This is a genomic window from Halopseudomonas xinjiangensis, assembly GCF_900104945.1.
GTDB classification, from domain to species: domain Bacteria; phylum Pseudomonadota; class Gammaproteobacteria; order Pseudomonadales; family Pseudomonadaceae; genus Halopseudomonas; species Halopseudomonas xinjiangensis.
In genome coordinates, this window is record NZ_LT629736.1 from 3,035,817 (window position 1) to 3,149,893 (window position 114,077).

At 61.1% G+C, this 114,077-nt stretch carries 110 protein-coding genes and 2 pseudogenes (2 of these 112 cut by a window edge); 50 read left to right on the plus strand and 62 right to left on the minus strand.

Features of this window, described 5'->3' with window-relative positions:
* The 3 genes in view from BLT85_RS14245 to BLT85_RS14255 are tightly spaced (at most 34 nt apart) and all read left to right on the plus strand, a layout consistent with a single transcriptional unit that may run on beyond the window.
* Positions 1–109 carry the 3' portion of a TRAP transporter small permease subunit gene (locus BLT85_RS14245; protein ID WP_093396087.1) on the plus strand. 452 nt of this gene lie to the left of the window's left edge, so only the last 109 of its 561 coding nucleotides appear in the window; its start codon lies beyond the left edge, outside the window; its stop codon occupies positions 107–109.
* On the plus strand, positions 109–1,485 hold the full coding sequence (locus BLT85_RS14250) for a TRAP transporter large permease (protein WP_093396090.1): 1,377 nt from the start codon (positions 109–111) through the stop codon (positions 1,483–1,485). The genes BLT85_RS14245 and BLT85_RS14250 overlap by 1 nt, the downstream gene beginning before the upstream one ends.
* Before the next feature lie 34 nt (positions 1,486–1,519).
* Positions 1,520–2,557 (plus strand): DUF2157 domain-containing protein, encoded by a 1,038-nt coding sequence (locus tag BLT85_RS14255; RefSeq protein ID WP_093396093.1) that lies wholly within the window; start codon positions 1,520–1,522, stop codon positions 2,555–2,557.
* A gap of 303 nt (positions 2,558–2,860) precedes the next feature.
* Here the strand turns inward: BLT85_RS14255 and BLT85_RS14260 are convergent, their stop codons facing one another.
* On the minus strand, positions 2,861–3,352 hold the full coding sequence (locus BLT85_RS14260) for a DoxX family protein (RefSeq protein WP_197673851.1): 492 nt from the start codon (positions 3,350–3,352) through the stop codon (positions 2,861–2,863).
* 61 nt (positions 3,353–3,413) lie between these two features.
* Here BLT85_RS14260 and BLT85_RS14265 point away from each other — a divergent pair, with 61 nt between their 5' ends.
* On the plus strand, positions 3,414–3,998 hold the full coding sequence (locus BLT85_RS14265; protein WP_093396096.1) for a TetR/AcrR family transcriptional regulator: 585 nt from the start codon (positions 3,414–3,416) through the stop codon (positions 3,996–3,998).
* 35 nt (positions 3,999–4,033) lie between these two features.
* On the opposite strand, the gene BLT85_RS14270 is transcribed toward BLT85_RS14265, so the two are convergent.
* From BLT85_RS14270 to BLT85_RS14285, 4 genes are read right to left on the minus strand one after another with little or no spacing between them, the layout of a single operon-like run.
* Positions 4,034–4,432, minus strand: coding sequence for a GFA family protein (locus BLT85_RS14270; protein WP_093396099.1), 399 nt, complete (start codon positions 4,430–4,432; stop codon positions 4,034–4,036).
* A 33-nt stretch (positions 4,433–4,465) separates the two neighbouring features.
* Positions 4,466–4,807: a putative signal transducing protein gene (locus BLT85_RS14275; protein WP_093396102.1), complete on the minus strand. Its 342-nt coding sequence runs from the start codon at positions 4,805–4,807 to the stop codon at positions 4,466–4,468.
* A gap of 35 nt (positions 4,808–4,842) precedes the next feature.
* Complete coding sequence (locus BLT85_RS14280) at positions 4,843–5,415, minus strand: antibiotic biosynthesis monooxygenase (RefSeq protein ID WP_093396105.1); 573 nt, start codon at positions 5,413–5,415, stop codon at positions 4,843–4,845.
* On the minus strand, positions 5,396–6,010 hold the full coding sequence (locus tag BLT85_RS14285; protein WP_093396108.1) for a sugar O-acetyltransferase: 615 nt from the start codon (positions 6,008–6,010) through the stop codon (positions 5,396–5,398). The genes BLT85_RS14280 and BLT85_RS14285 overlap by 20 nt, the downstream gene beginning before the upstream one ends.
* Before the next feature lie 184 nt (positions 6,011–6,194).
* Here BLT85_RS14285 and BLT85_RS14290 point away from each other — a divergent pair, with 184 nt between their 5' ends.
* Positions 6,195–6,581, plus strand: coding sequence for a GFA family protein (locus BLT85_RS14290; protein WP_093396111.1), 387 nt, complete (start codon positions 6,195–6,197; stop codon positions 6,579–6,581).
* 117 nt (positions 6,582–6,698) lie between these two features.
* On the opposite strand, the pseudogene sugE reads toward BLT85_RS14290, so the two are convergent.
* Positions 6,699–7,014 (minus strand): annotated as a pseudogene (gene sugE / locus BLT85_RS14295) (quaternary ammonium compound efflux SMR transporter SugE).
* 433 nt (positions 7,015–7,447) lie between these two features.
* Here sugE and BLT85_RS16920 point away from each other — a divergent pair.
* Positions 7,448–7,704, plus strand: a pseudogene (locus tag BLT85_RS16920) (GFA family protein); the annotation flags it as partial.
* Positions 7,705–7,959: 255 nt separating this feature from the next.
* Here the strand turns inward: BLT85_RS16920 and BLT85_RS17020 are convergent.
* The 8 genes from BLT85_RS17020 to uvrD all read right to left on the minus strand — a co-directional run bounded on the left by BLT85_RS17020 (position 7,960) and on the right by uvrD (position 16,516).
* Positions 7,960–8,382 carry a DUF6228 family protein gene (locus tag BLT85_RS17020; protein WP_407920150.1) on the minus strand — a complete coding sequence of 141 codons (423 nt, stop codon included), beginning with the start codon at positions 8,380–8,382 and terminating at the stop codon, positions 7,960–7,962.
* 77 nt (positions 8,383–8,459) lie between these two features.
* On the minus strand, positions 8,460–9,032 hold the full coding sequence (locus BLT85_RS14305; protein WP_093396114.1) for a hypothetical protein: 573 nt from the start codon (positions 9,030–9,032) through the stop codon (positions 8,460–8,462).
* Between the two features lie 258 nt (positions 9,033–9,290).
* On the minus strand, positions 9,291–9,659 hold the full coding sequence (locus BLT85_RS14310; protein WP_093396117.1) for a hypothetical protein: 369 nt from the start codon (positions 9,657–9,659) through the stop codon (positions 9,291–9,293).
* 81 nt (positions 9,660–9,740) lie between these two features.
* Positions 9,741–10,007 (minus strand): hypothetical protein, encoded by a 267-nt coding sequence (locus tag BLT85_RS14315; RefSeq protein WP_157718184.1) that lies wholly within the window; start codon positions 10,005–10,007, stop codon positions 9,741–9,743.
* A 275-nt stretch (positions 10,008–10,282) separates the two neighbouring features.
* The gene (locus BLT85_RS14320) at positions 10,283–10,834 is read right to left on the minus strand and encodes a hypothetical protein (RefSeq protein ID WP_093396123.1); all 552 of its coding nucleotides are present in this window, start codon (positions 10,832–10,834) and stop codon (positions 10,283–10,285) included.
* Between the two features lie 404 nt (positions 10,835–11,238).
* Positions 11,239–12,780 carry an ice-binding family protein gene (locus BLT85_RS14325; protein ID WP_093396125.1) on the minus strand — a complete coding sequence of 514 codons (1,542 nt, stop codon included), beginning with the start codon at positions 12,778–12,780 and terminating at the stop codon, positions 11,239–11,241.
* 363 nt (positions 12,781–13,143) lie between these two features.
* Positions 13,144–14,262, minus strand: a complete 1,119-nt coding sequence (locus BLT85_RS14330) for a TRAP transporter substrate-binding protein (protein WP_093396128.1) — start codon at positions 14,260–14,262, stop codon at positions 13,144–13,146.
* Positions 14,263–14,344: 82 nt separating this feature from the next.
* Complete coding sequence (uvrD, locus tag BLT85_RS14335; RefSeq protein WP_093396131.1) at positions 14,345–16,516, minus strand: DNA helicase II; 2,172 nt, start codon at positions 16,514–16,516, stop codon at positions 14,345–14,347.
* 216 nt (positions 16,517–16,732) lie between these two features.
* Between uvrD and BLT85_RS14340 the strand changes: the two genes are divergently transcribed.
* Positions 16,733–19,582, plus strand: coding sequence for a GGDEF domain-containing phosphodiesterase (locus BLT85_RS14340; protein ID WP_093396134.1), 2,850 nt, complete (start codon positions 16,733–16,735; stop codon positions 19,580–19,582).
* Between the two features lie 15 nt (positions 19,583–19,597).
* Here the strand turns inward: BLT85_RS14340 and zwf are convergent, their stop codons facing one another.
* A complete protein-coding gene (gene zwf / locus BLT85_RS14345; protein WP_093396137.1) occupies positions 19,598–21,067 on the minus strand; it encodes a glucose-6-phosphate dehydrogenase in 1,470 nt (489 codons plus the stop codon).
* Between the two features lie 94 nt (positions 21,068–21,161).
* Between zwf and hexR the strand changes: the two genes are divergently transcribed.
* Together hexR and BLT85_RS14355 are read left to right on the plus strand one after the other, a co-directional pair.
* Positions 21,162–22,037 carry a transcriptional regulator HexR gene (gene hexR / locus BLT85_RS14350; RefSeq protein ID WP_093396140.1) on the plus strand — a complete coding sequence of 292 codons (876 nt, stop codon included), beginning with the start codon at positions 21,162–21,164 and terminating at the stop codon, positions 22,035–22,037.
* Positions 22,038–22,039: 2 nt separating this feature from the next.
* Positions 22,040–22,318: a peptidylprolyl isomerase gene (locus BLT85_RS14355; RefSeq protein ID WP_093396142.1), complete on the plus strand. Its 279-nt coding sequence runs from the start codon at positions 22,040–22,042 to the stop codon at positions 22,316–22,318.
* A 7-nt stretch (positions 22,319–22,325) separates the two neighbouring features.
* Here the strand turns inward: BLT85_RS14355 and BLT85_RS14360 are convergent, their stop codons facing one another.
* From BLT85_RS14360 to sodC, 3 genes are read right to left on the minus strand one after another with little or no spacing between them, the layout of a single operon-like run.
* The gene (locus tag BLT85_RS14360; RefSeq protein WP_093396145.1) at positions 22,326–22,799 is read right to left on the minus strand and encodes a GFA family protein; all 474 of its coding nucleotides are present in this window, start codon (positions 22,797–22,799) and stop codon (positions 22,326–22,328) included.
* Positions 22,800–22,807: 8 nt separating this feature from the next.
* Positions 22,808–23,365, minus strand: a complete 558-nt coding sequence (locus BLT85_RS14365) for a hypothetical protein (RefSeq protein WP_157718185.1) — start codon at positions 23,363–23,365, stop codon at positions 22,808–22,810.
* Positions 23,358–23,885: a superoxide dismutase family protein gene (sodC, locus tag BLT85_RS14370; RefSeq protein WP_093396151.1), complete on the minus strand. Its 528-nt coding sequence runs from the start codon at positions 23,883–23,885 to the stop codon at positions 23,358–23,360. Before sodC ends, BLT85_RS14365 begins: the two co-directional genes overlap by 8 nt.
* 253 nt (positions 23,886–24,138) lie before the next feature.
* Here sodC and BLT85_RS14375 point away from each other — a divergent pair, with 253 nt between their 5' ends.
* Positions 24,139–24,495, plus strand: a complete 357-nt coding sequence (locus tag BLT85_RS14375; protein ID WP_093396154.1) for a response regulator — start codon at positions 24,139–24,141, stop codon at positions 24,493–24,495.
* Between the two features lie 16 nt (positions 24,496–24,511).
* Positions 24,512–27,334: a hybrid sensor histidine kinase/response regulator gene (locus tag BLT85_RS14380; protein ID WP_093396157.1), complete on the plus strand. Its 2,823-nt coding sequence runs from the start codon at positions 24,512–24,514 to the stop codon at positions 27,332–27,334.
* A gap of 9 nt (positions 27,335–27,343) precedes the next feature.
* On the opposite strand, the gene BLT85_RS14385 is transcribed toward BLT85_RS14380, so the two are convergent.
* Both BLT85_RS14385 and BLT85_RS14390 read right to left on the minus strand, forming a co-directional pair.
* Positions 27,344–30,193 carry a response regulator gene (locus tag BLT85_RS14385; protein ID WP_093396160.1) on the minus strand — a complete coding sequence of 950 codons (2,850 nt, stop codon included), beginning with the start codon at positions 30,191–30,193 and terminating at the stop codon, positions 27,344–27,346.
* Between the two features lie 3 nt (positions 30,194–30,196).
* Complete coding sequence (locus BLT85_RS14390; protein WP_093396162.1) at positions 30,197–31,354, minus strand: acyl-CoA dehydrogenase family protein; 1,158 nt, start codon at positions 31,352–31,354, stop codon at positions 30,197–30,199.
* A 242-nt stretch (positions 31,355–31,596) separates the two neighbouring features.
* Between BLT85_RS14390 and BLT85_RS14395 the strand changes: the two genes are divergently transcribed.
* The gene (locus BLT85_RS14395; RefSeq protein ID WP_093396164.1) at positions 31,597–32,769 is read left to right on the plus strand and encodes a GAF domain-containing sensor histidine kinase; all 1,173 of its coding nucleotides are present in this window, start codon (positions 31,597–31,599) and stop codon (positions 32,767–32,769) included.
* A gap of 20 nt (positions 32,770–32,789) precedes the next feature.
* On the opposite strand, the gene BLT85_RS14400 is transcribed toward BLT85_RS14395, so the two are convergent.
* The gene (locus BLT85_RS14400) at positions 32,790–33,113 is read right to left on the minus strand and encodes an ArsR/SmtB family transcription factor (RefSeq protein WP_093396167.1); all 324 of its coding nucleotides are present in this window, start codon (positions 33,111–33,113) and stop codon (positions 32,790–32,792) included.
* Between the two features lie 87 nt (positions 33,114–33,200).
* Here BLT85_RS14400 and BLT85_RS14405 point away from each other — a divergent pair, with 87 nt between their 5' ends.
* The 5 genes from BLT85_RS14405 (at position 33,201) to BLT85_RS14425 (ending at position 37,980) form a co-directional block, all read left to right on the plus strand.
* Positions 33,201–34,289 carry an NADH:flavin oxidoreductase/NADH oxidase gene (locus BLT85_RS14405; protein ID WP_093396169.1) on the plus strand — a complete coding sequence of 363 codons (1,089 nt, stop codon included), beginning with the start codon at positions 33,201–33,203 and terminating at the stop codon, positions 34,287–34,289.
* A gap of 271 nt (positions 34,290–34,560) precedes the next feature.
* On the plus strand, positions 34,561–34,794 hold the full coding sequence (locus tag BLT85_RS14410; RefSeq protein WP_093396172.1) for a hypothetical protein: 234 nt from the start codon (positions 34,561–34,563) through the stop codon (positions 34,792–34,794).
* A gap of 614 nt (positions 34,795–35,408) precedes the next feature.
* Entirely contained in the window at positions 35,409–35,642 is a 234-nt protein-coding gene (locus BLT85_RS14415; protein WP_093396175.1) for a hypothetical protein, read from the plus strand.
* Positions 35,643–35,813: 171 nt separating this feature from the next.
* Positions 35,814–36,842 (plus strand): SDR family oxidoreductase, encoded by a 1,029-nt coding sequence (locus tag BLT85_RS14420; protein ID WP_093396177.1) that lies wholly within the window; start codon positions 35,814–35,816, stop codon positions 36,840–36,842.
* A gap of 100 nt (positions 36,843–36,942) precedes the next feature.
* On the plus strand, positions 36,943–37,980 hold the full coding sequence (locus tag BLT85_RS14425) for a chemotaxis protein CheB (protein WP_093396179.1): 1,038 nt from the start codon (positions 36,943–36,945) through the stop codon (positions 37,978–37,980).
* A gap of 14 nt (positions 37,981–37,994) precedes the next feature.
* On the opposite strand, the gene BLT85_RS14430 is transcribed toward BLT85_RS14425, so the two are convergent.
* A complete protein-coding gene (locus tag BLT85_RS14430) occupies positions 37,995–42,173 on the minus strand; it encodes a CheR family methyltransferase (protein ID WP_093396182.1) in 4,179 nt (1,392 codons plus the stop codon).
* 257 nt (positions 42,174–42,430) lie between these two features.
* Here BLT85_RS14430 and BLT85_RS14435 point away from each other — a divergent pair, with 257 nt between their 5' ends.
* Both BLT85_RS14435 and BLT85_RS14440 read left to right on the plus strand, forming a co-directional pair.
* Positions 42,431–43,573 (plus strand): GAF domain-containing sensor histidine kinase, encoded by a 1,143-nt coding sequence (locus BLT85_RS14435; protein ID WP_093396184.1) that lies wholly within the window; start codon positions 42,431–42,433, stop codon positions 43,571–43,573.
* Positions 43,574–43,723: 150 nt separating this feature from the next.
* Positions 43,724–45,313: an ABC-F family ATPase gene (locus BLT85_RS14440; protein ID WP_093396187.1), complete on the plus strand. Its 1,590-nt coding sequence runs from the start codon at positions 43,724–43,726 to the stop codon at positions 45,311–45,313.
* Positions 45,314–45,328: 15 nt separating this feature from the next.
* On the opposite strand, the gene BLT85_RS14445 is transcribed toward BLT85_RS14440, so the two are convergent.
* The 7 genes from BLT85_RS14445 to BLT85_RS14475 form a co-directional block, all read right to left on the minus strand.
* Positions 45,329–45,655: a DUF3325 domain-containing protein gene (locus BLT85_RS14445; RefSeq protein ID WP_093396190.1), complete on the minus strand. Its 327-nt coding sequence runs from the start codon at positions 45,653–45,655 to the stop codon at positions 45,329–45,331.
* Positions 45,652–47,292, minus strand: coding sequence for a PepSY-associated TM helix domain-containing protein (locus tag BLT85_RS14450; RefSeq protein ID WP_093396193.1), 1,641 nt, complete (start codon positions 47,290–47,292; stop codon positions 45,652–45,654). Before BLT85_RS14450 ends, BLT85_RS14445 begins: the two co-directional genes overlap by 4 nt.
* Positions 47,289–47,594, minus strand: coding sequence for an iron transporter (locus BLT85_RS14455; RefSeq protein WP_093396196.1), 306 nt, complete (start codon positions 47,592–47,594; stop codon positions 47,289–47,291). Before BLT85_RS14455 ends, BLT85_RS14450 begins: the two co-directional genes overlap by 4 nt.
* A 92-nt stretch (positions 47,595–47,686) precedes the next feature.
* A complete protein-coding gene (locus BLT85_RS14460) occupies positions 47,687–49,714 on the minus strand; it encodes a TonB-dependent receptor domain-containing protein (protein WP_231701486.1) in 2,028 nt (675 codons plus the stop codon).
* Between the two features lie 150 nt (positions 49,715–49,864).
* On the minus strand, positions 49,865–51,235 hold the full coding sequence (locus BLT85_RS14465; RefSeq protein ID WP_231701487.1) for a HAMP domain-containing sensor histidine kinase: 1,371 nt from the start codon (positions 51,233–51,235) through the stop codon (positions 49,865–49,867).
* The gene (locus tag BLT85_RS14470) at positions 51,196–51,882 is read right to left on the minus strand and encodes a response regulator transcription factor (protein WP_231701488.1); all 687 of its coding nucleotides are present in this window, start codon (positions 51,880–51,882) and stop codon (positions 51,196–51,198) included. The genes BLT85_RS14465 and BLT85_RS14470 overlap by 40 nt, the downstream gene beginning before the upstream one ends.
* Before the next feature lie 110 nt (positions 51,883–51,992).
* A complete protein-coding gene (locus BLT85_RS14475; RefSeq protein ID WP_093397798.1) occupies positions 51,993–52,712 on the minus strand; it encodes a DUF1294 domain-containing protein in 720 nt (239 codons plus the stop codon).
* A 160-nt stretch (positions 52,713–52,872) separates the two neighbouring features.
* Here BLT85_RS14475 and dksA point away from each other — a divergent pair, with 160 nt between their 5' ends.
* Complete coding sequence (gene dksA / locus BLT85_RS14480) at positions 52,873–53,280, plus strand: RNA polymerase-binding protein DksA (protein ID WP_093397801.1); 408 nt, start codon at positions 52,873–52,875, stop codon at positions 53,278–53,280.
* Positions 53,281–53,360: 80 nt separating this feature from the next.
* Complete coding sequence (locus BLT85_RS14485; RefSeq protein ID WP_093396207.1) at positions 53,361–53,564, plus strand: PA3496 family putative envelope integrity protein; 204 nt, start codon at positions 53,361–53,363, stop codon at positions 53,562–53,564.
* 18 nt (positions 53,565–53,582) lie between these two features.
* Here BLT85_RS14485 and BLT85_RS14490 read toward each other — a convergent pair whose 3' ends face one another.
* A complete protein-coding gene (locus tag BLT85_RS14490; RefSeq protein WP_093396209.1) occupies positions 53,583–54,536 on the minus strand; it encodes a LysR family transcriptional regulator in 954 nt (317 codons plus the stop codon).
* 137 nt (positions 54,537–54,673) lie between these two features.
* Between BLT85_RS14490 and BLT85_RS14495 the strand changes: the two genes are divergently transcribed.
* From BLT85_RS14495 to BLT85_RS14555, 13 genes are all read left to right on the plus strand, one after another.
* On the plus strand, positions 54,674–56,089 hold the full coding sequence (locus BLT85_RS14495; protein ID WP_093396212.1) for an acetyl-CoA carboxylase biotin carboxylase subunit: 1,416 nt from the start codon (positions 54,674–54,676) through the stop codon (positions 56,087–56,089).
* Between the two features lie 51 nt (positions 56,090–56,140).
* Complete coding sequence (oadA, locus tag BLT85_RS14500) at positions 56,141–57,955, plus strand: sodium-extruding oxaloacetate decarboxylase subunit alpha (RefSeq protein ID WP_093396214.1); 1,815 nt, start codon at positions 56,141–56,143, stop codon at positions 57,953–57,955.
* 32 nt (positions 57,956–57,987) lie between these two features.
* Positions 57,988–58,926 (plus strand): sodium-dependent bicarbonate transport family permease, encoded by a 939-nt coding sequence (locus BLT85_RS14505; RefSeq protein ID WP_093396217.1) that lies wholly within the window; start codon positions 57,988–57,990, stop codon positions 58,924–58,926.
* Positions 58,927–58,930: 4 nt separating this feature from the next.
* Positions 58,931–59,245, plus strand: a complete 315-nt coding sequence (locus tag BLT85_RS14510) for a P-II family nitrogen regulator (RefSeq protein ID WP_093396220.1) — start codon at positions 58,931–58,933, stop codon at positions 59,243–59,245.
* Positions 59,246–59,359: 114 nt separating this feature from the next.
* Complete coding sequence (gene purE / locus BLT85_RS14515) at positions 59,360–59,851, plus strand: 5-(carboxyamino)imidazole ribonucleotide mutase (protein WP_093396223.1); 492 nt, start codon at positions 59,360–59,362, stop codon at positions 59,849–59,851.
* An 11-nt stretch (positions 59,852–59,862) separates the two neighbouring features.
* Positions 59,863–60,948, plus strand: coding sequence for a 5-(carboxyamino)imidazole ribonucleotide synthase (locus tag BLT85_RS14520; protein WP_093396226.1), 1,086 nt, complete (start codon positions 59,863–59,865; stop codon positions 60,946–60,948).
* Positions 60,949–61,077: 129 nt separating this feature from the next.
* Positions 61,078–61,605, plus strand: coding sequence for a DUF3299 domain-containing protein (locus BLT85_RS14525; RefSeq protein WP_093396229.1), 528 nt, complete (start codon positions 61,078–61,080; stop codon positions 61,603–61,605).
* A gap of 90 nt (positions 61,606–61,695) precedes the next feature.
* Positions 61,696–62,628, plus strand: coding sequence for an alpha/beta fold hydrolase (locus BLT85_RS14530; RefSeq protein ID WP_093396232.1), 933 nt, complete (start codon positions 61,696–61,698; stop codon positions 62,626–62,628).
* Between the two features lies 1 nt (position 62,629).
* The gene (gene tsaA / locus BLT85_RS14535) at positions 62,630–63,322 is read left to right on the plus strand and encodes a tRNA (N6-threonylcarbamoyladenosine(37)-N6)-methyltransferase TrmO (RefSeq protein ID WP_093396235.1); all 693 of its coding nucleotides are present in this window, start codon (positions 62,630–62,632) and stop codon (positions 63,320–63,322) included.
* An 82-nt stretch (positions 63,323–63,404) separates the two neighbouring features.
* The gene (locus tag BLT85_RS14540; protein WP_093396238.1) at positions 63,405–64,763 is read left to right on the plus strand and encodes a glutamine synthetase family protein; all 1,359 of its coding nucleotides are present in this window, start codon (positions 63,405–63,407) and stop codon (positions 64,761–64,763) included.
* 48 nt (positions 64,764–64,811) lie between these two features.
* The gene (locus BLT85_RS14545) at positions 64,812–65,183 is read left to right on the plus strand and encodes a DUF3301 domain-containing protein (protein ID WP_157718186.1); all 372 of its coding nucleotides are present in this window, start codon (positions 64,812–64,814) and stop codon (positions 65,181–65,183) included.
* Positions 65,164–66,228, plus strand: coding sequence for a CobW family GTP-binding protein (locus tag BLT85_RS14550; protein WP_231701489.1), 1,065 nt, complete (start codon positions 65,164–65,166; stop codon positions 66,226–66,228). The genes BLT85_RS14545 and BLT85_RS14550 overlap by 20 nt, the downstream gene beginning before the upstream one ends.
* Positions 66,229–66,255: 27 nt before the next feature.
* The gene (locus BLT85_RS14555) at positions 66,256–66,624 is read left to right on the plus strand and encodes a hypothetical protein (protein WP_093396244.1); all 369 of its coding nucleotides are present in this window, start codon (positions 66,256–66,258) and stop codon (positions 66,622–66,624) included.
* Here the strand turns inward: BLT85_RS14555 and BLT85_RS14560 are convergent.
* The 21 genes from BLT85_RS14560 to rpmH form a co-directional block, all read right to left on the minus strand.
* On the minus strand, positions 66,621–67,082 hold the full coding sequence (locus BLT85_RS14560) for a DUF192 domain-containing protein (RefSeq protein ID WP_093396247.1): 462 nt from the start codon (positions 67,080–67,082) through the stop codon (positions 66,621–66,623). The two genes, BLT85_RS14555 and BLT85_RS14560, sit on opposite strands and share 4 nt — an antisense overlap.
* Positions 67,079–67,936, minus strand: coding sequence for a flagellar brake protein (locus tag BLT85_RS14565; RefSeq protein ID WP_157718187.1), 858 nt, complete (start codon positions 67,934–67,936; stop codon positions 67,079–67,081). The genes BLT85_RS14560 and BLT85_RS14565 overlap by 4 nt, the downstream gene beginning before the upstream one ends.
* 108 nt (positions 67,937–68,044) lie before the next feature.
* Positions 68,045–69,412 (minus strand): bifunctional UDP-N-acetylglucosamine diphosphorylase/glucosamine-1-phosphate N-acetyltransferase GlmU, encoded by a 1,368-nt coding sequence (gene glmU / locus BLT85_RS14570; protein WP_093396252.1) that lies wholly within the window; start codon positions 69,410–69,412, stop codon positions 68,045–68,047.
* A 188-nt stretch (positions 69,413–69,600) separates the two neighbouring features.
* Complete coding sequence (locus BLT85_RS14575) at positions 69,601–70,044, minus strand: F0F1 ATP synthase subunit epsilon (RefSeq protein WP_093396255.1); 444 nt, start codon at positions 70,042–70,044, stop codon at positions 69,601–69,603.
* A 42-nt stretch (positions 70,045–70,086) separates the two neighbouring features.
* A complete protein-coding gene (gene atpD, locus BLT85_RS14580; protein ID WP_093396257.1) occupies positions 70,087–71,463 on the minus strand; it encodes a F0F1 ATP synthase subunit beta in 1,377 nt (458 codons plus the stop codon).
* A gap of 51 nt (positions 71,464–71,514) precedes the next feature.
* Positions 71,515–72,375: a F0F1 ATP synthase subunit gamma gene (gene atpG / locus BLT85_RS14585; protein WP_093396259.1), complete on the minus strand. Its 861-nt coding sequence runs from the start codon at positions 72,373–72,375 to the stop codon at positions 71,515–71,517.
* 74 nt (positions 72,376–72,449) lie between these two features.
* Positions 72,450–73,994, minus strand: coding sequence for a F0F1 ATP synthase subunit alpha (atpA, locus tag BLT85_RS14590; protein ID WP_093396261.1), 1,545 nt, complete (start codon positions 73,992–73,994; stop codon positions 72,450–72,452).
* A 15-nt stretch (positions 73,995–74,009) separates the two neighbouring features.
* Positions 74,010–74,546, minus strand: a complete 537-nt coding sequence (locus BLT85_RS14595) for a F0F1 ATP synthase subunit delta (RefSeq protein ID WP_093396263.1) — start codon at positions 74,544–74,546, stop codon at positions 74,010–74,012.
* Between the two features lie 12 nt (positions 74,547–74,558).
* On the minus strand, positions 74,559–75,029 hold the full coding sequence (locus BLT85_RS14600) for a F0F1 ATP synthase subunit B (protein ID WP_093396265.1): 471 nt from the start codon (positions 75,027–75,029) through the stop codon (positions 74,559–74,561).
* A gap of 91 nt (positions 75,030–75,120) precedes the next feature.
* Entirely contained in the window at positions 75,121–75,360 is a 240-nt protein-coding gene (atpE, locus tag BLT85_RS14605) for a F0F1 ATP synthase subunit C (protein WP_093396267.1), read from the minus strand.
* Between the two features lie 63 nt (positions 75,361–75,423).
* Positions 75,424–76,278, minus strand: coding sequence for a F0F1 ATP synthase subunit A (gene atpB / locus BLT85_RS14610; protein ID WP_093396268.1), 855 nt, complete (start codon positions 76,276–76,278; stop codon positions 75,424–75,426).
* A gap of 12 nt (positions 76,279–76,290) precedes the next feature.
* Positions 76,291–76,695, minus strand: coding sequence for a F0F1 ATP synthase subunit I (locus BLT85_RS14615; protein WP_093396270.1), 405 nt, complete (start codon positions 76,693–76,695; stop codon positions 76,291–76,293).
* Between the two features lie 206 nt (positions 76,696–76,901).
* Positions 76,902–77,759, minus strand: a complete 858-nt coding sequence (locus tag BLT85_RS14620) for a ParB/RepB/Spo0J family partition protein (protein WP_093396272.1) — start codon at positions 77,757–77,759, stop codon at positions 76,902–76,904.
* A 23-nt stretch (positions 77,760–77,782) separates the two neighbouring features.
* Positions 77,783–78,586 carry a ParA family protein gene (locus tag BLT85_RS14625; protein WP_093396275.1) on the minus strand — a complete coding sequence of 268 codons (804 nt, stop codon included), beginning with the start codon at positions 78,584–78,586 and terminating at the stop codon, positions 77,783–77,785.
* A 9-nt stretch (positions 78,587–78,595) separates the two neighbouring features.
* The gene (gene rsmG / locus BLT85_RS14630) at positions 78,596–79,243 is read right to left on the minus strand and encodes a 16S rRNA (guanine(527)-N(7))-methyltransferase RsmG (protein WP_093396277.1); all 648 of its coding nucleotides are present in this window, start codon (positions 79,241–79,243) and stop codon (positions 78,596–78,598) included.
* Positions 79,244–81,142, minus strand: a complete 1,899-nt coding sequence (mnmG, locus tag BLT85_RS14635; protein ID WP_093396279.1) for a tRNA uridine-5-carboxymethylaminomethyl(34) synthesis enzyme MnmG — start codon at positions 81,140–81,142, stop codon at positions 79,244–79,246. It lies immediately after the preceding gene.
* A gap of 516 nt (positions 81,143–81,658) precedes the next feature.
* Positions 81,659–83,029 carry a tRNA uridine-5-carboxymethylaminomethyl(34) synthesis GTPase MnmE gene (gene mnmE / locus BLT85_RS14640; RefSeq protein WP_093396282.1) on the minus strand — a complete coding sequence of 457 codons (1,371 nt, stop codon included), beginning with the start codon at positions 83,027–83,029 and terminating at the stop codon, positions 81,659–81,661.
* A 78-nt stretch (positions 83,030–83,107) separates the two neighbouring features.
* Positions 83,108–84,799 carry a membrane protein insertase YidC gene (gene yidC, locus BLT85_RS14645; protein WP_093396284.1) on the minus strand — a complete coding sequence of 564 codons (1,692 nt, stop codon included), beginning with the start codon at positions 84,797–84,799 and terminating at the stop codon, positions 83,108–83,110.
* On the minus strand, positions 84,796–85,044 hold the full coding sequence (gene yidD, locus BLT85_RS14650; RefSeq protein ID WP_093396286.1) for a membrane protein insertion efficiency factor YidD: 249 nt from the start codon (positions 85,042–85,044) through the stop codon (positions 84,796–84,798). Before yidD ends, yidC begins: the two co-directional genes overlap by 4 nt.
* Positions 85,037–85,441, minus strand: a complete 405-nt coding sequence (gene rnpA, locus BLT85_RS14655; RefSeq protein ID WP_093396289.1) for a ribonuclease P protein component — start codon at positions 85,439–85,441, stop codon at positions 85,037–85,039. The genes yidD and rnpA overlap by 8 nt, the downstream gene beginning before the upstream one ends.
* Positions 85,442–85,449: 8 nt before the next feature.
* A complete protein-coding gene (gene rpmH / locus BLT85_RS14660) occupies positions 85,450–85,584 on the minus strand; it encodes a 50S ribosomal protein L34 (protein ID WP_093396291.1) in 135 nt (44 codons plus the stop codon).
* A gap of 551 nt (positions 85,585–86,135) precedes the next feature.
* Here rpmH and dnaA point away from each other — a divergent pair.
* The 5 genes from dnaA to BLT85_RS14685 all read left to right on the plus strand — a co-directional run bounded on the left by dnaA (position 86,136) and on the right by BLT85_RS14685 (position 93,397).
* Positions 86,136–87,665 carry a chromosomal replication initiator protein DnaA gene (dnaA, locus tag BLT85_RS14665; protein ID WP_407920179.1) on the plus strand — a complete coding sequence of 510 codons (1,530 nt, stop codon included), beginning with the start codon at positions 86,136–86,138 and terminating at the stop codon, positions 87,663–87,665.
* A gap of 53 nt (positions 87,666–87,718) precedes the next feature.
* On the plus strand, positions 87,719–88,822 hold the full coding sequence (gene dnaN / locus BLT85_RS14670; protein WP_093396296.1) for a DNA polymerase III subunit beta: 1,104 nt from the start codon (positions 87,719–87,721) through the stop codon (positions 88,820–88,822).
* Between the two features lie 15 nt (positions 88,823–88,837).
* Positions 88,838–89,932: a DNA replication/repair protein RecF gene (gene recF, locus BLT85_RS14675; RefSeq protein WP_093396298.1), complete on the plus strand. Its 1,095-nt coding sequence runs from the start codon at positions 88,838–88,840 to the stop codon at positions 89,930–89,932.
* 19 nt (positions 89,933–89,951) lie between these two features.
* Positions 89,952–92,366, plus strand: coding sequence for a DNA topoisomerase (ATP-hydrolyzing) subunit B (gene gyrB / locus BLT85_RS14680; RefSeq protein WP_093396301.1), 2,415 nt, complete (start codon positions 89,952–89,954; stop codon positions 92,364–92,366).
* A gap of 191 nt (positions 92,367–92,557) precedes the next feature.
* Positions 92,558–93,397: an MBL fold metallo-hydrolase gene (locus tag BLT85_RS14685; protein ID WP_093396304.1), complete on the plus strand. Its 840-nt coding sequence runs from the start codon at positions 92,558–92,560 to the stop codon at positions 93,395–93,397.
* Here the strand turns inward: BLT85_RS14685 and BLT85_RS14690 are convergent.
* From BLT85_RS14690 to glyQ, 4 genes are read right to left on the minus strand one after another with little or no spacing between them, the layout of a single operon-like run.
* A complete protein-coding gene (locus BLT85_RS14690) occupies positions 93,394–94,131 on the minus strand; it encodes a lysophospholipid acyltransferase family protein (protein ID WP_093396307.1) in 738 nt (245 codons plus the stop codon). The genes BLT85_RS14685 and BLT85_RS14690 overlap by 4 nt on opposite strands.
* Entirely contained in the window at positions 94,128–94,667 is a 540-nt protein-coding gene (gene gmhB / locus BLT85_RS14695) for a D-glycero-beta-D-manno-heptose 1,7-bisphosphate 7-phosphatase (protein ID WP_093396309.1), read from the minus strand. The genes BLT85_RS14690 and gmhB overlap by 4 nt, the downstream gene beginning before the upstream one ends.
* A gap of 4 nt (positions 94,668–94,671) precedes the next feature.
* A complete protein-coding gene (gene glyS / locus BLT85_RS14700) occupies positions 94,672–96,726 on the minus strand; it encodes a glycine--tRNA ligase subunit beta (protein WP_093397806.1) in 2,055 nt (684 codons plus the stop codon).
* Positions 96,726–97,673 (minus strand): glycine--tRNA ligase subunit alpha, encoded by a 948-nt coding sequence (gene glyQ / locus BLT85_RS14705; RefSeq protein WP_093396312.1) that lies wholly within the window; start codon positions 97,671–97,673, stop codon positions 96,726–96,728. The genes glyS and glyQ overlap by 1 nt, the downstream gene beginning before the upstream one ends.
* A gap of 181 nt (positions 97,674–97,854) precedes the next feature.
* Between glyQ and BLT85_RS14710 the strand changes: the two genes are divergently transcribed.
* The 3 genes from BLT85_RS14710 (at position 97,855) to BLT85_RS14720 (ending at position 99,666) form a co-directional block, all read left to right on the plus strand.
* Entirely contained in the window at positions 97,855–98,412 is a 558-nt protein-coding gene (locus BLT85_RS14710) for a DNA-3-methyladenine glycosylase I (RefSeq protein WP_093397808.1), read from the plus strand.
* Between the two features lie 63 nt (positions 98,413–98,475).
* Entirely contained in the window at positions 98,476–99,363 is an 888-nt protein-coding gene (locus tag BLT85_RS14715) for a lysophospholipid acyltransferase (protein WP_093396315.1), read from the plus strand.
* Positions 99,364–99,390: 27 nt separating this feature from the next.
* Entirely contained in the window at positions 99,391–99,666 is a 276-nt protein-coding gene (locus BLT85_RS14720) for a PilZ domain-containing protein (RefSeq protein WP_093396318.1), read from the plus strand.
* A gap of 1 nt (position 99,667) precedes the next feature.
* Here BLT85_RS14720 and BLT85_RS14725 read toward each other — a convergent pair whose 3' ends face one another.
* From BLT85_RS14725 to def, 5 genes are read right to left on the minus strand one after another with little or no spacing between them, the layout of a single operon-like run.
* A complete protein-coding gene (locus BLT85_RS14725; RefSeq protein ID WP_093396321.1) occupies positions 99,668–101,116 on the minus strand; it encodes a TrkH family potassium uptake protein in 1,449 nt (482 codons plus the stop codon).
* A 21-nt stretch (positions 101,117–101,137) separates the two neighbouring features.
* The gene (gene trkA, locus BLT85_RS14730; RefSeq protein WP_093396323.1) at positions 101,138–102,511 is read right to left on the minus strand and encodes a Trk system potassium transporter TrkA; all 1,374 of its coding nucleotides are present in this window, start codon (positions 102,509–102,511) and stop codon (positions 101,138–101,140) included.
* Complete coding sequence (gene rsmB / locus BLT85_RS14735) at positions 102,508–103,860, minus strand: 16S rRNA (cytosine(967)-C(5))-methyltransferase RsmB (protein ID WP_093396326.1); 1,353 nt, start codon at positions 103,858–103,860, stop codon at positions 102,508–102,510. The genes trkA and rsmB overlap by 4 nt, the downstream gene beginning before the upstream one ends.
* Positions 103,857–104,825 carry a methionyl-tRNA formyltransferase gene (gene fmt, locus BLT85_RS14740; protein ID WP_093396329.1) on the minus strand — a complete coding sequence of 323 codons (969 nt, stop codon included), beginning with the start codon at positions 104,823–104,825 and terminating at the stop codon, positions 103,857–103,859. Before fmt ends, rsmB begins: the two co-directional genes overlap by 4 nt.
* A gap of 55 nt (positions 104,826–104,880) precedes the next feature.
* Positions 104,881–105,393 (minus strand): peptide deformylase, encoded by a 513-nt coding sequence (gene def / locus BLT85_RS14745; protein ID WP_093396332.1) that lies wholly within the window; start codon positions 105,391–105,393, stop codon positions 104,881–104,883.
* A gap of 136 nt (positions 105,394–105,529) precedes the next feature.
* Here def and BLT85_RS14750 point away from each other — a divergent pair, with 136 nt between their 5' ends.
* The 5 genes from BLT85_RS14750 (at position 105,530) to aroE (ending at position 110,128) form a co-directional block, all read left to right on the plus strand.
* Positions 105,530–106,555, plus strand: a complete 1,026-nt coding sequence (locus tag BLT85_RS14750; protein ID WP_093396336.1) for a LysM peptidoglycan-binding domain-containing protein — start codon at positions 105,530–105,532, stop codon at positions 106,553–106,555.
* Positions 106,556–106,611: 56 nt separating this feature from the next.
* A complete protein-coding gene (gene dprA / locus BLT85_RS14755) occupies positions 106,612–107,718 on the plus strand; it encodes a DNA-processing protein DprA (protein WP_093396339.1) in 1,107 nt (368 codons plus the stop codon).
* Between the two features lie 55 nt (positions 107,719–107,773).
* Positions 107,774–108,331, plus strand: a complete 558-nt coding sequence (locus BLT85_RS14760; RefSeq protein ID WP_093396342.1) for an L-threonylcarbamoyladenylate synthase — start codon at positions 107,774–107,776, stop codon at positions 108,329–108,331.
* Positions 108,332–108,392: 61 nt separating this feature from the next.
* On the plus strand, positions 108,393–109,316 hold the full coding sequence (hemF, locus tag BLT85_RS14765; RefSeq protein ID WP_093397810.1) for an oxygen-dependent coproporphyrinogen oxidase: 924 nt from the start codon (positions 108,393–108,395) through the stop codon (positions 109,314–109,316).
* Positions 109,316–110,128, plus strand: coding sequence for a shikimate dehydrogenase (gene aroE / locus BLT85_RS14770; protein ID WP_093396345.1), 813 nt, complete (start codon positions 109,316–109,318; stop codon positions 110,126–110,128). Before hemF ends, aroE begins: the two co-directional genes overlap by 1 nt.
* Here the strand turns inward: aroE and trpA are convergent.
* Both trpA and trpB read right to left on the minus strand, forming a co-directional pair.
* Positions 110,082–110,912: a tryptophan synthase subunit alpha gene (trpA, locus tag BLT85_RS14775; protein ID WP_093396348.1), complete on the minus strand. Its 831-nt coding sequence runs from the start codon at positions 110,910–110,912 to the stop codon at positions 110,082–110,084. The two genes, aroE and trpA, sit on opposite strands and share 47 nt — an antisense overlap.
* Entirely contained in the window at positions 110,909–112,120 is a 1,212-nt protein-coding gene (gene trpB / locus BLT85_RS14780) for a tryptophan synthase subunit beta (RefSeq protein ID WP_093396351.1), read from the minus strand. The genes trpA and trpB overlap by 4 nt, the downstream gene beginning before the upstream one ends.
* A 91-nt stretch (positions 112,121–112,211) precedes the next feature.
* Between trpB and BLT85_RS14785 the strand changes: the two genes are divergently transcribed.
* The 3 genes from BLT85_RS14785 to BLT85_RS14795 all read left to right on the plus strand — a co-directional run.
* Positions 112,212–113,111, plus strand: coding sequence for a LysR family transcriptional regulator (locus BLT85_RS14785; protein WP_093396354.1), 900 nt, complete (start codon positions 112,212–112,214; stop codon positions 113,109–113,111).
* Between the two features lie 76 nt (positions 113,112–113,187).
* Positions 113,188–113,958, plus strand: a complete 771-nt coding sequence (locus BLT85_RS14790; RefSeq protein ID WP_093396357.1) for an ATP-binding cassette domain-containing protein — start codon at positions 113,188–113,190, stop codon at positions 113,956–113,958.
* Positions 113,955–114,077: the 5' portion of an ABC transporter substrate-binding protein gene (locus BLT85_RS14795; RefSeq protein ID WP_231701490.1), read on the plus strand. It continues 738 nt past the right edge of the window; 123 of the gene's 861 nt are visible here — the first part of the coding sequence; the start codon lies at positions 113,955–113,957; the stop codon falls past the right edge of the window. The genes BLT85_RS14790 and BLT85_RS14795 overlap by 4 nt, the downstream gene beginning before the upstream one ends.

Genomic DNA, 114,077 nt, shown 5'->3' on the forward strand with positions numbered 1-114,077 from the left:
GGTCGGCAGTCTCCTGCTGCAAGCGCTGTCGCAAATCATCAAGACGCTATGCGTACTGACCGGCCACCTGTCCACCCACCTGCAACCTGACCACGCCGAGGCACTGTAATGGGTCCAGAATTCATGGCAGTGCTGCTGTTCGTATGTCTGTGCCAGGCGCTGATGGCTGGCTTCCCGGTTGCGTTCACACTGGGCGGCGTGTCGCTGCTGTTCGCCGGCGTCGGTTCGCTGACCGGCACCTTCGAGCCAAGCTTCTTCGGCGCCCTGCCCAGCCGCCTGTTTGGCACCATGAACAACCAGACGCTGCTGGCCGTGCCGCTGTTCGTGTTCATGGGCGTGATGCTGGAAAAGTCGCGCATCGCCGAAGACCTGCTGGATGCCATGTCGCGGCTGTTCGGCGGATTGCGGGGCGGGTTGGCGATATCGGTCTGCCTGGTGGGCGCGCTGCTCGCCGCCAGCACCGGCATTGTCGGCGCCACCGTGGTTACTCTCGGCCTGCTGGCGCTGCCGACCATGCTGCGCCGTGGCTACGATCCGGCGCTGGCCACCGGCACACTAGCCGCGACCGGCACCCTGGGTCAGATCATTCCGCCGTCAATCGTGCTGGTACTGCTGGGTGATGTGCTGTCCAGCGCCTATCAACAAGCGCAGCTGCGCATGGGTATCTTCTCGCCCAAGACGGTCACCGTGGGCGACCTGTTCATCGGCGCACTTTTGCCGGGCCTGCTGCTGGTAGGCCTGTATCTGCTGTATCTGATCGGCATGGCGATCTTCAAGCCCAAGGCGCTGCCGGCGCTACCGGCGGAAGAACGCGGTCAGGTCAGCGTTGCCCAGTTACTGACCAGCCTGGTGCCGCCGCTCCTATTGATCATGTCGGTGCTCGGCTCGATCCTGGCCGGTATCGCCACACCGACCGAGGCCGCCGCCGTCGGCGCACTGGGCGCGGGCGTTCTAGCCGCGTTCAAGCGCCAGCTGAACCTGCAGCGCGTGCGCGAAGTCGCCTACGCCACCACCGAGATCAGCGCCATGGTATTCCTGATCCTCATCGGTGCCTCGATCTTCTCGCTGGTGTTCCGCGGCTTCGGCGGGGAAGACCTGATTCACGAAGTATTCGCCCAGCTGCCGGGCGGCGCCTTTACCGCCACGTTGCTGGTCATGCTGGTCATCTTCCTGCTCGGCTTCATTCTCGACTTTATCGAGATCACCTTCGTCGTCGTGCCCATCGTCGGCCCGGTGTTGCTGGCCATGGGCATCGACCCGATCTGGCTCGGCGTGATGATCGCGCTGAACCTGCAGACTTCCTTTCTCACCCCGCCCTTCGGCTTCTCGCTGTTCTATCTGCGAAGTGTGACGCCGTCGAGCGTGCCGACTGCCGCCATTTATCGCGGCGTGTTACCGTTCATTGCGATACAGATACTGATGCTGGCGATTGCCGCGCTATGGCCGGGGCTGATCACCTGGCTACCAGAGACATTAGGACGCTAGCCGCATGCGGTCAGCTCCCGCTCAAGGATGAACGATGAAACTGAACCGCACACTACTCCAAGACGCCACCGAACAGGGCCTGCTGACCGAATCGCAGGCACAGCAGCTTTGGGATTACCTTGCTGGCCGCGCCGCGCAGACGCCGGGCCTGCGCGCCACCCATGTGCTCTATTATCTCGGCGGCTGCATCGCCATCGGCGCCATGACCCTGTTCATGACGCTCGGCTGGGAGCGCTTCGGCGGCTGGGGCATCGTCTGCATAGCACTGGCGTACGCCGCCACCGGAATCTGGCTGACCGAGTCTCTGCTACGCAAGCAGCTGGCGATGCCCGCCGGCATTACCGGGGCCTTCGTCATCGCGCTTACGCCGCTCGCCGTCTATGGTCTGCAATCCGCGCTCGAATTGTGGGCTGAAGGGCACGTGTACCGCGACTACCATCGGTTGATCGACTGGCGCTGGGTGCTCATGGAACTGGCCACCCTGGCCTGTGGGGCGGTCATGTTGTGGCGTTACAGGCTGCCTTTTCTGGTCATGCCCTTGGCGGTCACGCTCTGGTACATGAGCATGGACCTCACGCCCTTCCTGTTTGGCGAGGAAGCAGCGGTCTGGGAGCGTCGCAAGCTGGTCTCGCTGTGTTTCGGGCTGCTGATGATTGCGTTGGCGTTTCGCGTCGATCTGCGCGCACGCGGCGATCACGACTACGCGTTCTGGCTGTATCTGTTCGGTGTGGTGGCTTTCTGGGGTGGATTGTCTTCGATGAATTCCGACAGCGAGCTGAGCAAGTTCGCCTACCTGTGTATCAACTTGGCGATGATCGGCGTCGGGACGCTGCTTGGCCGGCGGGTCTTCGCGGTGTTCGGCGGGCTCGGCGCCGCCGGCTACTTCGGCCATCTGGCCTATGACGTCTTCCAGGACAGCATGCTGTTTCCCTTTGTGCTGACGTTCCTCGGCCTCGGGGTAATCTACGGGGGCACGGTATGGCAACGTCACGAGGAGCGGCTGAGCAGCAGGCTACGCGGCATGCTGCCCGCGCTGCGCGAACTGGTCGATTCGAAGGATGGAGCGGCCTGAGCCGGCGTGCGGGTTGGCAGCAAACATCAAGCAGCGGACCTCAGGCGGGGCCCGCGCTCCCCTGTGTTCCAACCCACATGATCACGTAGCACACTGAGCGCCAGCAAATCGCTGGTCACCGGCTTGAACACCTCCGCGAGCCACCCGGTGACCACTGCTACTTACAGCACCAGGCCGGTCAGAGCTTCGAACGTAGGAGCGCCGGTAGCCTGCTCATTCCGGGAAACGCTCAAACCCCGGTAGCTGATCCGCACCATTCATCTCACCCTGTCGCTCTGCCGTCTGGACGGGCAGTTACCTTGGCTACGATGGTCGCACGCTGGCTTCAATCCGGCCGCCAAAAGGCCAATTCAAAAGGCCGGCGCTATACAAGGCCCACCAGACAGCCAGGGGCTGAAAGCCCAGGCGTACCCAGTAATACCACTGGTTGGCGGGCAGACCATCCACGGTCAACCCATGAATAGCGTTATGCACATTCGCAGGGAACACCGCAACGAAGTACACCGCCAACAAAAGTCCCGCCGAGCGTCGCAATCGGGGCACCAGCAAGCCCAGCCCTCCGGCGATTTCGCAGATGCCGGTTATGGCTACCATCTGCCCTGCCCATGGCAGCCATCCCTCAACCATGGGTACGTAGCGTTCCGGAGTGAGCAGATGGTCTGTTCCAAAAAACACTAGCGCCGCAGCCAGCGCCAGCCTCATGCATGCCTGCGGGCCACGTAGACAGCTTACGCCCAGGCGGCCGACAAGCCAGGCGAGCCCGGTAAGAACGAGCAAAAAGAGGAAGAAAACCATGGCCGACTCCGTTAATGTAGACAGCGTAAACATATAAACCTGTAAGTAGGCACTGTCAACATTGGAATCCAAAGTCACCGATTACCATCATGGCCAACTGCGCGGGACCCTTCTCAAGGCGGCGCGGGAGACCCTTGAACAAAACGGCGCAAGTGCTCTCAGCCTGCGAGACCTGGCGCGCCGAATTGGCGTTTCGCACGCTGCGCCCTACCGGCACTTCGCAAGCCGTGACGATCTACTGGCGGCATTAGCCGAAAAAGGCTTCCACGAGCTTGCGGAGCGCTTGCGCGCTGATGCGGGGAAAGGCGGAACGCTAAAGGGGATGGGGCTGGCCTATGTCGAATTCGCTACCGGCAATCCTTCGCTGTACAAGCTGATGTTCAGTCCCGGACTGGACCGAACGAAGCCCGAATCGCTGGCGGAGGCAGCCCGCAGCGCGTTCGAGCTGCTGCAGACCCAGAGCGGCTCATCCGAACGGGACCAGAGTGGCACCCTCGCTGCCTGGTCCCTGGTGCACGGACTGTCTCAACTTCTTATCGACCGACTGGTCTCAGACGAGCTTCTACAATCCGAACCGCTTTCAAGACTGGTCGAGTCCGTGCTTGGACATCTACAGGTGCCCGGAGAGGCGGAAGAATCAAGCTGATGGTGTGGGCTCGCGCGGTGACGCTGTGCCGAGCATCACCCAGGAAAGCGCTCGAACTCCGGCAACTGATCCAGATGCTTCATCCAGCCCTGGCGTTCGGCGGTCTGGATCTGCACCTGGGGCGCAAGCGACTCGGGAGCGTCGAGCGTGGCGGTCTGCACGTCGACGATGCCAGGCAGATTGATCGCGTTGTAGTAGAACAGACCGGTGCCGCAGTCCGGGCAGAAGCTGCGCACCGCGCCGCCCGAGCCGTTGATGCTTTTCGGTTCGCCCTGCGTCACCGTCAGCGCTTCTTCCGGAAACATCGCCCAGGACACCGCCGGCGCCCCGGCGCTGCGCTGGCAGTCGCTGCAATGACACAGGGCAACTACATTCGGCTCACCTGACAGTTCATAACGAATGGCCCCGCAATAACAACGTCCTGTATGGCTCATGACGATTCCTCGACTGGCTGGGGTGACGTTCGATCACCAGATAAATAGAACGATAAGCATGCAAACCAGAGTGACGATTGCCGCAACCAGCCTGGTCATCGGCGAGCTACCCATCCCGTCCGCCCTACGGAGCGCGCCGGACTTCTCACGATCCGTCTCGCTATCGGCCCGCCCTTCATAGTCGGCGATCAGTCGTTTCGCTTCCGTGACATCCTCATCAGCCACATGCACCACGGCAAAATTCTGCACCGCCATATCGCCAATCGCACCCTGCAGGTAATGCCCGCCAACGAAGGCTTCCAGCCCATGCGCCTGCAGCATGCCGGAGACGATGTGAGCTTCAGTAATATCGCTGGCGCGGTAGATGAGTTGCATCGGGATGCCCTTCGATCCAGTGAGCAGCGCAGCCGTCAGCTAAACAACCAACGCTGCACCAGACGGGTGTAGCGCGGCATGATCACGTACACCATCAGAAAGACGATAATCGCCGTCACCATAAGCGTAGACAAAACCCGGCTCCCCGCTATGCCAAGCAAATCGAGAGCCGGGCCCACCAGATACGGCACGCCCAGCACCAGCGGAAAGATGGCCGACCAGGTGATCAGGTACTGCTTCCAACGCTTGGGTACTTTCGCCTTGGCTCCTTCTGGAGCGAACCAGAAGTCCAGACCACTACTGATATAGAAGTCATCCGCGCCGGCGAACAGCGGCTTGACCTTGTCGATCAGCCGCTCGCGCTCGCTCGACTGCATCCAGTTCCGCAGATGCTCGGCCGTATCGAAGCGGATGATGATGGTATAGGTTTCGGTCAGCCTCGGAATGGGCCGCACGATATGCCAGTCCAGATGACCCGGCCATGCGCGGCAAACCGGAGCGATCTCATTCAGCCACGCCTCGTATTGCGTGTGTTTCTCGCTTTGCACGCGGTGCGTGATCACAGCCGTCGCCCCGACGTCGCGCGGGTCAGTCGAAACCGTGGTCATGGGGCCTCCCTTGTTCGTGGCTGACAGCCTCGCCGTCGCGCTGCTCGATGGGCCGTATCACTCTGCAGGGATTGCCTGCCGCCAGCACACCCTCCGGGATGTCCCGGGTGACCACGCTTCCCGCACCGATCACCGCTTTCGCACCAATCGTCACGCCAGGGCAGATGATCGCCCCGCCGCCGATCCAGACGTCGGAGCCTATCTCCACCGGCCTGGCGAACTCCTGCTGCCGTCGCAGCTTCGCCTCGAATGGATGAGTCGCCGTGTAGATATGCACACCCGGACCAAGCAGCGTGAAATCGCCGATGCGCACCTGCGCCACGTCGAGCACCACACAATTGAAGTTGAAGAATACGCTTTCACCGAGCTCGATATGGCTGCCGTAATCGCAGTAAAACGGCGGCTGCATGCGCACCGTGTCGCCACCGCGGCCGAACAGTTCGGCGAGCAAGCGCCGCCCTTCCGGCTCCTGCTCGCCCAGCGTCGCGTTGAGCGCCTGGCATAGCCTGGCAGACCGATTTCGCGCCTCGACCAGCTCCGGATCAAGCGGATCGTACAGCTCGCCGCTGAGCATCTTTTCCCGTTCCGTCGCCATTCGTTGCTCTCTCCCCCGTTAATGCATTGTCTCAGCAGCTTCGACTCCACGGGCTCGAAAAAGTCAGCGGGCGCGGGCCAATGCGGGGGAAGACTCGTGGTTGGATATTTCAGCGGAGCACCGGCCTGCTAGCGGATGCACTAGGCTATGAGGCGAACACATTCACTAGCGAGGCAGATCCAACATGGACTCGGTATGCGGCGGCTGCCTCTGTGGCAAGGTGCGCTTCAAGGCAGTGGGCGGACCTGACCGTGTCGGGCTATGCCACTGCCTGGATTGCCGCAAGCACCATGGCGCGCTGTTTCACGCCTCCGCGATCTTCCCGCAGCAGGCGGTGAAAGTCGAAGGCGTCCCGCATAGCTATGCGGGGCGCTACTTCTGCCCAGATTGTGGGTCGTCCGTGTTCTCGCGTACGGGCGATGAAGTGGAGGTCAATCTGGGCTCCCTGGATGAGACGGATCGGTTTACGCCGAGTTATGAGTTGTGGACGGTGCGGCGGGAGGGGTGGTTGCCGGTGTTTCCGGTCGAGCGGCGGTATGAGGGGGATCGCGAGCCAGAAGACCGCAGTTGAGTACGGCTTCTCAAGGCCGAAAGAATGAATCGGTCGGCCTGGAACCCATCTAAACCGGCTCGGCATCGTACCGCTGTCAGCGGCTAGCTTGATCGGGGATGCGAGTGCGGCGCCTCGTTACCCATGGGCCAGCTTAAGACCGACGATACCCGCGCAAATCAACCCTAAGCTCACCAGCTTGAGAACGTCTGCCGACTCGCCGAACAAAACCATGCCCAGCGAGGCCGTACCGACGGCACCGATACCCACCCATATCGCATAGGCTGTCCCGACAGGCAGCGTTTTCAGGGCCAAGCCTAGCAACAGGAAACTGGCGAGCAGACAGCACACCGTTCCGACCGAGGGCCAGAGTTTCGTGAAACCATCGGTACTTCAGCCCGATCGCCCAACCAATCTCCAACAGGCCGGCTACAAACAAAATGATCCAACTCATACTCGTCTCAGTTGGCGATGGGTCGTCCCCGAACGGAATCGAGAGGTGAGGTCGTCCTCACTTCAACACGGCTGACGCTAACACCAACCGAGGCCCAACTGGGGCCTCGCTGCGGAAGCTAAATCTAATCTGATCTGCTTTAACCTCGGCCGTTCTTTTCAGAACCCCCTTGCGTTTCCGGGTGCTCTATTCCGGCCAGAGGCAGCTGTTAATCGGCTTGGCCATTATGGCTGGCTCATGTATAGGAAACTCGAAAAAGTAAGACGTCGCGCTCCACGTATATAGGTTTCCCTCTTTTCTATACATGTTGTGTTGGGTGCGCTCGCGCACTCTGCTGCGGCAGAGCGCATCGTCAGCTCTTACACCGCCGTATCCAGCCTTCGCCCGGCATCCGATCGAGCTGTTTCGCGCCGTTTGTTCTGCGAAGAGATCGTTGACGAAGTCGCGACCAGGACCGAGCTGTCGCCTGACCGGGTCGGCCTGCCATTGCCTGGATTGTCGCAAGCACCATGGCGCTCTATTCACGCTTCAGCGATCTATCCCGCTCAAGCGGTAACAGTCGAAGGCGAGACGGGACGCTACTTCTGTTCGCAGTGCGGGTCGCCTGTATTCTCACGCACCGGCGATGAGGTAGAGGTCAACCCTGGCACCTTGGATGAGACGGATCGATTCGTGCCGAGTTATGAGTTATGAGTTATGAGTTATGAGTTATGAGTTATGAGTTATGAGTTATGAGTTATGAGTTGTGGACCGTGCGTCGAGAGAGGTGGCTGCCAGCGTTTTCGGTTCAACTGCAGTATGAGCGGGATCGTGGCCGGAAACCGGGTATGAGCGCTAAAATAAATCTGTCCCCTTTTCTGCAATGGTACCTAACGCCGCCAGCACGCGCGGCTTTGGAATGGCGGCGAAGCCGCAATGTAAAAACCGTCGCAGTGACTGGCATGGTTAGCTGGGCGAGGGACCAAAGAATGACCGGGCCTTAGTCGCTAGGCTTGGCAACTGGCCAAACTCAGACTTGATTCGACTTGTAACTCGCCATTCCTCGACGATGCCCAGGTGACTCATTTCAATATCAAAGGTGACCGCCCCTAGAGCACAACAGCTTGCATAGATATTGAATTCACCCTCGAGAGACTCCCAGCCCTCGGTTCCACTCCATGGCTTACTTTGCAATGCCATCCATTCAAATAGGTCTGCGAGCCCGTGAGCATCTGTGTAGGCCCATACATCCCGTCTCGCGTTAACCGGCCCCGATGATAGAGCTACTGTGAAATAATCGCCTCTGATGCCGGAAAACAACAGCGTAGCTTCTGTATCTGAAGACTCGATTTGAAACTCTGACATTGCTTCTCCAGCTAACGATTGCATAAACGGCGGCCTGACAAGGCCGTCCGGTGGAGGCCCTTCAGGGCCGGAACAAATTTGATGCACTTGTTAGGTCACTCCTACACATACTTCAACGTGTCTGTGAACAGATCGCGATGCTCTAGTACGGTAAATTTGAAGCGCTTTGACTTCATGGACTTCCATGCCGTCGCTACGGCCGACCAATTGACCTCTCTCCGATTTAGAGACGCATCGAAAGCCTCAATAAGGTCTGATTCTGATTTTGTGAGTTTTGCGGTCTTTTGTTCAAACGCATCCTGATCCCCAACGAGGCGCCGGAGCCTCACATTCAGATGAACATCAAGGGCGGCGGCATCTTTATACTTGGCAGGAAACGACAGAATCTTCTTTGCTCTCATTGGGTCTTTGGCAGATAGGCATAGCAACGCATATTGATTCTGCCGATAGGTAAACGCCTGGTCTGGGTGTTTAGAGAAGCGATGAAACTCTACGTCCAAAAGCTTCTCGACCTCGGACACATACGCATCATTTGCATTGGCGAGGTAGTAGGCCACCATCAGCTGGTGCCCATCTGCCATGTTTCGTTCCGCAACATCCGGGTTTGATTCGGCATGCTTTCGCGCCTCCTCGAATGCTCGCTGGGCATTTTGGTAGAGATGCTCGAAGTTCATAGAGTGGCCTAACGTCTGGTTGAGGGGCGGGCTTTAGCCTGTCCCCGTGAGCGAAGCGAACGGCTCGAACCACTTGTTAGGAGGTGTACCCTTACGATGCAATCTCCTTGGCGTGGATGGATCTCGACATTTGCGCCTGAGTCCTTTCGTCTCCGATTACTTGATATGACAGAGAGGTAGCCCTGCTTTTGAAAGCGCTCTAGGCGGCGATCAGTTAGCATTTCGATCAAAACGCTCGGAAATTCACGTTCAAAGCACTCAAAACGCTGACAAAAACATAATCGTTATGAAACAAGCGTTCGCGGCGATAAAGGAAATCGGTATCAATTTTTCCGAAATGAGGGCATGAACTGGACCGTACCACAACGCGAAGGATCTAAACTGGCATATCTTGAGCTCTTCATAACCTGCGGTAATAAAAAAGTGGTCGACCTTTATCCCAAATCTTGGCGCACGCAACGAAAAAGACATAGGCGCATAGAAACGTTTCCAAAATGTTTTATGAAATATCGTTAAGTACATATGCGTGGCCACGCTAATAATAATATAGGCAGCCGACAAAGCGATCCAAGCGACGAGTGAGGCAACAAAGCATCCGGCAAGGACGTAACGGCATAGCTCACTCATTTCGTTTCCGCCTAACGCAGAGCTTTGCGGCAATTTTGTAGCCGCGAAGCGGTGGAGAAATTGTCCGGCAACAGCGACTTGTTAGGCATTGCGGAGCCTCCATCGCTCGGGGAATCGCCTAATCTCGGCGATGTCTCTATTTGTCAGACCAAAATGAGTTTGGAGATAGACCTCATCAACCTCGACCGTTTCTGAAGGAGTGCCGTGTGCAAAGCCGGCGGGGCGGTCGCGGGTCTCAATGAAGATACTGGCTTCTGCCTCATAAAACACCAAGGCGCTCCACATCGGTTTGTTTCCGCTCGGCCCCTTAATCACGTCAATCACTGCGTCAAGATCGACCTGACCCATTTCACCAGACATCTTTATGTACGCACAAAGCATCATTTTTAGTGTCGCCTAACAGTGATTAGGTGGAACGCCGCGATATTACGCGTCATATCATTCAGCGCCCTAAATAGTTTTTCTGCCATATTTTCAGTCGGTTGCGCTTCAAATTTGCAACGGCACTCCGCTGGTTATACCGCGTTCCGCATAACCCCAATACAGCGGAACAGCCCGAAGCGCTCCAAACGCATCCTGACCGAGCGGCAAAAGCCAATGCGCCACCGCCCGGTCATCACGCATCACTCCACCAACGAAACCTGCTTCGGCTCAATCTTCAACTGAGCCAACCGATTCAGAAAATTCTTAATGTTCTTCTTCGCCGAACCTTCGTTGGCCATGCGCAGGCGCGCGACGCCGGAGAAGGCATCGCCGACGGTGGCGGTGTGAGGCACGGCAACCAGTTCTTCGAGCAGGGTTTGGTTGGTCTGGGTGTCGATCAGGCTGTAGCGGATGCGGGTGGTGACGGTCATGTCGAAGCCGAACAGGGGCTGGTCGACGCCGACGAGGGTGGCCCGCAGCTTGTAGCGGCCGTTGTCGGAATACAGGTTCTGGGCGGAGAGGCTGTCTCGCAGCGCGCCGAAGAAGGCGTTATTGCTGATTTCCGAGGTCCAGGCCGGGTTCGTTTCGCGGCCGCCGGAGACGGGCTCGACGTCTACGTTTCTGCTCAACTCCTGAGCGTAAGTCGCGGACTGGTAGGAGCGGTAGGTGATGTTTTCCTGCTTGGCGCCGGCGGCGCAACCGAACAGGTAGGTGCTTGCAGCGAAAATGGCCAAGAGCTTGATGAGTTTCATGTGATGACTTCCGTGTTTTGGCAGTTTTTTATTGTGGTGTTACTGCGAAGCGTCAGGCGCGGGCCAGCCCGGGCGGGCAGGCGGCGATCGATCAGGAGAGCATCGTATCGGGCATCCTTGCCGAGGTGGGGTGCGATAGAGCGGTTCGCAGTGGGAGATAGTGCTATGAAATTTGTGGTTTTGCCAAGGGGGATTGCGATGGGTGGGGTCGAGGATTGAACTGGCGATGCGGGGCAACGCATCGCGCCGGGGACGACGCTCCCACGGAGGGGGGTGGGCTAGCGGCATGCGCGTGATTTCTTACACGCCATCGTTACCCGAACAAACAAAAGCCCCGGTCTCGCGACCAAGGCTTTGTTTTTTTTGCGGGAGCTCCTGAGAGTCCCCGCTCACACTGCTACCGGTTACGGCTGAGTAGCGTTTACTGCATCCAGCGTGACCAGAGTCTGGGCCAGTGCGCGACCGTTCAGGGTCGCACCGGTTTCCATGACGATCTGTGTCTTGCTCAGCAAGATGCCCTGCAGCGTGGCGCCCGTACGCAGCGTCACCTGACCGGCTACCTGCCAGAAGACGTTTTCTGCCTTGGCACCGCCAGTCAGTTGCACGGCTACGTTAGAACCCAGCAACAGGTCCTGCTCGATCTGCAGAATCCAGACGTCATTCGGGCCGCCGTCAAAGGTGACGTCCGAAGTTGCCTGCACACTAGTGCCCCACTTGTACAAGCCGGGAGCCAGAGTCATGCCGGTGATATCACCTGCACCCAGTTCAGTAGCTGCAGGGTCAGTGCGGCCCGCTGCGTTGGTGAAGGCCAGCTCCATGTCGCTGATGGCCGTGGTCAGGTAGCTTGGCGTCGGGGCGGCCATGTTGGCGGCAAAGATCTTGCCGGTCACCAAGTCGGAAGTGGAGAACGTGTTAGTGGCGTCACGCTCCTGGCTAAAGCCGGTGATGGCTGCTTCGTCGATCGGGCTGACGCCGATGTCACCGATGATGGCTGTGGTGCCGGTGGTGGTGACACCGGTTTTCGACAGAATCACGAAGTTGCCAGCGGTGCCCAGTACAACCGGTTCCGGCCCGGCAGCCGGTACCAGACTGTTCTCGGTGGTGAACTCGGCAATTTGCCCAGCTGCCAGCGCATTGGCCGGGTTGGCCAGGTCTGTGATGGCCGTGCTCAGCATCGCGGTGTAAAGCGTACCGGGCAGCAGGTCGGCGGTCGGATCGAAGATCGCCGTGCTACCCAGGTAGCTGACCGCGCCAGGCACCGGGTTACCACCAGTCGTCAGCGTAAAGTTGCTGGCGGTGATGGTGGTGGGGTCGAGGCTTTCGGAGAAGGTCGCGGTGATGTTCCGGTTGATGGCTACCTGCGTATCGCCATCGAGCGGATCGAAGGTGACCGTGGGTGCGGTGGTATCGATCGTGTCGCCGGTGGTGAACTGCCAGCTGAGGTTGTTCTCCAGCGTGACGCCCGAAGCGCCCTGTACGTCGGTGGTCAGCGTGCCGGTATACAGCGTGTTATCCGTCAGACCGCTGTCAGGCGTGAAGATCGCCGTGCGGGTAGCCGGGTCGTAGGTGACCACGCCGACCACCGCAGGGCCTGTCTCGCCTTGCAGCAGGAAGGACGTGCCGTTGATGGTCTCGCCTTCCATATCCTGGTTGAAGGTAACGGCGAGCTTCTTGTTGGTGTTGACCGTGATGCTGTCGATGATCGGCCGCACCGCCTGGATCAGATCGGAATCGCCGATCGGGTCGGATGGGGTGGCTGTCGGGTCGTCGGTGCCTGGTGTACCTGGGGTGCCAGTCTCGGGCGTACCGGTCACGGGCGTTCCGCCGCCTGTGTTGGGATTGTCACTGTTGCTGCTACTGCCGCCTAAGCAACCGGCTAGCGATAAGCCGGACAGGACAATAGCGCTGACGGCCAGCAATCTGGCGGCAGGAAGGAATTTTTTCATGTGAGTTACCTATGTTGGAAAGCCGACCACGTCATGCAAGGTGCGGTGGCATCCGGTACCTGAGAGAAACTCGAATCTAAAACGGACGCTCACGATCCCTGTTTTGTTGTCAGTAAAGTTCAGGGCTTATGAGATGGCGTCGGGGATGGGAGTCTGGCGCAATGTGTTCACTAGCCAGACTGTTATACGCCCTATCCTGAAGAATAGGTGGTTTATATTCGAGGGGGTCGGTGGAGGGGTGATTCGCTCGCAAACCCGGCGATGCAAAGCATCGCATCGCGCCGGGGGCAACGCTCCCATGAAACCCAGGCCTGCGTGCCTCGCGCACTGGCGAGACTCCGCGAAACTGTGGAAGCGGTATGGTTAGTGGCGTAGGCCGTACATAGCCTGTTCACTGATAGCGTGGTAGGCGGAGACTTTTTCGCGGAAGGCTTCCATCGAGTCCCATACCTGACGGGTCAACTGGTCGGTGTTGGCGGTGTCTTCGAGCACATCGGCAGACAGCTCGCGCAGGCGGTCGAGTACCGCTTCGGGTAGCTGGCGCAGCTGCACGCGGTGTTCGGTGACCAGGGTCTGCAGGGCTTCGGCGTTGCGGCGGGTGTATTCGTCGAGCATGGCCTGGTTGGTCGAGCGGGCGGTCTGGCGGACGATGGCCTGCAGGTCGGCCGGCAGCGCTTCGAGTGCGGCCTGGTTGATGCTCAGCTCGAGCACGGCACAGGGCTCCTGCCAACCGGGGTAGTAGTAATACTTGGCCGCCTGATACAGACCAAAGGCGAGGTCGTTATACGGACTGACCCAGTCGGTGGCGTCGATCACGCCGGTTTCCAGCGCGGTGAAGATCTCACTGCCCGGCAGGTTGACCGTGGTGGCGCCAGCGCGCGCGAGTACTTCGCCGCCGAAGCCGGGCATACGGATCTTCAGCCCCTTGAGGTCATCGACGGCGTGGATTTCCTTGTTGAACCAACCGGCCATCTGCACGCCGGTGTTGCCGCAGGGCAGCGGTACTACACCCATATCGGCGTAAGCCTGCTGCCACAGCTCCAGCCCGCCGCCCTCGTAGAGCCAGGCGTTCATTTCCTGGGCGTTCATGCCGAAGGGTACGGCGGTGAAGAACGGCGCGGCCGGGCTCTTGCCCTTCCAGTAATAGGCGGCGCTATGGCCGAGCTCGGCGGTGCCGTTGGAGACGGCGTCGAATACTTCCAGCGCGGGGACCAGCTCCCCAGCCGCGAAGACCTGCACGCTCAAGCGACCGCCGGATAGCTCGTTGACGGTATCGGCAAAGCGCTGCGCGGTGGTGCCCAGACCGGGGAAGTTCTTCGGCCAGGAGGTGACCATCTTCCATTTATAGGTTTGCTGCTGGTTGGATTCGCACTCGGCTGCGGCCTGGTTCAGACCTTGATTCTGGTTGTCGCCCTTGCAGCCAGCGAGTGCAGCAGCCCCCAGGCCAAGCCCGGCAGCGGTGAGGATTTGACGTCGTTTCATTCGGGCAGCTCCAGATTCAAGCGATGGGCTGCAGCGTCCATGCAGCGCCGGGGTTGTTCATTGCGATCATCGGCGTAGCGGTCTACAGCGGCTCCAGCTTGGCATAGGCGACCATCAGCCACTTGCTGCCTTCATCATCGAAGTTCACCTGAATCCGCGCCTGCGCACCATGGCCTTCGTAGTTGAGCACTACGCCTTCGCCGAACAGCGAATGCATGACGCGCTGGCCCAGGGCGAAGCCGGTGCTTTCGCTGGCTTCCTGCTGGAACATGTTGTTCTTCGGCCCGAACGGGCGGCTGACCTGGCTGCTCAGGCGCACTTCCTTGATCAGCTCCGGCGGGATCTCACGGACGAAGCGCGAAACCTTGTTGAAGGTCTCGCTGCCGTACAGGCGGCGGGTTTCGGCCCAGGTGATCACCAGTTGCTGCATGGCGCGGGTGATGCCGACGTAAGCCAGGCGGCGCTCTTCTTCCAGCCGGCCGGGCTCTTCCAGGCTCATTTTGTGCGGGAACAGACCCTCTTCCACCCCAGCGAGGAACACCAGCGGGAATTCCAGACCTTTGGCGCTGTGCAGGGTCATCAGTTGCACGCTGTCTTCGTGGCGGTCGGCCTGGGTTTCGCCGGCTTCCAGCGAGGCGTGGGCGAGGAACGCGAGCAATGTGCTGCCCTCCTCTTCCTCTTCGATCACTTCGTTCTCGAAGCCGCGCGCGGCAGAGACCAGTTCTTCCAGGTTCTCGACGCGGGCCTGGGCCTTGTCGCCCTTTTCGTTCTCGTGAAAGCGCAGCAGGCCGCTGTGTTCGATCACCTGCTGGGTCATGCTGTACAGCGGCAGGCCTTCGACGCGCAGGGCAATGTCTTCGATCAGCTGCAGGAAGGATTGCACGGCGTTGCCGGCGCGGCCGGTCAGACGCTTGAGGTCGATCAGGTCGCACGCCGATTGCCACAGCGAGACGTCCTGTTCGCGGGCATGCTGGCGCAGCAGCTCGACGGTCTTGTCGCCGATCCCGCGGGTCGGCAGGTTGATGATGCGCTCCAGCGCGCCATCGTCACCGCGGTTGGCCACCAGGCGCATATAGGCCATGGCGTTCTTGATCTCGGCGCGTTCGAAGAAGCGCTGGCCGCCATAGATGCGATACGGGATCGCTGCGCGCAGCAGCGCTTCTTCCAATACGCGGGACTGGGCGTTCGAGCGATAGAGAATGGCGATCTCGCTGCGCGCCAGACCTGTGGCGATGCCCTGCTCGATGCGCTCGACGATGAAGCGCGCTTCATCCTGTTCGTTGTAGCCGGCATACAGCGAGATCGGATCGCCTTCGCAGCCTTCGGTCCACAGCTCCTTGCCCATGCGCCCTGCGTTGTTGCCGATCAACGAGTTGGCCGCACGGAGAATGCAGGCAGTGGAGCGGTAGTTCTGCTCCAGACGGATCAGCTCGGCGTTGGGGTAGTCGGTCTGGAACTGCTGAATGTTCTCGATGCGCGCGCCGCGCCAGCCGTAGATCGACTGGTCGTCATCACCCACCACCATCAGGCTGGGATTCTTGCCGGCGATCAGCCGCAGCCAGGCGTACTGCACTGCGTTGGTGTCCTGGAACTCGTCGACCAGCATGTGGCGGAAGCGCGCCTGGTACTGCTCGCGCAGGCTGACGTTGTCGCGCCACAGCTCCAGCGAGCGCAGCAGCAGCTCGGCAAAGTCGACCACCCCGGCGCGCGCGCAGGCCTGCTCGTAGGCCTGGTAGATACGCTGCATGGTGGCGAGGAACACATCGCCGGCCGGCTGAATGTGCTGCGGGCGCAAGCCTTCATCCTTCTGCCCGTTGATCCACCACTGCGCCTGACGCGGCGCCCATTGGTTCTCGTCCAGGTTCAGCTCGCGGATGACGCGCTTGACCAGCCGCAGCTGATCGTCGCTGTCGAGAATCTGGAACTGCTCGGCCAGTCCGGCTTCACGCCAATGCGCACGCAGCAGGCGGTGCGCCAGGCCGTGAAAGGTGCCCACCCACATACCCTGCGGCGAAATGCCCAGCAGCTGCTCGATGCGATGACGCATCTCGTAGGCGGCCTTGTTGGTGAAGGTCACCGAAAGCACGCTCCACGGCGAGGCGTTCTCGACCTGGATCAGCCAGGCGATGCGGTGAACCAGGACCCGGGTCTTGCCGGAACCGGCGCCAGCCAGCACCAGCTGCTGGCCGACCGAAGCGGAAACGGCCTGGCGTTGGGCGTCATTGAGCGAGTTGAGCAGATGAGAAATATCCATCGGCGCATTCTACCAGCGACAACCCAACCGCCGGAAGAAAACCGCCCAAGGCGTGTTCCAGACGCTATTGGCCACGTTTTTCTGCGACCCGGGGGCTGTGCTGGCACTTAGGGCTCGTGTAAGGTGAGTCGCAGGGGAGCATCGCAGGCGCGTCGGGTGTTTGCGATGACAATGAAATAACAAGAGACGCTTAGCGTTCAGAGGAAGCACGTCACTATGGCGTTTCCGCATCATGCAATTCCGACATCGCGTCAGAAGGACCTGCGCATACGGCAGCTTGATCTGCTGTACGAGTACTCGCGTCTGCCGCAATGGCTGATCATGCTCGCCGCGTTGGTAACATCGGTACTGGTCTGGGACCACGTCGCCCACCACCTCCTCATCGGTTGGCTGTTGTCGCTCGTGGTGCTGGCTCTTCTACGCAGCCAGCTGGTCAAGCGCTACCATGCAGCGAACGATACCCACCGTCTGCGCCTGCGCTGGCGCGCGATGTTCTATCTCGGCAACCTGCTTACCGGGCTGAGCCTGGGTATCGCACAGATTCTCATGGTGCCGCTGGACAATTTCACGGTACAGGCTCCGGTATATGGGCTGGCCAGCGGCGCCGGCATCTGCGTGGCAGTGATCTATGCCAACCGCTTCCTGGCCTTCGCCACCTTCGTGATTCCAGCGTTCGTTCCGGCGACCATCTATCTCATCAGTCAGGATGACCCAACCAGCCCCTACTGGGGAATGATGGGCATCACCCTGTTCGGCTGCATCCTGCTGGCCGGTGCGTTCGTCAATCGCTCATCGCTGCGCGCACTGGTTGCCAGCGAACACAGCAATGCCCTGGTTACGCGGCTGGAAGAAGCCCGTGTACAGGCCGAAGGACTGAACCAGCAGTTGGCCCGCGAAATACAGCAGCGCCGCCAGGCCGAGCAGAACCTGCGTGAGAGCCATGACATTCTCGAGCAGCGCGTCGAACAGCGCACCGCCGAATTGGAAGAAGCCGGCCATGCGCTGCGCTCCAACCAGGCGCAGCTGAGCCTGGCGCTCGAGGCCAGTGAACTGGGCCTGTGGGACTGGGACCTGGCCTCCGATCGCGTCTACCACTCGCACGTCGAGGAAATCTTCGGGCTGTCGGCCGATGCGGTGCGCAGCATGGAACAGGACCTTCGCCCGCTGGTGCACCCGGACGATGCCGAGCCGGTTCGCCAGGCACTGGTTCGCCACCTCAAGGACCAGACCTCTGCCTACCGCATCGAGTACCGCGTGCGCCATGCCGATGGCCGCTGGGTGTGGGTCGAAGACAGCGGCCGCGCAGTCGAGCGTGATGATCAAGGCCGTGTGCTGCGCATGATCGGTACCCGCCGCGATATCACCCCCCGGCGGCATCAGGCCGAGGCCGCGCAGCTGGCCGCGACCGTGTTCGAGGCCACATCCGAAGGCATCTTCATTCTCGATCCGCAGCTCAACATTCTCACGGTGAACAAGGCGTTCAGCGTGATCACCGGATATTCCGCCGATGACGCCATCGGGCGACGCATCATCAACATGGGGATGGAGAAGGACCGCGAGGACTTCGATCGCTTGCGCAAGGTGCTGCATGATCAGGATCGCTGGCAAGGCGAGCGCATCGGCCAGCGCCGCAGCGGCGAGCAGTATCCGCAATGGCTGCAGCTGGCCGTGGTGCGTGATGCTCACGGCCAGCTCACCCATTACGTGGGCTTCTTCGCCGACCTGACCACCCGCCGGCAAACCGAAGAGCAGGTGCGATACCTGACCAACTACGATCCGCTGACCCAGCTGGCCAACCGCAACCTCTTCACCCAGCGACTCAGCGAAACCACCGGCCGTGCACGCAAGAGCGGTGAACAGCTGGCGGTGATGCATATCGATCTGGACCGCTTCAAATACATTAACGATACCCTCGGCCACGACGTCGCTGACCAGCTGTTGCGCACCGTCGCCAAGCGGTTGAATGATCTGGTGCCGGACGCGGAGATTCTCGCGCGGCTGTCCGCAGACGAATTCGTGGTGATCGTCGAGCAGCGTACGGCGAAGGACGAGCTGGTGCGCCTGGCCGAGCAGCTGCTCGAAGGGCTCAAGCACCCGGTGACCATCGATGGGCACGAGCTGGTGGTCACCGCATCGATCGGCATCAGCCAGTTCCCGCAGACGGCGCGTGACGCCCTGCTGATGATTACCCAGGCCAACCAGGCCATGCAGCACGCCAAACACCTGGGCGGTAACAGCTTCCAGTTCTTCACTCGCGACCTGCAGTCCTACAGCCTCGAGCGTCTGCAGTTGGAGAATCAGCTGCGCAAGGCGCTCGACGAGAACCAATTGGTGGTGCATTACCAGCCCAAGCTGCACCTTGCCAGCGACCGCATTCGCAGCGCGGAAGCGCTGGTGCGCTGGAAGCATCCGCAGCGCGGCCTGATCATGCCCGGCGAGTTCATCGAGATGGCCGAGGAAACCGGCCTGATCCTGGCGCTGGGCGACATCGTGCTACAGCAGGCCTGTGCCCAGGCCAGCCGCTGGTACCACCAGGGCCCAACGGCGATTGCGGTGGCAGTCAACCTGTCGGTTCAGCAGTTGCGTCAGAGCCAGTTCGCCCAGCGTGTGAAGGGCATTCTGGAAGAGTGTGATCTACCGGCATCGATGCTGGAGCTGGAGTTGACCGAGAGCATGCTGCTGGAACACTCCGACGAGGTAACCCGCAACGTGGCGGAACTGCAGGAGATGGGCATTCGTCTGTCGGTGGACGATTTCGGTACGGGCTATTCATCGCTGGCCTACCTCAAGCGCTTCCCGCTGCATACGCTGAAGATCGATCGTACCTTCGTGTCCGGGCTCGATGAGGAGGGTCGCGACGCGGCTATCGTCTGCGCGATCATCGCCATGTCACACAGTCTGGGGTTGAATGTCGTGGCCGAGGGCGTCGAGCATCACTCGCAGCTGGCCTTCCTCAAGGCCAATGGCTGTGACGAGGTACAGGGTTATCTGATCAGCCGGCCGCTACCGGCCAGGGAATTCACCGCACTGCTCGACAGCGAAAGCTCGACCAGCCCGACACACTGAGCGTCGAGCATCAGCTCAGCGTTCGTCGAACCAGGCGTGGCCGCTGCGTTCCAGCAGACTGTCTGCCGCATCCGGGCCGCGACTGCCGGCAGCGTAGCGCTTCGGTGACCGGTAGCAGTCCTGCCAGCCTTCGATAATCGGATCGACCCAACGCCAGGCGGCCTCGATTTCGTCGCGGCGCATGAACAGCGTGGCATCGCCCTGAATCACATCCAGCAGCAGCCGCTCGTACGCTTCCCAACGCCGCCGCTTGAAAGCTTCGGCGAAGTGCAGGTCCAGGTCGACTTCCTGCAACAACATGCCCCGCCCCGGTGACTTGGCCATCAGCGACAGGCTGATGCTCTCTTCCGGCTGCAGCCGGATGACCAGCCGGTTACCCGCCAACTGGTCGTTACTTTGCGGGAACAGCCGGTGCGGCACCGACTTGAACTGCACGATGATCTCGGACTTGCGCTGCGACGTGGCCTTGCCGGTACGCAGAAAGAACGGCACGCCGGCCCAGCGCCAGCTATCCACCTCGGCGCGCAGGGCGACGAAGGTTTCGGTGTTGCTGTCGTGGTCGACGCTCTTCTCGAAGTAATAGGCCGGCAGGGTTTCCCCGGCGCGGCTGCCCTTGGAATACTGCCCGCGTACGGTGCGATCCTGGACGTCCATCCCGGTAATCGGTCGCAGGGCCTCGAGCACCTTGAGCTTCTCGTTACGCACCGCCTCAGGCTCGAAATGCACCGGTGCTTCCATCGCGACCAGGCAGAGCAGCTGCAGCAAATGGTTTTGCATCATGTCGCGCATGGCCCCGGCGCGGTCGTAATAGTCGCCGCGATTTTCCACCCCGACGGTTTCCAGCACGCTGATCTGCACATGGTCCACGTGCGCGTTGCGCCAGAGCGGCTCGAACAGCGCGTTGCCGAAGCGCAGGGCAAGCAGATTCTGTACCGCTTCCTTGCCCAGGTAGTGATCGATCCGAAACACCCGCGATTCGTCGAACACCTTGCCGATTTCGTCGTTGATGCGGTTGGCTGTGCTCAGGCTCTCGCCGAGCGGTTTCTCCAGCACGATGCGCGCCCCGGCGTTGGCCAGGCCAACCGAATCGAGATGCTGGGCGATGACGGCGAAGAGGTTGGGCGTTGTCGCCAGATAGAACACCCGCACTCGCCCGGGCTGGTCGCCGAGCGCCTTGGCCAGACGCGGGAAGGCGACACGCTGGGCCGCGTCCAGGCTGACGTAGCTGAAGCGTTCGGCAAAGGCATCCCAGGTGGCGGAGTCGAAGTCAGCCTTGGCTACATGCTGGCTGACATGGCGACGCATCAGCCGGCTGTAACTGGCCACGTCATGCTGGGCGCGGGCCAGCGCGACGATCCGCGTCTTCGGGTGCAGGTGGCGCTCGCGGTGGAGGTAGTAGAGAGCCGGCAGCAGCTTGCGCATGGCCAGATCACCGGTGCCGCCGAACACCACGATATCGCATTCGAGAGGGCTATCGATGGACATGCCGGACCTCCATCAAGGGCAGTGAGGCGCGTTCTGTAGTATAACTACACGACACCCCGTTCTTCGGGTCACCAGAGACTAACACGAAGCCGCCGTGAATCTGCTCCAGCACATCGCCGCCAGCCGACAACAGCTGCGCAAATCCGAGCTCAAGGTAGCCGACCATGTCCTGGCCCAGGCGGCGCAGGTCATGCATTCGTCGATGGCCGACCTTGCCCGCGAGGTGGGCGTCAGCGAGCCGACCATCGTGCGCTTCTGCCGGGCGATCGGCTGTACCGGCTTCCAGGACCTCAAGCTGCGCCTGGCCCAGAGCCTGGCGGCGGGTGCCAACTTCGGCCAGTTCTCGATCAGTGAAGACGACAGCGTCGATGAGCTGTCGCACAAGATCTTCGATACCACCCTGGCAACCCTGATGGACGTGCGCGAGCGGCTCGACCCGCGCGCCACCGAACAGGCCATCGAAGCGCTGGCCTCGGCGCGCCGGGTCGAATTCTACGGCTTCGGCGCGTCCGGCGCGGTCGCCAGTGACGCCCAGCACAAGTTCTTCCGTCTGCAGGTGAGCACCGCCGCCTACTCCGATCCGCACATGCAGGCGATGTCCGCCGTCACCCTGGGACCGGAAGATGTCGCCGTGGCAATTTCCCAGACCGGCCGTACCAAGGATCTGCTGCATACCGCCGGGTTAGTAGTGGACAGCGGCGCCACGCTGATCAGCCTGTGCCCGAGCCAGACGCCGCTGGCCGAGCTGGCCCGGGTGCATATTCCCATCGACGTACCGGAGGATACCGACATCTATACGCCGCTCTCCTCGCGCATCGCCCATCTGGTGGTGATCGACGTGCTGGCCATGGGACTGTCGATGCGCCGTGGTCCGGAGCTGGTCAACCATCTGAAGAACGTCAAGCGCAGCCTGCGCGGTCTGCGCCTCTCGGCGCGAGCCGGTCAGCGTAGTCCGGACGCACAGGAGTAAGCATGCCAGTAGCCATGGCGCGTCATATTCTGGTGAAAACCGAGGCCGAAGCGGCGCAATTGAAAAAGCGCCTGGCCGCGGGAGAAGCCTTCGATGTGCTGGCGCGCAAACATTCCCTGTGTGCTTCGCGTAAGCGCGGTGGTGATCTGGGCGAGGTGCGACCGGGGCAGATGGTGCGCGCCATCGACCAGATCATCTTCAAGAAGCCACTAAAGACCATCCATGGTCCGGTAAAAACCCAGTTCGGCTATCACCTGGTGCAAGTGTTCTACCGGGACTGAGCGAGCCTCAACGCGTCATGCCGGTACGCTCGTGCCACTCGGCCAGCGACTCGTCCGGGTACTCCTCGAACTCCTTGTCGTTCGGACCTGCATCGATTTCAACCCAATTCGCCCGCGAGCCAAGCATCATATGTGTGTGCTCGGGCGGTACGGGCAGGTCGGTATCGATCGCCGAGGCGAACGGGTGAACGAGCTCCGGCCAATCCGGGCTGAACAACCACAACCCGCTGCCACACAGATGACAGAAATGCCGCTCGGCACTGCTGGCGCTGCCGTCCGGCATCTTCGCGTGGTACATGGTGATGTGTTCCTGACCGGTCACCTTCAGCGTCGTCGCGTCGCCGCCCAGGTTGATGGCGTAGCCACCACCACCCTGGGTCTTGCGACAGATTGAGCAATAGCATCGCTGATAGGGCACCGGATGGGCGCTGTCGAGCTCGAAGCGAACCGAGCCGCAGTGACACGAACCTTCAAGTCGCATGTTTCACCTCAATGAAATTCCGCTCGAACGGGCGCCGAACACAGCCGGCGAATCACCCAGCCAATCAGCGCGCACACCAGAAGGGTGAACACCGTGCCGAACAGCAGCGAGGGCATGCTCGGCCCACGGAACACCGGTTGGTAGGCTGCCGCGGTGGCCGGCGCGTCGAATGGTGCGGTCTGCCACAGCATCAGGATGCTGCCGACCGCCCAGAGAATCATCAGTCCCAGCACCACGATGAACATCAGCCGTGCCCAGTTGAAACGCTTGAGCAGGCCGATCGCGGCGATCAGTACAAGCATCGAAACGAACAGGTTCGACAGCGTCATCCAGGCCAGATTGTCGAGCACGAAGGCCGACAGGCTTGCCGCCTCGCCCTGCGCCGCCGCCGTAGCCTGATATTGGTCGATTACCTCCACCAATGGCGGCCAGAACAGCAATGCCAGCGCCTGACCCAGCGCAATCGCGACACTGAAGCCGGAAATGACGATGAAGATCCAGGCCACACCGGTGACGAATCCCGACGGTGCAGCCGGTCCCGTAGCCGAATACGCGGGCTCAGCCACTGATCACCCCGCATGCCACGCGAGCTCCACCGCCGCCGAGCGATTCCGGCTGGTCGGAGTAATTGTCGCCACCGGCGTGAATCATCAGGGCACGGTCGGCAATGGTTGAGACCTTGTCCAGGCGTGGGGCGAGGACCGGATGCTCGGCATTGCCGTTTTCGTCGACGTACAGCGCCGGCAAATCACCCATGTGGCCGTCGGCATAAGGACCCTCATGCTGATCGGCGTTTTCGGGCGTGTAATGCCCACCGGCAGCCGCCGCCGCGGTCATGTCGCCGTCCTTCTCAGCCGGCTCGCAGCTGGGGTTCTGATGCACGTGAAAGCCGTGCAGACCCGGCTCCAGACCCCGCAGGTTCGGCTCGAACAGCAGGCCGTGTTCGGTTTCGCTGATCCGCACGACGCCGATGGTCTCGTGTTTGCCTTCGGCGCTGACCTTGTGCATGGTGACTTCCCGCTCGGCGGCCTGCGCTACGCCAGCCGCGAGCGCTGCGCACATTACGATGCAATGTTTCAGTTTCATCTTCGGTGTCTCCTGCCATGACATGTACAGCTTCTGACCGGGCCCTGCGGCACGCGTTCCGAAGGCTGGCTGCAAGTGCGCGCCGAGGCACCGATGCGCTCAGTCGGAACAAGCCAGAGCGCCACCGGTCTGATGGGATAAGCGGGTACGCAGCGACGTGCCAAACCATCAATCGCTTGGGGTTTCGACGCGAATGTCGTATAAGGGACCGGGCTGAAATCACGTCCATTCCAGGCCAGCAGCAGGGTAGTGCATGAGCAAAGTACTGATAGTAGAAGACGAAGCACTCATAGCCATGTTGCTGGAGGAGATGCTGGCCGACCGCGGTTTTGAGGTCGCCGGCCAGGCTGCCACGGTCGAAGAAGGCCAGGATATGGCCGAAAATCTCGACTTCGACGCAGCGATTCTCGACGTCAGCCTCAACGGCAGCTATGTGTTTCCCATCGCCGAACGGCTCGACGCCCGTGGTATTCCTTTCGTGTTCACCACTGGTTACGGCGAAGCCGGCCTGCCGAAAGCCTGGTCGGACCGCCCCGTGTTCACCAAACCCTATGATATTGGTGAACTGACCGAGGCACTGACGCAGCTGATCCCCACCTCCGTTAGCTGACCTCACCTGAATTCTGATGGCGAACACGGACGTGTCATTCCCGTTATTCCTGTCTGGCGGCGGCCGGATGGGGGAGCTTATTCGCGCTTACGACTGGAGCGAAACGCCACTCGGAGCGCCTGATGCCTGGCCGCAGGCATTGCAGACGCTGGTTAGCGTGATCCTTTGCTCGCAGCAACCGATGTTCATCGCCTGGGGGCCGCGACACACCTCGATCTACAACGACGCCTACAGCGAGATACTCGGCGCCAAGCATCCTGCCGCACTCGGACATCCCTTCCTGCAGGTTTGGAACGAGATTGCTGACGATCTGCTTCCGATCGTCGAGCAAGCCTACAATGGGCAGCCGGTGCATATGGACGACATCACGTTGATGATGGAGCGTCACGGTTACCGCGAAGAGACTCACTTTTCCTTTTCCTACACACCGGTGCGTGATGACAGCGGTGACGTCTGCGGCTTCTTCTGTCCGTGCATCGAAACCACCTCACAGGTGCTTACCGAGCGCCGGATCAAGGAAGAGAACGAGCGTCAGCGACAGCTGTTCGAACTCGCGCCCGGCTTCATTGCTGCAGTCACCGGGCCGGATCACGTATTCGAATTCGTCAACGAGGCGTACCGCAAACTGGTAGGACGCTCCGACCTGGTCGGCCGCACGGTCAGGGAGGCGCTGCCGGAGATCGCTGGCCAGGGCTTCCTCGAATGGCTGGATGAGGTGTACGGCAGCGGGGAACGCGTCGTCCAGTTCGAGGTTCCGGTCAGGCTGCGGCGCGGTCCCGAGGGCGAACTCGAGCAACGCTACGTCGACTTCATCTACGAGCCGGTCATCAATGACGCCGGACAGGTCACCGGCGTGCTGGTCGAAGGGCACGACGTCACCAATGCCCATCTTGCCCAGGAAGCACTCAAGGCCAGCGAAGCTCAGTTCGAAGTGCTGGCTCAGGCCATGCCGAACATGGTCTGGACCGCACGGCCTGACGGTCGCATCGATTGGTTCAACGAGCGAGCGCATCAATACACCGGGTTGGAAAACGGAGCGCTGACCGAAAACGTCTGGGCCGCGTTGATCCATCCTGCCGATTTCGAAGCTTCTCGCGAAAGCTGGCTGGGGGCCCTGACAAGCGGCACGCCCTACGAGGACGAGCTGCGCATCCGCCGGCATGATGGAGAGTATCGCTGGCATCTCTCGCGAGGCCTGCCAATCTACGGCGACGACGGCCTGCTGCTTCGCTGGATCGGCGCCAATACCGACATTCATGATCAGAAGCTCGCCGAGGAAACGCTGCGCGAGCTGAACGAAACGCTCGAGCGACGCGTTGCAGAACGCACCGTGCAACGCGACCGGGTATGGCGTAATTCGCGTGATCTGCTGTGCGTGGTCAATATCGACGGCACGCTCCGCTCGGTCAACCCGGCCTGGACCGACATCCTCGGCTATGAACAGGCGGAGCTCGAAGGCCGCAGCTTCCTCGACTTCGTTTGGCCGGACGATTTTTCCCTGTCACAGTCCGAGCACGACAAGGCCGCCAACGAGAATCTGACCAACTTCGAAAACCGCTTCCGGCACCGCGATGGATCAGTGCGCTGGATATCCTGGCATACCTACGCCGAAGCCGACGCCATCTACGGCTACGGTCGGCATATTTCTGCGGAGAAGGAACAGGCCGAAGCCCTGCGCCATGCCGAGGAGCAGTTGCGCCACGCGCAGAAAATGGAAGCCATCGGGCAGCTAACAGGCGGGCTCGCCCACGACTTCAACAACATTCTCACCGGCATCATCGGCTCGCTGGAGTTGATGCTGGGCAGGATCGCCCAGGGCAAGACCGAATCGCTGGCCCGCTACTGCATGGCTGCCATGGGCTCGGCGCAGCGCGCGGCTTCGCTGACTCACCGCTTGCTGGCCTTCGCCCGACGCCAGCCGCTCGATCCCAAGCAGGTCGACAGCAACAAGCTGTTGCTGAGCATGGAAGACCTGCTACGGCGCACACTCGGTCCGCTATACGACCTGCGGCTGCGCTTCGACAAGGGCTTGTGGGTGACCCGCTGCGATCCGTATCAGCTGGAAAGTGCCGTCTTGAACATCGCTATCAACGCTCGGGACGCGATGCCCGATGGCGGCTTTCTGACCATCGAAACCCTGAATGGCGCTTTCGATGAGCCGCGCCCGGCAACGCCGCACGATGTTCCCGCCGGGGAGTATGTGATGATCCGCATCACCGACACCGGCCGCGGCATGTCCCCCGAGGTGATTCGGCGCGCCGTGGAGCCCTTTTTCACCACCAAACCCCAGGGTCAGGGCACCGGCCTCGGGCTGTCCATGGTCTACGGGTTCGCCAGGCAGAGTGAGGGCTGTCTCGATATCGCATCAGAACCCGGTGGCGGCGCCTGCATGACGCTGTATCTGCCGAGGTCGCACAGCCCGGCAGACCCCTCCCCCGGGCCCGAATTGACGCATGCGCCCTCCACCCGCTCGACGGCCCGCGTGCTGGTCGTCGAGGATGAGGCGCTGGTTCGTGAATTGATTGTCGAAGCCCTGCTGGATATGGGCTGCGAGGTTGTCCAGGCGACAGACGGCCCGGCTGGGCTGCGGGCGGTACGCTCCAAACAACCCTTCGAACTGATGATCAGCGACATCGGCATGCCCGGCATGAACGGCCAGCAACTGGCCGATCAGGCGTTGCAGCTGTACCCGGCGCTCAAGGTATTGATGATTACCGGCTACGCCGAGAACGCAACACTGGCCGATGGCTTTCTCAAGCCCGGCATGGGCCTGATGACCAAGCCGTTTTCCGTCTCGGCGCTCCGGCGCCGCGTTGCGGACATGCTGCAGGACGCCTGAGCGTCAACTTCAAAGCTGCGCCAACAGCTCGCGCAACTGTTCCAGACTGAACGGCTTGGCCAGCGCCAGCAGATCTCCGCCTGAGCCTTCCCCGTAGCCGGTGATCAGCGCGACGCGAGTCTCCGGCCAATTGCGCAGCACCCGCTCGGCAAGCTGTTCGCCGGACATGCCAGGCAGGCCCACATCGGTCAGCAGCGCGCTGAAACGTCGTTCGGCCAAAGCCTCGAGCGCCTCCTCGGCGCTGGCAACGGCCATCACCTCGTGGCCGAGCATGACCAGCAACTCGCGCGTCATCTCGAGCAGATCCTGCTGATCCTCCACCAGCAGGATGTCATGCACCTGACCCACCGTACCCGGTTCCGGCTCGCTGAGAATCGCCGGCATGGCCTGGGTTTGCGCCCGATTGGCCAGCAGATGACGGATCTTGCGGGCCAGATCCACCAGCCGGTAGGGCTTGCTGATGAGCTCCACACCAGCGTCCAGCTTGCCGCCGTGAACAATGGCGTTCTGCGTGTAGCCCGAGGTGAACAGTACGATCAGGTCAGGCAATAGCTGCTTGGCCTGGCGCGCCAGCTCTGGGCTGCGTAGCGGACCGGGCATGACCACGTCGGTAAACAACACGTCGATATGCAGGCCGCTCTGGAGAATGCTCAGCGCGCTTTGCGCATCGTTGGCGCGCAGGACCTTGTAGCCGAGCCCGGCCAGTTGCTCGATCACCGCGGTCTGCACCGCCGGATCGTCTTCCACCACCAGGATGGTCTCGCTTCCGCCGACTACCGGCCCGGTCAACGGTGTCACCGGCTCGACCTCTTCCTGCAACGAGCGCGGCAGGTACAGCTTCACCGTGGTGCCGTTGCCCGGCTCGCTATAGATGCGAATATGACCACCACTTTGCCGGGCGAACCCGTAGGCCATGGAGAGTCCCAACCCGGTGCCCTGCCCTTCGGGCTTGGTGGTGAAAAAGGGCTCGAAAGCCTGCTGGATGGTCTCGGCGGACATGCCGCATCCGGTATCCGATACAGCCAGGAGCACATACTGGCCGGGAGATATCTCTGCGGCGCTACGCACGTACTCGTCGTCGAGCATGGCGTTGCTCAGTTCGAGCGTCAGTTTACCGCCGTCGCGCATGGCGTCGCGGGCATTGATCGCCAGGTTGAGGATGACGTTTTCCAACTGATGTGGATCGACCATCGTTGTCCACAAGCCGCCGGCGACCACCGTTTCGATCTGGATATCTTCGCCCAGCGCGCGACGCAGCAGATCGTCCATACCGCGAAGCTGGCGAGCCAGGTTAAGCGGCGAAGGTTGCAACGGTTGGCGACGGGCAAAGGCGAGCAGCTGCGAAGACAGCTTGGCGCCGCGCTCGACTGCCGAGGCTGCCGCCTCCAGGCGCCGCGCCAGACGCGGCTGGGAGGCCACGCCGTCACGCATCAGCTGCAGGTTGGCACCGATGATCTGCAGCACGTTGTTGAAATCGTGCGCGACCCCACCGGTGAGCTTGCCTATCGCCTCGAGCTTCTGCGCCTGGTGCAGCGCCAGCTGGCTGCGTTCCAGCTCGCGGGTGCGCTCCTCGACCAGGGCTTCCAGATGCTCCTCGGAGCGCTTGAGCTGCTCCTGCATCAGCTTCTGCGCTGTCACGTCGTTGCCCTGGCAAAAGATACCCAAGGGCAGCCCGTGCTCGGACAGAACCGGCTGGAACACGAAATCGACGTAACGCAGTTCGGGCGAGGCGCTCGGCGAACGATGAATGAATACCGGCATGCCGCGACCAACGAACGGCCGGCGCGTGCCATACACGCGGTCGAGCAGCTCGGTGAGCGTTTCGCCTTCCATTTGCGGGAAGGCCTCGCTTGCCTGAAGGCCGATCACATCGCGCCGCCCTACCAACTGGTGAAACGCGCGGTTGGCCAGCTCCACCACATGACGCGGGCCTTGCGTGACCGCAACGAAACCCGGCGCCTGGTGGAACAGCTGATATAGGTGCTGGTGCTCGGCGTGCATCAGCGCTTCGCTCGCAGCTCGCTGGGCGAGTACTGCCGATACGTCACGGATCATCAGCGAGACGCCCAGCGGCATGCCATTGGCATCGCGCACACTGGAGCAATGAATCTCCAGCGCCAATTCACGCTCGTTCAGTTGACAGGCCCGTTCCACCACCATCGATCTGCCCCGACGGGCAAGCTCGTCGGGAACCGCCTCGAGTTCGTCACCCCAGAAGGGCATCTGCCTGACGCTGCATCCGACCGCTGCGCGCGAATCGACGCCGAACAGCTCCTCAGCTCCCGAACTCCAGAACAGGACCTGGTAGTTGAGGTCGATACCGACAATGGCGTCCTGGGCGAAGTCGATGAAGTTCGCCAGGTAATGATCGGCTACGTTGCTACGACCGGGGTCGCTGCCGAATAGGCGCAGCTGCAGGCTGGCATTGGCGCGGTCGAGCGTGGTGCGAAAGCGCGCCCGGCGCCGGGCGGCCGAGGCGGCTTCGACCAGCACCGGGCCGAGCGATGCCGGATTGACTTCGACGATGGACCAGTAGGACCCCAGCATCGGCGCCAGACCGAGGCTGCGGCGGAACTCCGCTGCGCGATCCGCCGACTGCAAAAAGATGATTTCACAGCGTGGCCAGTGCACCCGGGCCTGTCGGGCCAGGGCGGCTGGACGCTGGGTCGTGTCCGGGAACAGCAGAACAGCGGGCTCCTTGTCCGCGGCCTCCAGCGGCTCGATGTGCGCGGCGAAGTCAGTTTCGCCGCAGAGCGTCAGCGGCAGGTCGAGCGACGTGATGAGTTCCTTCAGCTGCCTGATGGTCGCGGCGTCCGGGTCGTGCTGTGGATGTATGAGAAATATGCGTTGGGTATTCATGTTCTATAACAGCGGCAGGCCGAGCAGACTTCGACCGGTCCAGAGTTTCAGCAGATCGGTGGTGGGCGACATAACATGGCTGGCGCGGGCATCGCGCAGCATCTGCGCCACCCGACTGTTTTCCCGGTAGGCTGCCCCGCCGCACAGGGTCATGGCTTCGTTAGCCAGATGAACGGCCGTCTCGCCTGCTGCGGCCTTGCAGGCGAGGATATACGGCAGTGCTTCCGGGTGGCCGGCATCACCCATCTGCGCTGCCTCGCGAATCAACGCTCGCGTACGCGCCAGGTCGGTCCACATCTGCGCATAACGTGTCTGCAGGGTTTCGACATGGCGTAGCGTCTCGCCGGAATGCTCATAACGCCGGCTGCGCAGGTGCTCGCCTGCTGCGTCGAGTGCCGATTGGGCGATGCCCAGATAGGTCCCGGCCATCGCCATGAGAAAATACGGAGCGACCACCTCGAACACGTACCAGACCTGATCGCCGGATTCGCCCAGCAGATTGGCCATGGGCACTCGCGCATCCTCGAGCTGCAGCGCGCGCGACGAGTTACCGCGCATACCGAAGCCGTTCCAGTCGCCGACCCAGGTCATTCCGGGCGTGTCTGCATCGAGAATCACGCAGCTGAAATCACCCGCTTCACCGGTGTCGCTGGCCACGGTCGACAGCACGTACGAGTCGGCATGTCCGCCACTGGTAACGAACTGCTTGGTGCCACTGAGACGGTAGGCATCGCCATCGGCGACGAGGGTCGTTTCAGGAAGATAAAAGTGCGCGCCGGTACCACGCTCGGACAGCGCCAGACTGGTCACGTGCTCGCCATGGGCAATCGCGCGTAGATAGTGCTCCTGTTGGTGCGCGGTGGCCTTGGCGGCGATCACCGCGGTGCCTACGCAATGCATGCCGAAACACAGCGCCGAAGACGGACAGGCCTTGCCCAGCGTTTCGGTGATCACACTCAGCGCCAGCAAGCCCTGGCCTTGTCCGCCCTGCGCCTGAGGTACCTGCAGCCCCATCAGCCCGGCGTCGGCGAGCGCCCGCATCGAATGGGCGGGCCAGATGCATTCGCGGTCGACTCGTTCGGCCTGCGGCGCGACGACGCGCTCGACGATGTCTTCGGTCAGACTTCGCAGGGCGTTGAGCTTGGGCGTCAGATTGGGCATGCATGCTTTCCGTTTTGGATGACAGTCGTGCAGGCCTCACCCTGGCGAAATGGTACGCCTGCGGATGGGCCGATGAGCAATCGGGACAGAGTAGCCAAGCACAACGTATCGCGCCAGCTGAGGCGGTCGCGTCAAGCAGTCGCTTTGCGTCTCGCCATCGAAGCCATCATACTGCCAGACCTCGCGGCAGTGGTCTCGCAAAGTGCCGTTGAATCCAGCCCGATATAGCGAGTCGACTGCCCATGCGGATGGACATTGGTGACGAATTGGCCATATTCGAGAAAATCGCGGCAGTACCGCGGATCCTCGATGTGGTGTGCAGGACTACAGGAATGGGCTTTGCTGCGGTCGCCAGGGTAAGCGAGGATCGCTGGGTGGCCTGCCAGGTGCTCGACCGCATCGACTTCGGCCTGAAACCCGGCGAAGAACTCGATATCAGCACCACGCTCTGTCAGCAGGTACGCCAGTGCAACGAGCCCGTGATCATCGAGCACGTCGCGCAGGATCCGGTCTATGCCGACCACGCGACGCCTCGCCGGTATGGCTTCCAGAGCTATGTTTCGATGCCGATCGTGTTGGCCGACGGCAGCTTCTTCGGCACGCTGTGCGCCATTCATCCTCATCCAACCAAGCTGAACACGCCAGAAACGATCGGTATGTTCCAACTGTTCGCCGAACTCGTTGCGCTGCACCTGGACGGGCATCTCAAGCTCGCCGAGAGCGAAGCCAGCCTGATTGACGAGCGCGCCACCGCCAAGCTACGTGAAGAATTCATCGCCGTACTCGGGCACGATCTGCGCAATCCGCTGGCCTCGATCAAGGCCGGAACGGCTTCGATTCTGCGATCCTCGGAGGACGTGCGCACCTCAAGCATCGCCAAACTCATGCTCAACAGCATCGCGCGCATGGAAAACATGATTACCAACGTGCTCGACTTCGCCCGCGGTCGCCTGGGCAGCGGGCTGGTCATCGACCCGCAGAGCCTGCCGCTGGAGCCAACGGTGATGCAGGTGGTCAACGAGTTGCGTACCGCGGCGCCTGATCACCGTATCGAAACCGACATACAGGTTTCGCGCCCGGTTCGCTGTGATCACGACAAGCTCGAACAGTTGCTTTCCAACCTGATCGGTAACGCGATTGCCCACGGAGAGAGCGCAGAACCGATCCGTGTCCACGGCTCGCTGGATAATGATCAACTGGTGTTGAGCGTCAGCAATGCCGGCGAGCCCGTGCCCGAGACGGTGCGTACGCAGTTATTCGAGCCGTTCTATCGACGCAAGAGCGGGACCAGCCCCCAGGGGCTGGGGCTCGGGTTGTATATCTCGGCGGAAATAGCACGGGCCCACGACGGCACGCTGGATGTGGAGTCCGACCAGACGCTCACCACCTTCACGCTGCGCCTGCCGAACGTCTGATCAACCTGCCGCACGCTGGGTCACTCTGCTCCGAGCGGTGTCTCAGCCGGTGCGGCAAGCACCGCTGCAAGCAATCCCGGGAAACGACGATCGATCTCATCACGGCGCAGCGAGTTCATGTGCGTGGTGCCCACCCCTTGCGTACGGACCAGACCGGCGTCGCGCAGCACCCGGAAATGATGCGACATGCTCGACTTCGGCCTGCCGCCGTCGAGTTCGCCGCAGCTGGCCTCTTCCACTGCTGCCAGTCGCCGGACGATGTCCAGCCGCACGGGATCGCTCAAGGCATAGAGGACGCGCTCGAGGTTGAACTGTTCGGCGGAGGGATGTTTGAAGGGACGCATGGACCGAATGATACACAGCGGTTTGCTTCGCGGCCATAGTACGAATATTATCGAACTTACAAATTAACCGACCTACAGGAAACTCTCATGTCTGCGCTGTTCCAACCATTCAAACTGAAAGACATCGCCCTGCGTAATCGAATTGCGGTTCCGCCCATGTGCCAGTACTCGGCGATCGACGGGCTGATCAACGACTGGCACATGGCGCACCTGACCTCCCTCGCTCGTGGCGGCGCCGGTCTGGTTATCGTCGAGGCCACGGCTGTGTCCCCAGAAGGACGCATCACCCCTGGCGATGCCGGTATCTGGAATGACCAGCTGGCTCAGGCGTTCGTTCCCGCCGTGAAGGCAATCAAGGCCGCCGGTGCTGTACCCGGGATCCAGATTGCCCACGCCGGTCGCAAGGCCAGCGCCAACCGTCCCTGGGAAGGCGACGATCATATTGCCAACGATGACCCGCGCGGCTGGCAAACCATCGCGCCGTCGGCGATCCCCTTCGGTGGACATCTGAACAAGACACCCGAAGCGATGAGCAAGAAAGACATCCGCCGCGTACAGGGCGACTTCGTTGCCGCAGCCCGGCGTGCGCTTGATGCTGGCTTCGAATGGCTGGAGCTGCATTTCGCCCACGGTTATCTCGGCCAGAGCTTCTTTTCCGAGCACTCCAACCAGCGTACCGATGAATATGGTGGTAGCGCGGAGAATCGCGGACGCTTTCTCATGGAAACCTTTGCCGCTGTGCGCGAGGTATGGCCTGAGCATCTGCCGCTGACCGCGCGCTTCGGCGTGATCGAATTCGACGGCCGCGACGAGCAGACCATGGCCGACTCGATTGATCTGGTGAAGCGGATGAAGGCCGGCGGCCTGGACATGCTCAGTGTCAGCATCGGTTTCTCCACGCCTGAAGCGAAGATTCCCTGGGCACCGGCTTTCATGGGGCCGATTGCCAAGCGGGTGCGTGACGAGGCCGGCCTTCCGGTGTCCTCGGCGTGGGGCTTCGGCGAACCCCAGATAGCTCAGAAGGCCGTCGAAGCTGCACAGCTGGACCTGGTCATGGTCGGCAAGGCGCACCTCGCCAATCCCCACTGGGCCTACCATGCCGCCCGCGAGCTGAAGATCGACCGCGCTTCGTGGACGCTGCCGGCGCCTTACGCTCACTGGCTCGAACGGTACTGAGTATCCAACCCGCGCGTCCGTCTGCTGAGGATGGACGCGCGACGGCTCAAGCTGTCATCTATGTGTAACAAAGCCCCCACCCATTCGTGCAATCTACACGGCTGCATATGGCCATCCATGCAAATTGCACGAGACACGAAAAAACGCCTCACTCTATGTGCCTGATATAAAAGGGAATTTATTCGCCGCTGCGCTGGCACGCAGGTTGCAACAGTTAATGTCCGCACGGGCCGAGAGGCTCCGCAACGTTCGCGACACAAGGGAGGTTCAGATGAAGGCTCGCACTGTTCACTACACATGGATGGCATTTTCACTGGCCGCACTCGGCATGCTCGCTATCCAGAACGCCGCTCCAGAACAGTCGTACGAGCCGCAAACTTCTCTGAACTATTCCATTCAGCATCAAGCCGGACATACCATCCAGCCGGTCTCGCTGCCGGTTGTGACGCGCCAAGTGAACCAGATCGATACTCAGGCGCACAGCCGCCAAACCTGGACGTTCTGACAGCGTCTGCGCCTGATTTGTTCAGCCGCCACCGACCGTATCTGAAAAAATTTCAATAGCCCGTACTAACCGGCCGGACACCTGGCTCGTCTCGATCCGCTGACTGCCAATCGAGATCGGCTACCCCACCGTGCAATCTGCACGAAGTCCCGCGCACTCCCCCAGCCAGACGCATTTCTGATCGATCAACACTGCCTTCAGCGCCAGACCGCGTTCTAATCGAACCGGCGACTCGTCTCGGCTATTGGCCTAGCACGATAAGCATGGAGCGCTCTGAAAGAGGGAACTACCGCGCAGCTGGCGTGTCGCGCCGCGCCGGTGCACCACTATAAGCTGGCCATTCGTAAAGACATTTTGATTAAGCGACTTGGCGGCGGCTCGCTGTTGGAAGACGTCTCTCCATTGGAGGAAGCTTCCGAAATGCTTCGTGCAGATTACCTGAGCCCAAAAAGCCATTCGTGCAAAATGCAAGGACCTCCATTCTCAGTGAATTTATAACCTATTGATTTAAATATATTTTATCAATAAAGCACGTTGGCACAGCTGTTGCAATTACTGTTAGCCGCACGACGCTTGGCGTCACGCAGACACGGGCACAGCCAAAGGAGGTTCAGATGAAAGCAAACACTGTTCAATTTACATGGATGGCATTTTCGCTGGCGGCCATCGTTATGCTGGGTCTGCAGGGCACCGCAACCAAGCAGGCTTCCGAACAGAGCCCTTCGCTGAACTACTCCATCGAGCGAAATGCTGACCACAGCATTCAACCCGTCTCGCTTCCGGTAGTCACCCGTCAGGTCAGCCAGACCGGTCCGCACGCGCAACAGCGCCAAACCTGGACGTTCTGACCCTGCTGGTCAATTTTCGTTCTACAAGCCACGTCTAAATTTAACCGGCACCCGCCGGGTCCGTTTGTCGCAAGCCGCGAACTCCCTCCTGCTGTGCCACGTCTACCGCTGCGGATGCGCGCGGGTCATCTATCCGCTCGCAGGAACGTCTCACCCCTTGGGAGCCGCTTCATGAATTCAGACGATTTTTCACCCTCACGTCGCACCATTCTGCATGGCGCAGCCGCAACCCTCGCGGCCGGCATGGTCGCGCCGGCCTTCGCTCAGTCTTCGGCCCAGTCGACCTCCAATAGCGGATCGGCGACTAGCCACGCTTCGCCACCCATGCGCAACCCACAGAAAATGTATGCGCAGCCTCCGTTCGATCCCGAGAAGCAACCCTGGCCTGGCCTGGCTCAGAAGATGACGCCCAAGCCCGACCATGGCGAGGAAAGCTACCAGGGCACCGGCCGCCTGACTGGCCGCAAGGCGCTGATCACTGGCGGCGATTCGGGCATAGGTCGGGCCGCGGCGATTGCCTTCGCCCGCGAGGGCGCGGACGTCGCCTTCGGGTATCTGGAAGACGAGGAACCCGACGCCCAGGACGTGATAAAGCTGATCGAGGACGCCGGCCGCAAGGCGGTACCGCTACCCGGCGACATCCGCGACGAAAAGTTCTGTCAGGACATGGTCAAGCGCGCCGTCGAGGAGTTGGGCGGGCTGGATATCCTGGTCATCAATGCCGCGCGCCAGCAGAGCAATGATTCGATCATGGATATCACCACTGACCAGTTCGACTGGACCGTGCGCACCAACCTCTATGCCATGTTCTGGCTGAGCAAGGCTGCTATTCCGCATATGCCCGAGGGTAGCTCGATCATCAATACGTCCTCGGTCGTCGCCTACGATCCGCCGGAAAACCTGCTCGACTATTCGATGACCAAGGCCGGCATCGTCAACTTCACCAAATGCCTGGCCAAGCAGATGATCGGACGGGGCATCCGGGTCAATACGGTCGCGCCGGGGCCGTTCTGGACGCCGCTGCAGGTCAGTGGCGGCCAGACCATGGAGAACCTGAAGACCTTCGGCAAGCAAACACCGATGGGTCGGCCCGGCCAGCCGGTGGAAATCGCCCCGCTGTATGTACAGCTGGCATCGACCGAAGCCAGTTATGTCACCGGCGAAATGTTCGCTGCCTCGGGGGGCATCATGCCGTATTGAGTCATCGTCTACTCTGTAGGCAAGCCGCTTCGGTGGAGATGGGGCCGGCCAGATCGCCGGTCCTTCCGCCAAAGCATGGATCTTGTTGCCAGGAGACTCGATGAACGCTGGTCTTACCGTCGTAATTGGCGCGTCGGCAGGCGGAATACCCAGTCTGCTCGATCTGGTCGCCTCACTGCCGCCTGATCTCGACGCCTCGCTCTTCGTCGTTCAGCACGTCTCGCCGAATTACCGCAGCGCTCTGCCCGAACTCCTGAACAAAAACGGGCCATTTCGGGCTGTGCATCCGACCGATGGTGATCGGATCGCACTGCGTACCATCTACGTCGCCCCGCCGGACCACCATATGCTGATCGACGGCGATCAGGTGCTGGTCAAACGCGGACCCAAGGAAAACCGCTTCAGGCCTTCGATCGATGCGCTGTTTCGCTCGGCCGGCTATTCGCACGGACAACGGGTGATCGGCATTGTGCTGTCCGGCGCGCTGGACGACGGGACATCGGGGCTGTGGAGCGTCAAGCGTCTCGGCGGTGTGACCGTCGTGCAGACACCCGCTGAAGCGGAATTCGATGGCATGCCACTTAGCGCACTGGAGCAGGTGGACATCGATCATTGCGTGCCCGCACGGGCGATCGGCAAGCTTCTCAAGACGCTGGCGGAGCAGCACAGCACGGCCTCCGTGGACATGCCTGAAGACGATCCCGACCGCAGGCGCGCCGGGCTGGAAACCAGGATTGCCGAAGACGCAGACGCGTTTCAGAAAGGCATCATGGAAGCTGGCAAGCTGACGCCGTTCACCTGCCCATCGTGCCATGGCGTGCTGGTGCAGATAGACGAAGGCAGTATATCCCGCTACCGCTGCCATACCGGACACGCCTACTCCCGCACCGCCCTGCTCTCGGAAATCGTGCAGAAAGTGGAAGAGACCTACTGGATCGCCATGCGTAGCCTGGAAGAAGCGGCCATGCTGCTCGACCATACGGCCGACTCGCTCGGACGTATCGGAAAACCCGAACAAGCTGAGTGGTTTCGAAGCGAAGCCAAAGCAGCTGAATCCGAATCACGCGAGCTGCGTGACAACCTGTTGCGCCGCCGCCAGTTCAGCGGCAGCAATCTTTTCGGCAGGGAGGGTGGTTGAGCTGCGCAGCCTGATCAGCTGCGCGGCTCCTGCTGCGGCCCATCCAGCTTGAGCTCACGGATGGTTTCGACCAGCGCATCGTAGGTGACCGGCTTGCTCAGGTGCCGGTCGAAACCGCAGTCCAACGCCTTCTTAGCGTCCTGGCTGCCCCCGTAACCGGTCAGCGCTATCGCAGGCACCCGCGCATAGCCCGGCAGGGCTCGCAGCGCCTTGATCAGCTGATGACCGTCCATGCCCGGCATGCCGATGTCGGACACGATCAGATCGAAAACCCGCTCCTGGGCCGCGGCAAGCGCTTTCGAGGCGTCGGTGAACTCCGTCACTTCGGCCCCTTCGGCATCGAGCAGCATGCTCATGACTTCGACCACCTCGGGCGCATCATCGACGAGCAACACCTGCAGGCCTTGCAGGCGACCGCCTGCTTCGTCTGTCTGGCTCGGCTGCGAATCGCCTTGCTCCTGGGCATACAGCGGTAACCAGACGGTGAAGTGACTGCCCTTGCCAAGCCCTTCCGAACGCACCTGAACGTCGCCACCATGCGCTTCGGTCAGCTGACGTACCAGTGATAACCCGATGCCCAGTCCGCCCTTGTGCAGCTTCGCATGGTGCGTGTCAGCCTGACCAAACAGATCGAATACCTTGTCGAGAAACTCGGCAGAAATGCCCACCCCGGTATCGATCACATCGAGCCGCGCACGGTCGCCCTCACGCGTCGCCTTGACTCGAACTTCTTCACCGGCGTCGGAGAATTTCAACGCGTTGTTGATCAGGTTCCAGGCGATCTGCTCGACGCGCAGCGGATCGGCATGCAGCGTCAGCGGCTCATCATCCTCGCTGATCTCCAGTATCAGCGGGTTTTCCTTGGCATCAGCCTCGACTACCTCGCGAATATCGCGCAGCAGTTTGCCCAGGTCGACGGGGGCCAGATGCAGGTTGAGTTTGCCGGTCACGATGCGTGAAACATCCAGCAGGTCGTCGATGATCCGGGCCTGGCTGCGTACCGCGTCTCCGATGGTCTTCACCGCCTTGCCCACCACCGGGACACTGCGGGTAACCGGCAAACGAGCAAGCAACTCGGCATTCAGTTGAACCAGGTTCAACGGGTGCTTGAGCTCATGCGACATCACGGCGAAGAACTCATTCTTCAGCTGCATGGCGGTTTGCGACTGGGCGAGCTGTTCCTGCTGCTCGGCCTGCTCGCGCTGCCGCTCGGTCAGGTCGCGCGCAATTTTCACGTAACCGCGGAACTCTTCGTCATTGAGGACGTTGACCACGCCACTGCAGTAAAAACGCGTCCCGTCCTTGCGCACATGCCAGCGCTCGTCCAGCGCGCGACCGTTTGCGCGCGCGCGACGCAGCTCGTCCGCCGGGGCGCCAGCTTCGCGATCCTCTGGTGTGAATATACGATCGGTCGGCTTGCCCAGCGACTCTTCACGGGTATAGCCGAAGGTCAATTCGGCGCCCCGGTTCCAGCTGGTCACCAGCCCATCGGGATCCTGCACGATGATTGCGTAGTCCTCGGTACTATCGGCCACCAGGCGCATCCGCTCCTCGCCGAGGCGTAGTTCCTGTTCGGCCGCGCGCCGGGCGGTGATGTCGATAAAGGTCAACACGGCGCCTTCGATATGATCTTCGCTGGTGCGATAAGGCAGCAGCCGCGCCAGATAACAATGACCGTTGCTGGCGGCTACTTCGCGCTCGATCGGGCGCAGGGACTCGAAGACGCGACCGGCATCGTCGGTCAGACCCGGATAGTCGAGGCGATGGGTAATGTCCATCAACGGGCGACCAGCGTCGACCGACAATATGTTGAAGATGTCAGTAGCGCGCGGCGTGAACCATTTGATACGCATGCCGCGATCGACGAACACCGTGGCAATATCGGTCGAGGTGATCAGGTTCTGCAGGTCGTCGTTGACCTTGTCGGTTTCCTCGACCTTCATTTTCAGTTCATGGTTGACCGTGATTAGCTCTTCATTGATTGATTGCAGCTCTTCTTTGCTGGTTTCCAGCTCTTCGGTGGCCGAGCGAAGCTCTTCGTTGATCGCCTGTAGCTCTTCGTTGGATGCCTTGAGCTCTTCGGTCGAGACATGCGCCTGCTCGACGGTGTGCTGCAATTCGAGCTTGGTGCGCTGCAGCTCTTCTTCGAGCTGCGCGAGCACGCTGTCCTTGGTCTCTTCGTGAGAGTCGGCGGACTCGCGGCTCATGATGTCTTCGACTTCATCGAACAACACCAGGACGAACTCGCTTCCACTGGCATCGTCACGGAAAGGCCGCGCCACCATGTTCACATAGAACACCCGCTCGTCCCGTTTCATCCGGACCCGGCGCGCCTCGACACTGCGCCCGGACTGCACCGCCTGGAACATCGCCGTGCGCAACTCCAGGCGCAGCTCCGGCTTGACCAGTGTCAACAGGTTATGTGACGGCTCACCACCGACATAGCGCAGAAAGTGGCCGGCGCGGTCGGACATGTGCACGATTTCCGCATCCGGACCGACAATCACACTGGGCGGGGCATACTGCTCGAGTACGCGCTGGTGAATCTCGGCGAATGACTGCTTGCGCGCGTCGCGGTTTGACGGTTGCGCAGGGACGTATGAGCGCTGCGCCGAATCGGCGCCGACTGGCAGCATCGGCACCGAGCGCTTCGGCGTGTGTCCTGCCTTGGCCCGGAAGATGCGGTTCTTCTTGTCTACCGGTGCGAACAAATTCGCGCAGAGGTCTGCCGATTCCGAACTGCCCAGAAAAAGGTAGCCACCCGGCCGAAGCGCGAAGTGAAACATCTGCAGAATTTCACGCTGCACATCACGGTCGAGATAGATCAGCAAATTGCGACAGGTGATCAGATCCAGGCGAGAGAATGGCGGGTCTCGCAGCAGGCTGTGCTGGGCGAGCAGCACCAACTCACGGATCTCCTTCTTCACCGAGTAGCAGCTCTGCTGCTTGACGAAGTATTCCCGTAACCGCACAGGCGGGATGTCGGTGAAGATGGATTCCGGATAGATTCCCGTACGCGCTGTGGCAATGGCGCGATCGTCGATGTCGGTAGCAAACACCTGCAGCTTGGCTGGACTCTGCTCTGTACGCGCCTGTTCAGCCAGCAACATGGCCAGCGAATACGCTTCCTCGCCAGTCGAGCAGCCTGCGGACCAGGCGCGGATTTCCTGACTATGGCCGGATTCCGAGGCGCCAGCAAAGCTGAACAGCTGCGGCACGACATCCCGCTCCAGCGCTTCGAAGGCCTCCCTATCGCGGAAGAAATTGGTCACCCCGATGAGCATATCGCCGAGCAGCAGATCGGTTTCGCGCGGGGTGGCGTGCAGGAAGGTCAGGTAGGATGCGAGATCCGGCTGGGCGTTGACCTGCAAGCGCCGTTCGATCCGTCGCAGCACCGTGGCGCGCTTGTAGTGGCGGAAGTTGTGACCGGTGCGGCTGAACAGCAGCGCGAGAATATCGCGCAGCGCACGTTCAGCGACCGCCGCCTCTTCTTCGCTACTCGGCTGGCTGACGTGCGGTGGCGGGTCGAAGTTGCCCGGCAACTGCATGGCGCGGGCGTTGCGCCACAGCTCGATGAGTTTCTGCGGTATATCGGCTACCGGCAGCACAAGATCGACCATCCCAGTGGCAATGGCACTGCGTGGCATATCGTCGTATTCGGCGTCCATGGGCGCCTGGGCAATGGTTACACCGCCCCGCTCCTTGATCCGCGACAGCCCCACGGCGCCGTCGCTACCGGTACCAGACAGAACCAGGCAAAAGGATCGCTCGCGATGGGCATCGGCCAGGGTGCGGAAGAACAGGTCGATCGACGCCCGCTCACCGCGCTTGCGTGCTTCCTTGCGTACCTGCAGATGTCCATCGTTCATCGCCAACTGGTATCCGGGCGCGATGACATACACATGGTTTTTTTCCAGCGGGACTGGCTTGGTCACCTGGGTGACCGGCATGCGCGTTGCGCGCTGGATGATCTTGTCGGCGTTGCTGTCGTGGGTCGGTGACAGATGCAAAACGATGACAAAAGCCATGCCGTTGTCATTGGGCATGTGCTCGAAGAACCGCAGCAAAGCCTGCAAGCCCCCGGCTGACGCACCAAGGCCAACCACCGGAAAAGTGAGATGACTCGGCGTGGTCTTGGTTAGGTTATTGGAGGAATCGCCATGTTCTGCCGAAGCCACTGAAGATTCAGCCATTTTTTCGTTAGCCCGTGTGTTAAGCGCATCGTCCATCAATTATTACGGCAGTACCGACCCGTTCCCTGGCAATGTGCATGCCTGACGGCCTGCAGCCGACTGCTCTAAAGCCGAACACTCTATCGTGTCGGTAAGTCATATCCAATTCGACATCAGCGCGAGACGGCAACTGCCGTCACCGGGCTCAGTGCGCGCTGCAATCCCCTTCGAAACCGCTACACTTGCCTTCAACCATTTCACAACGACGGGACCGCCTCATGAATCGAGCCACCTCCATGGCCACGTCGGGCCCCGACAGCGCGCCGGCGCCAGGCGCGCAGCACTATCAGGATCTGCTGCGACAACTGAAACAGACTGATGATCTGCTGAGCGCGCTGACCGGCCCAAGCCGGAATATTGCTGATGTGCTGTATTGCGACGCCGCCGCGGTGACCCTCGGCGGGAAAGCTGCCTGCCTCACAGACCACATCGATGGTCTGGCATTGCAATTAGCCGATGAACTGCATGCAGTCGAAGACCCAATCATATGTATTGCCAAGCGTATAGCAACACCCGGTGACGCGACCGGAGACACCGGGCAGTACTGGAGTATTCTGGCCTTACGCTTCCATGGTGGCGAATCAGGCTGGCTGTTCTGGTTTCGCCGAGCCGATACCGGCACCGAGCACCGCGCTGCCTGGGATGACTCGGACTTCGCACTGGCGCGACAATTGCGCGTCGATCTGATGGAGATATGCCTGGAGCGAGCCGGCCGCTACAAGCAGAGCCAGGCGCACCTGATACGCAAACTCGCCCATGATCTGGCCAACCCACTGCAATCAATCTCCATGTCGGCCCCGCTGCTGCAATCGGAGGGCAAGCGCAACCTGGATCTACGGCGTCACATCACCGTGGCGGCGGGCAAGCTACAAACGGTCGCGATCATGCTGCAAGAACTTGGGCGGCTGGAAAGCGACGGTCGGGCGGTGCTTGAGCCGACCCAAACCGACCTGTCCGCGCTGCTGACGGAGATGCTGGAGGCGGTCCCCGACGTAGCGTGCGAGGCGGAGATCGACCCCGCGGTGCAAGCCGTCGTCGATCAACCACGGATCGAGAGACTCTTGAGCATCCTTCTCGACAATGCCCAGCGCTACCGAATAGGCGAAGCCCCCATACAGGTGTCGCTGCGTCAGCGTCAGCGGAGCGTGCAGCTCTCTGTAGCTAATCAGGCCCACGTAACGGGTGTGACGCACTCTTCCGGCACTCCGGCCGCGACCAGCGCAGACCGCAGACAGCTTCCTTACGCCAGCCAGGGCATGGGCCTGCGCCTGGCCACGGCGATCGCCGGGGCGCACGGCGGCGCTCTGGATGCTACCTCCGACGGTGGCTGGGTTCGCTTTACGCTTACCCTACCCCGCTAAGCATTCAGCGCCGACGCTGCGCCATAGCGTAGCGGGGCGCCAGGGACCAACCGCGCTGATCGGACTTCCCTGTTCCTCGCCTGCAACTGCCCGTACAATACGCGGCCCGCCATTGCCCGGCACCTCACTCTCCGCTTGCAGGATTCCGTCTTGATCTCTACCGCCAATATCACCATGCAGTTCGGCGCCAAGCCGCTGTTCGAAAACGTCTCCGTCAAATTCGCCAATGGCAACCGCTATGGCCTGATCGGGGCCAACGGCTGCGGCAAGTCGACCTACATGAAAATTCTCGGCGGCGAGCTGGAACCCTCCGGTGGCCAGGTGATGATTGAGCAGAATGTGCGTCTGGGTAAGCTGCGCCAGAACCAGTTCGCCTACGAAGACTTCAGCGTGATCGATACGGTCATCATGGGTCACGAGGAGCTGTGGAAGGTCAAGGCCGAGCGCGACCGCATCTATTCGCTGCCGGAGATGAGCGAAGCGGACGGCATGGCCGTGGCCGAGCTGGAAACCGAATTCGCCGAAATGGACGGTTACACCGCCGAGTCGCGCGCCGGTGAGCTGCTGCTCGGCCTGGGTATTCCGCTGGAGCAGCACTTCGGACCGATGAGCGAAGTCGCTCCCGGCTGGAAGCTGCGCGTGCTGCTGGCCCAGGCGCTGTTTTCCGATCCGGACGTACTGCTGCTCGACGAGCCGACCAACCACCTGGATATCAACACCATCCGCTGGCTGGAAGATATTCTCAAGGCCCGTACCAGCACCATGATCATCATTTCGCACGACCGTCACTTCCTCAACAGCGTGTGCACGCACATGGCCGACCTGGATTACGGCGAGCTGCGCCTGTTCCCCGGCAACTACGACGAGTACATGACCGCCGCCACCCAGGCGCGCGAGCGGCTGCTCTCGGACAATGCCAAGAAGAAGGCACAGATCGCCGAACTGCAGACGTTCGTCAGCCGCTTCTCGGCCAATGCCTCCAAGGCCAAGCAGGCCACCAGCCGCGCCAAGCAGATCGACAAGATTCAGCTCGATGAGGTCAAGCCTTCGAGCCGCGTCAGCCCGTTCATTCGCTTCGACCAGCACAAGAAGCTGCACCGCCAGGCGGTGACGCTGGACCGCGTCAGTCAGGGTTATGACGGCGAGGTGCTGTTCAAGAACCTCAGCCTGCAGATCGAAGCCGGCGAGCGCGTGGCGATCATCGGGCCGAACGGTATCGGCAAGACCACCCTGCTGCGCACCCTGGTCGGTGAGATGCCGCCGCTATCCGGTGAAGTGAAGTGGACCGAGAGCGCTGATGTGAGCTACTTCGCCCAGGATCACGGCGAAGACTTCAAGGACGACTGCACGCTGTTCGACTGGATGTCGCAATGGACCCAGGGCGGCGAACAGCTGGTGCGCGGCACGCTCGGACGCATGCTGTTTTCCAACGACGAGATTCTCAAGTCTGTGAAGGTGATCTCGGGTGGCGAACAGGGTCGCATGCTGTTCGGCAAGCTGATCCTGAAGAAAGCCAACGTGATGGTTATGGACGAGCCGACCAACCACCTGGACATGGAATCGATCGAGGCGCTGAACCTGGCGCTGGACAACTACCCGGGCACGCTGGTCTTCGTCAGCCATGACCGGGAATTCGTCAGCTCGTTGGCCACGCGCATCATCGAACTGTCAGCCGATGGCGTGACCGACTTCAGCGGCACCTACGACGATTATTTGCGCACCCTTGGCGTAGCAGTCTGAGGCCCACTGCGGCTGTCAGGAAAGCACCCACCACAGCGCCAGCGGGAGCGTTCCCGCTGGCAGCCACAATGCCAGACGCGGCGCGTACGGTGCCAGCAGCGCCAGCGTGAGCCCGGCCAGCGACATCATCCCGAACCAGCCAACCCAGGCCATCCCGACCGGCCAGATCAGGCTGTCGAGATACACGGCCAAAATCAGCAGCAACGCACCCGCCGGCCGGCAGACATGCCGCCAGCCTTCGCCGTAGCGGCTGAAACCAAACTGCTTCCAGTGGCGAGGCATCGCCAGACAGAAACACAGCATGCCGCTGTAAGCGATCAGCAGCGTTAACAGGAACTTCATTGCGGTGCCTCCGTCGCCATCACCCGGGTTTTGCGTCGAACCAGTGTTTTGCCCGCCAACTGCTGCCGACGCACTTTCCTCGCCGCCCAGCCAGCCAGCAACGCCATGGCCACCGTGGTGGCATCCACTGCCAGGCGCGTTGCATCGATATAGTCTTCGCCGGTGAGCATGTTGAGCAGCGGCAGCGCCAGGCCCAACACGGTGATGGCATAGAGCTGTTCGCGCCAGGCCCTGAACGGCTCGCGCAGCCGGGCATGCAACAGCGACAGCAGCCAGCAACCGAAGAACAGCCGCATTTCCCATAGCTCGCGCTCGGCCAGACCCTGCGGCAGCAGGCGGTTGGTCCACAGCAACACCACACTGGCGAGCACCAGACCGGAGACTGCAGCGGTATTCAGGCTTTCTACCAGTCGCAGGAATGCCTTGCCTTCAGTGCTGCCAGGCTTGCTTTGACGGCGGCGTTTCACCGTATAGATCACCAGCCCGCTGGCAATCAACGCGCAGCTGACCATGCCACTGACAAAGTACAGCCAGCGCATGCCGTAGCCACCGAACTGGGCGAAGTGCAGGCCGGCAATCACGCGTTGAGTCAGCTTGGTGGGCCGCGACGGCTCGGGCAGATCAATCGCCTCACCGGTCACGCTGTTGTAGGTCAGGTGCTCACCCTTGGTGAGCTCGATACGACTGCCCAGCACCGGGCTCACCTCGACCCGCGCATTGGCCTGGCCGGGGTTGATCACCGTCAGGCTGTTGACCAGGCCTTCGCCGTAGAAGGCTTCACCACGCTCGATGAAGGCATCCAGCGGGAGCAAGTCAGCCGTTGCGACCGGTGCGCTCCCTTCCGCACGGGCACCGCTACGCTGCCCATTGCCGGCTGCGCCACGCTGTTCTCCACCGGCATTTGCTTCAGGATTTCCACCCTGCTCTCCTCCTCGTTCCCCGCCTCCGCGTACGTCTCGCATCATCGCCTGACGATCGCCGTCATACAGCACCTCGCTGGCCGCAGGCATATACACCTGCGCGAAGATCGCCAGACCGGTGTAAGTGATCATCAGATGGAATGGCAGCAGCAGAACTGCGGTGGCCGCGTGGCCATCGAGCCAGGTGCGCTGACCCTTGGCCGGGCGGAAGGTGAAGAAATCCTTGAAGATCTTCTTGTGGATGATGACGCCGCTGATGATGCCCACGAGCATGGTCATGCCAGCGAAGCCGACCAGCCAGATGCCGATCGTGCGCGGCAGTTGCAGGGTATGGTGAAAGCGGAAGAAGAAGCTGCCACCGACCGTTTCCCGTGGTGCGATTACCTCGCCGGTCTGCGGGTCGAGCAGGGTACGCTGGCCCCGTCGCTGCTCTCCGGCGGAGACTGATAGTTGCGGCTCGCGCTCGGTCGGCAGGCCGATATTCCAGCGCTGGGCTTCGGGGTGCTCAGCTTGAAGCCAACGTTGAGCCATGGCTGCCGCGGTGCTCTGGTCGATCTGTCGGTCGACCAGTTCCGGCTGCATCCACCAGTTCAGTTCACGATCGAATACGGCCAGCGTACCGGTGAAGAAGATGGCGAACAGCAACCAGCCGATGAGCAGGCCGGACCAGGTATGCAGCCAGGACATCGACTGGGTGAGGGATCGATGGTCTTTCATTGGCCGAGCACCTTTAACAGTTGCGGCCAGAAGCCGATCGCAGCGAATACGGCGCTGCTGGCCACGACCAGGCCTACCCGGCGCGACGACCGCGCCGCGAAGGCCCAGAGCAGGAAGACCAGATAGATAACGAACGAAACCAGCGTTACCACCACCGTGGTGTCCACCCGCTCGATCGGCAGCACCCGTGCCAACGCGGCAACCAGTGCGTAGGTAACGACATAGCCGCCGACGATCGCCAGCAGGCTGCGCACAATGACCTCGCGCCAGGCGCTGCCTTTGGATTGAGCTACGTGTGTCATGTCAGGCCCTCACGTGAAATGTTCCGCCCTCCCGACGCACTACGCCCGGACGATGACCATCCGGGCACAGTGGTGCGGTTCGCGGGCTGTTATCAGAAATCCAGCGTCAGCCCGACGTTGAGCCGGCGTCCATCGAGGACCACGCCGTAGGTATCGTTGGTGACTTCCCGGTTGGCAATGTTGTAGAGGCCAGCCTTGAGGTCGAGGTTATCGGTCACCTGATAAACGCCACCCACATCGACGAAGCCGTAACCCGGCGTGCCATCCGAGATGGCAGAGCGGCCCAGGTAATCGCTGGTCTCACTGCGGTAGTTACCCTGCAACCAGGCATTGAAGCGGGGCGTCACACTCCAATCGAGCAGCGCATTGACCATGTGCTTGGGCTGCTTGGTCAGCGGCTCGCCCTTGAATTCGCCAGTCTTCTGCTCGGATTCGGTGTAGGTGTAGCTGGCCATGAAATCGAGGGACGGACGGATGAGGTAATCGAGGGTGACCTCCACGCCCTGCATGATCGCCTCGTCAACATTCTTCCGGGTGCCGACGAACGTATAGTTATTACCCCCAAACGGACAGGCCCAGGTAGAAGGATCGTTTCGGTCAGCGTTGGCCGTTTCGCAAAGACGCTCCTCGGCGATCTTGTCCTTGTAGACGGTGTGGAAAACCATGACGCTGGTGTTGAGGCCCAGCTCCGGCTTGTCGTACACGTAACCCAGCTCGTAACTGGTACTGGTTTCCGGATCCAGTTCAGGGTTACCGATGATCAGCGCGCGCGGGTGCGGTGCCGGCGAGCCGCCACCACCGGTACCCCGACCAAAGCCGGCAGTGGCATCGGCCAGGCTCGGCTGTCGGTAGCCCGTGGAGACGCCACCCTTGAACACCAGATCGGGGGTCATATGGTAGACGCTGTACAGCCTGGGCGAGAGATGGCCACCGAACAGCTCGTCATCGTTGTAACGCAGGCCGGTGGTCACTGACAGATCGCTTGTCAGGCTCCAGTCGATTTCGGTATAGAGCGCAGCGATCCATCGATCGACCTCGGACACGGCGCCCGGTACATTGGCGGTGAGCAGGCCGTTCGACTGATCGACGAACTCCTCCTGCTTGTACTGGCCGCCGACAGTGATGACGTGCTCGCCCCAGAAATAGCTCGCCTGGGTATTGGCCAGACTGATTTCCTCTTTCTTGGTGACGGCCAGGTCCCGGTCGGAAATATCGTGCTGCAGATAGCTGGTTACGATCACGTTGTCGTAGCGGCCATCGTGGCTCAGCACATACACGTCCTTGTCGTAGCGGGTGGTCGATTCGTCCGCAGTGATAGCAACGCTCTTGCCTGGCGTGTGAGTGTATTCAAGCGACGACTGGGTATAGCTGATGGCGAAGCGGTTGCGCTCATCCGGCGTCAGGTACAGTTCGGCGCCGGCCTGTTTGCGCGTGCTTTCCGGCATGCTGGCGGCACTGTCCCCGCCGCCTTCGTAATCGCTTTCGTCGGTGCCCGTGTACTGACCATTGAGTTCCAGCCCAAGCAGGCCCGGGACCAAGGGGCCGCCGACGTAGAGGCTGCCCTGATGGCCATCGGCGCTGATGTCGTTCATTGCATGGGTGTATTCAGTGGAAACGGTACCGATCCACTCGTTCGCCGAACGGCGGGTGATGATGTTGATCACACCGCCCATGGCTTCCGAACCGTAGAGCGAGGACATCGGGCCACGCACGATCTCGATGCGCTCGACCATCGCCAGTGGCGGCAGCGCGATCTGCTTGCCGCCGTCGGAGCCGTTGGTATTGACCGAGCGGCCTGCGGAGATCGGCCGACCGTCAACCAGGAACAGCGTGTAGGAATCGGCCATGCCGCGGATGCTGATGTCCTGGGAGGTCCCGCCACCGGTGACGTATACGCCGGGGATATTCTTCATCGCATCGACGATATCGGTGTAGGACTGCTTCTCCAGCTCCTCTCGGGTGACTACCGAGATACTCGCCGGTGCATCGGCGATATTCTGCTCGTAGCCCGAGGCACTGATGACCGTGGTGGTCGGCAATACGAAATCGTCTTCAGCCTGGACTACGCCGGCCAGCGCCGCTGCGCCGATCGCGCAAGCCAGTCTGGTTTGCCTGAACATCCCCATCGCTTTTCTCCCAAATGCAGAACAATCCATGGTGCGCTATGCCCGGATCGACCCGGCCAGACGCTTCGAATGGCGGCAGCTCCTACGCCACACATCGCCGCAAATGGTATTCGTTCTTATTTGAGAGTAAAGTGCATTTACAATCTATACAGCTTTCAGTCGCACCGTGACTCGAAGCCCATTACCCGTGTTTTCCGCCCAGATCTGTCCCCTTTGCAGACGAATCATGCTGGCTGCGATGCTCAGTCCAAGCCCGAAACCACTTCCACCGGGACGATCCGGACTCAATCGGGTAAACGGGCGGAACATGACCGATAGATGCTCTTCAGCCACGCCACCGCCCTGATCCACCATGCTCAGGCACCAGTCGGGCCCATCGCGGGCGGCAGCCAGACGAACCCGACCGTTTGGCGGAGAGTGTCGTATTGCGTTGCGCAATACGTTCTCCAATACCTGCGCTAGCCCGTTCACATCACCCATCACCTTGCACTCGGCCGGCACGGCGCTTTCGAGCCGCTCCTCCGGCCAGCCGGACTCGAATAGCGCGTCCTCACGCAGCACGTCCCACAGCAGCGCAATATCGATGGGCTCCAAGGTGACTCGGGCCTCGTCGCTGTCCAGCCAGGCCAGTTTCAAGGTGTTGTCGACCAGACGCTGCATGGCGTCAGTTTCACGTTCCAGCCTCTCGCGCAGTTCGACCAGCGCCAGATCGGTTTCGCTGGCTACCCGCAGCCGGCTGAGCGGTGTACGCAACTCGTGCGACAGGTCCTGCAGCAACTGTCGTTGCTGGATGACCGAATCACGCAGGCGTCGGGTGAGGTATTCCAATGCACGCCCCAGTTCGCCCAGCTCATCCCGTCGCCCGGCCATGGAGGCCGGTAGCAACGCTTCCAGCCGGTTGGCGCGCAAGGCGCTGGCCTGCCTGCGCAGACGTTCGAGCGGTGAGATCAGCAGCCAATAAAGCAGCGCGCAGAGCAGCATCGATAGGCACACCGGCAGCAGATAGAGCACCAGAGCATTGGACAACGCACGGTTTTTCCAGGGTCGGAAGCGCTCCGGCAGGCGCATGATCAGGTGCGCCCCGCTGTCTCCAAGCGGCACGGAAACCAGCGGAAGGTCGGGGCTGCGCAGGCTCATTGGCCACCGGTAGTCGCGCACGAAGGTCAGCCGATGGCGCTCTACGCTGTTCAGGCGTTGGTCGCCGAGCGGCTCCAGCGCATCATCCACCACTGTCAGCCACACCGGCTCGTGCACGGCCATGCGGGCTCGCCAGTCATCCAGCGCCGAAGATCCGATCTGCATCGCTGCGCGGGCCTGTTCGCCGTAGTGACCCAACGTCTCAAGGGCCCTCGGGGAGAGGTAGGAGGTAACCCGATCGATACGGGCAGTCAGGTAGTCAGTCGCAGCAATCATCACCAGGCAGAAGCCCGCAACCAGCAGGACCATCCGCCAGAACAGCGAATGCCTGCGCGGCATCAATCTGTCTGCCAGCGCAGTACGTAGCCCTGCCCCCATACCGCCTCCACACGCAGGCTGCTCAGCTCGGCACGGATCAGTTTGCGGCGGACATTGCTGACATGCATATCCAGACCGCGGTCATGCCGGGAATAACCGCGGTGCAGTACCTGTTGATAGAGAAACGCCTTGCTTAAAACTTCCCCTGCGTGGTCGCGAAGCAGCTTGAGCAGACGATATTCGGTTGGGGTCAGCTCCAGCCAGCGGCCGGCATGCAGCACATCGCAGCGCTCGACATCGAAGCCGTCCGGCTCGTCGACCGGCTGCCCCTGGCCGGCCTGTTCGTAGGCGACCCGGCGCAGAATGGCGGCAATCCGTACCTGCAGCTCATCAAGGCTGAAAGGTTTGGGCAGATAGTCATCGGCGCCATCCTCGAAACCCTGGATGCGATGACTCGCTTCGCCGAGCGCGGACATCATCAGTACCGGCGTCTGGCGGCTGCGCCGCAATCGCCTGAGCACCTCCATGCCGTCCAGGCCGGGGAGCAGCACATCGAGAAGAATCAGGTCGTAGCGTTGGGTACTGGCCAACGCCAGTCCGCTACCGCCCTCGTTGGCCAGCGTCACCCTGAAGCCCCTGGCCTCCAGGGCACCCTTGAGGTGCTCGCCGAGCACCGGGTCGTCCTCGATGGCGAGTATCGATTGCATGCATTGCTGGAGCATTTCCGTTCAGCCAATACAAATGAGAACGATTATTGTGTAGGCTGAATCAGTGAATGTCCATCGGGGTGGGCCAAGCGCTCGAAAGCAATCTGCAATCAATCCAGCAAAGGGCGGATCAGATGCCCGACATAACGTCCGTCCAGCGCCAGCCAGTCGATCCACAGCAACTGGTGTACGGCGATGATGGCCCAGAATATTGCCTGATAGGATGCCTTGCGGGTCTTGTGTCTGAGCAGCTGCTGCGCCACCAGCGCGCCAGGCCAGCCTCCGGTCAGCTCGGCGAAATGCAGGCTACTTTCCGGCGTGCGCCAGTTGCCCTTCATCGCTTTCTGCTTGTCTGACCAGTACATGAGAAAACAGCACAGGCTGATCAGCAGATAGGCGAGCAGCGGCCAGATGCTGCCGAGGAGGAGCAGTTGAGTCGCGCCTGCGACTGGCAGCGCCAACAGCGCGGCGAAGACGACCAGTTTGAGCGGCAGGTTGCGAACCGAGGAGGACGAGGCGCTGCGTGTCCGAGCTCCCCCGGCAGTGCCACGCTGCGTGGGCGTGGTTTTGGCGGAGCGGCGATCCTGTCGCGGCTTGCGGCGTATCGCCAGCCGATCGACGGCGAGTGCTTCGCTACGCATATGTTCGGCGCGTGGCCGTCCCTGAGCGTCGCGTCCGGGTACGTAGAACACGGCATCGCCGGCAGCCGGCCTGGCATCGCCGCGCATTGCCGAAATATGCACGAATACCTGTTCGCCGCCCTTGTCAGGCTCGATGAAACCGAAGCCCTTCTGGTCGTTCCAGCTTTTCAATACGCCGCGCAGTTCCATCACCTGTCCCTGTGATCCGAGAGCCTCGCATTCTCCGTCAGCCCGCTGCGCCTGCCAAGCCAGGCCGGGGTCCGGCTTGAACAAACCCTTCTCATCAGTGTCTGTAATCGGCAACGCCCAAGCAAAAGACAGACCGGTGATTCCTATGAACAAGCCCGTAATGACAGAAGAACAACTACTTGCGCAACCTGCCGAAGCCTACATGAGCGAGGAACAGCAGGCGTTCTTTCGTGACCTGCTGACCCGCGAGCGCGAATCGCTGCGCGAGCGCATCGACGAAGAATTCCAGGCGCTGCGCAACAACGACAATATTCCTGGCGACGCTGCGGATGTCGGCAGTGCCGAAGAGCACCGTCAATGGCAGCTGCGGATGCTCGAGCGCGAAAAGAAGTTGCTCGACAAGATCGACGAGTCGCTTGATCGCCTCGCCAATGGCGACTACGGCTATTGCGAAGAAACCGGCGAGCCGATAGGCCTTCGCCGCCTGCTGCTGCGGCCTACCGCTACGCTGTCGATCGAGGCCAAGGAGCGCCAGGAACAGATCGAGCGTCACGTCGGCGAGACCTGATCCTCGCTGTCATCAGCTCGTCATAGCCCGCAGGCCATGATGATCCCCGTTCCGAGTCCAACCTCAAACGGGGGTGCAGCATGGCTTATGACCTTGATCCGGCATTTGATGACGAGCAGAGCAGCAACAATGTGCGCCGCGCCAGGCGGCGTGAGCAGGACAAACAGCGCATGGCTTATCGCCGTGCGATCGAAGATTACCGCGACAGCCAGGCACTCCACGCCGCGGTATGTGATTTCCCCGATCTGAGCGACCTGCGCCAGGGTGGACAGCCGCTGGTATAGCCCCCCGTTTCCGGGGTCTCACCGCTCCGCCGGGCGTGGGTGCTCGAAGCGCCTGGCTATACGGCGGATCTCGGCGCGCTCTTCGCGCAGGAACGCAAGAAAGGCTTCAGCCACCGGGCTGAGCCGTTTGCCGCGCGCGTGGACGGCGCACCAGCTGCGGTAGAGCGGCAGATCGACGAAGTCGAGCCGGACCAGTTCGCCGCTGCGCAGGAATGTCGCCGCGGCATGAGCTGTCACCATTGCGATGCCCAGCCCCGCCAGTGCGCCCTGTACCAGCGCGTCCCCCGATCCGAGCTGGATGGTCTGTAGCAGGTGCACGCGTTTGTTCTGCAAAAATTCCTCGCAGGCCTTGCGCGTTCCCGAACCAGCCTCGCGATGCAACACCAGATGCTCTTCCAGCGCCTTGAGCGGCAGATCCGATGCGGTCGCCAGCGGATGGTGGGGATGGGCAACCGCGATGATCGGGTTGTCGAGAAAGGGAAAGAATTCCAACGCCCGGTCCTGCGGTACCAGCGCCATCAGCGTCACGTCGTCCTTGTTGTCCTGCAGGCGGCGGATCGCATCGGAGCGGCGCATCACCTCCATGCAATAGGTCACCTCGGGGTGGCGCTCGCGAAACGCCGCCAGCAGATGCGGCGTCAGGTACTGGATGCTGCTCACCACACCGACCTTGAGCTCCCCACGCAAGGTACCCTGCAGCCGTGACAGGCTCATGTCCAGATTGTCCAGACGGTCGAAAATGTCTTCGCTGGCGGCCAGCAGACTATTAGCCGCCTCGGTGAGGTACAGCTTGCGGCCAACGTATTCAAACAGCGGCTGGCCCAGCTGCTCTTCAAGCTGACGTATCTGCTGGCTCACGGCTGGCTGGGTAAGTGCCATTTCGTCCGCAGCGCGACTGTAGGACTGACTGGCGCAGACCGCACGAAACACCTGCAACTGGCGCAGGGTCATGCGGAGCAGGGACTTGCGCATGGTGATCTATCCTCTGATCAGGCTGGGCGGAACCGTGCATAAGCTATTACTTATGCAAAGTAGAAATATTATTCATTTTTCTATATGCCTGGCTAGCCGTAACGTAAATGGCCCGATCACCACCACGAGGAACGGACGTGATCAAGAAGATCCTCATCGCCAACCGTGGCGAAATTGCCGTACGCATCGTGCGCGCCTGCGCCGAGATGGGCATTCGCTCGGTCGCTGTCTACACCGACGCCGACCGCTACGCCCTGCACGTCAAACGCGCCGACGAGTCCTACAACATCGGTAGCGACCCGCTCGCCGGCTATCTCAATGCGCGCCAGCTGGTCAACCTGGCCGTGGAGACCGGTTGCGATGCCTTGCATCCCGGCTACGGATTCCTCTCGGAGAACGCCGAACTGGCCGACATCTGCGCACAGCGCGGAATCAAGTTCATCGGCCCCGAGGCAGAGGTGATCCGGCGCATGGGCGACAAGACCGAAGCGCGCCGCAGCATGATCGCCGCCGGCGTGCCGGTTACGCCGGGTACCGAAGGCAATCTCGCGGACCTGGGTGAAGCACTGAAAGAAGCCGAGCGCGTGGGCTATCCGATCATGCTCAAGGCCACATCCGGCGGCGGAGGGCGTGGCATTCGTCGCTGCAACAGCCGCGAAGAACTGGAACAGGCCTGGCCACGGGTGATCTCCGAAGCCACCAAGGCATTCGGCTCGGCGGATGTGTTCCTGGAAAAGTGCATCGTCAATCCCAAGCACATCGAGGCACAGATTCTCGCCGACAGCCACGGCAACACCGTGCACCTGTTCGAGCGCGACTGCTCGATACAGCGGCGCAACCAGAAGCTCATCGAGATCGCCCCGAGCCCGCAGCTCACCCCCGAACAGCGCGCGTACATCGGTGACCTGTCGGTCCGCGCAGCACAGGCGGTAGGCTACGAGAACGCCGGGACCGTGGAATTCCTGCTCGCGGAAGGCGAAGTGTATTTCATGGAAATGAATACGCGGGTCCAGGTCGAGCACACCATCACCGAGCAGATCACCGGTATCGATATCGTCCGCGAGCAGATTCGCATCGCCTCCGGCCTCCCGCTGTCGGTCAAGCAGGAGGATATCCATCACACCGGTTTCGCCATCCAGTTCCGGGTGAACGCGGAGGACCCGAAGAACAATTTCTTCCCCTCCTTCGGCAAGATCACCCGTTACTACGCACCGGGCGGCCCGGGGGTTCGCGTGGATACCGCGATCTATACCGGCTATACCATCCCGCCGTACTACGACTCGATGTGTCTGAAGCTGATTGTCTGGGCATTGACCTGGGAAGAGGCGCTTGACCGTGGCCTGCGCGCTCTGGACGACATGCGCCTGCAGGGCGTGAAGACCACTACGCCTTACTACCAGGAAATTCTGCGCAATCCCGAGTTTCGTAGCGGCGTATTCAATACCAGCTTCGTCGACAGCCACCCGGAACTGTTGCAGTACTCGGTCAAGCGCAAGCCCGAAGAACTGGCCCTGGCCATCGCTACTGCCATCGCGGCGCATGCCGGACTATGAACCCAGCGGCAGGCTTCACGCTTGAAGCTTGCGGTGAATGAGGAACGAATGATGAGTAATGCACGGAAAATCACTGTCACCGACACCATTTTGCGCGATGCGCACCAGTCTCTGCTGGCCACCCGTCTGCGCACCGAGGACATGTTGCCGATTTGCCCCAAGCTCGATCAGGTCGGTTACTGGTCGCTGGAAGTCTGGGGCGGCGCGACCTTCGATGCCTGCGTGCGCTTCCTCAAGGAAGACCCGTGGGAGCGCCTGCGCCAGCTGCGCGAAGCGCTGCCCAACACGCGTCTGCAGATGCTGCTGCGCGGCCAGAACCTGCTGGGCTACCGCCATTACAGCGATGACGTGGTCCGCGCCTTCGTCGCCAAGAGCGCCGAGAACGGTATCGATGTGTACCGCATCTTCGATGCGATGAATGATGTACGCAATCTGGAAACCGCCATCGCTGCGGTCAAGGATGCCGGCAAGCACGCCCAGGGCACCCTGGCGTATACCACCAGCCCCGTGCATAACGTCGAAGCCTACGTGAAACAGGCCAAGGCGATGGCCGCCATGGGTATCGACTCGATTGCGATCAAGGACATGGCCGGCCTGCTCACGCCATTTGCCACCGCCGAGCTGGTCAGTGCGCTGAAGGCCGAACTCAGCCTGCCGGTGTTCATCCACTCGCACGACACAGCCGGCATGGCTGCGATGGTCCAGATCAAGGCGATCGAAGCGGGCGCCGACCACATCGACACCGCCATCGGCTCCATGGCCTGGGGCACCAGCCATCCGGGAACCGAGTCGATGGTCGCTGCCCTGCGCGGCACGCCTTACGATACCGGCCTGGATCTGGCGTTGATCCAGGACATCAGCCTGTACTTCCATGCCGTGCGCAAGAGGTACCACCAGTTCGAGAGCGAATTCACCGGGGTCGATACCCGCGTGCAGGTCAATCAGGTACCGGGCGGCATGATGTCGAACCTGGCCAACCAGCTGAAGGAACAGGGCGCTCTCAACCGCATCCAGGAAGTGTTCGAGGAGATTCCGCGCGTACGTGCCGATCTCGGCTACCCGCCGCTGGTGACGCCGACCTCGCAGATCGTCGGCACCCAGGCAGTGTTCAACGTGTTGGCCGGCGAGCGCTACAAGACCATCACCAACGAAGTGAAGCTGCTGCTGCAGGGTCGCTACGGCCAGGCGCCTGGCACCATCAACGAAGACCTGCGTCGCCGCGCGATCGGCAAGGAAGACGTCATCGACGTGCGCCCGGCCGACCTGATTCCGCCGGAGATGGACAAGCTGCGCAAGGAGGCAGGCAGCCTGGCGCAGAGCGAGGAAGACGTACTGACCTATGCCATGTTCCCCGACATCGGGCGCAAGTTTCTCGAAGAGCGCGCCGCCGGCACGCTCAAGCCCGAGGCGCTGTTGCCGATCCCGGACGGCACCGCGTCCAAGCCCATGGCTCAGGACGGCAGCCCCACCGAGTTCATCATCGACGTACATGGGGAGACCTACCGGGTCGACATCACCGGCGTCAGCGTCAAGGGCGACGGCAAGCGGCACTTCTACCTGAGCCTGGACGGGATGCCCGAGGAAGCGGTGTTCGAATCGCTGAACAGTTACGCCGGCGGCAGCGGCGGTGCCCAGCGCAAGCAGGCCAGCCAGCCGGGCCACGTCACCACCAGCATGCCGGGCAACGTGGTCGATGTGCTGGTGCAGGTCGGCGACACGGTCAAGGCCGGCCAGGCAGTACTGGTCAGCGAAGCGATGAAGATGGAGAGCGAGATCCAGGCCGGCGTCGACGGCACGGTGAAAGCGGTCAACGTGGCGAAGGGCGACCGGGTCAACCCGGGCGAGATCCTCATCGAAATCGAATGAGTGGGCTGACAGCGGTCTAGCGGAGGGAAAGCATGGGGTTTGATCCGGTTGTATTGTTCTTTGTGTTCGGGTTGTTCGCCGGTCTGGTCAAGAGCGAACTGAAGCTCCCGCCTGGGCTCTACGATACGCTGTCGATCCTTCTGCTGCTGGCAATCGGTCTGCATGGTGGCGTGGAGCTGGCCGAACAGGCCAGTCCGGCACTGCTCGGCCAAACCGCGGCGGTGCTGGCGCTCGGCATCGCGTTGCCGCTGGTCGGCTTCCCGGTGCTACGCCTGTTGCGCTTCAATCGTACCGACTCGGCCAGTATCGCCGCTCACTACGGCTCGGTGAGCGCCGCGACCTTCGCGGTGGTCATCGCCTATCTGTTGTCTCAAGACATCGAGTTCGAGAGCTACATGCCGCTGTTCGTCGCGGTCCTGGAGATCCCCGCGATCATCGTCGGCATCCTCCTGGCCAAGGGTGTCAGCCGTGACACGGATTGGAAGTCGCTGAGTCACGAAGTCTTTCTCGGCAAGAGCATCATGCTGCTGCTCGGCGGCCTGGTCATCGGTGTGCTGGCCGGCAAGCAGGCCATTGCGCCGCTGGAGCCGCTGTACACCAGCATGTTCAAGCCGGTGCTGGCGTTCTTCCTGTTGGAAATGGGTCTGATTGCCTCGCGCCACTTTGGCAGCCTGAAGACCGCCGGGCTGCGGCTGGCTGTTTTTGCGCTGGGTTTTCCGCTGTTCGGCGCGCTGTGTGGCGCCTCGCTCGGTCACGTACTTGGCTTGTCCGTCGGTGGCATGACCGTGCTTGCTACGTTGGCGGCGAGCGGCTCCTACATCGCTGTACCGGCGGCCATGCGCCTGGCGCTTCCGGAGGCCAACCCGGCCCTGTCGCTCACCGCCTCGCTGGGCATTACCTTCCCGTTCAATATACTGGTCGGCATTCCCCTTTACCTGGCGCTGGCCCAATGGCTGAGCAACGGAGGCTAACCCCATGAGCATGCCTACCCGCACCCTACTGACCATCATCTGCGAGGCGCCACTGGAATCGCGATTATTGCGCGACCTCGAACAGCACGGCGCGCCGGGCTGGACCATCTCCGACGCACGCGGCCGCGGCAGCCGGGGCGTGCGCAGCGCGGGTTGGGACAATGACGGCAACATCCGCGTGGAGGTGATCTGCACCCATGAGATCGCCGAGCAGATTGCCCACCATGTGCAGGAGAAGTACTACGCCAACTTCGCCATGGTCTGCTTCCTGTCGGAAGTCGAAGTCCTGCGGCCGCAAAAGTTTCAGCCACGCAGCTGACTGCCCGTGTGCGGGCAACCTTGATGTTGGTGGCTTGTGTCCGGTGCCTGGCTTATAATTCCCCGCTTTTCGTTTCTGCCGCGCTTTCGCGGCATCACTGAGCGAGGCACCGCGATGACCGCACTGGTAGGCGTGATCATGGGTTCGAAGTCCGACTGGTCCACCCTGAGCCACACGGCCGACATGCTGGAACAGCTGGGGATCCCGTTCGAGGTCAAGGTGGTGTCAGCTCACCGCACCCCGGACCTGCTGTTCCAGTACGCCGAAGAGGCCGAAAGCCGCGGCATTGAAGTGATCATCGCCGGTGCCGGCGGCGCGGCTCATTTGCCGGGTATGTGCGCGGCCAAGACTCATTTGCCGGTTCTCGGCGTACCAGTCCAGTCCTCCATGCTCTCGGGTGTCGATTCGCTGCTGTCCATCGTGCAGATGCCCGCCGGCGTTCCGGTGGCGACGCTGGCAATCGGCAAGGCAGGCGCGATCAATGCCGCGCTGCTGTCGGCGAGCATCCTCGGGGCCAAGCATCCGCACTACCACCAGGCACTCAAGGACTTCCGCACCCGCCAGACCGATACCGTGCTGGACCACCCCGACCCACGTCAGGCCTGAGGAATCGAATCATGAAGATCGGCGTCATTGGTGGCGGCCAGCTCGGCCGCATGCTGGCTCTGGCAGGCACCCCGCTGGGTCAGCAGTTCGCGTTTCTTGATCCTGCTCCCGATGCCTGCGCCCAGGCGCTGGGCGAGCATATCCGGGCCGACTACAGTGATCGTGATCACCTGCGCCAGCTGGCGGACGAGGTTGACGTGGTCACCTTTGAATTCGAGAGCGTGCCGGCCGACACGGTCGCCTTCCTGTCCCAGTTCGTACCTGTTTATCCGAACGCCGAGTCGCTGCGCATCGCCCGTGATCGCTGGTTCGAAAAGTCGATGTTTCAGGAGCTGGGCATTCCGACTCCGGAATTCGCCGATATCCAGTCGCAGGAAAACCTCGACCTGGCCGTCAAGCGCATCGGCCTGCCGGCAGTAATGAAGACCCGCACGCTGGGCTACGACGGCAAAGGCCAGAAAGTCCTGCGCACACCGGAAGATGTCCATGGCGCCTTCGCCGAGCTGGGCAACGTCCCCTGCCTGCTGGAAGGCTTCGTACCCTTCACCGGAGAGGTTTCGTTGATTGCAGTGCGTGCCCAGGATAGCCAGACCCGCTTCTACCCGCTGGTACACAACACCCACGACCAGGGCATCCTGCGTCTGTCCGTGGCCAGTTCGGCGCATCCCATGCAAGCGCTGGCCGAGGACTATGCCAGTCGGGTGCTGGACAAACTCGGTTACGTCGGCGTGCTGGCGTTCGAATTCTTCGAGATCGACGGCGGGCTGAAGGCCAACGAAATCGCTCCGCGCGTACACAACTCCGGCCACTGGACCATCGAAGGCGCCGAGTGCAGCCAGTTCGAGAACCATCTGCGGGCCATTGCCGGCCTGCCGCTGGGCTCAACCGCCAAGGTCGGCGAAAGCGCCATGCTCAACTTCATCGGCGCGGTGCCGCCCGTGGCCGAAGTGGCGGCAATCGACGACTGCCACGTGCATCATTACGGCAAGGCATTCAAGGCCGGTCGCAAGGTCGGCCATGCGACACTACGCTGTGCCGACAGCGCCACCTTGCAGGCGCGCATTGCTGACGTCCAGGCTTTGATCGACCGTCACTGATACCCACCGGTCGAGCCGATAGACTGCACTCCGGCGGGCTTGCCCGCTGGTTGCGGATCGCCGAGCATAGAGCACCTCGAATGGATCCGGCGCGCCACGCCGGGACTGCTCCCCTCCCCACGGTGCCTCATGCGAATTATCCGTTTCATTCTTCCGCTGCTGTTCTCGAGTCTGGCAAGCGCCGCCCCGACCGAAATCGACTGGCTCGATCTGCTCCCGCAAGAGGACTACCAGGCCATGCTCGACATGCCCGAGATTGGCCATGACTCGGGCGATGAAACGCCCGGCGATTTCACCGCCGGCATGCGCCAGCGTGACGAATCGCTCCCCGACGTGATGTATTCACGGCGGGTGGTCGATAGCTATGACGGACAGGCCGTGCAGATCGGTGGCTACCCGGTACCCCTGGAAACTAGCGAAACCGGTGCTTACACGCTTTTCTTTCTGGTACCGTACGCAGGCGCATGTATCCATGTACCACCGCCGCCGCCCAACCAGATCATTCTGGTGGAATACGCCGATGGCATGCGTATCGATGACATCTATGTGCCGTTGTGGGTAAGCGGTACGCTGCAGGTGGATCAGACCAGCAATGAACTGGCGGACGCGAGCTATCGGATCGTCGCACAACGAGTGTGGCCCTACGACGGCGAGTGAGCGTCGCAACTATTCACCCAGCCGGGCGATTCGATCACAGCGTCGGATCGGTATGCTGTCGATGAGTCACTATCAAAGGATGGAGTCGCAATGGAAACGCTCATAGGCCTGATCGGCCTGGCCATAGTCGTCGTGGTCTACCTGCGACAATGGCTGTTGAAAAAGGACATTCCCCAGCAGCAAACCACCAGCTATCGTGGCGAGTTGTACCAGGTTGGCGAAGCATGCATCGCCCGACGCACGAACACTGAAGCCAGGACGACCGTTGTCGTGGTCCACGGCTTTGTCGAAAACTTCATGTATTTTACCGAGCACTATGACGACCCGGCGATCGAGCTGATCAAGCTCACCTGCGCCGACTATCACGTGCCGGTGAGCCAGCCGACCTACACCACTGCGAACTGGGCGCGAACGCCGGACTACCGCGCGGGCACCATCGCCTATGACGCGGCGATTCTCAACCTGGCCCTGGAACACCTCGTCACCACGCGCCAGGTTCGCGTGCACGGGCATTCCCGCGGTGGCGCGGTCGCCCTGGAAGCCGCGCGGCAACGACCGGATCTGTTCGAGTCGGTCGAGGTGATACTCGAGGCGCCGGTACTACCGCAAGGCAAGCCCTATGCACAGGTGCCGGCCATCGCCCGCTGGCTGTTCCCCTTCTTCCTGGTGGCGTGGCAGCAGCAGCCGATCTCGGATCGTAATCGCGCGGTCTGGGGGTCGCTGGAGAATCCGCGCAAGCGCGAGCTCATATGGGGCTTCCCGTTCAACGGGCGTCACTGCAGTACGCTGGTTACCAACATCAAGGATATGAACCGGTGGATGGCGGAAACCGGCACCGACAGCTACCGCTGCGTGCAGCGAGGCGCCATCGTGGTGCCTGCGCGGGACCGGGTGCTGGATCCGCGCGCCATGCTGAGCAGCGCCCGGCAAGCAGAGAACTTGCAGATCATCGAGGTTGAAGAGTGCAGCCACTTCGTCATACTCGACCAGCCCGAAGCCATCCCGCCTCTGCAGCACGGCTGACATGACCTACAGCTTCGAGCCCGTCGGCATCGTCCGGTCCTGCTTCGTCCAAAAATTCGCCATCCCCCGGCAACCGCTGCTGGCGCCGGCGGCGCGGGGCACGGTTCAATTGCTGTCACCCTACGACCAGCCCGAAGCCCTGAGCGGGCTGGAACAGGCTTCCCACCTGTGGCTATTGTTCGTCTTCCATGCCGCGCCAAGCGGCCCCGAACATCTGCGGGTGCGCCCACCGCGCCTGGGCGGCAACAAGCGTATCGGCGTGTTCGCCAGCCGCGCGACACATCGTCCTAACCCGATCGGCCAATCGGTGGTGCGCCTGGATGCGGTCGGGGACGGTTGTCTGCACATATCCGGGATCGATCTGCTCGACGGCACACCGGTGCTGGATATCAAACCCTACGTTCCCTACGCAGATTCAGTGGCGAACGCTCACTATGGATTGGCCGACGCCGCGCCGGCATTGCTTGAAGTCGACTGGCAGCCGGATGCACTGGTCGCCGCACAGAGTCAGGCCCAGCGGTTGGGCGAACCGGTGATCGCACTGATCGAGCAATGCCTGAACCAGGACCCCAAGCCGGCGTATCAGACGCCAACACCGGAGCGGGAATACGGGGTACATCTATGGGACCTCAACGTCAGCTGGCATTACCCCTGTCCCGAGCGCATTCGTGTCCTGACAGTGACTCGTCGCTGAGCCCCGTCGACCCGGCAGATTCTTTGACAACTCGGCGCTTCTGGTTTGTTATCAGTGCACACCGATGCCCAGAGGACCCGCCATGTATCGCGCTGCCATCGAAGAGCTGGATGTCTTTCTCTCGACTCATCCCAACATAACCACCTTTCAGCTGCTGCTCTGCGACAGCGGCGGCGTACTGCGTGGCAAGCATCTGCGCCGCGAGGAGATGCGCGCGCTCTACGAACACGGCCGCGCCTTGCCGAGCTCGCTGATGGGGCTCACCCTTCGCGGCGAGGATGTCGAAGAGACCGGCCTGGTCTGGGACGTTGGCGACGCCGACGGCATCGCCTTTCCGGTGACCGGAAGCCTGCGCCTGGTGCCATGGCTCACCGACACCGCCCAGGTTCAGGTCATGCTCGATACCGAGCAAGGCGGATTCGGCCGACACGCCGATCCGCGGGCACTGTTGATGGACGTCATCGCCGAATTGCAAAGCGACGGCCTGCATCCGGTGATGGCCGGCGAGCTTGAATTCTATCTGCTGGAGGAGGACGAGGACGGACGCGTCCTGCCGGCACGCCTGACCAATGGCCGTCGACCGCAGGATCCCGGGGTATACGGCATCGATGAGCTGGAGGGCGCCATGCCGTTCCTCGACGCACTCTATAGTGCATGCGAGGTTCAGGGCGTACCGGCACGCACGGCCATTTCCGAATACGGCTGCGGTCAGCTGGAAATCACTCTGGAACATCGTAGCTGTGCGCTCCAGGCGATGGACGAAACGATGCTCTACAAGCGGCTGATCAAGGCCGTTGCTGCTCAGCAGGGACTGATTGCCTGTTTCATGGCCAAGCCGTTCGCCGGGCTGGTAGGTAATGGATTCCATCTGCACATCAGCCTGGCTGATGAGAAAGGCAATAATCTGTTCGCCAGCGATGAGCCTGAAGGGACACCGCTGCTTCGCCATTCGATCGCTGGCCTGCAGGCGAGCCTCGCCGACAGCATGGCGCTGTTCTGCCCCAACGCCAATTCCTATCGGCGGTTCCAGAGCCACAGTTATGCGCCGGTTGCGCCGACCTGGGGCGTGAACAACCGTACCGTGGCCTTCCGCGTTCCCCTCGGTCCTCCCTTCAGCCGGCACGTCGAACATCGCATATGCGGCGCCGATGCCAATCCGTACCTCGCCGCCGCTGCGGTGCTCGCCGGCATGCACCTGGGCATTCGACAGCGTCTCGATGCCGGGCCTGCCATCGTGGGCAACGGCTACGCCCAGGCTGGCCAGGCCATGAGCCTCGACTGGCATTCCGCACTGGAGCGTCTGGCTGAATCGGAATGGGCGCGCAACATGCTCGGCGCTCGCTTCCTGGATATCTTCCTGGCCGTCAAACGAGCCGAATACCGCCAGTTCATGGGCGAAGTGGGCCAGCAGGATTATGACTGGTACCTGCATCGCGCCTGAGTCCTCCGGCATGGCATACTGGTTGTCACTTATCTGAGGACCATGAACATGTTCGATCTCGGCCACGTCGCCCTGATGCTGCTGGGCGGTGTCATCGTCGCCTGGCTTTGGCGGGGTCTGGGCGCGCGCGACCGGGCGTTGACCATGGTCCGGCAGCATTGCCAACGCAGTGACCTGCAGCTGCTCGACGAGAGCATCGTGCTGAATCGTTTGCGCCTTGGCCGAAACCAGCGGTCGAGGATTGGTTTGATCCGGCGCTATGGCTTCGAATTTACCGTCACCGGTGAGCGGCGATATCCGGGCTGGATCGAGCTTCATGGGCAGCGGTTTCTGCGTATCGAGCTGGCCCCGCACCCGTTTCCGAGCCCCCCGGGCGACGCACCGGTGGAGCCTCCGAGCAATGTCCACTATCTGCGTTAGATTCGCTTCGCTGCGTTCCACGTGGAACCCTTTGCACCCCGCCGCGATGACCAACTCCATGCTCAGGCATATCCCAACGCATTTGATCGCCGGGCCGCTCGGCGCCGGCAAGACCAGCCTGCTACGCGCATTGCTTGCCCAGCGACCGGCGGGGGAGCGCTGGGCCGTGCTGGTGAACGAGTTCGGACAGGTCGGCCTGGACGCAGCGCTGCTGGACAACGGACACGAGCCGGATCTGACCATTAGTGAAATCCCCGGGGGCTGCCTGTGCTGCATCAATGGTCTGCCCTTCCAGGTCGGCCTAGGACGGCTGTTGCGGCGAGCCCGACCCGACCGGCTATTCGTTGAGACCTCCGGGCTCGGCCATCCCCGGCCACTGCTTCGTCAGTTGTCCGAACCGCCCTGGGACACGGTGCTGCAATTACATCCGCTGGTAATGGTGCTCGATGCCGCGGCGCTGGCGGCCGGGACGAAGCTGGCTCCTTCGCAGGCGGACGCGCTGGAGCTGGCCGGCATGCTGGTCATGAACAAGGCCGAGACCGTGAGTGATCCGGCCCGCGAGCGCATCACGGAGACGCTCCCAGACGTCGAGACAATCTGGTGCTCCAACGGCGAGGTTCATCTGGCGTCGCTACCCTCACAGCAGGAATCCGAACCGCCGCGCGAATATGCCGAGGCTGATCTACCGACCGGTGCCGCGCCGCCAGCGAGACTGTGGCGGTCGACGCAAGACTGGCAACGGCACGAGCAAAGCTTCGAACAAGGCACCGGGACCGCGTTCAGTCTCGGCTGGATAGTCCACCCTTCGGTCTGCTTTAACCGCTGCGCCATCGAACAATGGCTCGCCGCAGCTCGCTGGCTTCGCGCCAAGGGGGCAATCCGCACGGAGCAGGGTTGGCAGCGCTTCAACGCCTTGCAGGGCGGCGAGGTCGCGTGGTCTTTTGGCACCGCTCGCAGCGACAACCGTATCGAGCTGATTCTGTCTCAAAGGGCCGATGCAGGTGCCCTGGAAGCGGCCTTGCGAAAAACCGTTCGAGCCAGCTAATGTACTCATTTTTGCGGCGAGCTTTCGATGACTACCCGACGTTTCACCCTGCCCTGCCTGCTGCTCGCCGTCTGCCCCGCCCTGGCCAGCGCTGAAGCCTGCCTGATCGAATCGAACGATGACGGCCTGCCGATTCGGATGTGCCAGCAGAACATCAGTATTCCGCCGCACTTGTTCGAAAGCAGTTTCTGTCAGCCAGAAATCCCGCAGCGCACTTTCCATGTAAGCATGGTCGACGCCTGTCCCACCGAGGCATACGGCATATGCGAAGGCTCGCGCACGGAAGGCGTCGCTTATCAGCAATCCATTCATTACTACAGCGAACCCGACGACGCGCCGGTTCTACGCGCCTATTGCGAGAAGATCAGCCAGGGTGTATGGCGCTTTCCAGACTAGTCACGCGGTGCGGGTCTGTTCTGCCGCGCCTGTAGGTCGACGGTGTCACCTGGCTCGAGGTTCAGGCGGTCGATGGTGCCGGCAGGCACTTCGATGACGAAACGAAGGGGACGATCGGCTCGATACAGGGTGCAGGGCATGGCCTCGCACGGCGGTACCTGCCGAAACAGGTGGGTGATGCGCGCCTCTTCATCGAGATAGATCAGGTCGAGCGGGATATGCATGTTGCGCATCCAGATCGCGGGCGTGATACCGGGTGGGAAATCGAACAGCATACCCGCGTTCTGCTTGAGTTCGGTGCGACCCATCAGACCCTGGCGTCGTTCCTCCGGGTCATCGGCTAGCTCGAGGCTGAAGGTTTCGCCTGCGAGTTCGGCTGTCAGGTCTTCTGCGCTGACCAAACCAGCCGCCAGCAGACCGGCGAATAGCGTGCTGAGCCATATCAGGCGAAGGGTCATACGGTATCCTTGAGCAGGTTCTGGTACACCATATTAGTCAGGTACAGCCGTTCCTGCTCGCTCAGGCTGTAGAACTCCACGCCCGTCGCCACAACATCGGGGCGACTCTCATCCCGCTGTACCGTCCGCACCCTGCCACGCAGTGTCAAATGAACGTCCAGCCCCGCCGGATTGATGCGAAAAGCCATCTTGATCTCGTCGTCTTTCTTCGCCAGCACTCGGCTGGACAACATTCGCGCCCCACCGACGCTGAGGTCGGCGATTTTCCCCGAGGCCGTACCGGTCGGTGACGTCACCGAGGCAGCCAGATTCACCGCCACTCGCGCGGTACTGCGAATTCGCATGGACTGAACCGTTTCCGGGTAAGCCAGGTGCAAATAGGGAAACGGAGCGAGTTGAGACTTGATTACCCGGGTGCGATAGGCGACAGCGTCCTTGCCGACGAAACCGCGAACCAGAAACTGCTGGCCTTCCTTGATGAAAACCAGCCGGCCATTCACTAGCGGCGCGGTGACCATCAAGCTTACCGGGGCGTGGCATCCGATCATCCGCACCTGGTAACGCTCGGCAGAGCTGCCATGCAGGCACTGCAGCTGCACATGGTCGCCGGGCGCAAGCTGAATCTGGGCCATGCTGCAGGTCTGAATTTCAGGCGCTGCAGGCTCGGGCTTCTCCTCCTCGACAATAGCCGGGACACAACGATACAACCCGAGTTTGAGCAATTGAGCCAGTAATGCCGGATTGTCGATGATGGTCGACCGCTGGAAGAGCACGGTGCCCTCTGCGTCCAGCAGGTTCCACGGCAACGGCACGTCGACGGCGACTTCGTCGTCCTTGAGCATAATCAGGGGCAAGCTTGCTTCTCCGTAGGCCACCGTTCCCTCGAGCGCTAAATGTTACAGCGCATATGGCACTCTGATACTACGGAAGTTCCCTTGCTATTGCCCGGACAAACGCTTTTTTCAATCGCTGGACTTTACCGGCCGCTTCCAGCTGTCGATGTTGCGCTGGCGGGCCCGCCCGACCGCCAAGGATCCATCCGGGACGTCCTGCGTGATCGTGGAGCCGGCACCGGTCACCGCGCCCGCGCCGACGCGTACCGGAGCGACCAGTGCCGTGTTAGAGCCGATAAACGCGCCATCCCCCAACTGCGTAACGAACTTATTCACGCCGTCGTAGTTGCAGGTAATGGTGCCCGCCCCGACGTTGACCTCCTTGCCCACCACGGCATCGCCGATATAGGACAAGTGGTTGACCTTAGAACCTTCGCCGATTTCCGCCTTCTTGGTCTCGACAAAGTTACCGATTCGCGCCTTGCGCTGCAGACGGGTTCCGGGACGCAGACGCGCATAGGGCCCTATATCGCACTCATTGCCCACGTCGGTACCGTCGATGTGACTGAACGCCTTAATCACGCTGCCGGAGCGGATAACGCTGTCGCGAATCACGCAATGGGCGCCGATCTCGACCTGGTCTTCGATCACAACACGGCCCTCGAAGATCACGTTGATATCGATGAACACGTCACGGCCCACCTTGATATCGCCGCGAACGTCTACCCTTGCCGGGTCGGCGAGGGTTGCGCCCTCTTCCATCAACCGCGAAGCCTGACGGCTCTGATAGCTACGCTCCAGCACCGCCAGTTGCTGGCGGTTGTTGGCACCCATCACTTCAATCTCGTCCACCGGCTGGGCAACTTCGACCGGAACCGAATGCTCGACCGCCATGGCCACAACATCGGTCAGGTAATACTCCCCCTGAGCATTGTTACTGGACAAGCTGTTCAGCCAGGCTGCGGCCCGGCTGCCAGGCAGAGCCATGATCCCGGTGTTCACTTCGGTGACCTGGCGTTGCTCTGGCGAGGCATCCTTCTGTTCGACGATAGCCTGTACGCGGCCAGCGGCGTCGCGGATGATCCGTCCGTAGCCGGTAGGATCGATCATGTCGACGGTGAGCAGCCCGAGCGCCTGCGCACCGGCCTGCGCGCTCAGCGCTTCGAGTGTCGCCACTTGCAGCAAGGGCACGTCCCCGTAAAGCACGAGAATCTGGTCAGCCGCGTCGATAGCCGGCAGCGCCTGAGCGACGGCATGACCGGTGCCGAGCTGCTCGGTTTGCATGACCCAGTTGATATCCTCGGCGTCCAGCGTCTGCCTGACCAGGTCGGCGCCGTGCCCGATCACCACGTGAATACGCGTCGGTGACAGGCCGCGCGCGCAATCGATGACGTGGCCCAGCATAGGCTTGCCGGCAACAGCATGCAGGACCTTGGGAAGCGCCGAGCGCATGCGAGTGCCCTGGCCGGCGGCGAGGATGACGACGTGAAGATTCATAGAAAATGGAGCCCGATCAGCGAACGAATGCACGGATGATAGCAAAGCTGCAAGGTATGAAGGGATAGCTGTGCCGGTTGGGACCGAAGGCGGAACCAGCGAGGCGGAAACTCATTCACCCGCCTGTATGAGACGTCGACCTGGATTGCGCGCAATAAAAAAGGCAGCCTGAGCTGCCTTTTTTCGGTTTACCGGTTGTTCAGGGCCGGTCCGCCGTATTTCTTGCGCAGTTCCTGCACGGTACGAAGCTGAGCGGATGCTTCAGCCAGGCGGGCGGAGGCTGAGCCGTAATCGAACTCTGCTCCTTTTTCGCTGAGCGCGCGCTCGGCTGCCTGCTTGGCTTCTGCGGCCGCGGCCTCGTCGATGTCACCAGCACGGATGGCCGTGTCGGCAAGCACCTTGACCATGCCTGGCTGGATCTCGATGAAGCCGCCGGAGATGTAGAACACCTCTTCGCCGCCTTCCTGCTTGATGACCCGAACCGGACCCGGTTTGAGGTCGGTGAGCAGCGGAGTGTGGCCCGGCAGAATACCCAAGTCACCCATGTTGCCGTGCGCCACGACCATCTCGACCAGGCCGGAGAACAGCTCTTCTTCTGCGCTTACGATATCGCAGTGCACTGTCATAGCCATATCATTGCCTCGGTTCAGCGCCCGTTTGAACGGGCGCGCCCATTACATTTTCTTCGCTTTCTCGATCGCTTCGTCAATGGTGCCGACCATGTAGAAAGCCTGCTCCGGCAGGTGGTCGTAGTCACCCTTGAGGATGCCGCTGAATGCGCGAATGGTGTCCTTGAGCGATACGTACTTGCCCGGTGCACCAGTAAACACTTCAGCAACGAAGAACGGCTGCGACAGATAGCGCTGGATCTTACGAGCGCGTGCCACCAGCTGCTTGTCTTCCTCGGACAGTTCGTCCATACCGAGAATGGCAATGATGTCCTTCAGTTCCTTGTAGCGCTGCAACACGTACTGGACGCCGCGAGCGGTGTCGTAGTGTTCCTGGCCGATCACCTGCGGATCCAGCTGACGGGAAGTGGAGTCCAGCGGATCAACTGCGGGGTAGATACCCAGCGAGGCGATATCACGGGACAGTACAACGGTCGCGTCAAGGTGGGCGAAGGTGGTCGCCGGAGACGGGTCGGTCAAGTCATCCGCCGGTACGTATACCGCCTGAATGGAGGTGATCGAGCCAGTCTTGGTAGAGGTGATGCGTTCCTGCAGAACACCCATCTCCTCGGCCAGCGTCGGCTGGTAACCTACCGCAGACGGCATACGGCCGAGCAGTGCGGATACTTCGGTACCGGCCAGGGTGTAACGGTAGATGTTGTCGATGAACAACAGTACGTCACGACCTTCTTCACGGAATTTCTCGGCCATGGTCAGACCGGTCAGGGCGACGCGCAGACGGTTACCCGGCGGCTCGTTCATCTGACCATAAACCAGGGCTACCTTGTCGAGAACGTTGGAGTCCTTCATCTCGTGGTAGAAGTCGTTACCCTCACGAGTACGCTCGCCCACACCAGCGAATACCGAGTAACCGCTGTGCTCGATCGCGATGTTACGGATCAGCTCCATCATGTTGACGGTCTTGCCCACACCGGCACCACCGAACAGACCGACCTTACCGCCCTTGGCGAACGGGCAGATCAGGTCGATAACCTTGATGCCGGTTTCCAGCAGCTCGTTGGAGCCCGCCTGCTCAGCGTATGAGGGCGCTTCGCGGTGAATACCCCAGCGCTCTTCCTCGCCAATCGGACCGGCTTCGTCGATCGGATTGCCCAGCACGTCCATGATACGGCCAAGGGTCTTGATCCCGACCGGTACGGAGATGGCTGCGCCAGTGTTGCTGACGTCGAGGCCGCGCCTCACGCCCTCGGTGGTACCCATGGCGATGGTACGTACAATGCCGTCACCAAGCTGCTGCTGGACTTCCAGGGTCAGGCCCTTCTCGTCAACCAGCAGCGCGTCATACACATTCGGTACGTTTTCGCGCGGGAATTCCACGTCGACAACGGCGCCGATGATTTGAACGATACGTCCGCTACTCATATCTGGTTCCTCTAAGTGGTATGAAACCGTAGTTGCTTATACCGGGTCGGGCTAGACCGCGGAGGCGCCGCCAACGATTTCCGAAATTTCCTGGGTGATCGCAGACTGGCGAGCCTTGTTGTAGATAAGCTGCAAGTTCTTGATGAGGTCACCGGCATTGTCGGTGGCGCTCTTCATTGCAATCATCCGGGCAGCCTGTTCGCTGGCATTGTTCTCGACCACTGCCTGATATACCTGCGATTCGATGTAACGAACCAGCAGACCATCGAGCAGCTCGCGCGCGTCGGGCTCGTAAACGTAGTCCCATTGACCCTTCAGCTCGGCCTTGTCGGCCGGAACCAGCGGAATCAACTGTTCCACCGTGGGCTTCTGCACCATGGTGTTGACGAACTCGTTGGATACCAGATACAGACGATCGATACGACCTTCGTTGTAGCCGTCGAGCATGACCTTGACGCTACCGATCAGATCACTCAGCGAGGGCTTTTCACCCAGGCCGTTGATCGCCGCGACGACATTGCCACCGTAGCTGCGGAAGAACGCAGCGCCCTTGCTGCCGATGACGCACAGCTCGGTTTCAACGTTACGATCACGCCACTCTTTCATGTGCTGCACGAGGGCCTTGAACAGGTTGGTGTTCAAGCCACCGGCAAGACCACGATCCGTGCTGACCACGATATACCCGACCCGCTTGGTTTCACGCTCTTGCATGAACGGATGGCGGTACTCCGGGTTGGCGTTGGCCAGATGGCCGATTACCTGACGGATCCGCTCAGCGTAGGGACGGCTGGCAGCCATGCGCTGTTGTGCCTTGCGCATCTTGCTGACCGCCACTTTCTCCATGGCGCTGGTGATCTTTTGCGTGTTTCTAATACTCGCGATCTTACCGCGAATCTCTTTTGCGCCTGCCATGTCACACCTATAAGGTTAGCCTCAGGCCAGATCGCACGATGCGGGAGGCGACCAGGTCGCCTCCCGCCTTCGGCTTACCAGCTCTGGGTCGACTTGAAGTTCTCGATGCCAGACTTGATGCCGGCTTCGATCTCGTCGTTGTAGTCGCCCTTCTCGTTGATCTTGGCCAGCAGATCGGCCTTCTCACGCTTGAACCAGGCGAGCATTGCCTTCTCGAAGGTGCCAACCTTGGCGATTTCGACGTCGGTCAGGAAACCTTTTTCGGCGGCATACAGGCTGATAGCCATTTCACCGACGGACATCGGCGAGTACTGGTCCTGCTTCATCAGCTCGGTGACACGCTGACCGTGTTCCAGCTGCTTGCGGGTAGCCTCGTCGAGATCCGATGCGAACTGCGCGAACGCAGCCAGTTCACGGTACTGAGCCAGAGCGGTACGAATACCACCGGACAGCTTCTTGATGATCTTGGTCTGGGCCGCACCACCAACACGGGATACCGATACACCGGCGTTGACCGCCGGACGGATACCCGAGTTGAACAGGTTGGATTCCAGGAAGATCTGCCCGTCGGTGATCGAGATCACGTTGGTCGGTACGAACGCAGATACGTCGCCGGCCTGGGTTTCGATCAACGGCAGCGCGGTGAGCGAACCAGTGCGGCCCTTGACGGCGCCATTGGTCAGCTTCTCGACGTACTCCTCGGAGATACGCGATGCGCGCTCAAGCAGACGGCTGTGGAGATAGAATACGTCGCCAGGGTAGGCTTCGCGTCCCGGCGGACGGCGCAGGAGCAGGGAAATCTGGCGGTAGGCCACGGCCTGCTTGGACAGATCGTCATAAATGATCAGCGCGTCTTCGCCACGGTCACGGAAGTATTCGCCCATGGTGCAGCCAGAGTACGGAGCCAGGAACTGCAGGGCTGCCGGCTCGGAAGCAGATGCCGCGACGACGATGGTGTTCGACAGTGCGCCGTGCTGTTCCAGCTTGCGTACCACGTTGGCAATGGTCGACTGCTTCTGACCGATTGCGACGTATACGCAACGGATGCCGGAGTCTTTCTGGTTGATGATCGCATCGATCGCCATCGCGGTCTTACCGGTCTGACGGTCACCGATGATCAGCTCACGCTGGCCACGGCCGATCGGGATCATCGCATCAACCGACTTGTAACCGGTCTGAACCGGCTGGTCGACCGACTTACGCCAGATCACGCCCGGCGCGACCTTTTCAACCGCGTCAGTCAGCTTGGCATCGATGGCGCCCTTGCCGTCGATCGGGTTGCCCAGCGCGTCGACGACGCGGCCCAGCAACTCCGGACCAACCGGTACTTCAAGAATACGGCCGGTACACTTGGCAATCATGCCTTCGGCCAGACCCAGATACTCACCCAGAACAACGGCGCCAACCGAGTCCTGTTCAAGGTTCAGGGCCATACCGTATACGCCGCCGGGGAATTCGATCATTTCCCCGTACATTGCGTCAGCCAGGCCGTGGATGCGGACAATACCGTCAGATACGCTGACGATGGTGCCGACGTTCCGCGCCTGCGGAGTCACATCAAGCTTCTGAATGCGCTGCTTGATGATTTCGCTAATTTCGGAAGGATTCAATTGCTGCATGCCATGTCCCTCAAATCAGGATTTCAACGCCTCGGCCAGCTTGGCAAGCTTGCCGCGGACCGAACCGTCGATGACCAGGTCACCCGCACGAATCAACACACCGCCAATCAGAGACGGGTTGATGGTCACATGAGGAGTTACTGTGCGGTCTAACCGCTTGGATAAAGCGGTTGCCAGCGTCTGTTGTTGATCTGCAGTCAGTTCGAAGGCGGATTCCACCTCAACCGAAACGCTGCGATCGTGTTCCGCCTTGTGCTGCTCATAGAGCTCGGCGAGGACCGGTATCAGGGGCAGACGATCATGCTCGGCAAGAGTACGCACCAGATTGGCGAACTCCGCATCGACATAACCTTCGCAAACCATCAGCAGGTCTTCGGCCTTGCGCTCGTCGGTCAAGGCCGGGTTGCGCACCCTCTCGGCAAAAACCGGATCGGAGACTACGCCAGCTGCCAAAGCGAGCATGGATGACCAGGCATCCAGCTTGTTGGCAGACGACGCAACTTCGAAAGCAGCTTTTGCGTAAGGCCGAGCTAGCGTATTGAAAGAAGCCATCGCTCGCCTCGCTTAGAGTTGTGAGGCCAGTTTGTTGACTAGCTCACTGTGGGCCGCGGAATCCACTTCGGACTCCAGAATTTGCTCGGCACCCATGACCGCCAGAACGGACACCTGGGCACGGAGTTGATCCTTCGCGCGATTCACTTCCTGTTCGATCTCGGCCTTGGCGGCCACGATCAGACGTTCACCTTCGGAACGTGCCTGCTCTCTCGCTTCTTCAACGATGAGGGTGGCGCTCTTGTTGGCCTGCTCGATGATCTGAGTAGCCTGTTCCTTGGTCTCACGCAGGGTCTGGGAAGCTTTTTCCTGGGCCAGGTCCAGGTCGCGCTGGGCGCGGCCGGCTGCGTCCAGGCCTTCGGCGATTTTTTTCTGGCGTTCCTGCATGGCCTGCGCAATCGGCGGCCACACGTATTTCATGGTAAACCAGACAAAAATAGCGAAGGCAATCGTTTGACCAAACAGCGTCAGATTAATATTCACAGCGATTTACCTCGTGCTATTCGTTGTATTCCCGGTAACGAGACGATTGATCTGGCGAGGCCTAGCCCCGCCAGGAATCCGTATCGCTCGATCAGGCACCCATGCCAGGGGCAACAACGAAGATCAGGTACATCGCGATACCAACGCCGATCATCGGCACGGCGTCGAGCAGACCGGCCATCAGGAAGGTCTTGGTCTGCAGGTTCGGGCCGAGTTCAGGCTGACGTGCAGTGGATTCCAGCAGCTTGCCGCCCAGCAGGGCGAAGCCGATACCAGTACCCAGAGCGCCCAGACCGATCATGATGGCGGCAGACATGATTACGAGTTCCATAATTACTCCTAAAGGTTCAAGGTGAAGTGCAAGTTTGTGGTTGGTTGAACACGGTCTGACCGCTTAGTGGTGATCCTCATGGGCAGCGCTCAGATACACTACGGTCAGCACCATGAAGATGAAGGCCTGCAGCGGAATTACCAGAATGTGGAAAATAGCCCACGGTACGTTGAGGCCCCACTGGAGGTAGAAGGGCAACAGCGCAATCAGGATGAACACCACTTCGCCGGCGTACATGTTGCCGAACAGTCGAAGCGCCAGACTCAGCGGCCGAGTCAGCAGTCCAAGAATTTCCAGGAACAGGTTGAACGGGATCAGCAACCAATGATTGAACGGGGTCAGCGACAGTTCTTTGATGAACCCGCCAGCACCCTTGACCTTGATGCTATAGAAGATAATCAGAATGAACACGCCGAGAGACATACCGAAGGTGGCGTTCGGATCAGCGGTCGGTACGATCTTGAAGTAATCCAGGCCCAGCGCGTGAGCCAGACCCGGGATGTAGTCGACCGGGATCCACTTGAGCGAGTTCATCAGGAAAATCCAGACGAAAATAGTCAGTGCCAGCGGTGCTATCAGCGGGTTACGCCCGTGAAAGGTGTCACGCACGGTGCCCTGGATGAACTCCACCACCATCTCCACCAGATTCTGTGCGCCGCGAGGCGTATCGACGGTGGCGCGGGTGGCGACCATACGGAATAGACCCAGGAATATCACACCCATGAGGATGGAGAAGCCCATGGTATCCAGGTGGATCGCCATGAAGCCCATGTCGGTGGCTTCGGCGCCGCTCTTGGCGATGGTCCAGGTGGCTTCGTCGACGACGTTGCCGTCAGCGCGCACATAGCCGGCCGGAAGTTTGCCGAAAGTCAGGTTCTGCAAGTGATGCTGAATATATTCAGCCGATGAAGTTGCCATATCTGCCTCAACCTAATGCTTTGGAAAGCCTTTGACGATCAGTAGTGAACTGGCGCCTGTGGCCACTGCCGCGAAGTAGCCAGCGAAAAGTGCCAGCATCTCCAGCGGTTTCACTCCGATCAACACCAGCACGAACAGTGCGGCGGTCAATATCAGTTTGCCTGCCTCGCCGGAATACAGTTCCCGGACGATGGCACGGGCCGACCGGGCTCCGCTGTAGCGGTACACCCGATAGGCAAAATAGGCGTTGGGGATGACAGCAACCAGCCCGCCCAACAAACCGGAATATCCGGCAACGCGACCCTGGATTATCCACAGGGCCAGTGCAACCAGCACGGTCACAGCTGCTTGCACCAACAGAACGGGAAATGCGGGACGCTTGTGGAAAGGGGTGGTATTGGGCGTTCTTGCGTCCATTTATCCCGCCTCGCCAGGTCTGCGCCGGGCCGTACGTCGGTCCGTTGGCTGCAACAAACTGGTGCAAATGCCCAGCTCTGACAGCGCGAGGGAGTATAGGTTGAATGCTGAACAGGTTCAACAGCACCGGCGGAAAACCTCTTTGATTTCAACCAGACCGACACTTTTGACGGCCGTTTTGCGACAACTTGCCACATCCAAAAGCACTACTTGATGTGCATCAGTACGCCGTCGAGCTCATCCAGCGAACTGTAGCTGATCACCAGTTTCCCCTTGCCCTTGGCGCCATGCTGAATCCTTACATCGGCACCGATACGCTCGGCCAGATCTTGCTGCAGGCGCTCTATGTCGGGATTGGCGCGCATCGATGCCGGGTCACGCCGGGGGTTCAGCCACTGCCGAACCAGCGCTTCGGTCTGCCTAACCGTCAGGCCTTTTGCAACGACCTGCCGCGCCGCCGTGGTTTGCTGCTCGGCGGGTAATCCAAGCAACGCGCGAGCGTGACCCATTTCGAGATCGCCACGCTCCAGTAACAATTTGACATCATCGGGAAGCGACATCAGGCGCAACAGGTTGGTGATGGTTACCCGTGACTTGCCCACCGCGTTGGCGACTTCCTGCTGCGTCAGTTCGAATTCGTGCTGCAGCCGCTGCAACGCAATCGCTTCTTCGATCGGATTGAGATCTTCGCGCTGAATGTTCTCGATCAGCGCCATGGCAATGGCCGCTTCGTCGGGTACATCGCGAATGACCGCGGGGATCATGTCGAGTCCGGCCAGTTGCGATGCGCGCCACCGGCGCTCACCGGCAATGATTTCGTAGCGATCACCGGCTACCGGACGCACCACGATAGGCTGCATCACGCCCTGAACACGGATGGACGCTGCTAGCTCCTCAAGCGCTTGCGGGTCCATGTCGCGGCGGGGCTGGTACTTGCCGCGCTGGATCAGGTCGATTGGCAAATCCTTGAGCTGACGATCGGTCTGATCGGACTGGGAATTGCTCGCCGGCTGGCCGAGCAATGCATCCAGTCCTCTGCCCAAGCCGCGCTTCTTCACCGCCATGCCTGTATCGTCCTTATGTCCGGTTAATCGTTAGTATCGGCGACGGCAGCGGCGCGGGCCGCCTGCTTGGTCCGCCGAACCAGCTCGCCGGCGAGTGCCAGATAGGCGACCGCTCCCCGGGACTGCTTGTCATAGGTCAGCGCGGGCATACCGAAACTTGGCGCCTCGGCCAGACGCACGTTACGCGGTATCACGGTCTTGTACAGCTGCTCGCCGAAATGGTGGGCCAGCTGCTTGGATACATCCAGAGTCAGGCTGTTGCGCGGGTCGTACATGGTTCGCAGCAAGCCTTCGATCTTCAGCGACGGATTGAGCGCGGCGGCGATTCGCTGAATCGTATTGACCAGGGCGGACAATCCTTCCAGCGCGTAGTACTCGCACTGCATCGGAATCAGCACGCCATCGGCAGCCACCAGTCCGTTGACCGTCAGCATGTTCAGGGAGGGCGGACAGTCGATGAGGATGAAATCGTAGTGGGCACGTACCGGCTCAAGGGCCTGGCGCAAGCGGTGCTCCCTGGCCGGCAGGTCGAGCAGCTCGACCTCAGCCGCAGTCAAGTCACCGTTGGCCGGCAGCAGATCATACCCACCGTTGTCCGATCGGCAGCGCGCCTGGTCGAGTTCGCAGCGCCCGGTCAGCAGTTCGTACACCGAATCGTCCAGCTCGGACTTGTCGATGCCGCTGCCCATGGTGGCATTACCCTGCGGGTCGAGGTCGATTAGCAGCACCTTGCGGCGGGTAGCAGCAAGCGAAGCAGCGAGGTTGATGCTGGTGGTGGTCTTGCCGACGCCGCCTTTCTGGTTGGCAATTGCCAATACCTTGCCCACTCTGATCTCCTATCCGTTATCGGCTGCAGTCACCCGACGCAGTATCAACAGATGTCGTGTGCCCTGGCAACCGGGGACCGACAATTGTGCGCTTTCTGCCACGCGGAAGTCGACTGGAAGTGCATTCAACTCCTCCTGCGGATACAGACCCTTCATCGCCAGCCAGCTGGTGTCATCCGTGCCCAGGTGTCGGGTCAGTCGAGTGAAGTCTTCCAGCGAGCTGAAAGCCCGGGAGACGATCACATCGTATGGCTGCTCAGGCTGATGAGCTTCTACTCTGTCGTGGACCACCGCGAGATTGTCCAGCCCAAGCTCGACGCGAACCTGGGTAAGGAAGCGGGTTTTCTTGCCATTGCTGTCAAGCAAGGTCAATGCGCGTTGAGGCGCCATGATCGCGAGAATGACGCCTGGCATACCGCCGCCGCTACCGACGTCAAGACAGCGATCACCCTGGACGAAAGGCATCACGCTCAGGCTGTCGAGAAGATGCCGGCTGACCATCTCGTCCGGGTCTCTCACGGCCGTCAGGTTGTAAGCCTTGTTCCACTTCTGCAGCAGGCCGAGGTAGGCGAGCAGCTGGTCGGACTGCTCGGCAGATAGGTCGATGCCCAGTTGCTCAGCACCGCTTCGTAGCTGACGTAGGTGATCGGCCGACACTCAGGCCTCCTGTGCCAGTCGACTGCCACCCAGGGCGTTGCGCTTTTTCAGATGCACCAACAACAGGCTGACCGCCGCAGGCGTGACGCCGGGAATACGCGAGGCCTGACCAAGCGTCTCTGGCCGCACATCGGCCAGCTTGTGCTTGATCTCGTTCGATAGCCCGTTAAGCGCCTGGTAATCCAGGTCCGCGGGCAGGCGGGTTTCCTCGTTCAGCCGAAGCCGGTCGATTTCCTCCTGCTGGCGTTCGATATAGCCGGCGTATTTCGTGCGAATCTCCACCTGCTCTGCGGCATCAGCCGCGATTTCGACCTGGCCGGTCACTTCGCAGAGGCCCAAATAGTCCACTTCAGGACGGCGCAGCAGATCCAGCAGGTTGTACTCGTGTGTCAAAGGCGTGGCGAAACGCTCGGAAAAGGCCTTGCCGACCTCGCTCTGCGGTTGAACCCAGGTGCTACGCAGGCGTTGATGTTCGCGTTCGATGGCCTCGCGCTTGGTATTGAATACCTGCCAACGATGGTGGTCGACTAACCCGAGCTCCCGACCCTTTTCGGTCAGCCGCAAATCGGCGTTGTCTTCACGCAGTACCAGGCGGTACTCGGCGCGAGAGGTGAACATCCGGTACGGTTCGCGGGTGCCCATGGTGATCAGATCGTCCACCAGTACGCCAATGTACGCTTCGTCGCGGCGCGGGCACCAGGAATCCAGACCTTGCGCACGCCGCGCTGCATTGAGGCCGGCGAGCAGACCCTGGGCAGCCGCTTCTTCGTAACCGGTCGTGCCATTGATCTGGCCGGCAAAGAACAACCCGTCGATGACCTTGGTCTCGAGCGAGTACTTCAGGTCCTGCGGATTGAAGTAGTCGTATTCGATGGCGTAGCCCGGACGCAGGATATGTGCGTTCTCCATCCCCTGGATGGAGCGGACGATCTGTAACTGCACATCGAAGGGCAACGAGGTGGAAATGCCGTTGGGATACAGCTCGTGGGTGGTCAGGCCTTCGGGCTCGATGAAAACCTGATGCTGGTCCTTGTCGGCAAAACGATGGATCTTGTCCTCGATCGACGGACAATACCGTGGACCAATCCCTTCGATGACACCGGTATACATGGGCGAGCGATCGAGGTTCTGCCGAATGATCTCGTGAGTGCGCTCGTTCGTATGCGTGATCCAGCAATTGACCTGCTCAGGATGCTCCGAGACATCACCCAGGAACGACATCACCGGTAACGGCGTATCACCCGGTTGCGCCGTCATCTTGCTGAAATCTACCGAGCGACCATCGATACGCGGTGGAGTGCCGGTCTTCAGCCTGTCGACACGCAGAGGCAATTCACGCAAACGATGCGCGAGGGTGATTGCAGGCGGGTCGCCGGCGCGACCGCCTGAGTAGTTATCCAGGCCGATATGGATGAGTCCGCCGAGGAAGGTTCCGGTGGTCAGTACCACGTTGTCGGAATGGAAGCGCAGGCCCATCTGCGTCACCACACCGCGAACCTGACCTTGCTCGACGATGAGGTCATCGCAAGCCTGCTGGAATATCCACAGGTTAGGCTGGTTTTCCAGAATGTGGCGGATCGCAGCCTTGTAAAGCACCCGATCAGCCTGGGCCCGGGTTGCGCGCACAGCGGGCCCTTTGCGGCTGTTGAGGACACGAAACTGGATGCCAGCCTGATCCGTGGCGCGCGCCATGGCGCCGCCGAGGGCGTCGATTTCCTTGACGAGATGGCTCTTGCCGATGCCGCCAATAGCCGGGTTGCAGCTCATCTGGCCGAGCGTCTCGACGTTATGGCTAAGCAGGAGAGTGCTGGAGCCCATGCGCGCGGCCGCTAGCGCAGCCTCGGTTCCGGCATGGCCGCCACCTACCACGATCACGTCGAATCGAGCTGGAAAATCCACACTGCACCTCATTGCCGGGCGGGCCTGGCTTCGGGAAAAGGCGCTGATTATAGGCCCAGTAAGCGAAAAATACAGCCGAGAGCTGGATGTTTTTTGAGCAGCTCGGGGTCGAGGGCAAACAAGATATACAGAGAAGAAGATATTTAAAAAGCTAGATATAGATGATGTAAATGAAGGAGCGGTTTTGTGTGCATAAGCGATAAAAGCACCGCTAATACATGGAGTTACGTGAGGTAAAAGGCTGTGTTAAGACTGCTTGTAACGTTGGGACGGATGGGTCCGTTTCCTGTGGATATGTCGCGCTGTTATCCACAGGCGATATTACCCCCTTTTTCTCTACAGGTTTACAAGGGTAGTCCAAGGGCGGTTGTACACAGAGTTTTGCGCGCTGCAAAAAGCGGTCCGTGACCCTGAATTCAGCCAGGTCAGCAACCGAACGAAAGGTGACGGATACAGAGCATACGAAGACGAAAGACTGCCGCGCCGGAGTCCGCGCGGTGTATGGTGGGGAATGGCTTACTTGCCGATGCAGAAGCTGGAGAAGATCCGTCCCAGGAGGTCGTCGGCACTGAACTCACCGGTAATTTCGCCCAGCGCGTGCTGAGCGAGCCGCAGGTCTTCGGCTAACAATTCGCCGGCGCCAAGTACAGTTAGCTGCTGATGACCGTGTTCAAGGAAGCGCGCGGCTGTGGATAGCGCATCGAGATGCCGTCGACGTGCACTGAACAGACCCTCAGACGTCTGCTCATAGCCCATGCAGGCTTTCAGATGCTGACGAAGCAGCTCGATGCCCTCCCCGCTACGCGCGCACAGACGCAACACGCTGCTGCCGCTCCGATCTTCGACTAGCGAAACGCTGTCACCGGTGAGATCGATCTTGTTGAACACCAGCGTCACCTTGTTCGGGTCCGGCCGCTGCAACAGAAACTCCGGCCACAGCTGGTCCATATCGACCCCTTGTGGTTGGGAAGCATCCACCACCAGCAGGATACGATCGGCCTCGCTGATGGCTGCCATGGCGCGCTCCACGCCGATCTTCTCCACAAGATCCTCAGTGTCACGCAGTCCTGCGGTATCGACGATATGCAAAGGCATGCCATCGATATGAATATGTTCGCGAAGGATGTCCCGCGTCGTGCCGGCAATGTCTGTCACGATCGCGCTTTCGCGGCCTGCCAGGGCGTTGAGCAGACTCGATTTGCCGGCGTTGGGGCGGCCGGCTATGACCACGTTCATCCCTTCGCGCAGGAGCACTCCCTGGCCCGCTTCGCGTTGAACCCTGCCGAGTTGCTCCATGACCTGCTGCAACTGCTGCAATACGTGACCGTCCGCCAGAAAGTCGATTTCCTCTTCTGGGAAATCAATAGCCGCTTCGACATAGATACGCAGCGCGATCAACGCTTCGGTCAACGCATGGACCCGCTGTGAGAACGCCCCCTGCAGTGATTGCAATGCGTTACGCGCCGCCTGGGTAGAGCTGGCTTCGATGAGATCAGCGATGGCCTCGGCCTGGGCAAGATCCAGCTTGTCATTGAGAAAAGCACGCTCACTGAACTCGCCGGGGCGTGCCTGACGAGCTCCGGCGTCCAGGCACGCCTGCAACAACATGTCCATGACCACCGGCCCGCCGTGCCCTTGCAGCTCGAGCACGTCTTCTCCAGTGAAGGAGTTGGGTCCCGGGAAGAACAGCAGCAGGCCCTGGTCGAGCATGATTTCGTTCTGCCAGAAGGGTCCATAGTGGGCGTAGCGCGGACGCGGGCTGATCCGCCCGATGCGCAAGGCAAGCTCCTTTGCAGCCGGCCCGGATACCCTGACGATGCCCACCCCACCCTGACCGGGCGCAGTGGCAATGGCGGCGATGGTGTCGGCGTGATAGGCACGGGTCATGGCGGCTCCGAGACGCAAAGGGAAAGGCAGAAAGCAAAACGCCCCGAAACCGGGGCGTTTTGCTGCGATCAGGCCAGGTTACTGCTTGGCCGCGGCGCCTTCGATCTGGCGCGTAATGTACCACTGTTGCGCGATCGACAGGATGTTGTTGACCACCCAGTACAGCACCAGACCAGCCGGGAACCAGAGAAAGAAGAAGGTGAAGACGATTGGCAGCATCTTCATGACCTTCGCCTGCATTGGATCCGGCGGCGCCGGGTTCAGCTGCTGCTGGATGAACATGGTCACGCCCATCAGGATCGGCAGGATGAAGTAGGGATCCTTGAGCGACAGGTCGGTGATCCAGCCGATCCATTCGGCCTGGCGCATTTCGACGCTTTCCATCAAGGTCCAGTACAGGGCGATGAACACTGGCATTTGCACCAGGATCGGCAGACAACCACCCAGCGGATTGATCTTTTCTTTCTTGTACAGCTCCATCATGCCCTGCGACATCTTCTGGCGATCGTCACCGTACTGCTCTTTCAACGCCTGAAGCTTGGGCGCGACGCGGCGCATATTGGCCATGGATCGATAGCTGGTTGCCGAGAGCGGAAAGAAAATCGCCTTGATCAGCACGGTCAGCAGAATGATGCTCCAGCCCCAATTGCCAACCACACTGTGGATCATGCTCAGCACCCAGAACAGCGGCTGTGCGATCCACCACAGGAACCCGTAGTCGACGGTCAGCTCCAGGCCTTTCGAGATTTCTTCCAGACGATCCTGAATCTTCGGACCGGCATAGAAGTCGGCACTCAGCGAGCCCTGGCTGCCGGCAGCTACGGATGCTGCTGGGCTTACGAAGCCGACAATATAGTTGCCCTGCGTGTCCTTGCGCGTCTGGTAGACGTGGGTCTGCTCTTCGCCGGGTACCCAGGCACTGACGAAATAGTGTTGTAACCAGGCAATCCAGCCGCCGGTGTTGGTCTCTCGCAGGCGGGCATCGTCCATATCACCCATCGGGATTTTGGTGTAGTCGCCTTCTTTGCTCCAGTAGGCGGCACCGAGATAGGTCGCCATGCCGGTCGCGCTTGAGCTGGACGGGTCGGAGCTGTCGTCACGCTTGATCTGGCCGAACAGGTTGCCGGTCCAGGTTTCACCGCTCTGGTTGTCGACCAGGTACTCGACACCGATCAGATAATCGCCACGCGTGAAAGTGAAACGCTTGGTGTAACGAACGCCGTTGTCTTCGAAATTCAGGTCGACGGTGAGGCTGTCCTGACCTTCGGCCAGTTCGTATCGAGTCGATTCGCTTTCATAGCGGGGGCGACCCACTTCTCGCGCGTCGGGCCCGTTGGCGCCGGCAAGACCGCTTTGAGCGATGTAGGTGCGGTTGCCGGACTGCTCGAGCAGCTGAAACGGCAGATCGGGACGGTCCTTGCGCATCGGATACTTCGGCAAAGACAGGGATACGATGTCGCCACCCACCGGATCGATGCTGACATTGAGCGCATCGGTTCTCACCTGGACCAGTTGTCCGGCTGGAACCGCGGCAGCGTTCTCAGCCGAAGCGGGAGACTCGGTTGCTTCGGCGGCCTGGGGTACGTCCGAATCGGCCTGACCGGCTGCGGGCGCGCGGGGAACGTCGGGCAAGTCAGTGTTGGTGACTGGCGCAGCGGTGGAAGCGGCCGGAGGCAGCTCTTGCTGATCGTAATCCTTGTTCCACTGCAGGACCATGAGATAGGTAATCACGAGCAGGGCAGCGATCAGAATGTTTCTTTGCAGATTCATGGTTCGTTGGCCATCTGGGAACGGTGAGCAGACTTGAGGGGTACCGGGTCGTAACCGCCTGGAGTCCATGGATGACAACGCCCGAGACGTCGGGCGCCGAGCACGGTTCCGCGCAGCAAGCCGTGTTCTTCAATGGCTTCCTGGGCGTAACAGGAACAGGAGGGGTAAAAACGACAATGGCTGGCCATCAGCGGACTGATAGCGTAGCGATAAACCTTGATCAGTCCGAGCGCGAGACTACGCATTGGATGACGGGGGTCCGGATTGGTTGGATCGGTTCTGTTTGCCGGCTGATTTCATCAGCCTGCGCCACATGTCCTGGAACAGGGCATGCAGCGCAGCGTTGTCAAGCTCGCCCAGTCCCTTGCGGGCCAGGACGACGATGTCAAGATTCCCCAGCGTCGCGCGGTGCGCTCTGAAGGATTCGCGAGCGATGCGTTTGACCTTGTTACGGTCTACCGCGCGCCGGACACTTTTCTTGGCAATGACCAGACCAAGCCTGGCGTGCTCACACGAATTGGCGCGAGCCAGCAACAACAGGCTTGGGCCTGAGGCTTTGCAGGTAGCTCCATCGAATACCGCCTTGAATTGAGCAGGCGTCAGTAACCTGTATTCAGGGCTGAATCCGAGATCAACCTGCATCCCGGGTCTTAGGCTGACAGAACCTTGCGGCCTTTCGCACGACGGCGAGCCAGAACAGCACGGCCGTTCTTGGTAGCCATACGAGCACGGAAACCATGGTTACGCTTGCGCTTCAAAACGCTGGGTTGGAATGTTCTTTTCATCTTCAGATACCTGAGTAATTCATGTCAGAGCCGATGAGCTCTTCCAAGGGACCGGCAATTCTAGAGAAAGAGTGACGGAAGGTCAATTTCAATTCACTGACCATCCGTCATTGAAAACAATATGAAATCAGGTCTTTAAAGGGATGAATGAAGTAGATTTATATGAAGGCCGGCAATTCGGTGGATAACTCGCTGCGCCAACCGATTTCCCTCGCATGTGGCGATGTACGGAATCGTGGATAACCTGTCCGCTGTACCCTTCGGGTGCTGTGCGCGGCCTGTGTATAACAACACGAGATATCCACAGGTCACTTTATCCTCAGTTATCAGGCCTGGTTACCCACATTGCTAGAGTGCCGTTGTCCACATACTTCGCGAAGCCGCACCATGCAACGCTTTTGCCACTTTTTGATGGATTCGACGTGGTCGTCCGGTGAAGCAAGGTTGGTTGAAAATAGACAGAGAAGAGCGGTGACAATGTGGATAACTCGTCTGCGAAACGCTAGAATGGATGGCTCTGATTCACCGGAATGGCTGCACAGTGACGTGCACTGTTTCATCGACAAAAGCCGCTTAGGTTGGCGTACCGGGGGAATATTGTGTCTGTTGCACTCTGGCAGCAATGCATCGACTTTTTGCGTGATGAGCTACCATCCCAACAGTTCAATACCTGGATCCGTCCGTTACAGGTCGATGGCGATAGTGGCGAGCTCCGTCTGTATGCGCCGAACCGTTTTGTCCTGGATTGGGTGAACGACAAGTATCTGAATCGCATTCAGGAGCTGCTCGACGATCTTTCTCAGGGCCAGGCGCCCTTGGTCTCGCTTCTTATTGGCAGCCGACGGGTGGGTGCGTCGCCAGTCACCGCGGGCGGGCCTGGCAGTGGAGCGCCGTCCCCTGCTCCGTCGGTCACCAACACCCCGGTATCGCCGCGGACCCAGGCAAGCGCGCCACCGCTTCGTGTCGAGCAGGAAACCTACCCGCCTGCCGAGAACAAGGAAGATATTCCGGCGCCGCAGCGGGCTGACCAGGCGTCACCCGGGTCGCCGGTGATCAAACATACCAGCTACCTGAACCGCAGCTTTACCTTCGAAAACTTCGTGGAGGGCAAGTCCAACCAGCTGGCGCGTGCCGCTGCCTGGCAGGTCGCTGACAATCCCAAGCATGGCTACAATCCGCTATTTCTGTACGGTGGCGTTGGTCTGGGTAAGACCCACCTTATGCATGCGGTGGGTAACCACCTGCTGAAAAAGAATCCCGCTGCCAAGATCGTCTATCTTCACTCCGAGCGCTTCGTGGCGGATATGGTCAAGGCCCTCCAGATGAACGCGATCAACGACTTCAAGCGTTACTACCGCTCGGTAGATGCACTGTTGATCGACGACATCCAGTTTTTCGCGAAGAAGGAACGTTCTCAGGAAGAATTCTTCCACACCTTCAATGCGCTCCTTGAAGGCGGGCAACAGGTGATTCTGACCAGCGACCGTTACCCCAAGGAAATCGATGGACTGGAAGAGCGGCTCAAGTCTCGTTTTGGCTGGGGCCTGACTGTCGCCGTCGAGCCGCCGGAGCTTGAGACGCGCGTGGCGATTCTCATGAAGAAAGCCGAACAGTCGCGTATCGATCTGCCGCACGACGCTGCGTTCTTTATCGCCCAACGAATTCGGTCCAACGTGCGTGAGCTCGAAGGTGCCTTGAAGCGCGTGATCGCCAGTGCGCATTTCATGGGGCGGGATATTACTATCGAGCTCATCCGTGAGTCGTTGAAAGATCTGTTGGCGTTGCAGGACAAGCTGGTCAGCATCGATAACATTCAGCGTACAGTCGCTGAGTATTACAAGATCAAGATCGCCGACATTCTGTCCAAGCGGCGTTCACGTTCGGTCGCACGGCCGCGCCAGGTCGCGATGGCGCTATCCAAGGAATTGACCAACCACAGTCTGCCGGAGATCGGCGACGCGTTCGGCGGTCGCGACCACACTACGGTGTTGCATGCGACGCGCAAGATTGCTGAACTGCGCGAGATCGATGCGGACATTCGCGAAGACTACAAGAACCTGCTGAGGACGCTTACCACCTGAATAGGTGGCGGGTTCAGCTTAGATGCCATCCTGCACGAGGTCGAAGGAAGACAATGCAATTCACCATTCAGCGCGAAGCCCTGTTGAAACCCCTGCAACTGGTCGCAGGGGTAGTGGAACGTCGGCAGACACTGCCCGTGTTGTCCAATGTTCTGCTGGTGGTCGATGGTAATACCCTTTCGCTAACTGGCACCGATCTTGAAGTCGAGCTGGTCGGGCGCATCCAGTTGGAAGAGGCGGCCGAAGCCGGCGAGATTACGGTTCCGGCGCGCAAGCTCATGGATATCTGCAAGTCGCTTCCCGATGACGTCGCCTTGACGTTCAAGGTTGAAGAAAACAAGGCGCTGATCAAGGCCGGGCGTAGCCGCTTCACCCTGGCCACGCTGCCTGCGGCCGACTTCCCCAATGTCGAAGATGGCCCCGGGGCGATGAACTTCGCTATCGGCCAGAGCAAGCTGCGTCGCCTGATCGAACGAACCAGTTTCGCTATGGCTCAACAGGACGTGCGCTATTACCTGAATGGCATGCTTCTGGAAATCAATCGCGGGCAGCTTCGTGCGGTTGCGACCGACGGGCACCGCATGGCCATGTGCACAGTCGATGCCGGCATCGACTATCAGGATCGTTACCAGCTGATCGTTCCGCGCAAGGGGATTCTGGAGTTGGCCCGTCTCTTGGGTGAGGCGGACGATCTGGTGAACATCGTACTCGGCACACATCATATCCGCGCTACCACCGGCGACTTCACGTTTACGTCGAAGTTGGTGGACGGTAAGTTCCCGGATTATGAACGCGTGTTGCCGCGTGGCGGTGACAAAATCGTGCTCGCCGATCGGCAAACGTTGCGCAACGCCTTCAGCCGTACCGCGATTCTTTCCAACGAAAAGTATCGTGGCATACGACTGATGCTCAGCGACGGGTTGCTCAAGATCCAGGCGAACAACCCGGAGCAGGAAGAGGCCGAGGAAGATATCGCGGTGGAGTACGCCGGCTCAGCGTTGGAGATCGGATTCAACGTGAGTTATCTGCTGGATGTCATGAGCGTGTTGAGCAACGAGCAGATCAAGATAGTCCTGGCCGACGCCAACAGCAGCGCGCTGGTACAGGAATCGGAGACCGATGACAGCGTATACGTCGTCATGCCTATGCGCCTCTGATTCCTCTGCCATTACATGGCTCTGACACGTATCGACGTCACCGGTGTTCGCAACTTGCAACCGGTGACGTTGCACCCCTCTCCCCGCATCAACATCATTTCCGGCGCCAACGGTAGCGGAAAAACCAGCCTTCTTGAAGCTATCCATATACTGGGATTGGCGCGCTCCTTCCGCAGCACACGATTGCAACCTGTTATCCAATACGAAAAGCAGAGCTGTACCGTGTACGGTGAATTGCAGTCCGGCTCGTCCGCCAAGCATTCGCTTGGTGTCACTCGCGATCGCGAAGCCGATTATCAGATCCGCATCGACGGACGAACCGCTAATGCTGCCTCAGAGCTCGCGACCATCCTGCCCCTTCAACTGATCAATCCGGATAGCTTCCGTTTGCTCGAAGGTGCGCCAAAGCAGCGTCGCCAGTTCCTGGACTGGGGTGTGTTCCACGTGGAACATCAATTCCTGGCTACCTGGCAGCGGTTGCAAAAAGCCCTCAAGCAAAGGAATTCACTACTGCGCCGTGGTAGAATCGACCGGTCCGTTCTGGCGGTGTGGGACTCGGAGTTGGTGGCGGCCGGTGAACGGATTGACGCCTTTCGCCAGCATTATATATCCCGCCTGAAGCCGGTTTTTGAAGCCACCCTAGGGTCTCTGCTCGATCTGGAAGGGTTGTCGCTGAGCTACAACCGCGGCTGGGACAAGGACCGCACTCTACAAGCAGTGCTCGAATCGCAGCTGGATAGAGACGTACAGATCGGTCATACCCAGGCGGGACCGCAGCGAGCCGACCTGAGACTTCGTATTCGGGGCCTCAACGCAGTTGAAGTCCTGTCGCGGGGGCAGCAGAAACTGGTCGTTTCGGCGATGAAAATTGCTCAAGGCGTTTTACTCAAGGACCTGGGAAGAGGGTCGAGTTGCCTTTATCTAGTTGATGACCTGCCTTCCGAGCTCGATAAAAAGCACAGGGAGGCGCTATGTCAGCTATTGTCGAGCCTCGAATGCCAGATCTTTATCACCTGCGTCGAGGCGAGCCAGCTGCACGGCAGCTGGGATGGAGATACGCCGTTAGCCATGTTCCACGTGGAACATGGCCACATAATGCAGACCGAGTGATGTCTGAAGCGAGTATAAGATGAGCGAAAATAGAGCCTACGATTCCTCAAGTATCAAAGTGCTTAAAGGCCTGGATGCGGTTCGCAAGCGTCCCGGCATGTACATCGGGGACACCGATGACGGCACAGGTCTGCACCACATGGTGTTTGAGGTCGTCGACAATTCGATCGACGAAGCCTTGGCCGGTCACTGTTCCGATATCGACATAACTATCCATACGGATGAGTCGATAACGGTCCGGGATAACGGGCGAGGCATTCCTGTCGATATCCATGAGGAAGGCGTATCAGCGGCAGAGGTCATCATGACCGTACTGCATGCGGGCGGAAAATTCGACGACAACAGCTACAAGGTTTCCGGTGGTCTGCACGGCGTAGGCGTCTCGGTGGTGAACGCGCTTTCCGAAGTGCTGGTGCTCACCATCCGCCGAGAGGGCAAGGTGTGGGAGCAGAACTACAGCCACGGCGTTCCCCAGGAGCCGTTGAAAGAGGTTGGGGAGACTGATAGCACCGGTACCCAAATCCACTTCAAACCATCTGCGGAGACCTTCACCAGCATCGCCTTCAGTTGGGATATTCTCGCCAAACGGCTTAGAGAGCTGTCCTTCCTGAACTCCGGTGTTGGGATCAACCTTCGCGACGAGCGAAGCGGAAAACACGAGCTGTTCAAATATGAAGGTGGCTTGAAGGCATTCGTCGAATATCTAAATGTGAACAAGTCGACGATCAACTCCGTATTCCACTTCAATCTGCAACGTGACGATGGCATCGCCGTTGAGATCGCCATGCAGTGGAACGACAGCTTCAACGAAAGCATTCTGTGCTTTACCAACAACATCCCGCAACGAGACGGCGGTGCTCACCTGGCGGGCTTTCGCAGCGCCTTGACCCGGACGCTCAACAGTTACATCGAGCAAGAAGGCTTGTTGAAGAAGCTCAAGGTCAGCACGTCCGGAGATGACGCACGTGAGGGTCTGACTGCGATCATTTCAGTGAAGGTGCCTGATCCGAAGTTCTCAAGCCAGACGAAGGACAAGCTGGTTTCGTCCGAAGTAAAGACCGCTGTTGAGCAGGAGATGAACCGTTTCTTCTCGGATTACCTGCTGGAAAGTCCAAACGAAGCCAAGGCGGTGGTCGGTAAGATGATCGACGCCGCTCGGGCTCGCGAAGCAGCGCGCAAGGCGCGGGAAATGACGCGACGCAAGGGCGCGCTGGATATCGCCGGTTTGCCGGGTAAGTTGGCTGACTGCCAGGAAAAGGACCCTGCCCTTTCCGAACTCTACATAGTGGAGGGCGACTCTGCGGGCGGTTCAGCCAAGCAGGGCCGCAACCGCAAGACTCAGGCGATATTGCCGCTGAAGGGCAAGATCCTCAACGTGGAAAAGGCACGCTTCGACAAGATGCTGTCTTCTGCCGAAGTTGGCACGCTGATCACTGCGCTGGGCTGCGGTATCGGTCGCGAAGAGTTCAATATCGAGAAGCTGCGCTACCACAACATTATCATCATGACCGATGCTGATGTCGACGGCTCGCACATTCGCACGCTGTTGCTGACGTTTTTCTTCCGTCAGATGCCCGAGTTGATCGAGAAAGGCTACATCTATATCGCGCAGCCTCCGCTGTACAAGATCAAGAAAGGCAAGCAGGAGCAATATCTGAAGGACGACGAAGCGCTCGAAGAGTATCTGACTCAGTCGGCGCTGGAAGACTCGTATCTGTTCGTCAATGAAGACGCACCGGGAATAACCGGCGAAGGCCTTGAACGTATCGTTCAGGAATATCGCGGGGTGATGAAAACGCTCAAGCGGCTCGCGCGGCTCTATCCGCAGGAGCTGATGGAGCACTTCATTTACCTTCCGCGTCTGACGGTCGATAACCTGGCCGACAAGCCGTTCATGGACGAGTGGGTCGGCCGCTTTGAAGCGATGATCAAGGCGACCGAGCGTTCCGGGACCTATTATGCAGTAAGCCTGCGTGAAGACCGCGAGCGTCGCCTCTGGCTTCCGGAGGTCGAAACAGTGTCGCATGGCTTGTCCAGCTACCATACGTTCAACCGCGATCTGTTTGCCAGCAACGACTATCGCACCATGGCCGAGCTGGGCGAGAAACTGCAAAGCCTGCTCGAAGATGGCGCCTATATGCAGCGCGGCGAGAAAAAGAAGCCGATCACGCATTTCAAAGAAGGTCTGGACTGGATGATGAACGAGACCGCTCGGCGTCATACCATCCAGCGCTACAAAGGTCTGGGCGAAATGAACCCTGATCAGCTGTGGGAGACCACCATGGATCCCGAGAGCCGGCGCATGCTGCGCGTCAACGTCGAAGACGCGATTGCTGCGGATCAGATCTTCAACACGCTCATGGGCGACCATGTGGAACCGCGTCGCGACTTCATTGAAAGCAATGCATTGGCAGTCTCCAACCTGGACGTCTAAGCCCACCCAGGCAAGCAGCAAAAGAAACCCGGCGTAAGCCGGGTTTTCTTTATTTATCAGGCGCTTGCATATCTCATATCATAGCCTTTCGCTCGATTTCCAGGGTTTCGCCTGCGCCGCGCGTCGGACCCGGGAAACTCGTGCCCCCTCGCCTTTCTAAGTCGTATACGACTTGATTAGGGGAAGCCAGCGTGCGAATCCATCATCTTAACTGCGGTTGCATGTGCCCGTTAGGCGGCGCGCTTTTCGACGGACATAGCGCCGGCACGACGGCTCAACTGGTCTGCCATTGCCTATTGATCGAGACCGCGCAGCACGGGCTGGTCTTGGTTGATACCGGGTTTGGCATGCAGGACGTCGCCAACCCAAGGCAGCGCTTGAGCGACTTTTTCATCGGCTTCAACAACATTCAGTTCAACCACCGTTACACCGCCATACAGCAGATCCTCAACCTGGGCTTCGACCCGGCCGATGTTCGACATATCGTGCTAACACATTTGGATTTCGACCACGCGGGTGGGCTGGAAGACTTTCCTCAGGCGAAGGTTCACGTGATGCAGCGCGAAATCGACGCCGCTCGAACCGCCAGTGGTTTTCGCGACCTGCGACGTTATCGCCAGGCGCAATGGGACGAGGTGAGTGATTGGCAGTTTTACCAGCCACAGGGGGAAGGCTGGTTTGGGTTCGAGGCGGTACGTGAGCTATCCGGCCTCCCGCCGGAGATTCTGTTGATACCGCTTGCCGGACACACCGAAGGACATGCAGGTGTGGCCATCGATAGCCCTGAGGGCTGGCTGCTGCACGCGGGTGACGCGTATTTCTACCACGGCGAGGTGGGCCAGCCGGAGCGTGACTGCCCGCCGGGCATGCGCTTCTACCAGACCATGATGGAAGTCGACCGAAGCCAGCGGCTGGGGAACCAGAAGCGGCTGCGCGAGCTCTCTCTGACGCATGCCGACCAGGTCACCCTGTTCTGCAGTCATGACGCTACGGACCTGGAGCGCATGCGACGTCGCCGAGTATGGGCCTAGGGCTGCGTCGAAGGGGTGCCTAGCGACTCCAGCGCCTGGTTGACCCAGTTTTCGGCCTGCCGGTTGACCTCGACGATCGAGCGCGGATCCGGCCCTTTCGGGTAGATCGCCGGGCCGATCATTACCGTCACCTTCCCTGGTCGTTTGCCCCAACCGGCCTTGGGCCAGAATTCGCCGGCGTTATGGGCGACCGGCACGACCGGGGCCATGTTCGCGCATGCGAGCGCGGCGCCGCCACGGGAGAATTTGGCGGGCTGCCCCGGCAACACACGTGTGCCTTCGGGGAACACCAAAATCCAGATGCCTTCCGCGAGCCGCTCCCCGCCCGCTTTGCTGAGCTGCTTCAGCGAGTCGCGCGCATTGCTGCGGTCGATGGCAATCGGCCGAGCCAAGGCGAAAGCCCAGCCAAAGAACGGCACGTACAGCAGCTCTTTTTTGATCAAGGTCGTCTGCGGAGAAAACACCTGCTGCAGGAAAAAAGTCTCCCAGGTGCTCTGGTGATTGGCCAAGACGACGCCGGGCTGGTTTGGAATGTTTTCGCGACCAGTCACCTCGTAGCGGATGCCGACGATGTGCCTGGTCAACCAGACGGCGAACCGGCACCACCGGTTCACAATCAGATAGTACCGCCAGGGATAGGGCAGGAACGGGGCGATAACAAGCATCAGCAGGCCCCAGATGCCGGCGCTCGCGGAGAGCAGAAGGTAAAATAGAACGACACGCGCAAACATCATGCTTTGTTGTCCAGAAGGTGTTCGGTCACAGCTGCCAGATCGTCGAAAATCTGCGTCCTTTCTGGGAGCGCCTGGGTTGCGGTTTTACGACCTTTACCGGTCCGTACCAGGTAGGGCTGGCAGCCTAGCGCAGCGCCGGCCTGCAGATCGCGCAGGCTATCGCCTACGGTCGGTACGCCGTCGAGCGGCACGCCGTAATACTCTGAGATCTGCTTGAATAATCCGGATAGGGGCTTGCGACAGTCGCAGCCGTCATCCGGACCATGCGGACAGTAGACGATCATCCCCAGTCGGCCGCCCGCCTGCTCGATCATCGAACGCATCTTGTCGTGCATGGCTTCCAGCGTGGCGACATCGAACAGGCCGCGGGCCAACCCGGACTGGTTGGTGGCAACGCAGACCGTCCACCCGGCGCGGGTGAGCCGGGCTATGGCGTCGATCGAGCCGGGGACGTCGATCCACTCACCAGCCGTTTTGACGAACTCTTCCGAGTCCACGTTGATCACGCCGTCGCGGTCGAGAATGATCAGTTTCATACGATCAACCGAGCAGCGAAATATCGGCCACGCCGAGGAACAACCCGCGCAGCCGCGCCAGCAATGCGTATCGGTTGGCCTTCACCGCATCGTCTTCCACGTTGACCATCACCTGGTCGAAATAGGTATCGACCGGCTCGCGCAACGTAGCCAGGGTTTCCAGCGTGCGCTGATATTCCCGCTGCTGCGTCAGCGGAGCGATGGACTGCTCCGCATGTTGAATCGAGGCAGCTAGTGCCTGCTCGGCGCCTTCCTGCAACAGCGTCGGATCGATCGCTTCGCTGATGCCCATTTCAGCCTTGGCGAGAATGTTCGATACCCGCTTGTTCGCCGCAGCCAGCGCTGCGGCATCCGGTAGCCGGCGAAACGCCTGAACGGCCTGTACCCGCTGATCGAAGTCCAGCGGCGAAGCGGGAGCCACAGCACGAACCGCCTGATATACCGCTACGTCGATGTCCTCGTCTTCGTAGCGCGCACGCAGCCTGTCGAAGATGAAGTCCTGCACCTGTGCAACCAGCCCGTCCTGCGTGACGCGGTCGCCGTACTGCTCGACTGCGTTCTGCAGGGCACCGTGCAGGTTCAGCTCAAGCTGCTTCTCGATCAGGATGCGCAGCACACCCAGCGCCGCGCGGCGCAGCGCATAGGGATCCTTGCTGCCGGTGGGCAACATGCCGATGCCGAAGATGCCGACCAGCGTGTCGAGCTTGTCGGCCAGTGCTACGGCGGCACCGGTCAAGGTAGTCGGCAGTTCAGCGCCGGCGCCGCGCGGCATGTACTGCTCGTTGAGAGCGAGCGCGACGTCGTCGGCCTCGCCGTCGTGACGGGCGTAGTAATAGCCGGCAATGCCCTGAAGCTCGGGAAATTCGCCGACCATTTCGGTGGCCAGATCGCACTTGCTGAGGAGGCCGGCGCGGGCGGCGCGCTCGGCATCGCCACCGATCTGCGACGCGATGGAAGCGGCCAGCTGCGACACCCGTACCGCCTTGTCGTAGACGCTGCCGAGCTGCGCCTGAAACACTACGTTGGCCAGACGCTGATTGCGCGTCTCGAGCGGCTGCTTCTGATCCTGTCGATAGAAGAACTCGGCATCGGTCAGGCGAGGCCGTACGACCTTCTCATTGCCGGAAACGATCTGCGCCGGATCGTCGCTTTCGATGTTTGCCACGGTGATGAAGCGCGGCAACAGGCGGCCGTTGGTGTCGAGCAGGCAGAAGTATTTCTGGTTGTCCTGCATGGTGGAAATCAGCGCTTCCTGCGGCACGTCGAGGAAGCGTTCCTCGAAGCTACAGACCAGCGGCACCGGCCATTCGACCAGCGCAGTCACTTCATCCAGCAGGTCGTCAGGGATGATCGCCTTGCCCTGTTGTTCCGCGGCAAGCTGCTCCACGCGGGAACGGATCATCTCGCGACGCTCGGCGAAATCGGCAAGCACCGAGGCTTGGCGCAGGTCTTCGGCATAGCTGGCGGGCGAGCCGATCTGCACCGGGTCGGGATGATGGAAACGGTGACCGCGCGAGTCGCGGCCCGAGCGCTGGGCAAGGATTTCCGCGGGGATAACCGTCTCGCCCTGCAGCATCACCAGCCACTGCGTGGGCCGCACGAATTCGGTCTTGCGATCAGCCCAGCGCATGCGCTTGGGGATCGGTAGCGCAGCCAGCGCAGCATCGACGATGCCCGGCAGCAGCTCGCTGGCCGGCTGACCGGGAATATTCTGCACGTAACGCAGCTTCGGGCCGCTGCGATCAAGCTGGTCGACTTCCACGCCACATTTGCGCGCGAAACCCAGGGCAGCCTGAGTCGGCAGACCATTAGCGTCGAAAGCAGCCTGTACGGGCGGTCCATCCGTCTGGCTGGTGCGGTCGGGCTGCTGGGTGGCCAGTCGCTCGACCAGCACAGCCAGACGGCGCGGCGCAGCGTAATAGCGAGCCGCTTCGTAGGCCAGGCCTGCGTCGCGCAGTCCGGTCTCAACGCCCTGCAAGAAGGCTTCAGCCAGACGTTTCAGTGCTTTCGGGGGCAACTCTTCGGTGCCCAGCTCTACCAGAAAATCCTGTGCCTGCATCATTCGGCCTCCTTCAGTTTGGCCAGTACTTCGTCACGCAATTCGGGTTTGGCCATGGGGAAGCCGAGTCGGGCGCGGGCATGCAGATAACTCTGCGCGATCGAACGCGCCAGGCTGCGTACGCGCAGGATGTAGCGCTGACGCTCGGTCACCGAGATCGCACGGCGGGCATCGAGCAGATTGAAGGTGTGCGAAGCTTTGATCACCATCTCATACGCTGGCAGCGGCAGGTCGGCGCTCATCAGGCGGTTCGCCTCGCCCTCGTAGAAGTCGAACAGCTCGAACAGCTTTTCGACGTTGGCGTGCTCGAAGTTATAGGTCGACTGCTCCACCTCGTTCTGGTGGAACACGTCGCCGTAGGTGACCTTGCCGAACGGGCCGTCGGAATACACCAGGTCGTAGACCGAGTCGACGCCCTGAAGATACATGGCCAGGCGCTCCAGGCCGTAGGTGATCTCACCGGTGACGGGATAGCATTCGACTCCACCCACCTGCTGGAAATAGGTGAACTGCGTGACTTCCATGCCGTTGAGCCAGACTTCCCATCCCAAACCCCAGGCACCGAGGGTCGGCGACTCCCAGTTGTCCTCGACGAAGCGGATGTCGTGCACCAGCGGATCCACACCGATATGCCGCAGCGAGTCCAGGTACAGCTCCTGGATGTCCTCGGGATTGGGCTTGAGCACTACCTGGAACTGATAGTAGTGCTGCAGGCGGTTGGGGTTCTCGCCGTAACGGCCATCAGCGGGGCGGCGGCTGGGCTGGACGTAGGCCGCGTTCCAGGTTTCCGGGCCGATCGCGCGCAGAAAGGTGGCGGTGTGGAACGTACCGGCGCCCATTTCCATGTCATAGGGTTGCAGGATCACGCACCCCTTCTCTGCCCAGTAGTTTTGCAGGGCCAGGATCAGTCCCTGGAAGGTGCGCACGGCTGGATTGTTGTGAGTCACGTTTTCACCCGGTGAGGCTTCGAAGAAGGCGGAAGTATACAGTTAGAACACGCCGGCATACATAAAGCGCGCCAATTGCACGAGGTGTTCTGCCAGACTTTGCCGGTTCGGCCCTGAGGGGTATAACCGGACGATCAATGCCACGAGGAGATATCACATGCCCGAAAGTCCGCCAGCCGGAGTGGTTCGCTGTCAGTGGTGTTCCAGTGACCCGGTCTATCAGCACTACCATGACACCGAATGGGGCGTGCCCGAGTACGACGCGCAGAAACTGTTCGAGAAGCTGCTGCTCGATGGCTTCCAGGCGGGCCTGTCTTGGATCACCATCCTCAAGAAGCGTGATCGCTACCGCGAGGTCTATCGCGGCTTCGACCCGCGGTTCATGGCCGATCAGGACGATGACGTGTTGCAAGCGCTCCTGCAGGACCCGGGCATCATCCGCAACCGGCTGAAAGTCTACGGTGCGCGGCAAAACGCCCGAGCCTGGCTGCAGCTCGGGCAGGAGACGGACCCAGGGAAGTGGTTGTGGCAGTTTGTCGGAGGGCAGCCGAAGGTTAACCATTTCCAGAGCTTTGCCGAGGTGCCGGCGATCACCCGCGAAGCAGAAAATATGAGCCGGGCGCTACGCAAGGCCGGTTTCACCTTCGTCGGGCCAACGATCTGCTATGCCTTCATGCAGGCGACGGGAATGGTCATGGACCATACCGCTGACTGTTTTCGTTATGCAGAGCTCAGCTGATGCCAGGTCGCGGGCGGAGCGGATGCGCTTTACAATGGCGTTTTCTGCCATCTGGAGTAACGCGTGGAGCGGTTAAAGGGCGCAATCATCGTCGGCTTTCTCAAGCTTTTCTCGCTACTGCCGTTTTCGTTGGCGCAACGCCTGGGTGCTGGCGTGGGCTGGCTGATGTGGAAACTGCCCAACCGGTCCCGTGATGTGGTGCGCATCAATCTCGAGCACTGCATGCCGGAGCTCTCGGAAACCGATCGTAGCGACCTGGTACGTCGCACGCTGCTCGACACTGGCCGCAGCTTCGCCGAGAGCGCCTGCGCCTGGATGTGGCCACCGCAGAAGACGCTCAGGCTGATCAAGGAAGTGGAAGGTGAGCATCTGCTGGAAGAGGCGCTTGCCGCCGATACGGGGCTGGTATGCATCACCAGTCACCTGGGTAACTGGGAAGTGCTCAATCATTACTACTGCTCCAAATGCTCGCCGATCATTTTCTATCGCCCACCCAAGCAGAAGGCGGTGGATGATTTGCTCAAGCGTCAGCGCAGCCAACTGGGCAACAAGGTCGCCGCTTCGACCCGTGAGGGCATCATCAGCGTCATGAAAGAGGTACGTCGCGGCGGCGCGGTGGGGATTCCTGCCGATCCGGAGCCGGCACTCAAGAGTGGCGTATTCGTGCCCTTCTTCGGTGTGCAGGCGTTGACCAGCAAATTCGTCCCCAGCATGCTCAAGAACGGTCAGGCACGAGCCCTGTTCCTGCATTGCGTGCGGCTACCAGATAACTCCGGATTCAAGGTGATACTGGAAGCGGCGCCCGAGGGGCTTTACAGTAGCGATGAGACCGAGGCGGTAAGCGCCATGAGCGCAGTGATTGAACGCTATGTGAGACGTTGGCCCAGCCAGTACATGTGGTCGATGAAGCGCTTCAAGAAGCGGCCACCCGGCGAGAAGAAGTGGTACTGACCCACCCCAACCAGAAGGACCTGTGCCGTGGCCAACCAGCGACAGTATCCGCGCACTGCGATGCGTTGCCGCATCAAGATCAGTCATCCGCAGATCGGTGAGGTGTTCGGCTTCACGAGGGATTTGTCGGACGGCGGCGTCTTCGTCGAGAACGCCGACCTCGCCGGGCTTGCCCCAGGTACCAAGGTGCAAGGCCAGGTACAGGACATGCCCATCGAGGCCCCTATTCTGGCGATGCAGATCCAGCGAGTGATCCCCGGGGAAGGCGCCGGCATGGCGTTCCTCGACGAAGACCCGATCTGACCTAGCGCCGCCAGAACATCGGTGTCAGCAGCACCAGCAGGGTGAACACTTCCAGACGCCCGAGCAGCATGGCGAAGCTGAGGATCCATTTAACCGTCGCCGTCAGCCCACCGTAGTGTGCGGAGACCTCGCCCAACCCCGGGCCGAGGTTGTTGATACAGGCGGCCAGCGCCGAGAACGCGGTAACGAAGTCCAGGCCGGTGCCGAGCAGGATCAGAAACAGCACGGCGAAGGTGAACACGTACACCGCGCAGAATCCCCATACCGCTTCGACTATCCGGTCCGGCACGGGCTTGCCGCCCAGCTTGACCGGGAAAACGCCGTGGGTATGCAACAGCCGCTTGATTTCGCGCGTGCCCTGCTTGTACAGCAGAATCACGCGAATCACTTTCATCCCGCCCCCGGTAGAGCCGGCGCAGGCCCCGATGAAGCTGGCGTAGAGCAGCAGGAATGGCAGCACCGTTGGCCAGGCCGAGAAGTCTGTCACGCCAAAGCCGGCGGTGGTGGCGATGGATACCGTTTGGAAGGCGCTATAGCGGATCGAGGTCCAGACGTCGAAATACTGGAAATGGATCAGAAACACGCAGCAGATCAGGAACAGGCCGAGCAGAATCAACAGGTAGGTCCGGCACTCCACGTCGTGCCAGTAGTTTTTCAGCGAGCGGAAGCGCCACGAGAGGAAGTGCAGGGCGAAGTTGATCCCGGAAATCAGCATGAAAATGATGCAGATGAACTCGATAAGCGGACTATCGAAGTAACCGATACTCGCATCGTGGGTGGAAAAGCCGCCGATCGCCACCGTGGAAAAGCTATGGCCGATCGCATCGAACAGCGTCATGCCTGCCGCCCAGTAAGCCAGGGCGCACGCCAGGGTCAGCCCGGCGTAGATATACCAGAGCACCTTGGCGGTTTCGGCGATACGCGGGGTGAGTTTGTTCTCCTTCAGCGGACCGGGCATCTCCGCACGATACAGCTGCATGCCGCCGACACCCAGCAATGGCAGGATCGCCACCGCCAGCACGATGATCCCCATGCCGCCGAACCATTGCAGCTGCTGTCGGTAGAACAGCAGCGCGCGGGGCAGCGTGTCGAGGCCGGTGATGACCGTCGCCCCGGTAGTAGTCAGTCCCGAGAAGGATTCGAACACCGAATCCGCCACGCTGAGGTCCGGCAGCTCCAGCAGGTACAGCGGCAGCGCCCCGAACAGGCCGAGAACCAGCCAGAACAACACCGTTATCAGATAGCCGTCGCGGGTCCGCAGCTCGTTGCGCTGGCGGCGCACCGGCAACCACATGAGAAAGCCGACCAGGGCAGTCACTGCGAAGCCGACCAGGAAGGCTTCACGCGCCTGTTCTCCGTAGAACCAGCCGACGCCTGCCGAGGGCAGCATGCTGGTGGAAAACAGCATGAGCAAAATGCCGAGGATCCGCTGGATTTGCGAGTACTGCATGGGGCGCTTACCTGTGCCTGATCAGAAAAAGGTCAACCCGACCTGGAACAGCCGTTCGACGTCGCGGATGTGTTTCTTGTCGATCACGAAGAGAATCACGTGGTCGTCAGACTCGATCACCGTCGAATCGTGCGCGATCAATACCTGCTCATTTCGGACGATGGCACCGATGGTCGTGCCCGGCGGGAGGTCGATATCCCGAATAGCCTTCCCGACCACTTTCGAGGAGCGCGCATCGCCGTGCGCGACGGCCTCGATCGCCTCCGCTGCACCGCGGCGCAAGGAATAGACGTTGACGATATCGCCCCGGCGCACGTGCGCGAGCAGCGTACCTATGGTTGCTTGCGACGGGGAAATGGCGATGTCGATCTCCCCGCCTTGCACCAGATCGACATACGCCGGATTGTTGATCAATGCCATGACCTTGCGTGCACCAAGCCGCTTGGCCAGCATCGCCGACATGATGTTGGCTTCGTCATCGTTGGTGACGGCACAGAAGATGTCGGCTTCCTCGATGTTCTCTTCTATCAGCAGCTCGCGGTCCGAAGCGCTGCCGTGCAGCACCACGGTGCGGTCGAGATTCTGCGAGAGATAATCGGCACGCGCCTTGTTCATTTCGATGATCTTGACCTGATAACGGGTCTCGATCGCCTCGGCCAGGCGCTCGCCGATGTTGCCACCGCCAGCGATGACGACGCGCTTGTGGTTCTTTTCCAGCCGGCGCAGCTCACTCATCACTGCACGGATGTCAGGTGTGGCGGCAATGAAGAACACTTCATCGTCGGCTTCGATCACCGTGTCGCCCTGCGGCAGGATGGGTCTGTCTTTGCGGAAGATTGCCGCTACCCGCGTATCCACGCCAGGCATGTGCTGGCGCAGAAAGCGCAGCTCCTGACCGACAAGCGGCCCGCCGTAGAAGGCGCGTACCGCCACCAGCTGTACCTTTCCTTCGGCGAAATCCAGCACCTGCAAAGCGCCGGGCGTTTCGATCAGACGCTTCACGTAGGTGGTCACGGCCTGCTCGGGGCTGATCAGGACGTCGATCGGCACCGCTTCGTTATGGAACAGGCCGCCACGGGTCAGGTAGGCCGACTCGCGTATCCGGGCAATTTTCGTCGGTGTGCGAAACAGGGTGTAGGCCACCTGGCAGGCGATCATGTTGGTCTCGTCGCTGCTGGTCACGGCGATGAGCATGTCGGCATCGTCCGCGCCGGCCTGACGCAGAACGGTGGGGAACGAGCCACGACCGACGACGGTACGAATGTCCAGCCGGTCGCCGAGTTCGCGCAGACGGACCGCATCGGTATCGATCACCGTTATGTCATTGGCTTCGCTGGCCAGCTCTGCCGCCAGGCTGCCGCCCACCTGCCCCGCGCCGAGGATGATGATTTTCATGAAATGCTCGTCTCCTTGTTGGCAGCAGTGTAGCCGTCGTGCCTGCCGCTGGCGGCGATCTTGATCAGTTTGGCCAGGTAGAAGCCGTCATGACCGCCCGGCTGCGGTAGCAGCTGGCGACCGCACGGCTGGGCTATACCGAACGCAGCGGCAATGGGCAGTTCGCGGGCGCCCGGTTCGCGTTCGAGGAATGTCTGGATGACCTCACTGTTTTCCTGCGGCAGGATCGAGCAGGTGGCGTAGACCAGGATGCCGCCCACCGCCAGGGTCTGCCACAACCGATCAAGCAGCTCGCCCTGTAGCGCGGCGAGGCGGTCGATATCGTCTGGCTGGCGCGTAAGTTTGATGTCCGGATGGCGGCGGATCACGCCAGTGGCCGAGCAGGGCGCATCGAGCAGGATGCGGTCGAACGGCTGCCCATCCCACCACTTCGCCAGATCGCGCCCGTCGGCGGCAACCAGCGAGGCGTGCAGACGCAGGCGCTGAAGATTCTCGCGTACCCGTTCCAGGCGCAGCGGTTCAGCGTCCAGTGCGACCAGCTCGTCGAGATCATCTCGCTGTTCGAGGATGTGTCCGGTCTTGCCGCCCGGCGCACAGCAGGCGTCCAGTACACGTTGACCGGCCGAGCTTTCCAGAAGCGGTGCGGCGAGCTGCGCCGCTTCGTCCTGTACGCTGACATGACCTTCGGCGAAGCCGGGCAGCAGCTGTACATCGCAGGGCTCTCCCAGCGTTACACCGGATGGACTGTAAGGCGCCGGATGCGCGGTGATACCGGCTTCTTTCAGCCTGGCCAGATAGGCCTCCCGAGTGCCGTGCCGGGCATTGACGCGCAAGGTCATTGGCGGATGCAGGTTGTTCGCTGCGCAGATATCCAGCCACTGCTCAGGCCAGTCGGCCTTGAGTCGCTTCTGCATCCAGCGCGGATGCGCGGTGACCACTACCGGGTCGCGTTCCAGGGTCGGCAACCGCTCATCTGCTTCGCGCTGTGCACGGCGAAGCACGGCATTAAGCATGCCGCGCGCCCACGGCTTTTTCAGGGCATTGGCTGCGCTGACGGTTTCGCTGATGGCGGCGTGGGCCGGGATACGCATGTATAGCAGTTGATAGAGCCCGACGAGGAGTAATGCCTGTAGCTCGACTTCGGCCGGCTTCAGCGGCTTGTCCAGAAGGCTGTTGGCGAGAATGTCCAGCCGCGGCCACCAGCGTGCGGTGCCGAAGGCCAATTCCTGGGTGAGTGCCTGGTCCCGGGCGGCTACGTTGCGCAGTTGCGGCGGCAGGCTGCTGCCGAGCGAGGCTTTGCCTGCACTTACCGCGGCGAGCGCACGGGCGGCTGCCAGCCTTGGATTCACAGGCCGTTGTCCAACAGGCTACCGACAACAAACTGATCGCGTCGGGCGTTGTACAGGTCGGCGAAGTCCAGAGGCTTGCCGCCGGGCAGCTGCAGGCGGGTCAGACGCAGTGCCTGGTCGCCGCAGGCGACGAGAAGGCCGGCCCGGCTGCAGTCGAGAATCTGCCCGGGTTGGCCTGTTCCGGTTTCCGGCTTGGCCTGCCACACCTTGAGCGGCTGGTCCTGCCAGCGCGCATGGGCCAACGGCCAGGGATTGAAGGCGCGGATCAGGCAGTCGAGCTCATCGGTACGACGCGACCAGTCGATGCGCGCATCGGCCTTGCCCAGCTTATGGGCGTAGGTGGCCTGCGTATCGTCCTGCGGCTCGCCCTGCAGCGAGCCGGCGGCCAGTCCGTTGATCGCTTCGACGACCGCCGGCGGGCCGAGCTCCGCCAGACGGTCATGCAGAATGCCTCCGGTGTCGCTGGGGCTGATGGGTGTAGCTACCTTGAGCAGCATTGGTCCGGTATCCAGACCGGCCTCCATCTGCATGACGGTCACCCCGCTCTCGGCATCGCCGGCTTCGATGGCGCGCTGAATCGGCGCGGCGCCACGCCAGCGCGGTAACAGCGAAGCATGGCTGTTGATACAGCCGAGCCGGGGGATATCCAGCACGGCCTGCGGCAGGATCAACCCGTAGGCCACAACCACCATAAGGTCCGGCTTCAATGCCGCCAGTTTGGCCTGGGCGTCCGGATCACGCAGCTTCTCCGGCTGGTACACCGGCAGATCGTGTTGCAGGGCAAGCTGCTTTACCGCGCTCATGGCCAGCTTGTGGCCACGGCCGGCGGGGCGGTCAGGCTGGGTGTACACGGCTACGATATCGAAGCCGGCGTCGAGCAACGCTGCCAGGTGAGCGGCGGCGAACTCCGGGGTCCCGGCGAATACCAGGCGAAGGCGGTCGGGTGTGGCGTGCTGAAGCTTCATGGGCATCCGTAGAAAAAAGGCTTGCCGAAGCAAGCCTTGCGAGTTTATCCGATGCTCAGGCGCTGGCCTGCTGCTTGTGCAGCTTTTCCAGCTTCTTGCGGATGCGATCGCGCTTGAGGTTGGAAATATAGTCGACGAACAGCTTGCCGTTCAGGTGATCACACTCGTGCTGGATGCACACCGCGAGCAACCCTTCGCAAATCATCTCGAACGGTTGCCCGTCTCGACCCAACGCCTTGACGCGAACACGTTCGGGCCGGGTGACGGTTTCGTAGAAGCCGGGCACGGACAGACAACCTTCCTGCATCTCTTCCAGGTCTTCGGTCAGCGGCTCGAACTCGGGGTTGATGAAAACCAGCGGCTCGCTGTTGTCTTCGGACACGTCGATGACCACCACGCGCTCGTGGACGTTCACCTGAGTTGCAGCCAAACCAATCCCTGGCGCGGCGTACATGGTCTCGAACATGTCGTCGACCAGTTGCCGGATGCGGTCGTCCACCGCGACGACGGGCTTTGCGATGGTACGCAGGCGCGGGTCGGGGAATTCCAGAATATTCAAAATAGCCATGTCGGTTTGTGATGCATTTGTGGAATGGAAATTAGTTGTGCTGCTAAGATTGAGCAGCTTGGAAATAAGCGGGTCTGCTATACGTACTCTGCCAAGGACCCGGGGTGCTGGCCTACATAATAAAGGGATTCGTGTCATGAGGAAAACATTACTCGGCCTCCTGCTGCTCGGAGTGAGCGTTTGGGCCCAGGCCCAGGAGTCCGCGTTCAGGGAAGGTCATCCTGAAAGCTACCAGGTGGTCAAGGGCGATACGCTGTGGGATATCGCCGGGCGCTTCCTCAGTCTGCCCTGGAAATGGCCGGAAATCTGGCACGCCAATCCGCAGATCGACAACCCCCATCTGATCTACCCTGGCGACATCATTTCGCTGGTCTACGTCGATGGACAGCCGCGCCTGACCGTTAACCGCAGGGCCGGCGGCACCATCAAGCTATCCCCCACCGTACGCGCCAAGCCGATGGCCGAAGCTATCCCGACCATCCCGCTGGAAGCAATCAACTCGTTCCTCAACGCCGGGCGCATTCTGGACAGTGCCGAGCCGCTGGAAACCGCTCCGTACGTGATCGGCGGCGAAGCCGAGAGCGTTGTTGCCGGTGCCGGTAACCGGGTTTACGCGCGCGGCGAAATCGAGGAAGGAATTCCGGCTTTCGGCATCTATCGTCGTGGCAAGGCATACTCCGATCCGGAAACCGGCGAGCTGCTGGGTATTCATGCACAGGACATCGGCAACGCCGAGGTCGTCGCTACCGAAGGCGACGTCACTACCCTCAATGTGACCCGCAGCCGCCAGGAAGTGCGCATCGGTGACCGTCTGCTGAAGACCGAAGAACGTCCGGTGTCCTCGACCTTCTTCCCCACCGACCCTGATCAGGAAATCAACGGTCTGATCGTTGACGTGCCCAACGGTGTGACCCAGATCGGTCAGTATGACGTGGTGTTGCTCAACAAGGGCGAGCGCGATGGCCTGAAGGAAGGTACCGTGCTGGCGATCTACAAGACCGGCGAGATCGTCCGTGACCGCGTGCAGAATGAGCGTGTTCAGCTGCCCGACGAGCGTGCCGGTTTGCTGATGGTGTTCCGCGCATACGAGAAGATGAGCTACGGCATCGTGCTGAATGCGCGTCGTCAGTTGGCAATCATGGACAAGGTCCGCAACCCCTGATGTATCTGGGCGCCGCCACCGCTGGCGGCGCCCTTCCCTTCGATCAAGGATGATCCATGTCTACCCTGTCCGGGAACCGGCAGGCCTGGTTGGCCCTTTCCATGCTCGACGGTCTGGGACCCAAGGGCGTCAGACAACTGCTCGATACGCTTGCCTCACCCACCGATCTCTTCGAACTCGATATCACCAGGCTGCGTTGCCTCGGCTTGCATAACCGCGTAGTTGCCAGCGTGTTGCGCTACCGCCAGGGTGACGCGGATCTCCAGGCGCGTATCGATTCCTCGATTGCCTGGTCGGAACAGCCTGGCAATCATCTCGTCTGGTTGCAGCATCCCGCCTACCCTGCTTTGCTCAAGGAAATAGCCGACCCTCCGCTGCTGCTCTACGTGCGTGGCCAGCTCGACATACTTGGCGACCCGCAACTTGGAATGGTTGGCACACGTAACCCCGGCCCGCATGGGGCGGCAACGGCGCATGATTTCGCTCGTTGCTTCACCGAGCAGGGCCTGCTGGTCACCAGCGGCATGGCACTAGGTATCGATGGAGCCTGCCACCAGGGTGCGCTCGCTGCTGGCGGGCCGACCATAGCCGTGTGGGGCACGGGTTTGCAGCGCTGCTACCCGCACCGGCATCGATCTCTCGCCGAAGCCATCGTCGACAAGGGCGGCGCGCTGGTTTCCGAAATGCCACCGGACGCCGGGCCCCAGCCCGGGCAGTTCCCGCGCCGCAATCGCATCATCAGTGGTCTGTCGCTGGGTACGCTGGTGGTCGAAGCCAGTCTCAACAGCGGATCGTTGATCACCGCACGGCTGGCGCTGGAGCAGAACCGCGAAGTGTTCGCCATGCCCGGCTCGATTCACAATACCCAGGCGCGCGGTTGTAACAAGCTCTTGCGCGAGGGCGCGCATCTGGTGGAGACGGCTGCGGACGTGCTGGGTGTGCTGCGCGTGCCGCTGCGTCAGGCCTTGAGCGAGCAGCCCTTGTCGTCGCCCGAGTCGAGTCATCCTCTATGGCCCTGCCTGGGCTACGATCCGCTGACTGCCGATCGGCTAAGTCTGGAAAGCGGAATGCCGGTACATCAGGTGCTGCAGGGCTTGCTGGAGCTCGAGCTGGAGGGGCTGGTTCAGCAGACTGCTCAGGGTTATACACGCGTCCGGCCTTGAGCGCGCAGGCTGCCTCGGCTACTGTCGCAGTCAAACGAGACAAGCGAGGGTACCTATGCTGGCAACGTGGCGCGCACGACAGGTCGACCGAATCCTCCATGCTGGTGGCGTTATCGCCTATCCGACCGAAGCAGTGTGGGGCCTGGGCTGCAATCCGTGGAAAGCCGATGCCGTCGAGCGCCTGCTGAACATCAAGCAGCGGCCGGTAGAAAAGGGCGTGATTTTGGTTGCCGGCGATATCGAACAGTTCGACTTTCTGCTGTGGGATCTGCCCGACGCGCAGTTGGCACGGCTCAGACTCTCCTGGCCGGGGCCCAACACCTGGTTGGTGCCGCATGAAGGGCGCCTGCCGACCTGGATCACCGGTGCCCACGACACGGTAGCCCTGCGGGTCAGTGCACATCCGCTGGTACGCCAGCTGTGCGACGTCGCCGGCCCGCTGGTATCGACCTCCGCCAACCCTGCCGGGCGCCCGCCTGCCCGCTCGCGTCTGCGGGTCGAGCAATACTTCCGTGGCATGCTGGACGACGTGGTCACCGGCCCATTGGGCGGTCAGCGCAATCCCAGTATCATCAGGGACGTTCGGACCGAACAGATCATCCGCCCGGGCTGACCGCCCGGGTCGGCTCAGTCACGCGCGGCGCTGCCGCCAGGAGAGCAATGTGAACCGGAACATGACCGACACCATCGACGTCGGGGCGGTGAAAACCTATCTGATGGATCTTCAGGACCGCATCTGTGCGGCATTGGAGGCTGCTGACGGTCACTCCCGGTTCAAGCAGGACACCTGGTCGCGCGCCGGCGGCGGCGGTGGGCGATCGCGCATCATCGAGAACGGCGGTCTGCTGGAGAAGGGCGGTGTTGGCTTCTCCCACGTATTCGGAGATGGTATGCCGCCCTCGGCGACTGCACATCGTCCGGAGCTCGCCGGGCGACACTTTCAGGCCATGGGCGTATCGCTGGTGATGCATCCGCTTAACCCGCATGTGCCGACTTCGCATGCCAACGTGCGCTTCTTCATCGCTGAGAAGGATAACGCCGATCCGGTATGGTGGTTTGGCGGCGGGTTCGACCTGACTCCTTACTACGCACGGGAAGAGGACTGCGTGCACTGGCACCGAGTCGCCCGCGATGCCTGCGCGCCCTTCGGCGACGAGGTCTATCCACGCTTCAAGGCTTGGTGCGACGAGTATTTCTATCTCAAGCATCGGCAGGAAGCCCGAGGCGTCGGCGGCCTGTTCTTCGATGACCTCAATCAATGGGGTTTCGAGCGCAGCTTCGCGTTTCTCCGGGCAATTGGCGACGCCTATCTGCAAGCCTACCTGCCGATCATCGAGCGTCGCCGCAACGAGCCGTTCAACGAACAGCAAAAGGAGTTTCAGGAATATCGGCGGGGACGTTACGTCGAATTCAACCTGGTGTATGACCGCGGCACGCTCTTTGGACTGCAATCTGGAGGACGCACCGAGTCGATCCTGATGTCCCTTCCGCCGACGGTGCGCTGGGGTTACAACTGGCAACCCGAAGCAGCTAGCGAAGAAGCGCGGTTGGTCAACGAGTTCCTGCCGGCAAGAGACTGGCTCGCGGGAGAATCCTGATGGATCGTTACGCGGTTATCGGCAACCCGATCGCACACAGCAAGTCGCCGCTGATACACCGGATGTTCGCCGAGCAGACTGGGCAGGCGCTGACCTATGAGGCGCTGCTGGCGCCGCTCGACGACTTCGCCGGGACGCTGCGCGGATTCCTGGCCGACGGGCACGGGGTCAATGTCACTGTCCCGTTCAAGGAACAGGCCTGGGCGCTCGTCGATTCCCATAGCGCTGCTGCAGAGCGCGCCGGGGCAGTGAACACCATCCTCCGCCAGGCCGACGGCTCATTGCTTGGCGACAACACCGATGGCCGCGGCCTGGTGCGGGATCTGCAGACCAATGCCGGGATCAAGCTACGGGGCGCCCGTATCCTTTTGCTGGGCGCCGGCGGTGCTTCCCGCGGCGTGATCCAGCCGCTGTTGGCGGCGCGCCCAAGCCAGTTGTGCGTGGTCAATCGCACGGTGGACAAGGCCGAACAGCTGGCCACGCTCTTCAATGATCTGGGGCCGATCAGCGCTGCCGGCCTGCACTGGCTCGAGGAATCGGTTGATCTGATCGTCAACGCCACCTCGGCCAGTCTCGGCGGTGAAGTGCCGGCAATCTCACCCAAGCTGATCCGGCCCGGGCATACCGTCTGCTACGACATGATGTACGCCAGTGAGCCTACGGCGTTCAATCGCTGGGCAAGCGAGCATGGTGCGGCGCGCTGTGTCGACGGCCTCGGGATGCTGGTCGAACAGGCGGCCGAGGCGTTCGAACTGTGGCGCGGCGTCAGACCTGAGACGGCACCGGTGTTTGCTGCGCTTCGTCGGAACTGACCGGGCGCAGCGCAGCAGCCAGCTCCCGAGTCAGTTGCAGCGCCGCGTCGACGCCGCTACGTATGAGACAGTCGACCAGCGCTGACCCGACGACCACTCCCTCGGCGACCGATGCAACGGCTGTTACCTGTGCGGGTGTGCGGATACCGAAGCCGACGCATACCGGCAGGTCACTGTGCTGCTTGATTCGCTGAACAGCGCGTTGCACCTCTCCGACCTCGGCCGCGCCGGCGCCGGTCACGCCGTTGACCGACACGTAGTAGACGAAGCCGCCGCGCCCATTCAACACCCTGGGCAAACGCAGATCATCAGTGCCCGGAGCCGCCATTGGCAGGATCGCAAGGCTGTCGCCCGCGGCAAAATTCCCTAGTTCGTCCGCATGTTCAGCCGGCAGGTCGACGATCAGCAAGCCATCTACGCCTGCCGCGCGGGCGTCCTGGACAAAGGCTTCGCTGCCATAGCGGTGGATAGGGTTGTAATAGCCCATCAGCACCAGCGGTGTCCGACTGTCCTGCTCGCGGAACGTGCGGACCTGGTCGAGTGTTCCGCGAAGGGTCTGCCCCGCACGCAATGCCCGTTGGGTCGCCGCCTGGATAACCGGGCCATCGGCCATCGGATCGCTGAACGGCATGCCCAGCTCTATGATGTCGGCACCGGCCGCAGGCAAGGCCCGCAGCATGGCCAGGCTGGTGGCTGGATCGGGGTCGCCGGCGCAGAGGTAGGTAATCAGCGCCGAGCGACCTTCCTCGCGCAGGTCGGCGAAGCGTTGTTGCAGGCGATTCATGCGGTCTCCTCCATTAGCTTGAGTACAGTGGGCATATCCTTGTCACCGCGGCCGGACAGGCAGACCACCATGACGTGGTCCGCCGGCAGTTGCGGCGCCAGCCGAATCGCCTCGGCCAGTGCGTGAGCGGTTTCCAGCGCCGGGATAATCCCTTCCAGCCGACAACATTGATGGAAGGCGTCCAGCGCCTGCGTGTCGGTCACTGCGGCGTATTCAACCCGGCCGCACTCGTGCAGCCAGGCATGCTCGGGGCCGATGCCGGGGTAGTCGAGGCCGGCGGAAATCGAATGCGCATCGCGGATCTGGCCATCGTCGTCCTGCAGCAGATAAGTGCGATTGCCGTGCAGCACACCCGGCTCGCCCCCCTGCAGGCTGGCGGCGTGTCGCCCGGTGGCCAAACCGTCGCCGGCCGCTTCGACACCGATCAAGCGCACGTCGCGGTCATCGAGGAAGGGATGGAAGAGACCCATGGCGTTGGAGCCGCCACCGATGCAGGCCACCAGACTGTCAGGCAGCCGGCCGGTACGGGCTTCGCACTGCGCGCGCGTTTCGCGGCCGATGATCGACTGGAAGGTGCGCACCATCAGCGGATAGGGGTGCGGGCCTGCTACGGTGCCGATCATGTAGAAGGTATCGTGGACATTGGTGACCCAGTCGCGCAGCGCCTCGTTCATCGCGTCCTTCAACGTGCCGGTACCGGTGGTGACCGGAACGATAGTCGCCCCGAGCAGGCGCATCCGCGCGACATTGTCACGCTGGCGCTCGATATCGGTGGCACCCATGTAGACGACGCAAGGCAGGCCAAAACGCGCGGCCACCGTGGCCGCGGCCACGCCATGCATGCCGGCGCCGGTTTCGGCGATGATGCGGGTCTTGCCCATGCGCCGAGCCAGGAGCGCCTGGCCGATGCAGTTGTTGATTTTGTGCGCACCGGTATGGTTGAGATCTTCACGCTTGAAGTAAATCTGCGCACCGCCAAGCTTTGCAGTCAGGCGTTCGGCGAAGTACAGCGGGTTGGGCCGGCCGACGAATTCGTTCTCGAAGCGCCGCAGCTCGGCAACGAAATCAGCATCCTCGATGGCCGCTTCGAATGTCTTGGCGAGATCCACCACCAGCGGCATCAAGGACTCGGCGACGAAACGGCCGCCGAAGCGGCCGAATAGACCATTGATGTCAGGACCGATGAAATCTGATTGGAATGCGTGCATAGCTAACTCCTCTTCGATGCCGTCACCCTAAGCACTTCTCTTGGCGAAAAAAATCGATAAGATGGCTGTAACCTGTGAGGAAAACTGACATATGCCACGTGACATGCCTTCGCTTAATGCGTTGCGAAGCTTCGAAGCCGCGGCGCGTCTGGAAAGTGTAAGCCGTGCCGCTGACGAGCTGAACGTCACGCATGGCGCTGTAAGCCGGCAATTGCGCAGTCTTGAAGAGGAGCTTGGCGTCGCGCTGTTCGAGAAGTCAGGTCGCGGCCTCAAACTCACCGATTCAGGACGGCGGTTGCGCGACGCCTGCGCGCAGGCCTTCGGCGATCTGCGCGACGCCTGCACCGCCGTCCGGCAGGCGCAGGCCCAGGCACCGTTTCTCCTCGCCTGCCCCGGCAGCCTGCTGGCGCGCTGGTTCATTCCCCGACTTGATCGGCTCAACCGCGAGCTTCCCCAGCTCAATCTGCATCTGTCTGCCAGCGAAGCAGAGCTGGACCCGCGCCGCCCGGGCGTCACCGCTACCTTGCTTTTCGCCGCGCCGCCCTGGCCCGCCGACCTCGTAGCCTACCCGCTGCTTGCCGAGCGCATCGGACCGGTGTTCAGTCCCAGACTGCCCAGTGCGCAGCGTCTTCAGGGCAGTCCTGCCGAAGCGCTGCTCGGCGAACCGCTCCTGCACACCACCTCGCGTCAGACGGCCTGGCTGGACTGGGCCACCAATACTGGTCTCGATCCGGCCCATCTGCGGCAAGGACAGGGCTTCGAGCACCTTTATTACCTGCTTGAGGCCGCCCTGGCCGGGATTGGTGTGGCCATCGCGCCAGAGCTCCTGGTGGCGGACGACATCGCCGCCGGGCGGCTGGTCGCTCCTTGGGGTTTCGTTGACACCGGCAATCAGCTCGCATTGCTGGCAGCGTCCCGCCAGCCTCAGACTTCGATCGATCAGTTGGCGCAATGGCTGGCAGCGAACCTTGGCATACGGCAATCTGATTGATAACAATTGCTATTTAAGATACATTTTCCTGCTCATTTCCCAGCTCGCCGCGCACCCGTCGCCGACCGGAGCTCGCATGTTACAGCTCGATGCCGTGACCTTTTCAGTGCCCTCACGGACGCTTTTGCACCCGCTCGACCTCAAGCTGGACGAGGGTCGGATGATCGGCCTGATCGGGCACAATGGTTCGGGCAAGTCGACGCTGATCAAGCTGCTGGCCCGCCAGCAACAGGCCGCCGGTGGACGCATAGAACTCGATGGCAAACCCCTAGCGGAGTGGAGCGAGCGCGAATTCGCTCGCCAGGTGGCGTACTTGCCGCAACAGCTGCCCGCAGCGGAGAGCCTCACCGTTCGGGAGCTCGTGGGTTTCGGCCGCTATCCCTGGCATGGGCTGCTTGGCCGCTTCAGCGAAGAAGATCGCAACAAGGTCGAGCGAGCCATGCAACTCACCCACGTGGAGCAATATGCCGACCGGCTTGTGGACAGCCTGTCCGGAGGCGAGCGCCAGCGTGCCTGGCTGGCCATGCTGCTGGCGCAGGACACGCGTTATCTGCTTCTAGACGAGCCCACTTCCGCACTCGACATCGCCCATCAGGTCGAGGTGCTAGCGCTGATACATGAGCTGAGTCGCGAGCTCGGTCTTGGCGTCATTGTCGTGCTGCATGACATCAACATGGCGGCGCGCTACTGCGACTGGCTGGTTGCGCTGCATTCCGGCCGGCTGCTCATGCAGGGTACCCCCGCCGAGCTGATGACCGACGCGCACCTACACAGCATTTATGGGCTGCCGATGACGGTGATCCCCCACCCGACCCAGGCGACCTCGATCGCCGTGGTACAGGGGTGAAACGGCGCGCTTTCCTTCTCGGATGCCTGCTGATCGCCTCGCTGTCGGTCGCTCGCGCAGAGCCCGGCGCCACGCCGCGGGTAGCCGTGATCGACTGGGGCTTGGCCGAAACACTGCTA

Coding starts and splice junctions, on each gene's coding strand:
- BLT85_RS14250 (WP_093396090.1), top strand. CDS start 109: ATGGGTCCAGAATTCATGGCAGTGCTGCTGTTCGTATGTCTGTGCCAG.
- BLT85_RS14255 (WP_093396093.1), top strand. CDS start 1,520: ATGAAACTGAACCGCACACTACTCCAAGACGCCACCGAACAGGGCCTG.
- BLT85_RS14260 (WP_197673851.1), bottom strand. CDS start 3,352: ATGGTTTTCTTCCTCTTTTTGCTCGTTCTTACCGGGCTCGCCTGGCTT.
- BLT85_RS14270 (WP_093396099.1), bottom strand. CDS start 4,432: ATGAGCCATACAGGACGTTGTTATTGCGGGGCCATTCGTTATGAACTG.
- BLT85_RS14275 (WP_093396102.1), bottom strand. CDS start 4,807: ATGCAACTCATCTACCGCGCCAGCGATATTACTGAAGCTCACATCGTC.
- BLT85_RS14280 (WP_093396105.1), bottom strand. CDS start 5,415: ATGACCACGGTTTCGACTGACCCGCGCGACGTCGGGGCGACGGCTGTG.
- BLT85_RS14285 (WP_093396108.1), bottom strand. CDS start 6,010: ATGGCGACGGAACGGGAAAAGATGCTCAGCGGCGAGCTGTACGATCCG.
- BLT85_RS14290 (WP_093396111.1), top strand. CDS start 6,195: ATGGACTCGGTATGCGGCGGCTGCCTCTGTGGCAAGGTGCGCTTCAAG.
- BLT85_RS17020 (WP_407920150.1), bottom strand. CDS start 8,382: ATGCAATCGTTAGCTGGAGAAGCAATGTCAGAGTTTCAAATCGAGTCT.
- BLT85_RS14305 (WP_093396114.1), bottom strand. CDS start 9,032: ATGAACTTCGAGCATCTCTACCAAAATGCCCAGCGAGCATTCGAGGAG.
- BLT85_RS14310 (WP_093396117.1), bottom strand. CDS start 9,659: ATGAGTGAGCTATGCCGTTACGTCCTTGCCGGATGCTTTGTTGCCTCA.
- BLT85_RS14315 (WP_157718184.1), bottom strand. CDS start 10,007: ATGGGTCAGGTCGATCTTGACGCAGTGATTGACGTGATTAAGGGGCCG.
- BLT85_RS14320 (WP_093396123.1), bottom strand. CDS start 10,834: ATGAAACTCATCAAGCTCTTGGCCATTTTCGCTGCAAGCACCTACCTG.
- BLT85_RS14325 (WP_093396125.1), bottom strand. CDS start 12,780: ATGAAAAAATTCCTTCCTGCCGCCAGATTGCTGGCCGTCAGCGCTATT.
- BLT85_RS14330 (WP_093396128.1), bottom strand. CDS start 14,262: ATGAAACGACGTCAAATCCTCACCGCTGCCGGGCTTGGCCTGGGGGCT.
- uvrD (WP_093396131.1), bottom strand. CDS start 16,516: ATGGATATTTCTCATCTGCTCAACTCGCTCAATGACGCCCAACGCCAG.
- BLT85_RS14340 (WP_093396134.1), top strand. CDS start 16,733: ATGGCGTTTCCGCATCATGCAATTCCGACATCGCGTCAGAAGGACCTG.
- zwf (WP_093396137.1), bottom strand. CDS start 21,067: ATGTCCATCGATAGCCCTCTCGAATGCGATATCGTGGTGTTCGGCGGC.
- BLT85_RS14355 (WP_093396142.1), top strand. CDS start 22,040: ATGCCAGTAGCCATGGCGCGTCATATTCTGGTGAAAACCGAGGCCGAA.
- BLT85_RS14360 (WP_093396145.1), bottom strand. CDS start 22,799: ATGCGACTTGAAGGTTCGTGTCACTGCGGCTCGGTTCGCTTCGAGCTC.
- sodC (WP_093396151.1), bottom strand. CDS start 23,885: ATGAAACTGAAACATTGCATCGTAATGTGCGCAGCGCTCGCGGCTGGC.
- BLT85_RS14375 (WP_093396154.1), top strand. CDS start 24,139: ATGAGCAAAGTACTGATAGTAGAAGACGAAGCACTCATAGCCATGTTG.
- BLT85_RS14380 (WP_093396157.1), top strand. CDS start 24,512: ATGGCGAACACGGACGTGTCATTCCCGTTATTCCTGTCTGGCGGCGGC.
- BLT85_RS14385 (WP_093396160.1), bottom strand. CDS start 30,193: ATGAATACCCAACGCATATTTCTCATACATCCACAGCACGACCCGGAC.
- BLT85_RS14390 (WP_093396162.1), bottom strand. CDS start 31,354: ATGCCCAATCTGACGCCCAAGCTCAACGCCCTGCGAAGTCTGACCGAA.
- BLT85_RS14395 (WP_093396164.1), top strand. CDS start 31,597: ATGCGGATGGACATTGGTGACGAATTGGCCATATTCGAGAAAATCGCG.
- BLT85_RS14400 (WP_093396167.1), bottom strand. CDS start 33,113: ATGCGTCCCTTCAAACATCCCTCCGCCGAACAGTTCAACCTCGAGCGC.
- BLT85_RS14405 (WP_093396169.1), top strand. CDS start 33,201: ATGTCTGCGCTGTTCCAACCATTCAAACTGAAAGACATCGCCCTGCGT.
- BLT85_RS14410 (WP_093396172.1), top strand. CDS start 34,561: ATGAAGGCTCGCACTGTTCACTACACATGGATGGCATTTTCACTGGCC.
- BLT85_RS14415 (WP_093396175.1), top strand. CDS start 35,409: ATGAAAGCAAACACTGTTCAATTTACATGGATGGCATTTTCGCTGGCG.
- BLT85_RS14420 (WP_093396177.1), top strand. CDS start 35,814: ATGAATTCAGACGATTTTTCACCCTCACGTCGCACCATTCTGCATGGC.
- BLT85_RS14425 (WP_093396179.1), top strand. CDS start 36,943: ATGAACGCTGGTCTTACCGTCGTAATTGGCGCGTCGGCAGGCGGAATA.
- BLT85_RS14430 (WP_093396182.1), bottom strand. CDS start 42,173: ATGGCTGAATCTTCAGTGGCTTCGGCAGAACATGGCGATTCCTCCAAT.
- BLT85_RS14435 (WP_093396184.1), top strand. CDS start 42,431: ATGAATCGAGCCACCTCCATGGCCACGTCGGGCCCCGACAGCGCGCCG.
- BLT85_RS14445 (WP_093396190.1), bottom strand. CDS start 45,655: ATGAAGTTCCTGTTAACGCTGCTGATCGCTTACAGCGGCATGCTGTGT.
- BLT85_RS14450 (WP_093396193.1), bottom strand. CDS start 47,292: ATGAAAGACCATCGATCCCTCACCCAGTCGATGTCCTGGCTGCATACC.
- BLT85_RS14455 (WP_093396196.1), bottom strand. CDS start 47,594: ATGACACACGTAGCTCAATCCAAAGGCAGCGCCTGGCGCGAGGTCATT.
- BLT85_RS14460 (WP_231701486.1), bottom strand. CDS start 49,714: ATGTTCAGGCAAACCAGACTGGCTTGCGCGATCGGCGCAGCGGCGCTG.
- BLT85_RS14465 (WP_231701487.1), bottom strand. CDS start 51,235: ATGGGGGCAGGGCTACGTACTGCGCTGGCAGACAGATTGATGCCGCGC.
- BLT85_RS14470 (WP_231701488.1), bottom strand. CDS start 51,882: ATGCAATCGATACTCGCCATCGAGGACGACCCGGTGCTCGGCGAGCAC.
- BLT85_RS14475 (WP_093397798.1), bottom strand. CDS start 52,712: ATGGAACTGCGCGGCGTATTGAAAAGCTGGAACGACCAGAAGGGCTTC.
- dksA (WP_093397801.1), top strand. CDS start 52,873: ATGACAGAAGAACAACTACTTGCGCAACCTGCCGAAGCCTACATGAGC.
- BLT85_RS14485 (WP_093396207.1), top strand. CDS start 53,361: ATGGCTTATGACCTTGATCCGGCATTTGATGACGAGCAGAGCAGCAAC.
- BLT85_RS14490 (WP_093396209.1), bottom strand. CDS start 54,536: ATGCGCAAGTCCCTGCTCCGCATGACCCTGCGCCAGTTGCAGGTGTTT.
- oadA (WP_093396214.1), top strand. CDS start 56,141: ATGAGTAATGCACGGAAAATCACTGTCACCGACACCATTTTGCGCGAT.
- BLT85_RS14505 (WP_093396217.1), top strand. CDS start 57,988: ATGGGGTTTGATCCGGTTGTATTGTTCTTTGTGTTCGGGTTGTTCGCC.
- BLT85_RS14510 (WP_093396220.1), top strand. CDS start 58,931: ATGAGCATGCCTACCCGCACCCTACTGACCATCATCTGCGAGGCGCCA.
- purE (WP_093396223.1), top strand. CDS start 59,360: ATGACCGCACTGGTAGGCGTGATCATGGGTTCGAAGTCCGACTGGTCC.
- BLT85_RS14520 (WP_093396226.1), top strand. CDS start 59,863: ATGAAGATCGGCGTCATTGGTGGCGGCCAGCTCGGCCGCATGCTGGCT.
- BLT85_RS14525 (WP_093396229.1), top strand. CDS start 61,078: ATGCGAATTATCCGTTTCATTCTTCCGCTGCTGTTCTCGAGTCTGGCA.
- BLT85_RS14530 (WP_093396232.1), top strand. CDS start 61,696: ATGGAAACGCTCATAGGCCTGATCGGCCTGGCCATAGTCGTCGTGGTC.
- tsaA (WP_093396235.1), top strand. CDS start 62,630: ATGACCTACAGCTTCGAGCCCGTCGGCATCGTCCGGTCCTGCTTCGTC.
- BLT85_RS14540 (WP_093396238.1), top strand. CDS start 63,405: ATGTATCGCGCTGCCATCGAAGAGCTGGATGTCTTTCTCTCGACTCAT.
- BLT85_RS14545 (WP_157718186.1), top strand. CDS start 64,812: ATGTTCGATCTCGGCCACGTCGCCCTGATGCTGCTGGGCGGTGTCATC.
- BLT85_RS14550 (WP_231701489.1), top strand. CDS start 65,164: ATGTCCACTATCTGCGTTAGATTCGCTTCGCTGCGTTCCACGTGGAAC.
- BLT85_RS14555 (WP_093396244.1), top strand. CDS start 66,256: ATGACTACCCGACGTTTCACCCTGCCCTGCCTGCTGCTCGCCGTCTGC.
- BLT85_RS14560 (WP_093396247.1), bottom strand. CDS start 67,082: ATGACCCTTCGCCTGATATGGCTCAGCACGCTATTCGCCGGTCTGCTG.
- glmU (WP_093396252.1), bottom strand. CDS start 69,412: ATGAATCTTCACGTCGTCATCCTCGCCGCCGGCCAGGGCACTCGCATG.
- BLT85_RS14575 (WP_093396255.1), bottom strand. CDS start 70,044: ATGGCTATGACAGTGCACTGCGATATCGTAAGCGCAGAAGAAGAGCTG.
- atpD (WP_093396257.1), bottom strand. CDS start 71,463: ATGAGTAGCGGACGTATCGTTCAAATCATCGGCGCCGTTGTCGACGTG.
- atpG (WP_093396259.1), bottom strand. CDS start 72,375: ATGGCAGGCGCAAAAGAGATTCGCGGTAAGATCGCGAGTATTAGAAAC.
- atpA (WP_093396261.1), bottom strand. CDS start 73,994: ATGCAGCAATTGAATCCTTCCGAAATTAGCGAAATCATCAAGCAGCGC.
- BLT85_RS14595 (WP_093396263.1), bottom strand. CDS start 74,546: ATGGCTTCTTTCAATACGCTAGCTCGGCCTTACGCAAAAGCTGCTTTC.
- atpE (WP_093396267.1), bottom strand. CDS start 75,360: ATGGAACTCGTAATCATGTCTGCCGCCATCATGATCGGTCTGGGCGCT.
- atpB (WP_093396268.1), bottom strand. CDS start 76,278: ATGGCAACTTCATCGGCTGAATATATTCAGCATCACTTGCAGAACCTG.
- BLT85_RS14615 (WP_093396270.1), bottom strand. CDS start 76,695: ATGGACGCAAGAACGCCCAATACCACCCCTTTCCACAAGCGTCCCGCA.
- BLT85_RS14620 (WP_093396272.1), bottom strand. CDS start 77,759: ATGGCGGTGAAGAAGCGCGGCTTGGGCAGAGGACTGGATGCATTGCTC.
- mnmE (WP_093396282.1), bottom strand. CDS start 83,029: ATGACCCGTGCCTATCACGCCGACACCATCGCCGCCATTGCCACTGCG.
- yidC (WP_093396284.1), bottom strand. CDS start 84,799: ATGAATCTGCAAAGAAACATTCTGATCGCTGCCCTGCTCGTGATTACC.
- yidD (WP_093396286.1), bottom strand. CDS start 85,044: ATGCGTAGTCTCGCGCTCGGACTGATCAAGGTTTATCGCTACGCTATC.
- rnpA (WP_093396289.1), bottom strand. CDS start 85,441: ATGCAGGTTGATCTCGGATTCAGCCCTGAATACAGGTTACTGACGCCT.
- rpmH (WP_093396291.1), bottom strand. CDS start 85,584: ATGAAAAGAACATTCCAACCCAGCGTTTTGAAGCGCAAGCGTAACCAT.
- dnaN (WP_093396296.1), top strand. CDS start 87,719: ATGCAATTCACCATTCAGCGCGAAGCCCTGTTGAAACCCCTGCAACTG.
- recF (WP_093396298.1), top strand. CDS start 88,838: ATGGCTCTGACACGTATCGACGTCACCGGTGTTCGCAACTTGCAACCG.
- gyrB (WP_093396301.1), top strand. CDS start 89,952: ATGAGCGAAAATAGAGCCTACGATTCCTCAAGTATCAAAGTGCTTAAA.
- BLT85_RS14690 (WP_093396307.1), bottom strand. CDS start 94,131: ATGATGTTTGCGCGTGTCGTTCTATTTTACCTTCTGCTCTCCGCGAGC.
- gmhB (WP_093396309.1), bottom strand. CDS start 94,667: ATGAAACTGATCATTCTCGACCGCGACGGCGTGATCAACGTGGACTCG.
- glyS (WP_093397806.1), bottom strand. CDS start 96,726: ATGCAGGCACAGGATTTTCTGGTAGAGCTGGGCACCGAAGAGTTGCCC.
- BLT85_RS14725 (WP_093396321.1), bottom strand. CDS start 101,116: ATGCAGTACTCGCAAATCCAGCGGATCCTCGGCATTTTGCTCATGCTG.
- trkA (WP_093396323.1), bottom strand. CDS start 102,511: ATGAAAATCATCATCCTCGGCGCGGGGCAGGTGGGCGGCAGCCTGGCG.
- fmt (WP_093396329.1), bottom strand. CDS start 104,825: ATGAAGCTTCAGCACGCCACACCCGACCGCCTTCGCCTGGTATTCGCC.
- def (WP_093396332.1), bottom strand. CDS start 105,393: ATGGCTATTTTGAATATTCTGGAATTCCCCGACCCGCGCCTGCGTACC.
- BLT85_RS14750 (WP_093396336.1), top strand. CDS start 105,530: ATGAGGAAAACATTACTCGGCCTCCTGCTGCTCGGAGTGAGCGTTTGG.
- dprA (WP_093396339.1), top strand. CDS start 106,612: ATGTCTACCCTGTCCGGGAACCGGCAGGCCTGGTTGGCCCTTTCCATG.
- BLT85_RS14760 (WP_093396342.1), top strand. CDS start 107,774: ATGCTGGCAACGTGGCGCGCACGACAGGTCGACCGAATCCTCCATGCT.
- hemF (WP_093397810.1), top strand. CDS start 108,393: ATGACCGACACCATCGACGTCGGGGCGGTGAAAACCTATCTGATGGAT.
- aroE (WP_093396345.1), top strand. CDS start 109,316: ATGGATCGTTACGCGGTTATCGGCAACCCGATCGCACACAGCAAGTCG.
- trpA (WP_093396348.1), bottom strand. CDS start 110,912: ATGAATCGCCTGCAACAACGCTTCGCCGACCTGCGCGAGGAAGGTCGC.
- trpB (WP_093396351.1), bottom strand. CDS start 112,120: ATGCACGCATTCCAATCAGATTTCATCGGTCCTGACATCAATGGTCTA.
- BLT85_RS14785 (WP_093396354.1), top strand. CDS start 112,212: ATGCCACGTGACATGCCTTCGCTTAATGCGTTGCGAAGCTTCGAAGCC.
- BLT85_RS14790 (WP_093396357.1), top strand. CDS start 113,188: ATGTTACAGCTCGATGCCGTGACCTTTTCAGTGCCCTCACGGACGCTT.